This window comes from Eudoraea algarum, from assembly GCF_050589645.1.
Classification (GTDB): Bacteria; Bacteroidota; Bacteroidia; order Flavobacteriales; family Flavobacteriaceae; genus JBNGOQ01.
The window spans coordinates 576,717-692,059 of the sequence record NZ_JBNGOQ010000003.1 but is presented as its reverse complement, the minus strand read 5'-3'; the positions used below and the strand labels follow the sequence as shown (position 1 = coordinate 692,059).

Annotated in this window: 102 protein-coding genes, 14 tRNA genes and 1 other RNA gene (2 of these 117 cut by a window edge); 79 read left to right on the top strand and 38 right to left on the bottom strand. The window is 45.0% G+C overall.

The annotated features are described in order from the left end of the window. From ACRD67_RS13895 to ACRD67_RS13885, 3 genes are all read right to left on the bottom strand, one after another. Positions 1-612: the 5' portion of an SH3 domain-containing protein gene (locus ACRD67_RS13895; protein ID WP_430967807.1), read on the bottom strand. 291 nt of this gene lie to the left of the window's left edge; the window shows 612 of its 903 coding nt (coding positions 1-612); the start codon lies at positions 610-612; its stop codon lies off the left edge, out of view. 48 nt (positions 613-660) lie between these two features. After that, positions 661-810: a hypothetical protein gene (locus ACRD67_RS13890; RefSeq protein WP_430967806.1), complete on the bottom strand. Its 150-nt coding sequence runs from the start codon at positions 808-810 to the stop codon at positions 661-663. 218 nt (positions 811-1,028) lie between these two features. Then, entirely contained in the window at positions 1,029-3,182 is a 2,154-nt protein-coding gene (locus ACRD67_RS13885; RefSeq protein ID WP_430967805.1) for a VIT and vWA domain-containing protein, read from the bottom strand. An 896-nt stretch (positions 3,183-4,078) separates the two neighbouring features. Here ACRD67_RS13885 and ACRD67_RS13880 point away from each other — a divergent pair. The 14 genes from ACRD67_RS13880 (at position 4,079) to ACRD67_RS13815 (ending at position 8,201) form a co-directional block, all read left to right on the top strand. Beyond that, positions 4,079-4,618: a tetratricopeptide repeat protein gene (locus ACRD67_RS13880; protein WP_430967804.1), complete on the top strand. Its 540-nt coding sequence runs from the start codon at positions 4,079-4,081 to the stop codon at positions 4,616-4,618. Positions 4,619-4,800: 182 nt separating this feature from the next. Continuing rightward, positions 4,801-4,871 (top strand) — tRNA-Trp (locus ACRD67_RS13875). A 196-nt stretch (positions 4,872-5,067) separates the two neighbouring features. Further along, a tRNA-Cys gene (locus tag ACRD67_RS13870) sits at positions 5,068-5,140 on the top strand. A 16-nt stretch (positions 5,141-5,156) separates the two neighbouring features. After that, positions 5,157-5,239, top strand: a tRNA-Tyr gene (locus ACRD67_RS13865). Positions 5,240-5,242: 3 nt separating this feature from the next. Continuing rightward, positions 5,243-5,366, top strand: a tRNA-Asp gene (locus ACRD67_RS13860). Between the two features lie 10 nt (positions 5,367-5,376). Further along, positions 5,377-5,448, top strand: a tRNA-Glu gene (locus ACRD67_RS13855). Positions 5,449-5,451: 3 nt separating this feature from the next. After that, positions 5,452-5,524, top strand: a tRNA-Lys gene (locus tag ACRD67_RS13850). Between the two features lie 6 nt (positions 5,525-5,530). Beyond that, a tRNA-Leu gene (locus tag ACRD67_RS13845) sits at positions 5,531-5,604 on the top strand. Positions 5,605-5,608: 4 nt separating this feature from the next. After that, positions 5,609-5,682: transfer RNA gene (locus ACRD67_RS13840), tRNA-Leu, on the top strand. 3 nt (positions 5,683-5,685) lie between these two features. After that, positions 5,686-5,757, top strand: a tRNA-Arg gene (locus tag ACRD67_RS13835). 139 nt (positions 5,758-5,896) lie between these two features. Continuing rightward, positions 5,897-5,970: transfer RNA gene (locus ACRD67_RS13830), tRNA-His, on the top strand. Between the two features lie 5 nt (positions 5,971-5,975). Beyond that, positions 5,976-6,048 (top strand) — tRNA-Phe (locus ACRD67_RS13825). A gap of 540 nt (positions 6,049-6,588) precedes the next feature. Beyond that, positions 6,589-6,641 (top strand) — tRNA-OTHER (locus ACRD67_RS13820). A 459-nt stretch (positions 6,642-7,100) separates the two neighbouring features. Continuing rightward, positions 7,101-8,201, top strand: coding sequence for a slipin family protein (locus tag ACRD67_RS13815; protein ID WP_430967803.1), 1,101 nt, complete (start codon positions 7,101-7,103; stop codon positions 8,199-8,201). A gap of 208 nt (positions 8,202-8,409) precedes the next feature. On the opposite strand, the gene ACRD67_RS13810 is transcribed toward ACRD67_RS13815, so the two are convergent. The 4 genes from ACRD67_RS13810 to ACRD67_RS13795 are packed head-to-tail and all read right to left on the bottom strand — an operon-like array spanning position 8,410 to position 11,243. Next, positions 8,410-8,724: a hypothetical protein gene (locus tag ACRD67_RS13810; RefSeq protein ID WP_430967802.1), complete on the bottom strand. Its 315-nt coding sequence runs from the start codon at positions 8,722-8,724 to the stop codon at positions 8,410-8,412. A 23-nt stretch (positions 8,725-8,747) separates the two neighbouring features. After that, positions 8,748-9,479, bottom strand: a complete 732-nt coding sequence (locus ACRD67_RS13805; RefSeq protein ID WP_430967801.1) for an NAD(P)/FAD-dependent oxidoreductase — start codon at positions 9,477-9,479, stop codon at positions 8,748-8,750. 34 nt (positions 9,480-9,513) lie between these two features. Continuing rightward, positions 9,514-10,221, bottom strand: a complete 708-nt coding sequence (locus ACRD67_RS13800; protein ID WP_430967800.1) for a LytR/AlgR family response regulator transcription factor — start codon at positions 10,219-10,221, stop codon at positions 9,514-9,516. Next, entirely contained in the window at positions 10,218-11,243 is a 1,026-nt protein-coding gene (locus ACRD67_RS13795) for a sensor histidine kinase (protein ID WP_430967799.1), read from the bottom strand. The genes ACRD67_RS13800 and ACRD67_RS13795 overlap by 4 nt, the downstream gene beginning before the upstream one ends. 228 nt (positions 11,244-11,471) lie before the next feature. On the opposite strand from ACRD67_RS13795, the gene ACRD67_RS13790 reads away from it, so the two are divergent. From ACRD67_RS13790 to ACRD67_RS13780, 3 genes are all read left to right on the top strand, one after another. Next, positions 11,472-12,584, top strand: a complete 1,113-nt coding sequence (locus ACRD67_RS13790; RefSeq protein WP_430967798.1) for an NAD-dependent epimerase/dehydratase family protein — start codon at positions 11,472-11,474, stop codon at positions 12,582-12,584. A gap of 143 nt (positions 12,585-12,727) precedes the next feature. Then, on the top strand, positions 12,728-13,843 hold the full coding sequence (locus tag ACRD67_RS13785; RefSeq protein ID WP_430967797.1) for a dienelactone hydrolase family protein: 1,116 nt from the start codon (positions 12,728-12,730) through the stop codon (positions 13,841-13,843). A gap of 124 nt (positions 13,844-13,967) precedes the next feature. Then, complete coding sequence (locus ACRD67_RS13780) at positions 13,968-14,420, top strand: hypothetical protein (RefSeq protein ID WP_430967796.1); 453 nt, start codon at positions 13,968-13,970, stop codon at positions 14,418-14,420. A 161-nt stretch (positions 14,421-14,581) separates the two neighbouring features. On the opposite strand, the gene ACRD67_RS13775 is transcribed toward ACRD67_RS13780, so the two are convergent. The 5 genes from ACRD67_RS13775 to ACRD67_RS13755 all read right to left on the bottom strand — a co-directional run bounded on the left by ACRD67_RS13775 (position 14,582) and on the right by ACRD67_RS13755 (position 24,841). Beyond that, a tRNA-Pro gene (locus tag ACRD67_RS13775) sits at positions 14,582-14,656 on the bottom strand. Between the two features lie 54 nt (positions 14,657-14,710). Next, positions 14,711-14,785: transfer RNA gene (locus ACRD67_RS13770), tRNA-Pro, on the bottom strand. A 341-nt stretch (positions 14,786-15,126) separates the two neighbouring features. Continuing rightward, entirely contained in the window at positions 15,127-15,609 is a 483-nt protein-coding gene (locus tag ACRD67_RS13765) for an SRPBCC family protein (RefSeq protein WP_430967795.1), read from the bottom strand. Positions 15,610-15,733: 124 nt separating this feature from the next. Next, positions 15,734-16,309 carry a Crp/Fnr family transcriptional regulator gene (locus ACRD67_RS13760; RefSeq protein ID WP_430967794.1) on the bottom strand — a complete coding sequence of 192 codons (576 nt, stop codon included), beginning with the start codon at positions 16,307-16,309 and terminating at the stop codon, positions 15,734-15,736. Between the two features lie 171 nt (positions 16,310-16,480). Next, a complete protein-coding gene (locus tag ACRD67_RS13755) occupies positions 16,481-24,841 on the bottom strand; it encodes a T9SS type B sorting domain-containing protein (protein ID WP_430967793.1) in 8,361 nt (2,786 codons plus the stop codon). Between the two features lie 134 nt (positions 24,842-24,975). Here ACRD67_RS13755 and ACRD67_RS13750 point away from each other — a divergent pair, with 134 nt between their 5' ends. After that, a complete protein-coding gene (locus ACRD67_RS13750; protein WP_430967792.1) occupies positions 24,976-26,103 on the top strand; it encodes a PQQ-dependent sugar dehydrogenase in 1,128 nt (375 codons plus the stop codon). A gap of 6 nt (positions 26,104-26,109) precedes the next feature. Next, complete coding sequence (locus ACRD67_RS13745) at positions 26,110-26,514, top strand: c-type cytochrome (RefSeq protein WP_430967791.1); 405 nt, start codon at positions 26,110-26,112, stop codon at positions 26,512-26,514. Between the two features lies 1 nt (position 26,515). Here the strand turns inward: ACRD67_RS13745 and murQ are convergent, their stop codons facing one another. Further along, positions 26,516-27,331 (bottom strand): N-acetylmuramic acid 6-phosphate etherase, encoded by an 816-nt coding sequence (gene murQ / locus ACRD67_RS13740; protein WP_430967790.1) that lies wholly within the window; start codon positions 27,329-27,331, stop codon positions 26,516-26,518. 2 nt (positions 27,332-27,333) lie between these two features. Further along, complete coding sequence (locus ACRD67_RS13735) at positions 27,334-28,083, bottom strand: DeoR/GlpR family DNA-binding transcription regulator (RefSeq protein WP_430967789.1); 750 nt, start codon at positions 28,081-28,083, stop codon at positions 27,334-27,336. 194 nt (positions 28,084-28,277) lie between these two features. Between ACRD67_RS13735 and nagB the strand changes: the two genes are divergently transcribed. The 5 genes from nagB to ACRD67_RS13710 all read left to right on the top strand — a co-directional run bounded on the left by nagB (position 28,278) and on the right by ACRD67_RS13710 (position 35,326). After that, entirely contained in the window at positions 28,278-30,221 is a 1,944-nt protein-coding gene (gene nagB, locus ACRD67_RS13730; protein ID WP_430967788.1) for a glucosamine-6-phosphate deaminase, read from the top strand. A gap of 72 nt (positions 30,222-30,293) precedes the next feature. Beyond that, entirely contained in the window at positions 30,294-31,235 is a 942-nt protein-coding gene (locus ACRD67_RS13725) for a nitrilase family protein (RefSeq protein WP_430967787.1), read from the top strand. A 114-nt stretch (positions 31,236-31,349) separates the two neighbouring features. Continuing rightward, positions 31,350-32,624: an MFS transporter gene (locus tag ACRD67_RS13720; RefSeq protein WP_430967786.1), complete on the top strand. Its 1,275-nt coding sequence runs from the start codon at positions 31,350-31,352 to the stop codon at positions 32,622-32,624. Beyond that, entirely contained in the window at positions 32,617-34,212 is a 1,596-nt protein-coding gene (locus tag ACRD67_RS13715) for a glycoside hydrolase family 3 protein (protein ID WP_430967785.1), read from the top strand. Before ACRD67_RS13720 ends, ACRD67_RS13715 begins: the two co-directional genes overlap by 8 nt. A 28-nt stretch (positions 34,213-34,240) precedes the next feature. Further along, positions 34,241-35,326, top strand: coding sequence for an anhydro-N-acetylmuramic acid kinase (locus ACRD67_RS13710; protein WP_430967784.1), 1,086 nt, complete (start codon positions 34,241-34,243; stop codon positions 35,324-35,326). An 82-nt stretch (positions 35,327-35,408) separates the two neighbouring features. Here the strand turns inward: ACRD67_RS13710 and ACRD67_RS13705 are convergent, their stop codons facing one another. The 3 genes from ACRD67_RS13705 to ACRD67_RS13695 all read right to left on the bottom strand — a co-directional run bounded on the left by ACRD67_RS13705 (position 35,409) and on the right by ACRD67_RS13695 (position 39,022). Further along, entirely contained in the window at positions 35,409-36,950 is a 1,542-nt protein-coding gene (locus tag ACRD67_RS13705) for an acyl-CoA carboxylase subunit beta (protein ID WP_430967783.1), read from the bottom strand. A 3-nt stretch (positions 36,951-36,953) separates the two neighbouring features. Beyond that, a complete protein-coding gene (gene accC, locus ACRD67_RS13700) occupies positions 36,954-38,396 on the bottom strand; it encodes an acetyl-CoA carboxylase biotin carboxylase subunit (RefSeq protein WP_430967782.1) in 1,443 nt (480 codons plus the stop codon). A 140-nt stretch (positions 38,397-38,536) separates the two neighbouring features. Next, complete coding sequence (locus ACRD67_RS13695; protein WP_430967781.1) at positions 38,537-39,022, bottom strand: biotin/lipoyl-containing protein; 486 nt, start codon at positions 39,020-39,022, stop codon at positions 38,537-38,539. A gap of 270 nt (positions 39,023-39,292) precedes the next feature. On the opposite strand from ACRD67_RS13695, the gene udk reads away from it, so the two are divergent. The 12 genes from udk to ACRD67_RS13635 all read left to right on the top strand — a co-directional run bounded on the left by udk (position 39,293) and on the right by ACRD67_RS13635 (position 50,207). Continuing rightward, complete coding sequence (udk, locus tag ACRD67_RS13690; protein WP_430967780.1) at positions 39,293-39,901, top strand: uridine kinase; 609 nt, start codon at positions 39,293-39,295, stop codon at positions 39,899-39,901. A gap of 6 nt (positions 39,902-39,907) precedes the next feature. After that, positions 39,908-40,249, top strand: coding sequence for an FtsB family cell division protein (locus ACRD67_RS13685; RefSeq protein ID WP_430967779.1), 342 nt, complete (start codon positions 39,908-39,910; stop codon positions 40,247-40,249). Next, positions 40,242-41,612, top strand: a complete 1,371-nt coding sequence (locus ACRD67_RS13680) for a methylmalonyl-CoA mutase subunit beta (RefSeq protein ID WP_430967778.1) — start codon at positions 40,242-40,244, stop codon at positions 41,610-41,612. The genes ACRD67_RS13685 and ACRD67_RS13680 overlap by 8 nt, the downstream gene beginning before the upstream one ends. Beyond that, positions 41,605-43,764 carry a methylmalonyl-CoA mutase gene (gene scpA / locus ACRD67_RS13675; protein WP_430967777.1) on the top strand — a complete coding sequence of 720 codons (2,160 nt, stop codon included), beginning with the start codon at positions 41,605-41,607 and terminating at the stop codon, positions 43,762-43,764. Before ACRD67_RS13680 ends, scpA begins: the two co-directional genes overlap by 8 nt. A 145-nt stretch (positions 43,765-43,909) precedes the next feature. Next, complete coding sequence (locus tag ACRD67_RS13670) at positions 43,910-44,683, top strand: ParA family protein (RefSeq protein ID WP_430967776.1); 774 nt, start codon at positions 43,910-43,912, stop codon at positions 44,681-44,683. After that, the gene (locus ACRD67_RS13665; RefSeq protein WP_430967775.1) at positions 44,683-45,591 is read left to right on the top strand and encodes a ParB/RepB/Spo0J family partition protein; all 909 of its coding nucleotides are present in this window, start codon (positions 44,683-44,685) and stop codon (positions 45,589-45,591) included. The genes ACRD67_RS13670 and ACRD67_RS13665 overlap by 1 nt, the downstream gene beginning before the upstream one ends. Then, positions 45,584-46,225 (top strand): DUF5683 domain-containing protein, encoded by a 642-nt coding sequence (locus tag ACRD67_RS13660; RefSeq protein ID WP_430967774.1) that lies wholly within the window; start codon positions 45,584-45,586, stop codon positions 46,223-46,225. Before ACRD67_RS13665 ends, ACRD67_RS13660 begins: the two co-directional genes overlap by 8 nt. Before the next feature lie 3 nt (positions 46,226-46,228). Beyond that, positions 46,229-46,930 carry a 4-hydroxy-tetrahydrodipicolinate reductase gene (gene dapB / locus ACRD67_RS13655; RefSeq protein ID WP_430967773.1) on the top strand — a complete coding sequence of 234 codons (702 nt, stop codon included), beginning with the start codon at positions 46,229-46,231 and terminating at the stop codon, positions 46,928-46,930. A 135-nt stretch (positions 46,931-47,065) separates the two neighbouring features. Then, entirely contained in the window at positions 47,066-48,766 is a 1,701-nt protein-coding gene (lepB, locus tag ACRD67_RS13650; RefSeq protein ID WP_430967772.1) for a signal peptidase I, read from the top strand. Positions 48,767-48,825: 59 nt separating this feature from the next. After that, a complete protein-coding gene (locus tag ACRD67_RS13645) occupies positions 48,826-49,188 on the top strand; it encodes a four helix bundle protein (RefSeq protein ID WP_430967771.1) in 363 nt (120 codons plus the stop codon). 67 nt (positions 49,189-49,255) lie between these two features. Continuing rightward, complete coding sequence (locus tag ACRD67_RS13640) at positions 49,256-49,891, top strand: WbqC family protein (RefSeq protein WP_430967770.1); 636 nt, start codon at positions 49,256-49,258, stop codon at positions 49,889-49,891. Then, positions 49,884-50,207: a DUF6122 family protein gene (locus tag ACRD67_RS13635; protein ID WP_430967769.1), complete on the top strand. Its 324-nt coding sequence runs from the start codon at positions 49,884-49,886 to the stop codon at positions 50,205-50,207. The genes ACRD67_RS13640 and ACRD67_RS13635 overlap by 8 nt, the downstream gene beginning before the upstream one ends. On the opposite strand, the gene ACRD67_RS13630 is transcribed toward ACRD67_RS13635, so the two are convergent. From ACRD67_RS13630 to ACRD67_RS13600, 7 genes are all read right to left on the bottom strand, one after another. Next, positions 50,184-51,200: an endonuclease/exonuclease/phosphatase family protein gene (locus tag ACRD67_RS13630; RefSeq protein ID WP_430967768.1), complete on the bottom strand. Its 1,017-nt coding sequence runs from the start codon at positions 51,198-51,200 to the stop codon at positions 50,184-50,186. The two genes, ACRD67_RS13635 and ACRD67_RS13630, sit on opposite strands and share 24 nt — an antisense overlap. A gap of 4 nt (positions 51,201-51,204) precedes the next feature. Next, a complete protein-coding gene (locus ACRD67_RS13625; protein WP_430967767.1) occupies positions 51,205-52,080 on the bottom strand; it encodes a rhomboid family intramembrane serine protease in 876 nt (291 codons plus the stop codon). Positions 52,081-52,083: 3 nt separating this feature from the next. Then, entirely contained in the window at positions 52,084-52,932 is an 849-nt protein-coding gene (locus tag ACRD67_RS13620) for a rhomboid family intramembrane serine protease (protein ID WP_430967766.1), read from the bottom strand. Continuing rightward, positions 52,933-54,777 (bottom strand): DNA mismatch repair endonuclease MutL, encoded by a 1,845-nt coding sequence (gene mutL / locus ACRD67_RS13615; RefSeq protein WP_430967765.1) that lies wholly within the window; start codon positions 54,775-54,777, stop codon positions 52,933-52,935. Then, positions 54,777-55,070, bottom strand: a complete 294-nt coding sequence (locus tag ACRD67_RS13610; RefSeq protein ID WP_430967764.1) for a hypothetical protein — start codon at positions 55,068-55,070, stop codon at positions 54,777-54,779. Before ACRD67_RS13610 ends, mutL begins: the two co-directional genes overlap by 1 nt. A 157-nt stretch (positions 55,071-55,227) precedes the next feature. Further along, positions 55,228-55,710 carry a 6,7-dimethyl-8-ribityllumazine synthase gene (ribH, locus tag ACRD67_RS13605; RefSeq protein WP_430967763.1) on the bottom strand — a complete coding sequence of 161 codons (483 nt, stop codon included), beginning with the start codon at positions 55,708-55,710 and terminating at the stop codon, positions 55,228-55,230. After that, on the bottom strand, positions 55,710-56,480 hold the full coding sequence (locus ACRD67_RS13600) for a tetratricopeptide repeat protein (RefSeq protein ID WP_430967762.1): 771 nt from the start codon (positions 56,478-56,480) through the stop codon (positions 55,710-55,712). Before ACRD67_RS13600 ends, ribH begins: the two co-directional genes overlap by 1 nt. Positions 56,481-56,604: 124 nt before the next feature. Between ACRD67_RS13600 and recF the strand changes: the two genes are divergently transcribed. From recF to ACRD67_RS13585, 3 genes are read left to right on the top strand one after another with little or no spacing between them, the layout of a single operon-like run. Then, positions 56,605-57,684, top strand: coding sequence for a DNA replication/repair protein RecF (gene recF / locus ACRD67_RS13595; protein ID WP_430967761.1), 1,080 nt, complete (start codon positions 56,605-56,607; stop codon positions 57,682-57,684). Position 57,685: 1 nt separating this feature from the next. Next, positions 57,686-58,105, top strand: a complete 420-nt coding sequence (locus ACRD67_RS13590; RefSeq protein WP_430967760.1) for a lipocalin family protein — start codon at positions 57,686-57,688, stop codon at positions 58,103-58,105. After that, positions 58,105-58,401, top strand: a complete 297-nt coding sequence (locus ACRD67_RS13585; RefSeq protein WP_430967759.1) for a DciA family protein — start codon at positions 58,105-58,107, stop codon at positions 58,399-58,401. The genes ACRD67_RS13590 and ACRD67_RS13585 overlap by 1 nt, the downstream gene beginning before the upstream one ends. A 50-nt stretch (positions 58,402-58,451) precedes the next feature. Here the strand turns inward: ACRD67_RS13585 and ACRD67_RS13580 are convergent, their stop codons facing one another. Beyond that, complete coding sequence (locus tag ACRD67_RS13580) at positions 58,452-58,871, bottom strand: nucleoside-diphosphate kinase (RefSeq protein ID WP_430967758.1); 420 nt, start codon at positions 58,869-58,871, stop codon at positions 58,452-58,454. Between the two features lie 50 nt (positions 58,872-58,921). Beyond that, positions 58,922-59,950: an alkaline phosphatase D family protein gene (locus ACRD67_RS13575; protein WP_430967757.1), complete on the bottom strand. Its 1,029-nt coding sequence runs from the start codon at positions 59,948-59,950 to the stop codon at positions 58,922-58,924. A 77-nt stretch (positions 59,951-60,027) separates the two neighbouring features. On the opposite strand from ACRD67_RS13575, the gene ACRD67_RS13570 reads away from it, so the two are divergent. Genes ACRD67_RS13570 through ACRD67_RS13560 form a run of 3 tightly spaced genes read left to right on the top strand, consistent with a single transcriptional unit; the run spans position 60,028 to position 62,736 of the window. Continuing rightward, the gene (locus ACRD67_RS13570) at positions 60,028-61,044 is read left to right on the top strand and encodes a DHH family phosphoesterase (RefSeq protein WP_430967756.1); all 1,017 of its coding nucleotides are present in this window, start codon (positions 60,028-60,030) and stop codon (positions 61,042-61,044) included. After that, positions 61,041-61,595: a gliding motility-associated peptidyl-prolyl isomerase GldI gene (gene gldI, locus ACRD67_RS13565; protein ID WP_430967755.1), complete on the top strand. Its 555-nt coding sequence runs from the start codon at positions 61,041-61,043 to the stop codon at positions 61,593-61,595. Before ACRD67_RS13570 ends, gldI begins: the two co-directional genes overlap by 4 nt. A 22-nt stretch (positions 61,596-61,617) precedes the next feature. After that, positions 61,618-62,736 carry a peptidylprolyl isomerase gene (locus ACRD67_RS13560; RefSeq protein WP_430967754.1) on the top strand — a complete coding sequence of 373 codons (1,119 nt, stop codon included), beginning with the start codon at positions 61,618-61,620 and terminating at the stop codon, positions 62,734-62,736. A 122-nt stretch (positions 62,737-62,858) separates the two neighbouring features. On the opposite strand, the gene ACRD67_RS13555 is transcribed toward ACRD67_RS13560, so the two are convergent. Next, a complete protein-coding gene (locus ACRD67_RS13555; protein ID WP_430967753.1) occupies positions 62,859-64,331 on the bottom strand; it encodes an aminoacyl-histidine dipeptidase in 1,473 nt (490 codons plus the stop codon). Positions 64,332-64,406: 75 nt separating this feature from the next. On the opposite strand from ACRD67_RS13555, the gene ACRD67_RS13550 reads away from it, so the two are divergent. Further along, positions 64,407-65,474 carry a DUF3810 domain-containing protein gene (locus ACRD67_RS13550; RefSeq protein WP_430967752.1) on the top strand — a complete coding sequence of 356 codons (1,068 nt, stop codon included), beginning with the start codon at positions 64,407-64,409 and terminating at the stop codon, positions 65,472-65,474. Between the two features lie 53 nt (positions 65,475-65,527). On the opposite strand, the gene ACRD67_RS13545 is transcribed toward ACRD67_RS13550, so the two are convergent. Next, the gene (locus ACRD67_RS13545; RefSeq protein WP_430967751.1) at positions 65,528-66,337 is read right to left on the bottom strand and encodes a DUF6503 family protein; all 810 of its coding nucleotides are present in this window, start codon (positions 66,335-66,337) and stop codon (positions 65,528-65,530) included. Between the two features lie 182 nt (positions 66,338-66,519). Here ACRD67_RS13545 and ACRD67_RS13540 point away from each other — a divergent pair, with 182 nt between their 5' ends. The 15 genes from ACRD67_RS13540 (at position 66,520) to ACRD67_RS13470 (ending at position 85,286) form a co-directional block, all read left to right on the top strand. Continuing rightward, entirely contained in the window at positions 66,520-67,332 is an 813-nt protein-coding gene (locus ACRD67_RS13540) for a TrmH family RNA methyltransferase (protein WP_430967750.1), read from the top strand. Between the two features lie 42 nt (positions 67,333-67,374). Next, entirely contained in the window at positions 67,375-68,607 is a 1,233-nt protein-coding gene (locus tag ACRD67_RS13535) for a M48 family metallopeptidase (protein ID WP_430967749.1), read from the top strand. Between the two features lie 44 nt (positions 68,608-68,651). Beyond that, the gene (locus tag ACRD67_RS13530) at positions 68,652-70,856 is read left to right on the top strand and encodes a RelA/SpoT family protein (protein WP_430968048.1); all 2,205 of its coding nucleotides are present in this window, start codon (positions 68,652-68,654) and stop codon (positions 70,854-70,856) included. 128 nt (positions 70,857-70,984) lie between these two features. Beyond that, entirely contained in the window at positions 70,985-71,440 is a 456-nt protein-coding gene (locus ACRD67_RS13525) for a Fur family transcriptional regulator (RefSeq protein WP_430967748.1), read from the top strand. A gap of 12 nt (positions 71,441-71,452) precedes the next feature. Further along, a complete protein-coding gene (locus tag ACRD67_RS13520) occupies positions 71,453-72,724 on the top strand; it encodes an adenylosuccinate synthase (RefSeq protein WP_430967747.1) in 1,272 nt (423 codons plus the stop codon). A gap of 41 nt (positions 72,725-72,765) precedes the next feature. After that, a complete protein-coding gene (locus tag ACRD67_RS13515; RefSeq protein WP_430967746.1) occupies positions 72,766-73,350 on the top strand; it encodes a DUF1287 domain-containing protein in 585 nt (194 codons plus the stop codon). A 107-nt stretch (positions 73,351-73,457) separates the two neighbouring features. Continuing rightward, positions 73,458-73,787 (top strand): avidin-fold protein, encoded by a 330-nt coding sequence (locus tag ACRD67_RS13510; RefSeq protein ID WP_430967744.1) that lies wholly within the window; start codon positions 73,458-73,460, stop codon positions 73,785-73,787. A gap of 916 nt (positions 73,788-74,703) precedes the next feature. Continuing rightward, complete coding sequence (locus tag ACRD67_RS13505; RefSeq protein WP_430967743.1) at positions 74,704-75,561, top strand: DUF6438 domain-containing protein; 858 nt, start codon at positions 74,704-74,706, stop codon at positions 75,559-75,561. Between the two features lie 71 nt (positions 75,562-75,632). Then, entirely contained in the window at positions 75,633-77,573 is a 1,941-nt protein-coding gene (locus ACRD67_RS13500) for an OstA-like protein (RefSeq protein WP_430968047.1), read from the top strand. Positions 77,574-77,585: 12 nt separating this feature from the next. Then, positions 77,586-78,767 (top strand): aspartate aminotransferase family protein, encoded by a 1,182-nt coding sequence (locus tag ACRD67_RS13495; RefSeq protein ID WP_430967741.1) that lies wholly within the window; start codon positions 77,586-77,588, stop codon positions 78,765-78,767. Between the two features lie 97 nt (positions 78,768-78,864). Next, on the top strand, positions 78,865-80,265 hold the full coding sequence (locus ACRD67_RS13490; protein ID WP_430967739.1) for a tetratricopeptide repeat protein: 1,401 nt from the start codon (positions 78,865-78,867) through the stop codon (positions 80,263-80,265). 27 nt (positions 80,266-80,292) lie between these two features. Next, complete coding sequence (locus tag ACRD67_RS13485) at positions 80,293-81,210, top strand: polyprenyl-phosphate transporter (RefSeq protein WP_430967737.1); 918 nt, start codon at positions 80,293-80,295, stop codon at positions 81,208-81,210. Positions 81,211-81,222: 12 nt separating this feature from the next. Next, positions 81,223-82,242: a DUF368 domain-containing protein gene (locus tag ACRD67_RS13480; protein WP_430967735.1), complete on the top strand. Its 1,020-nt coding sequence runs from the start codon at positions 81,223-81,225 to the stop codon at positions 82,240-82,242. After that, the gene (locus tag ACRD67_RS13475) at positions 82,214-82,969 is read left to right on the top strand and encodes a shikimate dehydrogenase family protein (protein ID WP_430967733.1); all 756 of its coding nucleotides are present in this window, start codon (positions 82,214-82,216) and stop codon (positions 82,967-82,969) included. Before ACRD67_RS13480 ends, ACRD67_RS13475 begins: the two co-directional genes overlap by 29 nt. A 136-nt stretch (positions 82,970-83,105) precedes the next feature. Next, complete coding sequence (locus ACRD67_RS13470; protein ID WP_430967731.1) at positions 83,106-85,286, top strand: DUF349 domain-containing protein; 2,181 nt, start codon at positions 83,106-83,108, stop codon at positions 85,284-85,286. Between the two features lie 69 nt (positions 85,287-85,355). Here ACRD67_RS13470 and rny read toward each other — a convergent pair whose 3' ends face one another. The 4 genes from rny to ACRD67_RS13450 form a co-directional block, all read right to left on the bottom strand. After that, positions 85,356-86,924, bottom strand: a complete 1,569-nt coding sequence (gene rny / locus ACRD67_RS13465; protein WP_430967729.1) for a ribonuclease Y — start codon at positions 86,922-86,924, stop codon at positions 85,356-85,358. 50 nt (positions 86,925-86,974) lie between these two features. Continuing rightward, positions 86,975-87,084, bottom strand: a non-coding RNA gene (gene ssrS / locus ACRD67_RS13460) — 6S RNA. Between the two features lie 56 nt (positions 87,085-87,140). Further along, a complete protein-coding gene (locus ACRD67_RS13455) occupies positions 87,141-87,437 on the bottom strand; it encodes a cell division protein ZapA (protein ID WP_430967727.1) in 297 nt (98 codons plus the stop codon). Positions 87,438-87,451: 14 nt separating this feature from the next. Further along, a complete protein-coding gene (locus ACRD67_RS13450; RefSeq protein ID WP_430967726.1) occupies positions 87,452-87,742 on the bottom strand; it encodes a hypothetical protein in 291 nt (96 codons plus the stop codon). 188 nt (positions 87,743-87,930) lie between these two features. On the opposite strand from ACRD67_RS13450, the gene ACRD67_RS13445 reads away from it, so the two are divergent. From ACRD67_RS13445 to ACRD67_RS13435, 3 genes are read left to right on the top strand one after another with little or no spacing between them, the layout of a single operon-like run. Further along, positions 87,931-89,622 carry a M23 family metallopeptidase gene (locus tag ACRD67_RS13445; RefSeq protein WP_430967724.1) on the top strand — a complete coding sequence of 564 codons (1,692 nt, stop codon included), beginning with the start codon at positions 87,931-87,933 and terminating at the stop codon, positions 89,620-89,622. A gap of 53 nt (positions 89,623-89,675) precedes the next feature. After that, the gene (locus ACRD67_RS13440; RefSeq protein WP_430968046.1) at positions 89,676-92,093 is read left to right on the top strand and encodes a TonB-dependent receptor; all 2,418 of its coding nucleotides are present in this window, start codon (positions 89,676-89,678) and stop codon (positions 92,091-92,093) included. An 11-nt stretch (positions 92,094-92,104) separates the two neighbouring features. After that, positions 92,105-92,764 carry a hypothetical protein gene (locus tag ACRD67_RS13435; protein ID WP_430967722.1) on the top strand — a complete coding sequence of 220 codons (660 nt, stop codon included), beginning with the start codon at positions 92,105-92,107 and terminating at the stop codon, positions 92,762-92,764. Here the strand turns inward: ACRD67_RS13435 and ACRD67_RS13430 are convergent. Then, positions 92,761-93,909, bottom strand: a complete 1,149-nt coding sequence (locus ACRD67_RS13430) for a cysteine desulfurase family protein (RefSeq protein WP_430967720.1) — start codon at positions 93,907-93,909, stop codon at positions 92,761-92,763. The two genes, ACRD67_RS13435 and ACRD67_RS13430, sit on opposite strands and share 4 nt — an antisense overlap. Before the next feature lie 112 nt (positions 93,910-94,021). Here ACRD67_RS13430 and ACRD67_RS13425 point away from each other — a divergent pair, with 112 nt between their 5' ends. After that, on the top strand, positions 94,022-94,528 hold the full coding sequence (locus ACRD67_RS13425; RefSeq protein ID WP_430967718.1) for a hypothetical protein: 507 nt from the start codon (positions 94,022-94,024) through the stop codon (positions 94,526-94,528). Between the two features lie 12 nt (positions 94,529-94,540). Here ACRD67_RS13425 and ACRD67_RS13420 read toward each other — a convergent pair whose 3' ends face one another. Both ACRD67_RS13420 and ACRD67_RS13415 read right to left on the bottom strand, forming a co-directional pair. Continuing rightward, a complete protein-coding gene (locus ACRD67_RS13420) occupies positions 94,541-95,089 on the bottom strand; it encodes a Smr/MutS family protein (RefSeq protein ID WP_430967716.1) in 549 nt (182 codons plus the stop codon). After that, entirely contained in the window at positions 95,076-95,285 is a 210-nt protein-coding gene (locus ACRD67_RS13415; RefSeq protein WP_430967715.1) for a hypothetical protein, read from the bottom strand. The genes ACRD67_RS13420 and ACRD67_RS13415 overlap by 14 nt, the downstream gene beginning before the upstream one ends. Before the next feature lie 48 nt (positions 95,286-95,333). Between ACRD67_RS13415 and ACRD67_RS13410 the strand changes: the two genes are divergently transcribed. The 4 genes from ACRD67_RS13410 (at position 95,334) to ACRD67_RS13395 (ending at position 96,761) form a co-directional block, all read left to right on the top strand. Further along, positions 95,334-95,633, top strand: a complete 300-nt coding sequence (locus ACRD67_RS13410; protein ID WP_430967713.1) for a DUF2752 domain-containing protein — start codon at positions 95,334-95,336, stop codon at positions 95,631-95,633. A 14-nt stretch (positions 95,634-95,647) separates the two neighbouring features. Continuing rightward, positions 95,648-95,980, top strand: coding sequence for a CCC motif membrane protein (locus tag ACRD67_RS13405; RefSeq protein WP_430967711.1), 333 nt, complete (start codon positions 95,648-95,650; stop codon positions 95,978-95,980). 93 nt (positions 95,981-96,073) lie between these two features. Beyond that, on the top strand, positions 96,074-96,355 hold the full coding sequence (locus ACRD67_RS13400) for a CD225/dispanin family protein (RefSeq protein ID WP_430967710.1): 282 nt from the start codon (positions 96,074-96,076) through the stop codon (positions 96,353-96,355). A 55-nt stretch (positions 96,356-96,410) separates the two neighbouring features. After that, positions 96,411-96,761, top strand: coding sequence for a DUF2752 domain-containing protein (locus ACRD67_RS13395; protein WP_430967709.1), 351 nt, complete (start codon positions 96,411-96,413; stop codon positions 96,759-96,761). 6 nt (positions 96,762-96,767) lie between these two features. Here ACRD67_RS13395 and ACRD67_RS13390 read toward each other — a convergent pair whose 3' ends face one another. Further along, the gene (locus ACRD67_RS13390) at positions 96,768-98,969 is read right to left on the bottom strand and encodes a RecQ family ATP-dependent DNA helicase (protein WP_430967707.1); all 2,202 of its coding nucleotides are present in this window, start codon (positions 98,967-98,969) and stop codon (positions 96,768-96,770) included. Positions 98,970-99,179: 210 nt separating this feature from the next. Between ACRD67_RS13390 and ACRD67_RS13385 the strand changes: the two genes are divergently transcribed. The 4 genes from ACRD67_RS13385 to lptB all read left to right on the top strand — a co-directional run bounded on the left by ACRD67_RS13385 (position 99,180) and on the right by lptB (position 102,120). After that, on the top strand, positions 99,180-100,145 hold the full coding sequence (locus ACRD67_RS13385; protein WP_430967705.1) for a KpsF/GutQ family sugar-phosphate isomerase: 966 nt from the start codon (positions 99,180-99,182) through the stop codon (positions 100,143-100,145). Then, the gene (gene tatC / locus ACRD67_RS13380) at positions 100,145-100,981 is read left to right on the top strand and encodes a twin-arginine translocase subunit TatC (protein ID WP_430967703.1); all 837 of its coding nucleotides are present in this window, start codon (positions 100,145-100,147) and stop codon (positions 100,979-100,981) included. The genes ACRD67_RS13385 and tatC overlap by 1 nt, the downstream gene beginning before the upstream one ends. Then, positions 100,965-101,315, top strand: coding sequence for a carboxymuconolactone decarboxylase family protein (locus ACRD67_RS13375; protein ID WP_430967701.1), 351 nt, complete (start codon positions 100,965-100,967; stop codon positions 101,313-101,315). The genes tatC and ACRD67_RS13375 overlap by 17 nt, the downstream gene beginning before the upstream one ends. A 64-nt stretch (positions 101,316-101,379) precedes the next feature. Continuing rightward, positions 101,380-102,120: an LPS export ABC transporter ATP-binding protein gene (lptB, locus tag ACRD67_RS13370; protein ID WP_430967699.1), complete on the top strand. Its 741-nt coding sequence runs from the start codon at positions 101,380-101,382 to the stop codon at positions 102,118-102,120. Positions 102,121-102,150: 30 nt separating this feature from the next. Here lptB and ACRD67_RS13365 read toward each other — a convergent pair whose 3' ends face one another. Both ACRD67_RS13365 and ACRD67_RS13360 read right to left on the bottom strand, forming a co-directional pair. Continuing rightward, on the bottom strand, positions 102,151-103,548 hold the full coding sequence (locus ACRD67_RS13365; RefSeq protein WP_430967698.1) for a short-chain fatty acid transporter: 1,398 nt from the start codon (positions 103,546-103,548) through the stop codon (positions 102,151-102,153). 29 nt (positions 103,549-103,577) lie between these two features. Further along, positions 103,578-104,333 carry a CDP-alcohol phosphatidyltransferase family protein gene (locus ACRD67_RS13360; protein WP_430967696.1) on the bottom strand — a complete coding sequence of 252 codons (756 nt, stop codon included), beginning with the start codon at positions 104,331-104,333 and terminating at the stop codon, positions 103,578-103,580. Positions 104,334-104,437: 104 nt separating this feature from the next. On the opposite strand from ACRD67_RS13360, the gene ACRD67_RS13355 reads away from it, so the two are divergent. The 9 genes from ACRD67_RS13355 to ACRD67_RS13315 all read left to right on the top strand — a co-directional run. Next, positions 104,438-105,619, top strand: a complete 1,182-nt coding sequence (locus ACRD67_RS13355) for a lipoprotein N-acyltransferase Lnb domain-containing protein (protein ID WP_430967695.1) — start codon at positions 104,438-104,440, stop codon at positions 105,617-105,619. Between the two features lie 12 nt (positions 105,620-105,631). Continuing rightward, a complete protein-coding gene (locus ACRD67_RS13350) occupies positions 105,632-107,515 on the top strand; it encodes an ABC-F family ATP-binding cassette domain-containing protein (RefSeq protein WP_430967693.1) in 1,884 nt (627 codons plus the stop codon). A gap of 5 nt (positions 107,516-107,520) precedes the next feature. Next, positions 107,521-108,033, top strand: coding sequence for a hypothetical protein (locus ACRD67_RS13345; protein WP_430967691.1), 513 nt, complete (start codon positions 107,521-107,523; stop codon positions 108,031-108,033). 30 nt (positions 108,034-108,063) lie between these two features. Next, the gene (locus ACRD67_RS13340) at positions 108,064-108,213 is read left to right on the top strand and encodes a hypothetical protein (protein WP_430967689.1); all 150 of its coding nucleotides are present in this window, start codon (positions 108,064-108,066) and stop codon (positions 108,211-108,213) included. Continuing rightward, on the top strand, positions 108,210-108,785 hold the full coding sequence (locus ACRD67_RS13335; protein WP_430967687.1) for a cob(I)yrinic acid a,c-diamide adenosyltransferase: 576 nt from the start codon (positions 108,210-108,212) through the stop codon (positions 108,783-108,785). The genes ACRD67_RS13340 and ACRD67_RS13335 overlap by 4 nt, the downstream gene beginning before the upstream one ends. A gap of 136 nt (positions 108,786-108,921) precedes the next feature. Beyond that, entirely contained in the window at positions 108,922-109,146 is a 225-nt protein-coding gene (locus tag ACRD67_RS13330; RefSeq protein ID WP_013551418.1) for a DUF2795 domain-containing protein, read from the top strand. Positions 109,147-109,344: 198 nt separating this feature from the next. After that, the gene (secA, locus tag ACRD67_RS13325) at positions 109,345-112,710 is read left to right on the top strand and encodes a preprotein translocase subunit SecA (protein WP_430967685.1); all 3,366 of its coding nucleotides are present in this window, start codon (positions 109,345-109,347) and stop codon (positions 112,708-112,710) included. A 170-nt stretch (positions 112,711-112,880) separates the two neighbouring features. Next, the gene (locus ACRD67_RS13320; protein ID WP_430967684.1) at positions 112,881-114,101 is read left to right on the top strand and encodes a sensor histidine kinase; all 1,221 of its coding nucleotides are present in this window, start codon (positions 112,881-112,883) and stop codon (positions 114,099-114,101) included. Between the two features lie 136 nt (positions 114,102-114,237). Further along, a protein-coding gene (locus ACRD67_RS13315) for a M14 family zinc carboxypeptidase (RefSeq protein ID WP_430967682.1) crosses the window boundary here: on the top strand, positions 114,238-115,343 show its 5' portion. 1,405 nt of this gene lie beyond the right edge of the window; 1,106 of the gene's 2,511 nt are visible here — the first part of the coding sequence; it begins with the start codon at positions 114,238-114,240; the stop codon falls past the right edge of the window.

Genomic DNA, 115,343 nt, shown 5'->3' with positions numbered 1-115,343 from the left:
CCAAAAAACATACATTTTTCCTTCACTGATAGAGTCTGGGCCATCGGAAACGGAAAGTGTTAAAATATCTTCTACATTAAAGAGCCCCTTGTTTCCGATATTCTTTATTTCCAACGGCTGGAATTGGTGTCCATCAAACACAATTTTGTCGATTTGAATACCATTTTTGAAGGCCCTTATTTGATATTTTTCTTCCCAAACACCTTCATCGTTGGTTTTGAAGCTTTCCAGGCCATAAACAAATTTCACATCATAATTCGCCTGACTCCCAAGGGCTTTTTGAGCAATAAGGCCACCCCAGACCCAACCCTTTTTCTCACCGACAATTACTTGGTACCAATGGCTTCTAATGCCATTTATAGCTTCCTGATTTTGGCTTTTGTCCGTTAAGATCAATTTGGTGCCAATATCCAAAATGGTCAATTTTTTACTCTTTTTTGAAGGCCCTTCGCGTAAAAACACTTTATGCCCAAGAAGGTATTCATAGGACACTTTTTCCGTGTCCATGGTATCTTTCATTACGTTAAACCGCACCTCTGGCAATGTTTGACCAGTGACGTTGAAAAAGACAAATATGCAAAGGGCGAGGATACTTCTTTTTAGATTTTTCATGATATATGGATTTTAATGTTAATACTTATTTCAATGTTTTTTAGACGTTTAAGAATCGATGCATTGTGCTGATGGTAGCCTAATCTTAGGGTTGAAATCATTATCGTTCCAATAACAACTTTCCAAAGTTTCAAGCTCCTTGATCGTAGGGTCCGCTATGTAGTTTACGTTGGTCCCAAAAATGCCGTTACTTTTCATGCTGCTCAATTTTAGTTTGTTCTGCTTGCTTATTTCAAAAGTAGTTTGATCCCTAGGCTTGATGGGCACTCTTCTAGTATTCGTAGGTTGCAATCTAGAATTCGTGCAGCTACCTGAACAACGCATTGTGCCGTTCGCCATCCAAAAGAAAAACCCACAAGTCTTGAGGATCCTTGTGGGCTTTCTCCCCTCCTAAGAGGGAGCCAACCAACCTAACACTATTTCTTTATGGTAAGGGTCACCGGTTGCAGAAGCCTAAGCTTAAGTGCTTGGAGTTTGGAAAATTCTTTCGTTATGTTTTCAGAAATCACCCATTTCCCATTTTCCTGTTTTTCAATTTTGGTTACCCTGCCCTGGGTATCCAGTGTAATCCGCAAAGCCCTGTAGGTATGGAGATAGCGATGTATCTGTTTGGAATAGACGGCCTTGAAACCTATGGTAATCTTTCTTTTTTCGGCCTTGGATAGGTTTTCAGCGATATGAATGGCAAAAGATTTGGTGAATTTGGTCTTTTCACTGAGTTCCGCCGCTGCTCCCACCGCCGAATTGTTTACATTTTGGGGCATTGGCAGGGGTTGTTTTATCGTTTTTGTTTTACCCTCTTTGTTGACCACTGTTTCATCTACCGCCACAAAGGAAGTGTAGGCTGTGGCCAAATGGTACCTAAGGCCTAGGGCCAATACGCTGTCCTTTACTTTGGCATTGAACAGTTTACCGTAATCATCCAACTCTGCGATTCTCTTTCGGGCCCAGAGGTAGCGCAAGGCCTTGTTTCCAATACTTAAACTGCCTTGGGATACCTTAAATTCCTGTTTGAACCTTTTCCTGCCCTGATATCCTCTGACCACCAAGGTACCTCGGGGTTTTCCCTGATATTTTCCGTATACAATTACAGGTCTCCGGGCAAAAACATCGGGGATGCTTTTAGGGGCCATATCATAGATTTCAAAACCTTTGGCCTGCAACTTTACCTGGGTTAGCAAAGGTGTGGAAACATACTCCTTAAATTCCTTGGCCACAACGGCTGCCTCTTCCCTTGTAGTGGCTATAAAAGATTCGCTGTTGGATACCCGGGCCATTCCTTCGACCAGATACCTGTTGACACTGGACCCAATACCGAAGGTGAACACATTGGCCTGGTCCAAATTGCTTTTGATCAATTCAAAGGCCTCTTTTTCCACTTGTACATAGCCGTCCGTAATAACCACCATGGAACGGGAACCGGTGATGTCCTTTCTGGGCAGCTTGTAAGCCTGTTGCAACGCACTGAGCAGTTGGGTGCCCCCACCACCCTGGCCTTCAGAAAGAAAACGAATGGCTGCCTCCACATTATGCTCATAAGCTTCAACGGGAAAAGGACTAAAAACGGTAGAACTAGAGGCAAAGAGTTGCACGTTAAACGTATCCGTTGTTCTAAGATTACACAATAAATTTCGCATCAACGCTTTAGAGACCTGCAAAGGGTATCCGTTCATGGAGCCCGAAACATCCACAATAAACAAGTATTCCCGGGACGGAATGTCCTCCAATTTAACCGTATGGGCGGGTTCCATGATATAGGCAAAGAAATTTTCGTCCCCATGCTCGTATAAAAGAAGACCTGATTGTATGGCATCGCCACGTAGATTGTAGTTCAGTACAAAATCCCTATTGGCTGGATTTTGATTTGTTTTGGATAAGGATATCTCTGCCGTTTTGGTATCGGGGTAATCAATATTGATGCTATGGGTGTTGCTACCTATGTTTTGAATGATCATGCCTGCATTGATATGTACATCCATATCAAAACTAAAAGTGTCCGAAATACCTTTAGGGGTATAGGGCATATGAAAAGCTTCTTCCTGTACGGTGTCCTCACCCGTATACCTGGGCCCTACCACTCTAGGTGAAACAAATTGATAGCTTCCATTCACGGGCACCAACATTTCTGTGAAATAGATATCTATGGCAATGGTTTCACCGGGCATAATATTGCCTACATGCATCTGAAAGATGTTAGGTCGATGTTGATCTAGCTTGGCAGCGCGTTTTCCCTGCTTTAAAGCCGTATTGTAAATCTTTTGGGCCTCTTGCTTTTCGAATATTTCGGCGTTTATAGTCCGACTCCCAATACGCATTTGCATTTTATGCACCGCCGACTGGGTGGCAAGGGGAAACACATATTTTGCAACTATGGGGATCTCTCCAAGATTGTGATACACTTGGGTCATATGTACGTGGGCAATGGTTCCCGATATTTGCACCTTGGTCCTGGTTTCCTTTAACGGGATGACAGCATCTTTGTCAGATACTGCTAAATAAGGGCCTTTCCTTTCCTGGGCAAAACAAAGGAAGACGGTACAGGAAAGCATTAAAACGAATAGATTTTTCATGATTTTGGTTTCAGACAATTGTTGATTCACTTACCAAATGTAACCAGGCACCGTGGGGGTACATGAGCTGCTTTAGAATTCGTTGGCCCTAAACTAGAATTCGTAAAAACCCTATCGTTTTTAGGGTTGCGTAAGTATCGGAAGGCGCGCTAGGGTTCCATGAAAACCGGAGGAAATTTGGAAAACACAAAAAAATAGTGTCATATTTGCACCAGAAATGAAAAATACTAGAGTACATAGCAAACCGGAATCACTGTTTAGTCAGTGTGACTATCGCTGGATATTGGAATTATCCTCGCGGAAGGGACGTGATGTGTCTAGTTTAAATGGATTTATATATTGATTTAAGAACAAAACTTGATACTGAATACAAGCGTCCAACATTAATTGGGCGCTTTTTTTATGGAAATTTTTAAAGGAATGAGTGAAAAGTAAAACTACATATACAGGATAATTGAAACAGAAAACGATTGAGAGACAGGCGATTGTAAAATGTTAAAAATCTGCTGAAAAGTGGACAAGGTTTCTATTGCTCAATATTATCATAAGTATTTGATTTTCAGTAAATTAAATTCATTTTTTTCTTGTGTAATTCAAAAATTGATTTCATCTTTGCCCTGTCGAATTAAGGACAAAAAAACAGAATATTAATACTAAAAACGAAGCTATGCTTTTACATCAGAATTGTTTTAAAAGCCGATTGATTTGGGAACAATCAATATATATGCTTCGGTTCTTTCCATAAGGAGTTATAGACTCTAAAAGATCCGAAGCATTCAATCAGAGTGTTTCGGATTTTTTATATCCATTCATCAGATATAGACATTCCGAAATCAAAAAAATTGCATTGTTGGGCCAGCATATCTGTCCCAAAAATGCACAAAGGAAAATCTATCATGGAAAGAACAAATTTTAACATATACCTATTCAAAGCATTGGATGCTTATCCATACAACTTGGAGGAGGCTATTGAAGCATTGAATTATGCCTTGTCTTATGATGCCAAAAATGTTCAGGCGCTTTATTTGATGGGTAAGATTTATACGGAACAATTAGGAGAGTTCGAAACTGCCAAGAGTTGTTTTTCCGAAGCATTGGCAAGTGGACTCGATTGGCCAAAAATTTATCCGGCGTATATCAGAACTCTAGTGTTGAACGAAGATTATGAAGAAGCCCAAAAACTCTTGGATTTCGCCATAGTTCGTAAGGCAACTGATAAAGGAGCCTTGTATTTCTACCAAGGTTTGCTAAAGGAAGTACAAGGTGAATTCAAAGAAGCGATCAAAGCATACAAGCAAGCAAAAAGACACGGGCTTAACAATGAATTCATAAGAAGAGTCGAAGAAGAGATAAGTCGAGTAAAAGGAAAGTTTGGAAAGAAAAAAAGTAAGAACAAGAAAAAACGAAAGGAGGAGAAATCTAAAAACCGCTCCTAAATCAGGGGCGGTTACAAGGGAGTACGCCGAAGTTGTAACGTCGATGGCGGGACTGAAATGAGTTTACGAATTCAACGAAACCTATGAAAAGAAATAGAATTGAATGAGTTAAAATCCGTTGTCTTTGACTGAGTAGGTTCCCTGCCCGCTCGGCAGGCGGGGATTCCTACCACTCCCACCAAGCGTCTGTGGTGTAAGGGTAGCATCTGGGTCTCCAAAACCCGGGATTGGGGTTCGAATCCTTGCGGACGCGCTAAGTACTGTAATTCAATGACAAAGTGCCCAACTGTCTCTTGGGAAGTCATTGCAGGGTTCCCTGCCTGCTCGACAGGTGGGGATTCCCGTCGGTACTGTATGGAGGGTAGGCAAATACTGGTTCGTAGCGCTCGCCTGCTAAGCAAATCTACTAAAAGGTACTGAAGGTTCAATTCCTTTGCCCTCCGCCAAATGACAAGGTGGCTGAATGGTTAAGGCAATGATCTGCAAAATCATTTTTTATGAGTTCGAATCTCATCCTTGTCTCTGATAAAATGAATTCGGAAGTATTGAGCAATTGGCTGGCTCGCCTGACTGTAAATCAGGTCTCTTCGGAGCATGTAGGTTCGAGTCCTGCTACTTCCACAAAGTACCGTAGTTCAATGGCTAGAGCACCCGACTGTCTATCGGGAAGGTACGGGTCCCGACGTTTCACTTAAGCGAAAGTCGGGATACCGACCTAAGCGTAGGTATTCGAGTCCCGTCGGTACTGCAATGATTTTGCTCCATTAGCATAGTGGCTAGTGCATCCGACTTTCTATCGGAAGACAAGGGTTCGATTCCCTTATGGAGTACAGTGAGGTATAACTCAGTTGGTAGAGTACCGTGCTTTTAACACGGGAGTCTTAGGTTCGAGCCCTAATGCCTCAACAACTTGCAGGGATGGCCAAAATGGCAAAGGCGCCTGATTTAGGATCAGGTATTTGAGAGTTCGAGTCTCTCTCCCTGTACGATGCCCCACTAGCCCAATTGGCAGAGGCAAAGGACTTAAAATCCTTTAAGTCCAAGTTCGAATCTTGGGTGGGGTACACAAGCTTATGGTGTAATGGATAGCACGCAGGATTTCTAACCCTGAGGTATGAGTTCGAATCTTATTAGGCTTACGAATAGACCTGTGATGTAATGGCTAGCATACAAGATTTTGATTCTTGTTGTAAAGGTTCAAATGCAGGGCATTCATGAATACCTATGCAATAAAATAGATATAACATGAATAAATCCTTTAGGGTCTTCGTTTAAAATGGTGTCTCTAGCTTATCCGGTAAAGCGCCCCGCTGTGAACGGGAAGGACAGGGTTCGAGTCCCGGAGTACACCCAAGAAGGAACAGTAGCAAAGATGGTCAATGCTGCGGATTGAAGATCCGAAGATACAGGTTCGAGTCCTGTCTGTTCCACATAGGAATATAGCCTGCCTGCCGGCAGGCAGGCTCGAGTCTTGCTATTCCTGCAAAGAATAAAAGAAAATTTTACTACGTATGATGATTGCGTAGTTGTAATTCAATTTTGTTGTGTAATTAGAACAAACTTGTTTAAAACATAGTTTGTGGTAGTGCCCCGCAACAACGAGGTGTGTTGCGGGGCAATAACAAAATGCCTCTTTAGCTTAAAGGGAAGAGCTGTGGTAGGCCATCGCGTAAAGAAAATGTCCGATGGACATTTTTAGCAGATGGGCCAGATGGAGCGGGGCGTTGAGAAAAGTTCATTGAAAATGTCATATTCCCAGTTACCCCTCGACTGCGCTCGGGGTGACATAGGATTAATAATATCAAGCTGGTCTTGTTGGGTGTCTCTGTATGGCACTATTGTATGAAGTTTTGCCGTGTGGTATGATGTCTTCATATGCAACTTGACTTGAAGGTTTTGATTGTTAGCCAAAAAACAATCATCACTCTGTAGGTCGTGGGTTCGACTCCCGCTCCCGCCTTCGGCGGGATAGTTCAGCTAGGTTAGAACAACAGACGTGGATGTCGCGGGTTCGAATCCCGTCTAAATCTATTGGATTTAGTAGCTCAGTGGGTAGAGCTCTACACTTTTAACGTAGGATATGGACTCAAAATCCATTTTCTAAAGCCGGCCATCTTTCAAAACTGGTCACCAAAGCCATGTTAGGCTATAAATGACAAGAAACCGTAGTTCTATGTCGGTTATTTCTCCCTAAAGGAGAAAATAACAGTCTTGAAGCTACCTTGAAATAGTGATTTTTTGATGTAAAGGGCAATTCCTTTTTAGTTATCCCTCCTTTTGGAAAACTGATGCATACGTTATCAGCACCTCATCGGGAAGCATTACTTACAACGAATGGCACCTAACCTTGAAAACTAGTATTTCCGTATCGAATGGATGATATACAACCACGGTTTCTTTTGTAAAGAAAGTTATTGGAATCAATGCATATAGTTTAACCCGTTCGTCCGTCAGATGATGGAGCGGACACAAATTTAAAATGATGAAAAGAGTAAGAATCAATGCAGGAAAAGTAGGTTTGGTCTTCAAAAAAGGAGATTACCAAAGGGTAATTACCCAAGGAACACATTGGGTAGGCCTTAGAACCAAGGTTATGGTCTATGATCTTACCAAGGCTTTTGTTGCGCCTATAGCATTGGAAATCTTGCTACAGGACCAGGGTTTGGAGGCCATGTTGCATCTTATTGAAGTTAAGGATGCCGAATTGGTTTTGGTTTCTGAAAACGGCAATTTGAAACAAGTCCTTACCGCCGGTAAGTATGCCTTCTGGAAAGGTTTGATCAGCTACGAGTTCGTTAAGGCGGACTTGAGTAAGATCTATATCACAGAAGATATCAATAAAGCAATGCTGAGTCATCCTCAATTGCGGACTTATCTTCGTACTTTGGAAGTTGCGGCTTATGAGAAAGCGGTTCTTTTGGTCGATGATGTTTATATTAAAACGCTGGAAAGTGGTGCTTACCACTTCTGGAAAAATGATATCTCCATCAAGATGGGAAGAGCAGATATGCGTCAATTGCAGTTGGAGATTTCCGGTCAAGAATTGTTGACCAAGGACAAGGCTGCTATTCGTATCAACTTCTATACGCAGTATAAGGTTGTAGATATCGAAAAGGCCTTATTGGACAACAAAGACTATGAAAAGCAGTTGTACATCGCTATGCAGTTGGTTTTACGTGCCTATATCGGCACCTATACCTTGGATGAGCTTTTAGAGCGTAAAGAAAGTATCGCAGAAGCTGTGTTTGCAGATGTCAAGACAACGGCCACCCAACTGGGTGTTGAGGTTTTGAGCTGTGGTATCCGTGATGTTATCCTAACTGGGGAGATGAAAGACATCATGAACCAAGTTCTGGTGGCACAAAAGCGTGCTCAGGCCAATATTATTACCCGAAGAGAAGAGACCGCTTCTACCCGAAGCTTGCTGAACACAGCTAAGCTGATGGAAGAAAACGAGATGCTCTTCAAGTTGAAAGAGATGGAATACGTTGAAAAGATCGCCGATAAAATCGGTGAGATCACTGTCTCTGGAAACGGGGGTATGGTAAAACAATTGAAGGAGATTTTCTCTGTCAATAAGTAGATTTGTTGGAATGCGCCAACTTTCGTTGGCGCATTTTTTTTTGACCGCTATCAGTTGATAAGATTTGGATAATCCTTAACGGCCCTCTTGATAAATGATATCTATAAACCCGATTAGTCACAAAAAAAAGGCGTGGTTTATGAAACGGTCACAAAATTAATTTTAGAACTGACCGGAAAACAAAAACTGCCTTTGTCCGTGCTATTTACTACTCTAAAAACTGAATTCTGCAAGCTATTGCTGCCTTGTACTTTAAAGTCATCATGCGTTGCAATTTAGCCACCTTCACAAGATTCAATCCTTTTTCGGAACCGCCATCTTTCTGTAAAATGATTCTTGCTTGAGCCTCCAACATTTCAGCTTTTTCACATTTACTTTCAATAATTTGGTTCAGTTCGGCAATTTCTTCAACTATCATCGCATTGTTAGATGACGAATCAATACCATTGTTATCATCCAATCTTTCACTGGGAGCAAATCCAAATAATAATACCACTCCCAAAACTAAAGTTCCCTTTTTCATAAGTTCTAGTTTTAATTAATAATCTACTTTTTAAAATATTCCCGTATTCCGTAACTGGCGAGCACTCCTTCGCCTGTTGCCGCGGCTACCTGCGCAATGGCTCCTTCCCTACAATCTCCCGCTGAAAAAATACCTTCAACCGAAGTCTTTGCAAGTCCCGTGGTGGTAATAAATCCTTTTTCGCTTAAATCAACAATTCCTTTAAACACATCTGTATTAGGTATCAAACCAATGAAAATAAACACCCCATCCCCAGGAATTGATCCTTCCTCTCCTGTAGTATTATCCTTGATTTTAGTTTCTTTGAACAGTCCATTTTCATCTGCAACAAACTCCAATAATGTTTTGTTCATATACGTTTCTATATTCTCTATTTTGGACAGTTTCTCTACATAGGTTTTTGAGGCAGAAAATTCTCTACTTCTATGGATAATTTTTATCTTTTTACAGAAGCCCGATAGAAATGTTCCTTCTTCCAAAGCACTATTCCCACCTCCGACAACAACTACTTCTCGACCTCGGTAAAATGCCCCATCACAGGTAGCACAGAAATGAACTCCGGAACCAATAAGTTCCTCTTCTCCTGGAATATGCAATCTGCGATAGGTAGATCCCGTGGAGACAACAACGCTTCTTCCAACATAATTATCAGAAGTGGGAGTCTTTACATAAAATTTACGCTCCCTTACTTCTATTCCCGTTACCTCTACTCCGGTTGAGATTTTGGCTCCATAGGTTCTTGCCTGTTCCAGCATTTTATTATAGGTAAGAATTAGAAGACAACATCGATTACAGCATTTTTTTTGACAAGAAGTCCATCAATGCCCGTTTGTAAGTTCTTCCAATTGGAATGCAATCTCCGTTTACCCATAGTGATTCGGAATCAAATTTTTCAATGCGATCAAGCGCGACAAAATAAGATTTGTGCACCCTCATAAAACTTTCCTTGGAAAATTGATTGCCGTAATGGCTTAAATTACCTCTTGCATATTTTTTCTCGGTTTGAAGATGAATCGTGCAATAATTTCTGTCACCATGCAAATAACAAATGTCGTCTTCAACTATTTTTATCGATGTGTGTCCTTCCTTTAAGAAGAAATACCTCCTTCCTCGGGGTTGCAGCTCGTTCTGGGAACTTGGCCGAACTAGTGGCAACTCAAGGGCTTTGTTTACCGCAAGAAGAAATCGATCGTAGGGAATAGGTTTCAACAGATAATCGACCACTGACTGCTCTAGGGCTTCCAAGGCGAATTCTTTATAAGCCGTGGTTACGATAATCTTTGGAGGGTATTTCAAGATTTTAATGAACTGCAGGCCGTTGATTCTTGGCATTTGTATATCCAGAAAAATCAAGTCTACGGACTGTGTTTGCACATAGTATAATGCCTCAAAGGCATTTTGGAATGACTTCAAAAGCTTAAACCCTTCGGTTCTTTTCAGATGTTTTGTCAAAATATCTATGGCAAGAGGTTCATCATCAATAATTACACAGTTCATGGCTTTACAAGAGGTATTTTTAAATTAATATGATATGAATCTTCCGATTTCTCGGTGGTCAAACTAAATCGTTCTTGATAATTGTATTTCAAACGTTGCCTTACATTTAGGATGCCAATCCCCTTTGTATCTTTTTCTTCTTCAATATATGGGGCAATGGAATTCTGAAGGTCCATCTCCAATATATTCTCTGATACGTCAATAGCACATTTGATCCAGCATGCATTATGGTCATTGGCAATACCATGCTTGAACGAATTTTCGATAAAGGGCAACAGCAGTAGGGGCGGAATTTTTTTATTGACAGCCGTACCTGATATTGAAAAACTCAACTGCAACTTTGAACCATATCGTAACCGTTCAAGGGCGATATAGTTTTTTATGCAATCAAGATCGTCAACCAAGTTGACAAGCGTCTTTCTTGCCTCATATATTATAAAACGCAATAAATCTGAAAGTTTAATTACGGTCTCTGCGGCGACTTCGGGATTATTCAATATCTGGGCGTAAAGCCCATTCAATGTATTAAAGAGAAAATGGGGGTGTAGCTGGGATTTCAGCAATTGTAGTTCATTCTGAACATTGGATTTTTCCCGACCAAGTCTATCGATTTCCTGTTTTTCGCGATCTTTTAACAATTTCATGACCATGGCCAGTATAGTAACAATGATCAAGTCTAACAAGGGAGAGACAAACTTTGATAAATCATTTGGAAAGAGGGTATTTTCCACATCGGGAAAGTATAATGGATAGACACTATTTAGAACAAAAATTCGCAGGAGCAAGACGCCCACTACCAATACCAGACCAACTTGCAATGCAGCCTGCCAATACTTTCCTTTGAGTAAAAATCGTGGTACGATAAAATATAGGGTGAAGTATACACTGAAAAGCTTTGCGGGCAATGATGCCAATTCATAAATAACATGAAGACCTAAATTGGGTTCTTGCACATAATAAATGGCAACGGTGAAAATGACATATAGGCACCAAAAAACAAGATGACTTAACAATCTGTTCATAAAACTGATTAAATGTGGTCCAATCTAAGTTGAAAACTGCAGGACAGGCTGGAAAAAGTATAAAATACTTAAAATTGGGTACAAACTACTCAATTTTAGGGACAAGTTTGAGTCGTTTGTTGCTAATCAAGGTTTATCATCAATAATCTATGTTTGGGAACATTCACAAAAAGTATGATTGGCGTAATGGCTATTTTAGGAGAATCTGAGCGCACAAAATGTTATTAAATGAAAAATAATAGGAGGAAATTTATTGGGGATATAGGAATGGCGGGTATCGCTACCTTCACTGTCCCTTCAATCTTTGCGAACTTTAAAGCCGGGGCACGCTTAAATGTATTGGTTTTGGGAGGAACTAATTTTTTAGGCCCTGCAATCGTAAAATCCTTATTGAAGGGAGGGCATGAAGTGACTTTGTTCAACAGAGGTATAACCAACCCTCATTTGTTTAAAGATCTAAAACGAATTTTTGGAGACCGCGAAAAAGGCCTCTCGGGATATACAAATTTAACGAGCCAAAAAGGCAGATGGGATATCGTTATCGACGTTTGGCCACAGCATCCCAAATTTGTCAAAGATGCCATTGCAGTGATCAAAAAGCGCACTACCCACTATATTTTTATTTCGAGTATTGCCGCCTACAACCACTATATAAAAATCGGGATGGATGAATCGTCACCCCGAAGAAAAGGGACATCCTATGAACCTGGCAATTATAATTTGAACAAAGCACTTTGTGAAAAAGTAGTGGAGGAGAACTTCCCCGATAACTTCACCATACTTAGGCCAGGCGCGATTGTTGGCGACCGCGATTCGGGGCCTTTCGGCACCTATCTATTGCATCGCATCGCAAATCGCAAAGAAATTTTGGCACCCGATTCCAATGATCCGGTTCAATTTATAGATGCCCAAGATATTGGAAATTTTGTCAATAAATGTGTCGAAAGCGCTATTAAGGGGCACTTCAATATGGTGGGCCCGGCCTCGACTATGGGATACAAAGAGTTTTTGACAATGGCCAAGGACGCTCTTAAAAGTGATGTTAAAATCATTTGGATGGATGTAAAATTCTTGGTAACCGAAATGAAATTGGAACCTTTTATGCAGATCCCATTCTGGATCCCTGTGGCCTTGGATCCCGAACCCGGCTTTCATCAAATCAGCAATAAAAAGGCCATAAATGCCGGACTTAAATTTACAGACTTTAAAGAGACGGTTGAAATAAGTTATGATTCCTTTAAAGAAAAACGATTTATCCTTGAAGAAGATTCCGAATTAGTTTTTGGGATTAGCGATAAAAAAGAGAATGAAATTATTGAAAAGTGGAAGAAAAAACCATAATTTAACTCTATGTAAAACCACATGTACTACTTGGTATTTGGAGATAAATGAGGAGTTCATCAACATGTACAATTAACTCAGCCGTTTTGCTGTATATGATAGCTCGACCGTTTTGACCAAATGAGAATACAAAAAACAACATAATGGAAACCAAGTTGTTGATACTTATTATTTTTGGTTTGATAGTTCAAGTAGGCACTTCTCAGGCAACAGAAGTTTCAAAATCAAATATTGTTGGATTTTCATCACACATTAAAATTGATAAATCACGGCCTTCAGTTAAAGATGGAAAATTTGGACGCACAATTCAAATTAATATTTGGTATCCGGCAAAAATTGAAACTGGATCCAGCAAAATGTTTTTTTCCGACTACCTAGGGGTAAAGGGCAATGAAATGGGGGTTAACGAATCTCCTCAAAATTACAGCAAAACAGTTGAAAGCTATTTTCAATGGCCCATATCGCAAGGTGCAAACCAATTACTGATTGATTCATTAGTTTCTGCAAAGCTACCGATGCGTGCCGTCACAGACGGCAAATTTAAGCCTGGAAAACATCCAGTTATTTTATTAATTCACGGATCTGCCGTCGACTTTGCATTTTTAGGAGAGTCTTTGGCAGAACAAGGTTACATAGCTATCAATATACCTGTTAAAGGATATAGGCAGAAGGAACTGGATGTAAATGGTATCGGCATGGAAACGGAGATTCGGGATTACGAGTTCGCATTATCCACTTTAAGCGATCATCCCAATATCGCCTTGACAGATATCGTTGCACTTGGTTTCAGTTTCGGCGGTCAGTCTGCCCTAGGCTTGGCCTGTAGAAACCCTAACATCAAGACCGTAATTAGTTTTGATGGTGGTATAGGAAGTAGTTTCGGGGCCCGATTGATTAAGGAAAGTCCTTTCTGCAGGGTTGAAAATATTGCGGCTTCTCTACTCCACATCTATGATTCTTCCTACGAACGAACTTATTTGGATCAAATCAGAAGTTTTATATATGCCGATAGAACCTTGGTCGGTTTAACGGGAATCGCTCATTGGCATTTTACTTCCTTCGGACATTTGGCTTCCCAAATACCTAACCTTTTCGGTAAAAACGAGTTCGCCGAGCACGGGTATGACACAATATTGGAAATTATCAAAGGGTATTTGAATTCAAAATCACAAAACCCAAACAAAATTTTCAACCTGCCCGAAGATGGTTTTGATCTGGTGGGTGAAGTTGAATATCTTAGGCCCGTTAAGCGCAAATAAACCGTCGACAACAAGAGGTGCAGCTTGCTTGTCCTAACAAGAAGCTCGTTTGCAGGAAAGTGACCTCCAATTTATCCCAAAGCAGGATTGAATTCAGGAAAATTGTGATATTAAATTATGTCATATGATCAGAAGTATTGCGGTTCTTTTTTTTATGTCAATTTTATTATCGTCAGGAGGCTGTTCGGTTTACAATGAAACTACCATAGAAAAATTAGAGGGAATGACTGTCGGTAATGGAATTGCCCTCCATCCGAAAAAAAGATTTTTACTGCTCTCACGCCCAACTGAGATCATAGCGACAAATGGAAAGCCGCATTTCAGAATTTTCCAATGGCAATATGAAGACGGCAGCTGGTGCTGTGAAAAAGAAGTGCCATTTTCAAGTGTTTTCACGGATTATCATCCCGTATTTTCCAAAAATGGCAAATGGGTATATTTTAATTCTGATCGACCCAAACCTGGGAGCGCATTACCGGCGGAGAGAAAAGATATTTGGCGGGTTCCCATGTCTTTCGTTTTTCGTGTTACGAAATGTGTAATAAACGAAAGTCAAATTGTCGCGGAAAAAAATTGAAAAGTCCCTGTAAAAGTAACAAAAATCAGGTCACCGTTTAGGTCACCTTTTTGGTCTCTTTTTGCTTGATTTTAAAGCTAATCATATGAAATCGGAAAATATTCAATCTTCTGAATTTCATACAATTAGCTCTATTTTGATGCCGTTTGACATCTTGGTTGTCGGGATGACAGGATTTGAACCTGCGACCACACGGCCCCCAGCCGTGTACGCTAACCGGACTGCGCCACATCCCGAAAAATCAATTTTCGTCAAGGTATCGTAGCCAATAAAAGTTACGCTACATTTTGTCGGGGTGGCAGGATTCGAACCTGCGACCTCCTGCTCCCAAAGCAGGCGCGATAACCGGGCTACGCTACACCCCGAAACGGTGTAAATTTTAATATGTCAAAAACCAAATCCCAATCTGGAATCCGGCAGCGCCGTGGCGCGATAAACCGGGCGGAGCCTGTTCGCCGCAGCTTTTTCCAAAGCGGAGGAGAACTACACCCCGAAACGGTGTAAATTTTAATATGTCAAAAGCAAATCTCTATAAACGGATGGCAAAAATACGCAGTTGCTGAAAGATATTATAATATTTTATAAAATATTTCTTTACGCCTGTTCTAAAACCGCATTTTTCTTTCCTCCAAATGGGTGATAGCAAAAAAGCCGAGCACTTTGCCCGGCCTTTACACCTATTTTCATTGTGCCCATTCTATTTCCGTTATTTCTCCACCATGGCTTTAAGGCGCTCCAATTTTTGTGCTATCTGTGCCGTATAGTCCGAACCGCAATATTTTTCAAACGTTTTACGCGACATTCCTTTAAACCACACTTCCTCGGAAATGCTGGTGCCCGTATCCGATGCCATAACCATCCTTTTGGTGTACACCACCCCAGAGGAAAGCTTATGCTTATAGGTATACATCCGTGCATCCTCCAATTCGGTCACTTTAAACTCTACCACCTTTGCATCGTCTGTAATCAACTGTCCGGTTCCCTTTTCTTTCAGGGGTCCCGGAAATCTCACATCCACAATACGGTTGTCCCAATGTTTCCATTGGGCCACATCGGTTATCGTATTCCAGGCCTCTTGGGGCGAAGCCTTGACTTCCATTGTACTTTTAAAACTTTTTTCTTTTGATTCCGATTGTGCGAAGAGTGAAACGCTAGCGAAGAGCGATAAAAAAATAAATGTCTTTTTCATGGATATAGTGTTCAATTTTACTTCCTGTACAAGGTGCAGGACCCATATTATGGTCCCATATAAAATTCAATACTTTATCCCAAAAAAACTATGTCAAATGACACACTAACAAAATTTTAAGAAATTAGGCCACCAGATGTCTTCTGCGGATACGATGTAGGGTCTCCCTGGAAGTTCCCAGGTAGGACGCAATGACCCGCAGGGATACATTTTGGATAATTTTCGGTTTGGTCCTTACCAATTCCAAATAACGTTCTTCGAGCGATTTGTTCGCGGTGTTCTTTACCTGGTCCAGCATTTTGATCAAGGTCCGTTCTATTATTCCCTTTACAAAATTGCTCCATTTTATATTGGAGTTGATCAAGGCATTGTACCTGGCCTTTGTCAAAACATAAAGCGTGCTGTCCGAAAGGGCAACACAGGACTCCTCCGAGCGCTTTCCTTCCGAAAAACTGTGCAAATCCGTGCAAAAACAGGGACCATCGTGCAGGTCTAGTGTTTTCCTTTCCCCAAAATCGTTGTAGTTAAAATGATGCAGAATACCTTCCCCGATAAAATAAATGCGGTCCACGACCTCTCCTTCCTCAAATAGAGGTGTGCCCTTTTTTACATGCGTTTCCTCAAATTGGTTCGCTAAATAAAACTTTTCATCGGAAGATAGTTCTCCAAAAGTATCAAAGAAGTTTTGAAGTGTTTTCATAACGTTAAGGTTAAACAGTTGTTCATTACATATAGATGCCCCATAGGTCAAACGAAAAAAACCACGGCCATAAACATTCAACGTATTCGAAGTTATAGAGAAAAAGAATAAAAAAAAAGGACCTTCATGATGAAGTGTCCTTTTTCCATTTGAGCTGTTGTTATTGTAATACTATCTGTATAGGGTAAAGTGGCCCACGTATTGTTGTTTTTCCAAATCGTTGGCGTTGACCACATACCAGTAATCACCGGAAGGCACTTCTCTTCCGTCATAGGTCCCGTCCCAATGGGATACTTGATCCAGTATGGCCACTACCCTACCGTAGCGGTCGTATATCTTCACCTCCAGATTGGGGAAGAAATCCCTGTTTTCCGGGAACCATACATCGTTGTTGTTATCGCCATCGGGTGTAAAGAAATTGGGTATTTCCAACATTCCCGTAAAATTAAAAGGCATGGTTATAGACGCAACGCAACCGTTCTGGTCGATGACCATGATGGTAACACTGTCGTCCATATTAAGCGTGTATACATTCACGTCTCCCGTAGATTCGCCCTGGAAGAAATACTCATATCCTCCAAAGCCACCTTGCGCCGTAGCCGTAATTTCATTGGGTCCGGTTTTTTCCGCTACCAAAGTCAGGGGATCATAAGCATCTATGGTGAAGTCCACGAATGCAACACAACCGTTTTGATGGTACACATAAGCCGTATGGTCTCCAGGTGTTAGATCGCCCCAGGTACGCTGCGTACCTGCCAAGGCCGATACAGCATCTGTTGGATCCAAAGGATCAAGGGCAAACAACAGATCGGGAATCTGACTGGTATCCTGTAGATTAATCGTAGCCGTGCTATTGGGGAAAATACCGTCGCAACCGTACTCTACTAGCGCTTCGGGCAACAATTCCACACCTACGCCTATCTGTACGATTACGTTGGTCTCACAACCCTGTGAATCCCGAACAAAGATGACATAGGTATCACCACCCATCAAATTGTCAAAGAAGAAGGTACTGTCCTGTACAAAGTCGGCATCATCGGAAGAGTTGACACTGGTATAATACGGTGCCGTACCTCCATTGACCTGTAGGGTGACCGTACCGTTGCCTTCTCCCAAACAAATTTCGGGAGTGGAATCTGCAATTCCCGCTACGAGTTCCATAGGTTCCGTGATGGTGACCACTTCCGTGATCGTACAGCCCAAATCGTCCTGGATAATGATTTCATAGCTCCGCGGCGCTAAATCCGTAAAGGTCTTCCTATTTGGATTGGCAGGGTCATCCCCTTCAAAGAACTCGCTCAGGGTATCGGAAATGGAGTAGCGGATTACGCCGGTTCCTCCACTGGCTTCAATGATAATCTGCCCATCCACATCCCCGTTACAACTCACAGGTACCGCTTCCAAATAGTCGAGTACCAATGGTGGTGGATCAACAATGGTTATTGGGGTCGAAATGGCGGAACAGCCACCACTCTGCGCATATACCCAATAGGTTCCGGGACCTAGATCCCTGAAGATACCTGAGGCTTGCGGACTTCTTACAATATCGCCTGCTGTAGGGATTGTAGGTATTCCACCAAGATCATTATTTACCAGCACATAAACATAGCTGCCTATACCTCCAAATGCTTCGGAACGGATGATACCGGTGGCTTCTCCCGCGCAATTGATGGTGGCATTGGTCAAGTCCAATGAAATCACCAAAGGAGCTGCTGGGTCAAGGGATATCTGGTTCGACGTTTCCGACGGACATCCGTTGGAATTCTGAACATCGTATTGGAAAGGACCCGGATCGATCGTAATATCTTCTGGAATCCTTACCGTAGTAGCCAAGGGATCTGCGGCATCAAAAGGTAGGAAGGGATCTGCGGTGCCCGACCTTCTAAAGAAATAGCTTACCCCTGCCTCTGGATTGGTGACCGTAAGGTCCATGATACCTACATCACCACAACCTGGAGGGGATACCTCGATGAGTTCGGCAATCACTATCTCTGGATCCGCGATGGTTATAGGTATGGTAGTATAACTACAGTCCCATCCATCAAACACGCTAATGGTATAGTCGCCCGCAGACAAGTTGGTAAAGGTGGGCGTGGTCTGCAGTCCACTGGTAGAACCATCTGCCAATCTGTTCAGCTGGAAAAGGTAATTCCCAGGTCCCTGACCGCCCGTAATATTGAAGGCCTCGATGGAACCATCATTATCATTGTTACAACGTAATGGATTCACCACCTGAATATCCGCAAAAATCGGGGCGGGCAACAATAGGTCTATGGTGTTGGTCGTAGGACATCCAAGGGCATCCCTAATGTTTACCGTATACGTACCGGCATCCAGGCCAGAGAAAATACTATTGGTACTTGGGAAGTCCTGAAGTATGGTAATACCATCGGGTGCAATAAGCTGGTATTCATAACTGCCCCAACCCCCATCGCCGGTAGCCGTTATCTCACCCAATCCTGGGAGGGCACAGGTTACTTCAGCTGTCTGCTGTAAAGGGACTGTCAGGGCCCTATCCGGTTGTCTTACGGTAGTCGCATTACTTACGGTATCACAGAACGGATCGTCCAATGCCTCCACATACACCACTAAATTTCCTGCGGGAAGGCCGCCAATAATTTCAGGGGTATTTATGGGCGCATTGGTATCAAAACTTCCAGTAACCCCAGTAGTGGTCTCCACACCGGTGTTATCCCTTGAGAAAACCTCATAATTGTATTGTCCGCTATAGTTGTTGATAACAATACTGATCTCCCCATCGTTCCCGTTAAAACAGGTTACAGGTGTCACCTCGGCAATTATGGCCTCTATGTTGTTGTATTCTGGCATGTTTACTACGGGAGTAAGGTAGGTACAGCCTCCACTGCCAATATCGGTGACCGCGAAAATATAATCCCCGGGGGTACTGATATCCCAGGTAACCCGATCGGTTCCTCCGGAATTTCTGGCCGGTTCGGTGCCCAGTGGAAGGATTTCCACATCGTAATTACCGGCACCTTCATTTATAATAATATCTATGGATCCAGGGTTAACGCTTACCCCATCCGTATCACAACTAATTGGGTTGACATTAAAACTAAAGGTAAGATCGGACGGTGGGTTTAGGATTACCGTTGCCTGTTCCTCACAGCCATTCTGGTCACGCGCGGTAATGATGATATTTTGCGTTGAACCGTTATCAATGACTTCAAAGACGTTGCTTACCTGGAAGTTGGTACCATCAAAGGCCGGCGTACCATCGTTCATACTATAGGTATAGGGCGCCGTTCCCGTAGCAACTCCCGTTCCATCGCCGTTGGTATCGGTAAAGGCCGTAATGGTCGCCGTACTAAAGCGGTTATTGCTGGGGTCACAGGTGAACTCTGTATTGGCGGTATTGAGCTGTAGTACGGTAGGTTCCACAATCACAATATCCCCGGATCGATCGGTACAACCTCTATTGGAGGTTACCTCCACTTGATAGGTGCCAGGGCCTAAATTATCGAAAATAGCCGTGGCCTGCGGACCCTGAACCACAGTTGCGGTACCCCCATCGTACAGGGTAAAGGTAAACGGGGTATCCGTATCCGAGCCTGGTAGCAGTTCCACCGAAATGGTACCGTCATTGGCCCCGTTACAGGTAATATCGTCTGATGGTGTGGCGGAAATGACCGGCGTGTTCACCGTAGTCACGTCCACTGTTGCCGTATCGGTACATAAAGGTGCGGTGTTGGAATCCAAATCCGTCACCAAGATGGTGTAGCTTCCGGGGGGCATATTGATAAAGACCGGGTCATTGATCTGGGTAACAACGGGATTGACACCATCGTCCAGGTCAAATTGGAAATTACCACTACCACCCGATGTGTTCACGGTAATAATTCCATCACCGGCATTACAGGTAGGCTCGGAAGTAGCACTTGCGGTAATGGCGAAGAAATCAAATACCCTGGCCAACACCGAATTGGTACATCCATTACCATCCCTTACAATGATGGTATAGTCGCCCGGGTTGGGAACGGTAAAGTTAGGGCTGTCCTGGAAACCGCCTCCAATGTCGTATTGAAAGGTGTCTTCCGGTAGTCCGGTCGGCAAGGTCAGTGGAGCGGTTACGTTTACCGTATAATTGGCTACAGCCGTACACTGGTTCACTACATCCACAGTAGGTGTTGGCACACCCGGGCCTTCAGTTACGGTTACCGTGTTAAAACTGGTACATCCACTGGCATCTTCTATATAGAAGTCGTAGTCCGAGGGATAGGGCCCCGCAATTTCATAGGTGGTCTGTGCGGTGAATACCGTAGGAGCCGGATCCCCTGTGGGCACAAAGGCAAAGCCATAGGGAGCGGTTCCCCCGGCACCTCTAACGGTAACCAAGGCGCCCACATTACAGGTAGCGGGCACGTTGCTGTCCACGATCAACGAAGGAATGTCCTGGGTGATGCTCACCAAGGTGCTTCCATTACAACTCGTATTGGTGTCCTGTACAATGATTTGATAGTTTCCAGGAGCCAAATTGGTAAAGGAACCATTATAGGGAATTGGCTCATTGTTAAACACCACAGGCCCTGCAACCGTTGCTCCTGTATCCGTATTCTGCAAGGTAACGGTAAAGTCCGCCGGACTGGGCGTAATTCCGGTGACCTGATAATCTATCACCCCGTTCCCCGCCACATCACAAGAGGCCGTAGTAGCCGTTGCTGTGACCGCCACAGGACTAGGAGCCGGTATGGGATCAATTTGTTCAATATAGGTACAGCCCAGGGCATCCACTACCTGTACAAAGTAGGTGACGCCAAAGGCCACCTGCCCCGTAAAATCATGCGTATCGGCATCTACATTGGGTGGTCCCAAAGGGCTACCTACCAGACCAATTTGATAGGGTCCAGTTCCGCCAACAATATCCACTAAAAAGGTAAATACCGAAGTACAATCCAAGGGAGGTGTCGATATCGGCACCAGGTCCAGCACGTTCTGTGTAACGTTAACGATATCCCTGTCCTCACATCCCGTGGCATCTGTAGTAACCACGGTATAGGTACCTATAGGGATATTGGGGAAGTTGGCCGTAGTACTTGCCGTGGGGCCTACCGTAGCGATAACGGCCCCGCTAATATCTTCAAGGGTGTAAGTGAAATTGGCCGTGCCGTTGGTTACATTGGTAACATCTATACTACCGGCCACAGTAGGCGCGGCACAAACGGCATCCGTGACGGCGACGGTGGCATCAACCGGCAGACTGGTACCAATAGTGGCCGAGAGTATCGGACTTGTACATCCCCTACTATCGCGCACCACAAAATCGTTATAGGTGCCCGGAGCGTATCCGGAGAATACATTTTGTGTACTAAAGGTAAGCCCACCGTCATTACTAAATTCGTACGGGGGTACACCTTGGGTCGTATCAGCTGTAACGGTAACCGTACCGCTGGTAAGATCACCACATACGGTATCCGTTCCTGTAGCCGTACCCGCAATGGTCTCGGGCGGAGTAATGGTCACTACATTGGATTCCGTACGGCATCCCCGACTGTCGTAGACCTCAAACTGGAAGGTGGTATCCGCGATGATCGAACCATCGTTTGGAATCGTATAAATAAAGAAGTTTCCAGCAATGTTGGTCGTTGTGGAAGAATATGGTCCTCCGTTGATACTTACCTCATAATAATCATAATTCCCCCCAGACGTATATCCGTTGCTTATATTTACCCGGATGCGGGCATCGGGTCCCCCACAATTGAGTTCCGTAAGGATTACCGCACTGGCAATTACTTCCGGTTCAATAATCACGGTTACATCATCCCTACAGTCGTTGGCATCCACAACCTCAACGGTATAGGTGCCTGGGGTGAGTCCACCAAAGCTGTTACTTCCCCCCAAGGTGCCGCCATTAATGCGGTACTGATAGGGTGCGGTTCCCAAGCTGGCATTGACCACTATAGAAGCGGCATCAACATTATCATAACAATAATCCGTGGCAGCGTCGATGGTAAGTACCGGAGAATCCAACGGTGTCAGGGTAAAGCTATCCGTTATGGTACAGCCATTGGCATCGGTAACGCTTACTTGATAAAGCCCTGCTTGGGATAGATTGGAAAATGTTCTTCCATTTTTGGGCCCTCGTACGGAGGCGTCGGGTTGGATCAAAGTATATCGGTTACCTCCCCAGCCACCTAGGGTATTGATGGTAACACTACCTATATTTCCATTTTGACAGCTCATGGCTGTTATATCCAAATTGTCTATGGCAAAAGCCACAGCGGGTTCTTCGATGACCAGGGTTGCGGTATCCGTACAGTTGGTATCCTCATCGGTCACGGAAATGACATAACTGCCTGCGGCAAGTCCTGTCAATGGGATAATTCCGGCCGTTTGACCGGTTGAAACAGGTCCGCCATCAATACTATAACTGTAGGTGGTATTGAATCCATCTACCAAAAAGCGTCCCTCTCCATTGCTTTCCCCAACGCAACGTACCACTTGGGTCTGCTGTGCGGTTGCACCGATTGAACTAATATCGGTAATGGCAAAATTCTCATCATAGCTACAGTTTGCGCTATCGGTAACCCTAAAGGTATACGTACCTAAGCCTAAGCTCGTAAATACCGGATTGGCTCCATTGTTGATCACACTTCCTGCCGGAGCAATGATTTCATAGGTGTAGGGAGCCGTCCCGTCCGTTACGGCCAAGGTAACCGATGCCGTACTGGTAATACAATCAATGCTAGATACCGTGAAATCAAGATCTGTGGGCTTGTTCAGGGCGTTGAAAACGATGGCGGGAAGACTTTCCACACAACCATTGGCATCCCTGATCTGGGGGGTGTAGGTCCCCACGCCCAAATTGGTAAAGACGGTGGTGGCACTAAAGCCCGCCCCAATGCTATATTCGTATGGCCCCGTACCGCCGGAAACCCCTGAAATGGAGATTTGACCCCCGGTCTCATTGGTACAGGAAGGTACAATATCGGGCGTAGCCGTTCCCGTAATCGTGGAGGGTGTCCCCACTGCTACGCTTACTGGTGCAGAGGTACACACAAAAGTACCCTGTTGATATCTGACCACCACATCATAGGCCGCTGGAGCAAGACCCGAAAATACATTACTCGTCTGAAAATTGGCCCCGTTATCCACACTGAACTCCAGATTATATCCAAAGCCGCTGGTGACATCCACGGTGATTCGCCCGTCATTGGCCCCACCACAATTGGCATCCTCGGGTATAACGTTGAAAATTGGCGGTGGAATATCAAGCACATCAATAGAGGCATCCTTTCTACAGCCATTGGCATCCTCCACCAAAATGGGATAAGTGCCGGAGCTATTTACAGTAAAAATCGCTGTGGGGTCATAGGTGGCGCTAAAGGTTGTGCCCCCATCCAGGCTATATCTATAGGGTGCCGTTCCCCCCGATGTATCAACGGTGACGTCAACAGAGGCAGCTCCACAGCCAAAACTGTCGGAAGCAGTCGCTGAAACTGCAAGGGGACTTATCCCGTTGCCAATTTCTATGGGTACCCCATTATCGTCCAAAGTAACAAGTTCTGTACAGTTATTGGTCTCTACACGAATACTATACGTACCAGGACTCACACTGGCAAAGGAATAGGTATCTGACGCATCGGGTCCAAAGGTATCCACGGTGACCCCCGCCTTAATTAAGCGATAGGTATAAAACCCTGGCACACCGGAAACTACCACATCTATACTTCCGAGTTCCCCACTACATAAAATATCATTGGCCGTAACCACTACCGACATATTCAGATTCAGTACAGTCACCGAATTGGAAGGAAACAGACAGGCACTTGCCGATACATTTTTGAGTCGTACCCACACCATATAGGTCCCTGGGGTACTAATATCAAAATAGGGATCATCCTGATAGGGACCCGCAGAATTGTTCAAGCTATACTCATAACCTGCAGGGACATTGGTAATCTCTACCCTACCTGGGTTACCACACTGGATATCGTCATGGATCAATTGTGGGTCCAAGGGGTTTAAGGATGATTTAAAATAAAAATATTGTCCGGAATCTACCCGCACCCTAAACTCGCCTCCCGAGTCTAGGTCATATGTGGCACCAGTACCCACGGTATTATAGCAGGAATTGGTTGTATTGGTACAGTCATCCAGTACGGAGGGCGCACAGGAGGCGTCCAATTTTTGCCATTGGTAAGAGCTACCGCTCTGACTTAAGCTCAAGGTACGTACGTCACTTACCCCACATAGAAAGAATTTTGCTACGGTGCTACCATCATTGGGACAAACCACTTCTTCATCGGCCCCCTGTATGATGGTCATGAACATAGCGGCATTTACAGCGGCCGTATTTCCCTTGGCGGTACCCACTGTGGAAAAGGCATCAAAAGTTGTTGATGCTTCCCCGGTAGTTGAAATATCATATTCGGAAACCTTCTCCTCGATTACGGAAGTAATCCCGGCAATTAACTCATAAACCTTGGTATTCGCCAGTGCCGAAGTACATATCGCAGATAGGGTTATCAACAGCGCGGCATACAGAAGATGCCTTAGTTTTTTTGAGAGCATAGGTTAAGTCTTAATAGAATATACTTGATTTGGGATCAGTGCTATTCTTGGTGTAATTGTTTAAACTTATAGATTTCTCTTTATCTTTAAGCCCTTAGGCTACCTTATTATATTATAAATTTTAACGTTAAGTTATGGAAAAAAGTATTGCCCACCTCTTTTTTTTCGTTGTACTGCTTAATTCCGCTTGCGGCCAGGGGCCTGATAACGAGGTACATACCCCTAAAAGCACTGTTTTTTCCGCTGAGCTGTTCGTCGATCAGCTACAGCTTCCATGGGGCATGGCCTTCCTTTCGGACAATAGTATGCTGATTACGGAAAAAGCGGGGCGTATCATTCATGTCAAGGACGGTAAAAAAACAGCTATCAAAGGCGTTCCCAAGGTATATCTCCGAGGTCAGGGCGGACTCATGGATATTGCCCTGCATCCGGATTATGCCACCAATGGATGGCTCTATATTTCCTATGCCTCGTCCGAAGGTGGAGGAAAAGGCGGAAATACCGCGATTATGCGTGCCCGCATAGTAAATAACAGCTTGGTAGACCGAAAAGTACTCTACAAAGCTGTTCCCAATACCACGAGGGGACAACATTTTGGTTCCCGTTTTGCATTTGACAGGGAAGGGTATCTCTATTTTTCAATAGGGGAACGTGGCGACCGAGAGGTAAATCCACAGGATATTACCCGCGATGGTGGAAAAATCTATAGACTTCACGATGACGGCCGTATCCCTGCAGACAATCCATTTGTTAACAAGGCCGGGGCCAAAACCGCCATCTTCAGCTATGGCCACAGAAATCCCCAGGGTTTGTTGACGCATCCGGAGACCGGACAAATATGGGACCACGAACACGGTCCTAGAGGGGGTGATGAGATCAATATTGTGCAAAAAGGAAAAAACTATGGCTGGCCCAAAATAACCTATGGCATTAACTACAGCGGTTCGGCAATTACCGACAAGACCCACATGCCCGGTATGGAACAGCCCATACACTATTGGATCCCTTCCATCGCACCAAGTGGAATGGCCTTTGTGACAACAGAAAAGTATCCCGGATGGAAGGGAAGCCTTTTGGTGGGCTCCCTGGTCTTTCAATATTTGGAGCGACTGGAACTAAAGGATGGTAAGGTGGTCTATCGGGAGAAATTGATGGACGGTATAGGCCGAGTGCGTGATGTACGCCAGGGTCCTGACGGACTCATTTACGTGGCCGTTGAAGGCAAGGGTATCTATAGGTTGAATCCTGATTCCCAAAAGTAACAACACATGAGAGCATTCCTCTTCACATACCTTGCCCTAGCGGGTCTTTTATCGCTTTACCTCATTCAGGATACACCATTGAAGCAGAGCATGAAACGTGGAAGCGGTATCTACTTGGATTTTTGTGTCAGCTGTCATTTGGAAAAGGGAGAGGGTGTGGAAAACACCTATCCCCCCTTGGCGAATTCCGATTATCTTATAAACAATCGGAAAAAGAGCATCATTGGGGTGAAATATGGACAGCAGGGAGAGATTGTAGTGAACGGAACCAGGTATGACAATACCATGTTACCTATGGGACTTTCCGATGAGGAGGTCGCTGATGTGATGAATTACATCATGAATTCATGGGGAAACAAAAGTAATCAAATGGTGACCCCGGAAGAGGTCTCGAACTGTCTAAAACGCTAGTTTATCCTTTTTTTGCATCCAAGGCCTTTTTGACCGAACCGTATTGTTCCAATAGCGCTTCGGCCTCTGTATAGGTGATATGCAGCGCTTCTACCAAATATCGGGCTCCCCTATCCACCAGCTTGTTGTTGCTCAATTGCATATTTACCATTTTATTTCCCTTTACCCTTCCGATCCGGATCATAAGGGCGGTAGAGATCATATTCAATGCCAGTTTTTGCGAGGTACCACTTTTCATCCGGGTACTTCCGGTAACAAACTCGGGGCCAACGTTGATTTCTATCGCAAGGTCAACCGCCCGGGACAAGGGCGAATTTGGGTTGTTGGTTATGCAAGCGGTCAATATACCTTGGGCTTTGGCATCCTTTACTCCGCCAATAACGTAGGGTGTGGTACCGGAAGCGGCAATGCCCACTACCGTATCATGGACCGTGATGTTGAAGTTCATCAAATCTTTCCAAGCCTGTTGGGTGTCATCCTCGGCAAACTCCACCGCCTTTCTGATGGCGGAATCGCCCCCTGCGATCAGGCCGATTACCCGGTCATGTGGCATGCCGTAGGTAGGTGGTATTTCGGAGGCGTCCAATATGCCCAACCTTCCACTTGTTCCAGCGCCGATGTAAAAAAGTCGCCCCCCTTTTTCAAAACGTTCCTCCAAAGCATCTACCAGAGCTGAAATCTCGGGGATGGTAAGGGCAACGGCATCTGCGACCTTTTTATCTTCCCTATTCATATTTTCCAGAATGGACAATGTATCCATCTGCTCCAAATCGTCATAATTTGAAGGGGTCTCGGTAATTTTTTCGAAGTCGGCCATAGTTACAAAAGGTGAATATCTTGATTTTTGAAGGTTTGCAATTTAGCATCATCCGGGTCTAGCTCGGTAATCATCGTGTTAACCGCATTTAAATCACAGGTTTTATACCGATGTTGGGAATTTAATTTTTCGGATATCGACAAGAGTATCGTTTTTTTTGAGGCCTGCACCACGGCCTTCTTCACTTGGACGATGTCCCAATCAAATTCCGTTAACCCATAAATAGGATCCACGTAGCCCGTACCGATAAAACCATAATCGGCCTTTATTCCAGATAGATTGTGTATGGCATTGGCCCCGATAGCGATCTGGGCGTCCTTGGATAGTTGCCCCCCAATAAAAATAACCTCCAAATTGGGTTTGGTGAGCAATTCAAGGGCCACCGGCAAACTCAGCGTAAAACAGGTAAGGTGCAATTCGTGGGGTATTAGTCTGGCCAATTCCAAACAGGTGGTGCCACCATCGATCAAAAGTACACTTTCATTTTTTATAAGCGTCAGGGCCTTTTCAGCGATTTTGGTCTTTTGAGGTAGTGCATATATGTTGTTGTTTCTGGGGCTATAATTGGTAAAACCGAGCGATATGGCACCCCCATGGACCTTGCGGAGTTTGTTTTCGGAATCTAGCTCCTTTACATCACGCCGTACGGTATCTATGGACACATCCAGAATCTCTGCAATATCGGTCAAAAGCACTCTATTGTGCAGTTCTACCTCATTTAAAATTACCTGGTATCGCTCTTCTTTTAGCATGGATTTTTCCTATCGATATCGTTCTACAAAGCAAAGATAATAAAATTTATTGTATTGCATTTTTTTGCTGTTTTATGTTATCAAATAGTTAATAAATGTAAAAAACAGCAAAAAATATTGCAAAAAACGGCAAATCTATGATTTTTTGTGTACCTTTGCCCTTCAAAGAATCACTAACAGTTAAAAAAAATCTTATGGTGGCTGTACTGGCAGAATCAAAAAAACTAGGTTTTCCCGCCGACGAAGAATCCAGAAAGTTCGAAAAAATAGCAACGAGCATTCACGAGAGCTCCGTGGAAGCATCTTTTTACGTGGCGAATGAAATTAAGGAGCTCATAAAACAACGTCAAAAACAAGGAAAAAAAGCTGTGCTGGGACTGGCCACTGGCTCTACCCCTACCAAAGTTTACGACTATCTGGTAAAGTTCCATCAAGAAGAAGGACTGAGTTTCAAAAACGTAGTCACCTTTAATCTGGATGAATATTTTCCGATGGAACCCGATTCCATTCACAGTTACGTCCGATTTATGAACGAACATCTCTTTGATCATTTGGACATTGAAAGGAAGCACGTGCACATTCCCGATGGAACCTTGAAAAGGGAAAACGTCCGGGAATACGGTGAACAATACGAAGAGAAAATTCGGGAAGCGGGAGGAATCGATATTCAGGTTCTGGGTATCGGTAGAACCGGTCATATCGGATTTAACGAGCCCGGCTCTTCCATTACCAGTAAAACACGACTGGTACGTCTGGATCAAGTGACCCGATTGGATGCGGCCAGTGACTTTTTTGGCCTTGAAAATGTACCTTCCCGAGCCATTACCATGGGCGTAGGCACCATTATGGACGCCAAAAGGATTATCCTTATGGCCTGGGGCGAGGGCAAATCGGGAATCATAAACCAAGCTGTTGAAGGTGAAATCAGGGAATCGGTGCCGGCCACCTTCCTACAAAAGCATGAGAACTGTGATTTTATACTGGACCAGGCAGCAGCCTCTTCCCTTACCCGTGTAAATACACCTTGGCTGGTGAGCGAATGCGTGTGGAACGATGCGCTGATCAAACGCGCCACCATTTGGCTGTCCCAGAAACTGGACAAAGCCATCCTAAAACTGACCAACGAGGATTATAGCGAATACGGGATGGGGAATCTCATCGCCGAAATAGGCTCTGCCGAACACATTAACCTAAAGGTATTCAACCAACTTCAGCGCACCATAACGGGCTGGCCTGGTGGAAAGCCCAATGCGGACGATAGCAATCGGCCCGAGCGCAAGGATCCCTACCCTAAACGCTCCCTGATCTTTAGCCCCCATCCGGATGACGATGTTATCTCTATGGGCGGTACACTGCTGCGCCTAGTGGACCAAGGGCATGAAGTACATGTGGCCTATCAAACCTCCGGAAACATCGCCGTCTTTGATGATGAAGTAATCCGTTTTCTGGATTTTGCCACGGACGTCCAGGAACAAAACAAGGAACTTCAGGAACAGTTTAGAAACGTACGTGAATTCTTGAGCGGTAAAAAACCGGGGGAAGTAGACAGCCCGGAAATTCAGAAATTCAAAGGACTCATCCGAAAAGGAGAGGCCCTATCGGCTTGTCGCTATTGCGGGGTAGAAGAAAAGAACGCCCATTTCCAGAACCTTCCCTTTTATGAGACAGGTACGGTAAAGAAAAAACCCCATTCCGAGGAAGATGTCAAACTCACCTATGATTTATTGCAGCAGGTAAAACCACACCAGATTTTTGCGGCCGGTGACCTTTCCGACCCCCACGGTACCCACAGGGTCTGTCTTCAAATCATCTACCTGGCACTTCAAAGATTGGTAGACGAAGGTGCAGACTGGGTAAAGGACTGTTATGTTTGGCTTTATCGTGGGGCCTGGCAAGAATGGGACATTTGCGATATGGAAATGGCGGTGCCGATAGGACCCAAAGATATGACGAGGAAGAAAAATGCTATCTTCAAGCACCAATCCCAAAAAGACGCAGCCATGTTCCCCGGAAACGACGAACGTGAGTTCTGGCAACGGGCCGAACAACGGAATACGGAGACCGCCAAGAAATACAACGAACTCGGGATGGCAGAATACGAGGCCTTGGAAGGTTTTGTGCGGTACAAATTCAATTAGGACCTATTTTTAAAACAAGATAAAAGGCCTATTTTAGTAAAAAGTAGGCCTTTTTCATAAAAAAGCATTGGAATGCACATAGCCGTTGCGCAGTTCGAACCAAAAGATGGGGACAAATCCTATAATTTATCTGTCATGGAGCAGTTGGCCCAGAAAGCTAAATTGGAGGGTGCCGATGTCATCAGCTTCCACGAAATGTGCATTACCGCTTATACCTTTTCCAAGGATCTTACCCTGGAGGAGCTGAGTAATCTGGCGGAAGTAGTCCCTGATGGCGATAGCACCCAGCAATTGATAGAAATTTCCAGTAAGTACGACATTGCCATTTTGGCCGGCCTGGTGGAAAAGGAGGGAAACGTTATTTATAACACCTATCTCTGCGTTACAAAAGATGGGGTAATCGCCAAATACCGCAAACTACACCCCTTTATCAGTGAATTCATGTCCCCGGGCGACCGTTATGTAGTGTTCGACCTTTTAGGTTGGAAATGCGGAATCTTGATCTGCTATGACAATAACGTCATAGAAAATGTCCGTGCCACGGCACTTTTGGGGGCAGAAGTTATTTTTGCGCCCCATGTTACCTGCTGTACCCCTTCGGCCATGCCGGGCAGAGGTTATGTGGACCACAAATTTTGGGAAAACCGGTTCCAAGATCCGGAAGCCCTACGCTCGGAATTCGACGGTCCCAAGGGAAGAGGATGGTTAATGAGATGGCTTCCTGCCAGGGCTTATGACAACGGGGTTTATTATGTATTCACCAACCCAATCGGCTACGATGGCGAACATTTGAAAAATGGGAATTCTATGGTCATCGATCCTTTCGGTGACGTATTGACCGAAACCAAAAGTTTTGACGACACCATAGCCCTTTCCAAAATCAGCAAGGACAAAATACCCCTTTCTGGAGGTTGGCGCTATAAAAATGCTAGAAGGCCCCATCTGTACAAGTCCATTATTGGCAAGCCGCACCAACCCGAACTAAAACCCATTTGGATGCTTTCCAAAACTTAAATCCCGTACATCCCAATATGTTCAAAAAACCGTACGTTTCCTTTTACACGCTTGCCACCAACCTTATTCTCTGGCTTTTACCCCTTTGTAAACAACCAAAAACCAATACCAAAGATGATACAAAAAGATAAATGGGCCTGGGCCTGGGTCCCTGTGCTTTACTTTACCCAAGGCCTGCCCTATGTCATGGTGGTGACCGTCTCCGTTATTATGTACAAAAAACTTGGGGTAAGCAATGCCGATATTGGTCTGTATACCAGCTGGCTCTACCTCCCCTGGGTGATCAAACCCCTTTGGAGTCCGCTGTTGGATTTAAAAAGCACCAAAAGAAATTGGTTTCTTGGAATGCAACTGCTCATTTCCCTGGCGTTTTTAGGGGTAGGACTAAGCTTGCCCACCAATATTTTCTTTACCACTTCCCTGGCCTGCTTTTGGATGGCCGCCTTTGCTTCGGCAACAAACGACATTGCCTCTGACGGTTATTACATGATCGGTCTAACACAGGAAAAGCAATCCTTTTTTGTAGGTCTCAGAAGCACTTTTTATAAATTGGCCAATGTAACCGGACAGGGGCTATTGGTCATCATGGCAGGCTTTCTGGAAAACAAGTTTGGGGACAATACCAGGGCATGGTCCTATACCATGATCGCCGCCGCCCTATTGATGTTCCTGCTGACGCTCTCCAACTTTTTTGTGACTCCAAAATTTGAATCTTCCGAAGCCATTGTTACAGACAAGCCAGCGGGTTTTTTGGAGGTGTTCACCTCTTTTTTCAAAAAATCGGGCATGGGCATAGCCCTGGCCTTCATCCTGTTCTTTAGGCTGGGGGAATCACAACTGGTGAAAATGGCGTCGCCCTTTTTATTGGATTCACCAGAAGTGGGCGGACTCGGTTATTCCACTGCCGAGGTGGGCACCATATATGGAACTGTTGGCGTAATCATGCTCACGGTTGGCGGTATTCTGGGCGGAATCTTGATATCCAGGGACGGACTTAAAAGATGGATGTTGCCCATGGTGCTTTCCCTGAACATTCCCAATGTGTTTTATGCCTTTCTCGCCCTGACCAAAACGACCAGCCTGTTCGCCGTGGTTACCACCGTAGTCTTGGAACAATTTGGCTACGGCTTTGCCATTGCCGGTTTTATGGTCTATCTCATTTACCTGGCCGAAGGGGTCTCCAAGACCTCCCATTATGCCATTGCCACAGGGTTTATGGCCTTGGGCATGATGCTCCCCGGACTAATCAGTGGTTTTGTGCAGGAGTGGTTGGGTTATGGCGGATTCTTTATTTGGGTCGTAATCGCGGCTGTCCCTTCCTTGATCTTACTAAAATACATCTCGTACCCTGCTGACTATGGCAAAAAAGGAGCAAGTACCAATGAATGACATATCACCTTATCACACCGCAACCACCACCCTTACACTCCGGGAGAAAGTAGGGCAATTGTTTATGCCGGCAGCCTTCATCAATGATACCGAAGAAGAAATCCGACGTTTGGAAGACCTTATCAAAACCCATAAAATAGGCAGTCTCTGCTTCTTTCACAGTAGGGCGAGCGCCGCTACAAATTTTGAAGGAAAAAAAGAGGTCATCTATAACGAAAACAGTCTGGCTACCTTAAAAAAACTCATCCGCCGTTATCAGAAAGTTTCCAAAATTCCATTATTGATTGCCATTGACGCAGAATGGGGCCTGGCCATGCGCATCGAAAATACACCCCAATTTCCCTATGCTATCAGTTTGGGGGCCATAACACATGGCACAGATTTAATTTTTGAGGTGGGTCGATGCATCGCTCGGGATTGTAGGGAAGCTGGTATCCATTGGAATCTGTCACCCGTGGCCGATATCAACAACAACCCCGACAATCCGGTCATTGGGTACCGATCTTTTGGAGAGGACAAGCAAAAGGTAGCCGAAAAAGCCGTTGCCTATGTAAAGGGCACACAAAGTGAGGGCGTACTTACCAGTGTAAAGCACTTTCCCGGACATGGGGATACCGCCACAGACTCCCACCTGGGGCTCCCTCTTATTGAAAAGACCAAGGAAACGCTGCTCCAAAACGAATTGTATCCATTTCGGGAGCTGGTCCAGCAGGGAGTGGATTCGGTCATGGTAGGCCATCTGGCCGTACCGTCACTGACCCAGGGCAAACCCATACCGGCTACGGTTTCCAAAGAAATCATCAAAGGCGTTTTGCGGAAGGAACTGCATTTTGAAGGTATCGTTATATCCGATGCGCTGAACATGCACAGTGTATCCAAGATGTATCCCCAAAAAGGAGAGTTGGAATGGTTGGCCTTCGATGCGGGCAATGATGTCCTTTGTTTTGCAGAGCATGTTGCCGAAGGCATTGGGACCATTTTGCAAAAAGCTTCGGAAACCCAAATTGAGGAAAGCTTTGAAAGGGTCTGGAGATTAAAAGAAAAAGGCTATAGTAAACCTTTCCCAACCAAGGGAAATCCCATGTCCACATCGGAACTCAACAAAGCGCTTGCCGCTGAAATTTTAACCCTTTTTAAAGGGGATGAAGCCACTATTTCTGCCCTTATAGACGAGGAATTTATAGGGATATCGCTCGGCAAGGGTACGGAAACTATCTTTTTTGAATCGATTTCCCTGTCGGTGCCCTTCAAAACGTTTGAACCGTTCCAGAAAGTGGCCCCGCAACTACCACCAGCGGAAAACATCCTACTGGCCCTGTTTCCACCACAAGTAAAACCCACCGACAACTTTGGAATAGGACCGGAGGAAATACAGTGGATCAACGAGCTGATACGAGTTAAAAACGTAATTTTATACGTGTTTGGAAATCCCTATGTCCTAAACAAAATAAGGACAAGGGAGGCCAAAGCGGTAGTCTTGGCCTACCAGGATTTTACGGTGTTCCAACAGCTAGCGGCAGACCATTTCCTGGCCATACACAGTGCTCGGGGAACACTGCCGGTTTCCATAGATAGCAGAGCGATATGAAGAACGAAATTATTACATTCACGAGCTTATGAAAATATACAAATGCATCGGCTTAATGTCAGGGACTTCCTTGGATGGTTTGGATCTTGCTTATTGCCATATCTGGAAAACAGCCGAAAGTTGGACATTTTCCATAGAGAAGACCCAGAGCATTTCCTATACGCAAGAAATGAGGGCCCAACTTAAAAATTCCATTCATCTGGCTGCGGAAGAACTGTTGTGTTTAAACAATTGGTATGGCACATGGTTGGGTGAACAAGCCAAAAATTTCATTGATTCAAACGGTTTGGAGGTCCATTTTATAGCCAGCCACGGGCATACCACCCACCACAGACCAGAAAAAGGGCTTACCTATCAAATAGGTTCTGGCCAACATTTGGCCAATGCAAGTGGCCATAAGGTAGTCTGCGATTTTAGAACCAACGACGTGGCCCTGGGAGGACAAGGAGCGCCCTTGGTTCCTATAGGGGACCGCTTGTTCTTCTCCCAGTACGACTTTTGTCTCAATTTGGGAGGAATCAGCAATATTTCCTTTGAACACGGACAAAAACGTATTGCCTACGATATTGGGCTTGCCAATATGCTGCTGAACCACATTACCCAAAAAAAGGGCCTGGCTTATGACAAAGGCGGGGAACTGGCCAGAAAGGGAACCCTAAACGTAAAAATGGTTCAGCAATTGAATGCCCTGGAATACTACAGCTTACCTTTTCCGAAATCCACCGGGTATGAATGGTTTGTAGAAAAGGTAGTCCCCATAGTGGATGGTACCCAGGATACCATGGAAAATCTGCTGCATAGCTGTGTGCACCACATTTGCGAGCAGGTGGCCTTGCAAGTAAAGGCCAATAGTCCAAACAAGAAGACCTCTTTGTTTGTGGCTGGCGGGGGCGCCCTGAACACTTTTATGATGGAAATACTCCAACAAAAACTGGGGGCGACAACTACCCTTGTCCTTACCGACCCTACACTGATAGAATTTAAAGAGGCCCTCGTATTTGCCTTAATGGGTGTCTTGCGCTTGGAAGGAAAGAACAATGTGCTCAGCTCGGTAACCGGAGCCAGCAGAGACTCTTCCAGCGGCGTGATGTTTTTACCAGCAGGTGGACACTAAGGACTTACCACGGCTCGGCAATCAAAGTTCTTCCCGATCGAATCAAAGGCCTTGGTCTTCGGATAAAAGCTTCTTTTCCTTCTTAAAGTGGAATGTTCCCATGCTTCTTTTTCGGGAGTTTGGCTTTCTTGTTTTCCAACATGCTAAAGGCCTTGATCAATTTTCTTCGGGTGTGCTTTGGCAAAATCACCTCATCTATAAAGCCGCGACGTGACGCCCTATAGGGGTTTGCAAATTTGTCTGCGTATTCTGCCTCTTTTTCTGCCAGTTTTTGTGCCGGGTCTTCCGCAGCCGCAATTTCCTTTCTAAAAATAATTTCGCTCGCCCCCTTGGCCCCCATGACCGCGATTTCCGCACTTGGCCAAGCATAGTTAAAATCGGCCCCAATGTGCTTGGAATTCATCACATCATAGGCTCCACCATAGGCCTTGCGGGTAATTACGGTAACCCTGGGCACCGTGGCTTCGCTCAGGGCGTACAGCAGTTTTGCCCCATGTACGATAATACCGTTCCACTCCTGGTCCGTTCCCGGCAGAAAGCCGGGTACATCCACCAAGACCAATAAGGGAATATTAAAGCTATCGCAAAACCGGGTAAAGCGGGCCGCTTTCCGGGAGCTTTTCACATCTAAAACTCCGGCCAGGAACATGGGTTGGTTGGCGATTATGCCAATACTCCTCCCTCCTAACCTGGCAAAGCCCACCAGAATGTTTTCTGCATAATCCTGGTGTATTTCATAGAAGGAATCCCTATCTATGATCCCCTTGATCACATCGTGCATATCATAGGGTTTGTTTGGACTGTCCGGAATAATGGTGTTGAGCTCTTCCCTAACTTCATCGTTTAGCGTAAAGGGGATTTTCTCGGGATTTTCCCGGTTGCTTTGGGGTAAATAGCTCAGCAGTCTTTTAACGTCCTCCAGGCAGGCCACATCATTGGCCGAACTTTTATGTGCAACCCCCGATTTGGTGGCATGGGTGGCAGCACCGCCCAGTTCCTCCGAGGTCACGGTTTCATTGGTGACCGTCTTTACCACATTGGGGCCAGTTACGAACATATAGCTTGTTTGCTCTACCATAAGGGTAAAATCGGTCATAGCAGGAGAGTAAACGGCACCACCTGCGCAAGGCCCCATTATCGCCGATATTTGCGGGATTACACCCGAGGCCTGTACATTTCTATAAAAAATGTCGGCATACCCCCCCAGGGACCTTACCCCTTCCTGTATGCGTGCGCCCCCGGAATCGTTTAGACCAATGATAGGAGCCCCCACTTTCATGGCCAAGTCCATGACCTTACAAATTTTCTCGGCATGCGTTTCGGACAATGCTCCTCCAAATACAGTGAAGTCCTGAGCGTAAACATATACCAGTCTACCATTTATGGTACCATATCCTGTGACTACGCCATCGCCAAAGTAGATTTCCTTTTCCATCCCAAAATCCGTGGTCCGATGGGTAACCAAAATTCCCATTTCCTCGAAAGACCCCTCGTCCAACAAATAGCGTACCCGTTCACGGGCGGTGAGTTTTTGCTTTTCATGTTGTTTATCGATTCGTTTTTGACCCCCTCCCAAATGGGCCTGGGCAATCCTGTCGTTCAACTTCTCTAGTTTTGGATCCATAAGCTAGTTTCTAGGGATTCGTAAGATTTTTTTATCTTCCTGATATTGCTTTAAGGCTATAATCGCTGCAATCTGGGCCTCCACCTCCATACCATCAGCAAGCATTTCGGGCGCATAGTATTTCTTTACAAAATGAGTATCAAAATTCCCGGAGCGGAAGGCTTCGTGTTCACATACAAATTTCCCGAAGGGTAAGGTAGTGCGTACGCCTTCTACGTGATAATCATCAATGGCCTTGATCATCAACTGAATGGCTTCTTCCCTGCTTTGGCCATAGGTGATCAGTTTGGAGAGCATGGGATCGTAATAGATGGGGACATCCATTCCTTCCTCATAGCCGTTATCTACGCGTATACCCTCACCTACCGGAAGCCTATAGGTTTCCAATGTGCCCACACTCGGCAAAAAGTCGTTCAACGGATCTTCTGCATATACCCGTAATTCCAGCGCATGGCCTTTGATGCGTAGATCTTCCTGTTTTAATTTCAGGGCTTCTCCCCTAGCCACCCGTATCTGTAATTCTACCAAATCTACTCCCGAAATCAATTCGGTAACGGGATGTTCTACCTGCAATCTGGTGTTCATTTCCAAAAAGTAGTAGTTGTGGTCGGCGTCCATTAAAAACTCCACCGTACCTGCTCCCAGGTAATCGCAGGACCGGGCCACCTTGGTAGCGGCAACGCCCATTTCCTCCCTCAGTTCAGGGCTAAGAATACAGGAAGGTGCCTCTTCCACTACCTTTTGATGACGCCTTTGAACACTGCATTCCCGCTCAAAAAAGTACAGGATATTCCCATGACTGTCGGCCATCACCTGAATCTCGATATGCCTTGGTGAGGATACGTATTTTTCCAGAAACACCGATCCATCGCCAAAGGCCGAGGTAGCCTCGCTGATTGCTCGGTCCATTTGCGATTCCAGATCTTTCTCCTCCTCCACGACGCGCATGCCCTTTCCACCGCCTCCGGCCGAAGCCTTGATCAGTATAGGAAAACCTATATCCCTGGCCACTTGCTTGGCCTTTCCAATATCGGTAATCGCCTCATCGATTCCAGGCACCATGGGAATATCATAACTTTTAACCACCTCCTTGGCCGCCAATTTGCTCCCCATGGTTCTAATAGCCTTGGATTTGGGACCGATAAAGACCATCTTGTTTTTCTCCACGGCCTCGGCAAAGTCCGCATTTTCGCTTAAAAATCCATAGCCCGGATGTATACCATCGACCTTTAAATGCTTGGCGACCTCAATAATTTTGGAACCTAACAAATACGATTGGTTGGAAGGGGCCTCACCGATACAAACGGCCTCATCGGCAAATTTTACATGTGGAGCGTTCCGATCTGCTGTAGAATAGACCGCCACGGTCCTAATGCCCATTTTTTGGGCCGTTCTCATGACTCTTATGGCAATTTCACCCCTGTTGGCAACGAGTATTTTTTTCATAGTTCAGGTTCAAATTCAAAGTTCAAGTGTTTAAAATTGAAGGTTCAAAAATCAAGTATCCCTAGTCAGTGCATTCCGCCATTGTTAATTGTTTATTGCTCATTGTTTATTGCTCATTGTTTATTGTTTACTGTCCCGCTTTACTCAAACGAAATCAACAAGTGTTTTTTGTCTACCGCTTCGCCCTTCTTCACCGCAACCTCCTTTATTACACCATCCCTAGGGGAAGTGATAATATTTTCCATCTTCATGGCTTCAAGAATGAGCAGTGGATCGTTTTCCCGGACCGTCTGGCCCTTGCTCACATGGATGTCCAAAATTAATCCCGGCATGGGTGCATCAACAACACTGATGTTTTTGGAAGAGGCCAAAGCAAAGCCCATTTTCTTGATCAGCTGATCAAGCGAATCCAACAGGACAACTTCATAAGTATTGTTGTTGATTTTTACACGGTATTTCTTTTCATTAAAATCTGCCTGCACCAGCGCTCCGTGGTAGGACGTGTTGTCCTTTATGATATGATAGGTCTGCGGGGCGGTCTTCACAACATCGGTTCCCAAAACCGTTTCCTTCGTAATCTCGATTTCCATGCTTCCGTTGACCACAACCCTAAATTGGTTATCCATAGTACGTACTATTGTGTTTGATATAAATATAGGACATAATACGATCTCTGCTTAGGCCGGGATTTAATTTATTCCAATTAGGGTTTTCTGCAAAAGGAAATACCCGTAGCCTAAAACTCTGTAGGTCAAATGTATTCAGGAAAAAGTGTGCAAAAGATGCGCTAAGTCATGTTCTTTCCGCAATTCTTGTAGTATCTATGCCCCTAATTGGACGATATGGCCGCAGGGGTTTCGCGGCAAATCCTTATTTTTGGAACAAATTAATAAAACATGTTGATTATAGGGATTGCAGGGGGTACTGGTTGCGGAAAGACCACCGTGGTAAATCAGATCATTAACGAACTGCCAAATGAGGAGGTGGGGGTAATCTCCCAGGATTCCTACTACAACGACCTTTCCCATTTGACCTATGAGGAGCGTGCGAAAATAAATTTTGACCATCCCAGGGCCATAGATTTTGGCCTCCTGGGAGAACACTTGACCCTCCTTAAAAAAGGAAAACCCATACAACAACCTGTTTATTCATTTCCCAAACACAACAGGACCTCCGATACCATACTCACCCATCCGCGAAAAGTGATGATCGTAGAAGGAATTTTGATTATGACCAACCCCAAAATTAGGGACATGTTCGACATTAAGATCTTTGTGCACGCCGACTCTGATGAGCGCCTGATCCGAAGATTAAAACGGGACATTACAGAAAGGGGGCGTGATCTGGATGAAGTATTGGACCGGTATCAAAGTACCTTGAAACCCATGCACGATCAGTTCATTGAGCCCACCAAGGAATATGCAGATATTATTATTCCCAACAACAAGTACAATACGGTGGCGGTAGATATTGTCCGTACCATTATTACCGAAAAATTGGCATAGAAATCAATGGGCATTAAAAACTTTAAAAAGAGCAAATGGTTTCCGGTAGTGGCCATTCTGACCAGTACATATTTTATAGTACTGACGGTCTTTGTGGTATGGATGGTTTTTTTTGACACCAATTCCCTGCTGATCCATATGGAACTAAAACGGGAAATAAAAAAGTTGGAAAAACAGAAGGAATTCCTTCAGGAAGAAATAGCCAAGGACAAGAAAATCATCGATAAACTGTCCGACCCCGAAGAACTGGAAAAATTCGCTCGGGAACAATATTATCTAAAAAAGAAGAACGAGGAGATCTACCTGATCGAATATGAGGACAGTTTAAAGCAAAAAAAGGATGAGTAAACCGGATTTATTTGATGCCTTTCCGCAGGTTTCTTCCAAAGCCTGGAAACAAAAAATCCAGTTTGACCTAAAGGGTCTGGATTACAATGAAAGCCTGGTATGGGAATCGCCCGAAGGCATCAAGGTAAAACCTTTTTACCACAGCGAGGATACTAGGGGCAATGCCGTGCCCCCCTTCCCCAGAAAAGGAAAATGGAACATAGGCCAACATATTTTTGTAGCGGATGCCATTGAAGCCAATAAAAAGGCCCTTGATATTTTGCAGCGTGGAGCGGAAAGTCTTTGGTTTACCGTTCCCTCACAAGAGGTCCAAATAGACCTTCTTCTTAAAGGAATTGACGCTTCCACCACAAAAATCCACTTGGATTTTCCCTTTTTATCTCTTGAGTATTTTGAGCAGCTTAACGCAATAACGGACAAGCTACCATCTTCGGTGAACGTACACCTGGACCCGGTTGGCCATCTTGCGCGAACGGGAAACTGGTGCCATAGCATGGAAAAGGATTTTGAAATGCTTGGCGGATTACTTTCCGCCCACTTCCAAAGCCACTCCCTTTCCATTGATGTTTCCCTCTACCAAAACGCCGGAGCCACCATGGTACAGCAACTGGCGTATGCCATGGCCCATGCCAATGAATATCTCCATCGGTCCGAACTGATATCCGATCAACCCTATATATTTAAAGTTTCCGTTGGGAGCAATTACTTTTTTGAGATTGCCAAACTCAGGGCACTGCGTTGGCTGTGGAACACCTTGGCCTCGGAATATGGAATAGCGAGCCAGTGCCATATTATAGCTTTCCCCTCAAAACGTAACAAAACCTTGTACGACTACAATATGAATATGTTGCGTACCACCATGGAATGTATGGGTGCCATTATAGGAGGTGCGGATACCATATGCAACTTGCCCTATGATGCCATGTATCACAAGGCCAATGAGTTTGGGGAGCGTATAGCCCGGAATCAGCTGCTGATCTTGAAACATGAAAGTTACTTTGATAAGGTTTCCAACGCTGCGGACGGGGCCTACTACATAGAGGCCCTGACCCAACAAATGGCCGAAAAGGCCCTGGCATTGTTCAAAACCCTTGAAAAAGGGGGCGGATTCCTAAAACAGCTAAAGGCGCATACCCTTCAGAAAAAGATCAAGGAAAATGCCCAGAAAGAGCAGGAGCGCTTCAACATACAGGAAGAAGTACTGGTAGGCACCAATAAATACCCCAACGTCCAGGATAAAATGAAGCAGGATTTGGAGTTGGATCCCTTTCTAAAAAGAGCCGTTAGGAAAACCTTGCTGGAACCTATTTTGGAAAAACGCCTGGCAGAGGTCATGGAACAAAAAAGAATACAGGATGAGTAGAAAAAACCTCCAACATATCACCCTAAATTCTGGGCTCGAAAACCCATCTCCCAAGGGCGAAACCCTACAAGGTGAAAGCTATCTAACTGCCGAGCGCATTCCCTTACAATCCTTTTATACGCCACAGGATATCACTGGTATGGGGCATCTCGATTTTGGCGCAGGGATGGCACCCAACCTAAGAGGACCCTATTCTACCATGTATGTAAGAAGACCATGGACCATTCGCCAGTATGCCGGTTTTTCCACAGCGGAGGAAAGCAACGCCTTTTACAGGAGAAACCTTGCGGCCGGCCAAAAGGGACTTTCCGTTGCTTTTGACCTGCCTACACATAGGGGGTACGACAGTGATCACGAACGGGTGGTCGGCGATGTGGGGAAGGCGGGCGTAGCCATTGATTCTGTGGAGGACATGAAAATTTTGTTCGATGGTATTCCCTTGGGCGAAATGTCGGTTTCCATGACCATGAACGGTGCCGTCCTGCCCATTATGGCCTTTTATATCGTGGCAGCCCAAGAGCAGGGGGTCTCCCTGGAGCAACTCAGCGGTACGATACAGAATGATATTCTCAAAGAGTTCATGGTCCGTAATACGTATATCTATCCGCCTGCCCCTTCCATGCAGATCATCACGGATATATTTGAATTCACCAGCAGGCATATGCCCAAATTCAACAGTATCAGTATTTCTGGCTATCACATGCAGGAAGCGGGGGCCACGGCAGATATTGAACTGGCCTACACCCTTGCCGATGGCCTGGAGTACATCAAAACAGGACTTAAGGCAGGTTTGGATATTGATCGGTTTGCTCCACGGCTTTCCTTTTTCTGGGCCATTGGCATGAACCACTTTATGGAAATTGCCAAACTTAGGGCCGGACGAATGCTTTGGGCCAAATTGGTGAAGCAATTCGATCCAAAGAATGAAAAATCGCTGGCCTTGCGCACCCATTGCCAGACCAGTGGCTGGAGCCTTACCGAACAGGACCCCTTTAACAATGTGGCTCGAACAGCCATAGAGGGAGCAGCGGCGGCCTTTGGTGGAACCCAGAGTTTGCATACCAACGCGTTGGACGAGGCCATTGCGCTTCCAACAGATTTTTCGGCGCGCATTGCCCGGAATACCCAAATCTATTTACAAGAGGAAACCAAGATTACCAAAACGGTAGACCCTTGGGGAGGTAGCTATTATGTGGAAAAGCTTACTCACGAAATAGCGCAAAAAGCATGGTCCCTGATTCAGGAAGTGGAAGAATTGGGCGGTATGACAAAGGCTATCGAAGCGGGCATACCCAAGATGAGGATCGAAGAGGCAGCGGCGAGGAAACAGGCACGCATAGATAGTGGACAAGATGTTATTGTAGGGGTCAATCGTTACCGCCTCGAGGAAGAGGATGCTTTGCAAATTTTAGAGGTAGATAATGAGAAGGTACGTCAACAACAGTTACAAAGATTGGCTTCGGTCAAAAGGGAAAGGGATAATGAGGCGGTCGTGGAGGCCTTAAAACAGCTGACCAAAGCCGCCAAGAATAAATTAAATGAAGGAGAATCGCAGGCTTCGGAAAATTTGTTAGCTTTAACCGTAAATGCCGCCAGAGCCAGAGCGACCATTGGGGAAATCAGCGATGCGTTGGAAACCGCCTACGGGAGGCATAAGGCAGTAATAAAATCTTTTACCGGAGTGTATTCCAAGGAAATCAAGGACGATGACAGTTTTAAGAAAGCAAGGGAAATGGCAGACCTTTTTGCCCAAAAAGAAGGTCGGAGACCCAGAATCATGATTGCAAAAATGGGACAGGACGGCCATGACCGCGGTGCCAAGGTCGTGGCAACGGGATATGCGGACCTTGGCTTTGATGTGGACATAGGACCACTGTTCCAAACCCCCGCGGAAGCTGCAAAGCAGGCGGTGGAAAACGACGTCCACATTCTAGGGGTCTCCTCATTGGCGGGAGGCCACAAAACCCTGGTACCCCAAGCGCTGAGCGAACTTAAGAAGTATGGACGGGAAGATATCATGGTCATCGTGGGTGGCGTGGTTCCCAAACAGGATTACGAATACCTATTTGAGGCCGGGGCGGTAGCCGTCTTTGGCCCGGGAACCAAAATTAGCGAGGCCGCCATCCAAATTCTGGAAATCTTGATCGATTGATCTAGATTTTTTATGCTAAAACCTTAATCTGCAAAACTTTAACTGACTTTAACGCAGGAAGCCATAGTTATTCACTTTGTGTTAACAAAATACATTTTTTGGCATTGTAAATAATCGTATTTTTAACCCCTAACTTACTAGACTAATGGGCAAAATTATTGCTATAGCGAATCAGAAGGGCGGGGTTGGAAAAACCACTACCACTGTGAACCTGGCCGCCTCGCTGGGTGTGCTAGAAAAAAAGGTGCTTTTGATCGATGCCGATCCCCAGGCCAATGCCACTTCAGGATTGGGTATTGAGGTGGATGGCGTTGAAATGGGAACCTACCAACTCCTGGAACACACCAAGACCGCCAAGGAAACCATCATAACTACCTCATCCCCCAATGTGGATCTCATTCCCGCACATATCGATTTGGTGGCCATTGAAATTGAATTGGTGGATAAGGACGATAGGGAATATATGCTGAAAAAGGCCATAGCCGACCTGGGCGAGCCGTACGACTATGTCCTGATAGATTGTGCCCCTTCCCTGGGGTTGCTTACGCTAAACGCGTTAACGGCCGCTGATTCCGTAATTATTCCCATCCAATGTGAGTACTTTGCCCTGGAGGGTCTCGGCAAACTTTTGAATACCATAAAAAGCGTACAAAAAATACACAATCCCGATCTGGATATAGAGGGATTGCTCTTGACGATGTTCGATTCCAGGTTGCGACTTTCCAATCAGGTGGTAGAAGAAGTAAAAAAGCATTTTGAGGATATGGTCTTTGATACCATAATCCAACGAAATGTTAGACTTAGTGAAGCTCCAAGTTATGGTGAAAGTATTATAAAATACGATGCTAGCAGCAAGGGAGCGGCCAACTATCTCAATTTGGCCAATGAGGTTGTAAAGAAAAATAAGGAGACGGTATAATGGCAAAGGCTACTAAAAAGCAGGCTTTAGGGAGAGGTCTATCCGCACTTTTAAAGGATCCGGAGAACGACATACAGTCGGTTTCCGACAAAAATGCGGATAAGGTCGTAGGAAACATTGTAGAATTGGAGGTGTCGGCCATAGAGGTGAATCCTTTTCAGCCACGTTCCAACTTCAACGATGAAGCCCTTCGGGAATTGGCCACCTCCATCAAGGAACTGGGGGTAATACAGCCCATAACCGTGCGCAAACTCGATTTCAACAAATATCAGTTGGTTTCGGGCGAAAGAAGGTATAGGGCCTCCAAATTGATCGGTCTGGAGACCATTCCCTCCTATATCAGAATTGCAAATGACCAGGAATCCTTGGAGATGGCATTGGTAGAGAACATACAACGCCAGGACCTGGATCCCATTGAGATTGCACTCTCCTATCAGCGTTTGATCGATGAAATTAAACTTACCCAGGAAAAACTGAGCGATCGTGTAGGCAAAAAACGTTCCACCATTACCAACTATATGCGTTTGCTGCGTTTAGATCCCATTATCCAGACCGGCATGCGGGACGGCTTTGTAAGTATGGGACATGGAAGGGCTTTGGTGAACATTGAAAAAAAGCAAGATCAGATTGCGCTCTATGAAAAAATAGTGGGGGAAAACCTATCGGTAAGGGACACGGAAAGGGCAGTAAAAGCCTACCATGAAAAACAAGGCCCTGCCACGGGTACACATCCTCAAAAAACTCCGGAAATCCCCGGTTTCGTAAAAGAAGGTATCACTGATTTTAAAAACTATCTTGCCGTAAAGGTAGAGATAAAGGCTTCCTCGAATGGTAAAGGGAAAATTACGATTCCCTTTCACTCCAAGGAGGAGTTTCAGCGCCTAAAAAAACTAATATCCGGTGAATAAAAGCCTCGGTTTTTTACTGTTTTTTTTACTATGTGCACTTTCCGGCATTTCCCAGGAAAAAGGACAAAATACCCAAGAATTGGATTCCATGGAAACGGATCTTAGGGGGAAGGGTATTGTGGTAGATTCCATTGTAAAGCGAAAAATAAATCCCTTGGCACCCAGTAAGGCCGCATTTTACTCGGCCGTATTGCCTGGCTTAGGGCAAATCTATAACCGCAGGTATTGGAAAGTACCTATAGTCTACGCGGCCATAGGAACCGGAGTGTACGCCTATGTGTTCAACAACAACGAATACAATCGATTTCGGGACGCCTTTAAAAGAAGACGGGCAGGTTTCACCGATGATGAATTTTTTGATCTCACCCCTGATAATGGTGTAACGCCAACCACGCCCGACTTCTCAGATGAAGCTTTGCAGGACGCCCAGGAACGTTTTCAAAGAGATCGAGACCTTGCCTTGTTGATTACCATAGGCCTGTATGCACTGAACATACTCGATGCCAATGTGGACCAACATTTAAAACAGTACAATATTGATGATGATCTAAGTTTGGACATTAGGCCATTCCTGGACTATAACCCCGTGACCGCCAATCCGACCTACGGAATGGCTTTAATCGTTAAGTTTTAGCAGATGAAAATAGCCTTGTTCGGATATGGGAAAATGGGGAAAATGATAGAGAAGACCGCGCTTGTCCGGAATCATACGATTGTGGCCAAAATTGATGTGGACAGCTCTGAAACCGACCTTTCCCAAGTTGATGCGGCCATAGATTTTAGCACCCCGGATGCCGCCTTTGGTAACATAAAAAAATGCTTGGAACTAAGTATTCCCATAATATCCGGAACCACCGGCTGGCTAAACGATTATGACAAGGCTGTAGCGCTGTGCCAGGAAAAAAACGGTGCCTTTATCTATGCCTCAAATTTCAGTTTGGGAGTCAATGTGTTTTTTGAACTAAATACGTATTTGGCAAAGATGATGAAAAACTTGGGCGAATATGCGCTTAGCATGGAAGAGGTGCACCATACTCAAAAATTGGATGCCCCCAGTGGCACGGCCATTAGTTTGGCCGAGGGGATCATCGAAAATTCGGATTACGAATCCTGGGAACGGGAAAAGGGATCGGAAAAAACAATACCCATAAAATCCAAACGTATAGCCGATGTCCCCGGGACACATTCCATCACCTACGAAAGCAAGGTAGACAGAATAGCGATAGAGCATACCGCCCACAATAGGGAAGGTTTTGCACTGGGTGCCGTAGTAGCTGCAGAATGGATCCAGGGAAAAGCAGGGGTATTTAGCATGAAAGATGTGTTAAACCTAGGTTAAGAAACGTAACATTTTTGTGGTTGGGGGACTCATGTAGATGACATTGATAAAATGAACCGATATACTCAGCATCTTTTTTGGTAATTTCGCCAACGGATCACCCAAGGGTAAAACAAGCAACTAAGACGTATTTTTATGAACGGTACACAGTGGATTCTTTTTATTCTGATCGTACAGGTCATCCATTTTTTGGGAACCTGGAAATTATATGTAAAGGCCGGTAGAAAAGCTTGGGAAGCAGCCATTCCCGTTTACAATGCTATCGTCTTGATGCAGATCATAAAACGGCCCAAATGGTGGGTCATCCTATTGTTCATCCCCATTATTAACCTTTTGATGTTTCCGGTAGTATGGGTAGAGACCATTCGTAGCTTTGGAAAAAACAGCCTGCTCGATACTTGGCTCGTTATCCTTACCCTCGGTTTCTATACCTACTACATTAATTATACCCAGGATGTGGCTTATGTAGCCGACAGAAGCTTGCACCCCAAAACGGGTTTGGGCGAATGGGTAAGCTCTATCGTCTTTGCCATTGTAGCGGCCACTTTGGTGCATACTTATTTCATTCAGCCCTATGTAATCCCCACGGGTTCCCTTGAGCGGACCTTGCGTATCGGGGATCTTTTATTTGTGAGCAAGTTTCACTACGGCGCACGAGCTCCCATGACTACGGTTGCTGCGCCCATGGTACATGACACCATCCCAGGATTGGGTATACGGTCCTATTTGAACAAACCACAGCTTCCCTATTTTAGGTTACCCGGATTTAAAAAAATCAAAAGAAACGAAATTGTGGTCTTTAGTTGGCCCGCCGATACGGTCCGCGTTTTCTTTAAGGCCGAGGAAGGGGTAAAAAAACCCATCGATAAAAAATCGAACTACGTAAAGCGTTGTGTCGGTGTCCCTGGGGATTCTTTATCCGTGGTAGACGGTTTTGTACACGTAAATGGAAAACAACTCCAGCTTCCCGATAGGGCAAAGCCGCAGTACGACTATTTCGTTTATGGTAAAAACGGTGTCTCTTCCCGTTTGTTGTTACAACTTGGAGCGACGGAGTTTTATAGGTATTATGTGGCGGAAAGCTTAAGTCCGGTGCAAATACAGGCATTGGCCAGAAATGGGTATCGCATCAATAACCAAACCTCACCGATTCAGATTGTCACCGAGGGCAAGGGCATAAATCCGAACCTCATACGCCAATACCGATTGGCCCTAAAGGAGGTAACCAATAGACAGCGATTGGTAACGGCTACGGATGAACTTGTGAAAAGCCTGGAAAACAATACGGCTATTGATTCCGTGGTAAAAATAATAGAGCCCAGGGGGCAAGGGATCGGGAACCTGTTTCCACAAAATCCCGCTTTCCCATGGAACTACGACAATTTTGGCCCTATCTATATTCCAGAGGCCGGAAAGACCGTTCCCTTGGACCTCAACGTACTCCCCTTGTACAAAAAGATCATACGGGATTACGAAGGCAATACCGTAAGCGTTTCCGGAAATCAAATAAAGATCAACGGACGTGTCGCGGACAGCTATACCTTTAAACAGGACTACTACTGGATGATGGGCGATAACAGGGACCATTCCGAAGACAGTCGCGCCTGGGGCTATGTACCTGAAAATCACATCGTGGGCACCCCCATATTCATTTGGCTCAGTTTTGACAACTTTAACGATGGCATTGCCAATTGGAAGCCCCGTTGGGACCGGATCTTCACCACAGTACACGGGGATGGCGAACCACGTTCCTATTTTAAACATTTTCTAATTGTGCTGGCCGGCTGGTTCGTGTTCGACTTTGTAAGAAAGCGCCGAAAGAAGGCCAAAAAATAATTGGAATTATATGTTTTTTGTTGATGGGTTGATTTGGATTGGAGGCTTTTAAAAATTGAATGTACATCTATTCTTTTGAAAAATTAGACGTGTGGAAGGAGGCCAAGGAACTGGCCAAGGAGATTTACAAGGTCACCTCAAAATTTCCCGAAACCGAAAAGTTTGGTCTTACCCATCAATTACGGAGAGCAGTAGTTTCGATATGTTCCAACATTGCAGAGGGCTCTGCACGTAAGACCCATAGGGACAAAGCACATTTTACGACCATTTCCTTTGGTTCGTCGGTAGAAGTGTTAAATCAACTTATCCTGGCAAAAGAATTTGATTATCTTTCTATCAAAGAATATGAAAAATGTAGGTCCATGATAGAAGGCATAACCAATAAACTTAATGCCCTAAGAAAACACCAACTCAATAAGTAAACCAACACCAACAAACAAATCCACAAATAAACAAATCCACAAATCCACAAATAAACAAATAAACAAATTGTCACCTCTCCTTCTGCATCCGGCCTATTTCCCGAATATTGCCCACTTCGCAGTAATTGCCCATCGCGAAGTATGTTGGGAGGTCATGGATAATTTTCAAAAGCAGACGTATAGAAATCGATGTTACATCTGTACCGATGCGGGGAGACATATGCTGAACATTCCTATAAAACATGTGGGGGGAGATCAAGGGCGTCAAAAATACAGAGAGGTAAAGCTCGATAACAAATACCCCTGGCAGCGGCAACATTGGAGAACCTTGGAAACCGCCTATAGGACTTCTCCCTTCTTTGAATTTTACGAAGATGAATTGATAGGCCTCTATCAAAAGCCTTTTACTTCTCTCCTGGATTTTAACCTCAAGACCATAGAAACAGTCTGCCAAAGTCTAGGGATTGCGATGCCCACTTTAAAAACTGAGGTGTATGAAAAAAACCCTACGGAAGTTAGCGACGCCCGATTTCTGGTAAACGCCAAAAAGGACGTAGCATTTGAACAACAAAAATACGTTCAGGTCTTCGGGGACCGTCACGGGTTTGTTGAAAACGCCAGCATATTGGATCTTTTGTTCAATGAGGGCAGCAATGCCCTAAGCTATCTGAAGAACCTGAAAATCGATTTTTTGGATGTTTAGGCTATTCATTCATTATGGCATACATTTTCTGATACCCATAGCCATTGGTTTTCTCTTTTTTAAGGAACATAGAACACGGGTAATCCTGATTTTGCTTGCCGGTATTGTAATTGATCTGGACCATCTTTTGGCAAACCCTATTTTTGCGCCAGACCGCTGCAGTATTGACTTTCATCCCCTGCATAGCTATTGGGCCATAGCCCTGTATATTTCCTTGGTGTTCTTTTCAAAGACCCGGTTGGTGGGTATTGCCCTTCTCCTACATATCCTTGCAGACACGCTGGACTGCTGGCTACTTGCCCTGGAGACGCACTGAAGCCATAATGGGATAATGATCGGATAATGCTACATCAAAATTTTTATGGGCGGTGACCTCAAAGCCGGGATCCACCAAAATAAAATCGATCCTTCCAGGAAACCCCACAAACTCATAGGTCCTACCAAAGCCGGATCCTTTTTCCTCAAAGGTATCCGACATCTCGCCCTTGATCCGGTTGTAGGCTCTGGAAAATTGCGTATTGTTAAAATCCCCGCATACGATGTTCTTATAAGGGCTGGCATTTCTATGCACATCAAAAACCGCCGTCTGTTCCAGTTGTTTTTGGAATGCGCCGTTTAGTCGGTTGAACAAATTTCCCAGAGGCTCCCTGACGATGCTTCCGGGCCTCAATTTCAAGGATTGAAGGTGCAAGTTATAGATGCGTAGGGTATCGCCCTGGTATACAATATCAGCATATATCCCGTTATTGGTGCTTTTCTTAAAATCGAGATGCCCCTTTGATACAATGGGGTATTTGGAAAAAATGGCTTGGATTACCTTGCCTTTCATCAAGGCTACATACCTATGGGGATACTGATCAAATTCTGTCCTTTTTGGATAATCAAACTCCTGAAAACATACAACATCGGGGTTCTGACCCCTTACAAACCCTACGATCCTATCATCCAAAAGGGCATCCGCATGCCAACCAAATCGGTTAAAAATCCTGGCATTATAGCTCATGATGCTCAAATCGGTCTCCTCGATCGTATCCTGCGATAGGTCAAAACGAAAAAAGGATTCCAAAAACAGATAGCCCAGCAGCAGCGATACTAGGGAAAGAAAGAGCTGCCTTTTGCCCTGTAACAACCAATACAGTACAAAAAAGAGGTGTGCAATTACCAAAACGGGTACCGAAAGACCCAAAAAGGCCATTCCTGGAAAATGGGCAAGGGAAACATGGGGGATGACAACGGATATGAGCAGCAGCGTCGCGGACAAAACGTTGATTCCAAATACAACTTTATTTAGCAGGGTCAATAGTTTCACGCGATCAATCCTCCTTACCTGCCTTGAACAAAAAATCCTTTTCCGCTTTGGAAAGGCTTTCATATCCAGATTTGCTAATCTTGTCCAAAATGGTGTCTATCTTGCGCTGGTGGTTTTCCTTGTCATAGTTTACGTCCGATTTCCTGTTTCTTGCCTTCTTCTTTCGATACACAGTCTTTAAGGGTGCTTTTTTCTCTCGCCTTTTGAACATATTGGCTATCCCGTCCAAGAACCTGGAGAAGCCTTGACCAATGTCCCTGCCTTTTACCAATTGACGTGCGTAGACATAACCCAACAAGGCTCCGCCCAAATGGGCCAACCGCCCTCCTACATTATCACCGTCCGGGATTTGAATCAAATCTATGAGCACAATAAAAGCCCCGATGTACCACAGTTTCAAATTAAAAAAGATCAGGCGCACCTCCTGATTGGGAATATAGGCACAGACAAAAATAAGGACTGCGGTAACCCCGGCCGATGCTCCGATCAGGGCTGTGTTCTTCCCCAAAAGTGCCGGAAACACATTGTAGCCGAGCAAAAAAATAAGTCCGCCCACAATAACACCTAAAAAGTAAACATTGATAAAGCGTCGGGGACCAAATAGGTTCAGAAATATACGTCCGGAGAAATAGAGCACCAACATATTCCAAAAAATATGGCCAAAGCCTGCATGGAAAAAAGAATAGGTCACCATGGACCAGGGTTGCCCTATAAAGCGGAAAAAGTCCTTGGGCAATTCAAACCACTGCAGAAAACTATCCCCGGGGAGGCCTAGGAGAAAAACAACAAGTTTGTCCACAATAAATATGAGGACGTTTATGGCAATGAGCTTTTCAGCTATGCCCAACCTCGCAAATTGATATCGTAGACCTGTACTCATAAACTAATCCCAGCGGTTCTTTTTAAATTGATTTTTCTTCCAGTACCACATCATCAAAAATCCGATAAGGGCACCTCCCAGGTGGGCAATATATGCGGTATTGCTCGGACTAAATATAGAAACCCCGGTGAGGGCCGAAAAGAGGTCCAGACCAATAATGGCGGGGATGAAGTATTTTGCCTTTATCGGTATCGGCAAAAAGATCAGCATAAGACTGGACTCCGGAAACAACATGCCAAAGGCCACCAAAATTCCCATTATGGCCCCGGAGGCCCCTACCATGGTCTTAAATCCAAAGCCCTTGGCATTAAACTCGAACAGCGTATTGAGGTCGGCATTATTTATGACCAAATTGTACTTTTGTACAATCGGTTCCAGTCCTTCCACAAAGATAGGCCCTTTTAGATAACCTGTACCGTCGCTGGCGTCGATGGCGGCAATTTCCCGAAGTGCATCCCTTCCTATATCAATGGACAGCTCTGAGGTTATGGAAAACAGGCTTATATAATCTACCCCCAAGGAAATTAGCGCCGCGCCCAAACCGGCAGATATATAAAAGAAAATGAATTTCCTTTTCCCAAAGGTCTGTTCTACTGGAGATCCAAACATCCACAGTGCAAACATATTGAACAGAATATGTTGGAAATATATACCACCGCCCCCAGGAATATATGAGGCATGCATGAACATATGCGTAAAAATCTGCCAGGGCTCAAACAAGATGTTCAGCGGAAAATGGAGAGCGAACATGTTGTTCATAAAAATACCTTCCGAACCAATGGTCAGCGTAGCGATCCATAAAATTACATTGATAATAATCAAATGTTTTACCCCCTCAGTAATTCTCCACATCTAAATAAATTTTTTGTCAATGTCGTTTTCGGTAATAGTGATGTATATTGGTTTATTAAACGGGCTCACCTCCGATTCCTTACAGGCGAACAAGTCGTTTACCAAAGCCAATTGGGAAGCATTATCCAACACTTCCCCGGTTTTTACGGACAGCGTTTTGCAAAGTGTTTTGGACAACATATCGGTCTGTGAAAAACTGTCGGCCTGCACTCGCTGCTGATAATCGGCAATCAGTTGATCCAGGACGATGCCCACTTCGCTTTCGGGTACCAGTAAGGGCAATCCCGCCACCTGTACCTGTTCCTCACCAATTTCGTTAAAAACAAAACCTGTATGGGTAAGGCTATCCTTGATTTCCTTGATTATAGTGATATCTGTCTTGGAAAAAGAGAGGGATAGGGGAAATAACAACTGCTGGCTCACCGCCTCCTTTACCGTAATGTTTTTTAAAAACTTCTCATAAAGCACCCTTTGATGGGCCCTGGTCTGGTCTACGATCACCATACCCGATTTGATGGTGGTGACAATATATTTTCTTCTTAATTGAAAGGTGGTGGCTGTAGTCTCCAAGGCTTCCTGTCCTGTAAAGATAGAGCCGGTAATGGTATCCGATTCGAAGCTTACACTACTGAAATCCTCGTCCTTTCCCAACTGGGATTCCAGACCTACATACATATTTTCCCATCCTTTGGCGCTTTGCGTTTGAATGCCCGTTACCTGCCGCTTCCGGGAAGATTCCAAGAAAGGATTGAAGCCCGCATCGACAGTGACCCCGGGGGGCTGCGCCTGCTTATCTTTATAGGCATAGGGCGTCTCCATATTTGGATCATGTTCAAAATCCAGGGCAGGGACTACGTTGAATTGCCCCAAACTGTGTTTTACGGTAGAGCGCAATATGGCATAGAGCGTATGTTCATCGTCAAATTTAACCTCGGTCTTTGTGGGGTGTATATTGATATCGATGGAGGCCGGGTCCACTTCGAGATAAAGGAAATACCCTGGGTAGGTTTCAGGCCTTATGAGCCCTTCAAAAGCAGATACCACCGCATGATGAAGGTAGGGACTTTTAATAAACCTATGGTTAGCGAAAAAAAACTGCTCGCCCCTGCTCTTTTTGGCAAATTCGGGTTTACAAATAAACCCGCTTATCTTCACCACTTGGGTCTCCTCCTGTACCGGGACCAATTTTTGGTTGGTCCTGCTTCCGAAAACATTCACGATCCGCTGCCTAAAATTGGCGGTTGGGAGATTGAACAATTCGCTTCCGTTGTTATAAAAGCTAAAAGCTACCGATGGATGTGCCAGGGCTACCCGGTGAAACTCATCCGTAATATGCCGAAGTTCCACTTGGTTCGACTTTAGAAAATTGCGACGTGCGGGAATATTAAAAAATAGATTTTTTACAGCGATGGATGTACCCTGATGGGTAGCACATACCTCTTGTGAGACAATTTTGCTCCCTTGAATCTCAAGTTGGGTCCCCACCTCATCCGTATGGGGTTTGGTCTGCATGTCCACATGCGCTATAGCGGCAATGGAGGCCAATGCCTCTCCCCTAAAACCTTTGGTATGAAGGTTAAATAGGTCTTCGGCACTTTCTATCTTGGAGGTGGCGTGCCGCTCAAAACTCAGACGGGCATCGGTGGCACTCATGCCCATACCGTCATCGACCACCTGAATAAGGGTCTTGCCCCCTTCCTTTACAATCAATTTGATGGAAGTGGCTCCTGCATCGATGGCGTTTTCCATCAACTCCTTCACCACGGAAGCTGGTCTTTGAACCACCTCCCCTGCTGCAATCTGATTGGCCACATGATCCGGCAGGAGTTTAATAATATCGGCCATTAAAACAAAAAGTCTAGTTTTCCATATTTGATTGCGGCATACGCAAATATTAAGAGGAAAATGAGAATAATGAAGAAGCGAAGCTGACTGTTCCTATTTCTATCCATACTCTTAATGGTCTTCCAATCCTCCCTGAAACTTTTTCTTCGATATCCTTTGAAGTATTCAGTGTCGGACCTCGCAGCTTTTTCCTTTCTTAAATTTTCAATACGCTCCTTCCGCTCGTCATAGTAACGAGGCGTATAATTATAGGATTTATTCCTATGCTGCTTAAACAGTGTTGGAAGTCTCATATACGTGCTGCTAGTATCAAAAGTACTGAAAATAGGGCGAATTGGCCGAAAGGAGATGCTAAAAATTGTTAACAAAACGAGCATCCATTAGAAGGCATTGGCGCCATGGGGGAGCAGTATAAAAACACCAGGGTGTTGAAGTGCCCAATAACCGTGGTTATGTGCCCAAAGCGGCCATCTTAATAGCAGCAATGGCGGCTTCCGTACCTTTGTTACCGTGTTTTCCGCCACTACGGTCCAGGGCCTGTTGCAGGGTATTATCGGTAAGGACGCAAAAAATGACCGGGGTATCTGTATTTACGTTAAGATCTTTGATTCCTTGGGCCGCTGCGCTACAAACAAAATCGAAATGCTTGGTTTCCCCTTGGATCACACTTCCTATGGCGATAATGGCATCAACCTTTTCCGAGGAAATCATCTTTTTACAACCGAAAGTAAGCTCAAAACTGCCGGGAACGTTCCAGCGAACGATATTTTCTTCAACGGCACCGCAGTCCAAAAGCGCTTCCAGAGCCCCCTGGTAAAGTCCTTCCGTAATTTTCTCGTTCCATTCGGCAACTACAATCCCAAAACGAAAGTTGCCGGCGTCGGGAACCGTTGCTTTGTCATAGACCGATAGATTTTTGTTTTCGGTGGCCATTAGTTAGCACTTTTGGCCATACCTATAAAAGCGTCAATGGTAGTGGCCTCCTGAGATGAGGAAAATTCATCCTTGATCCTTTGAAAATATTGCAGGGCCTTGTCCTTTTGCCCCAGCTCCAGGGCCGTGGTTCCTGCCTTGTACAAAAACTTGGGCGTAGTATAGGCATTGGGATCATGTGAAATGGCACTTTCATAGTAGCCCAAAGCGTCATTAGGTTGGTTTAACTGCATAAAAGCGTCGCCTATGCCCCCTTTCGCCAAGGCACCAAGAATGGCATCGTCCGAAGAAAAATCTTCCAAGTACGAAATTGCTTCTTGGTACTGTTGCATATTCAAATAGGCCATACCGGCCGAGTAGTTGGCTAAGTTAGCAGCCTTGGTACCACTGTATTCGTCTATGATATCCAAAAAACCGTATTTTCCTTCGCCCCCGTTCAACGCCAAATTGTAAAGTGAGTCCCGCTCCGCGTCCCTACTACTCAAGGCCTGGTCAAAATATTGTTGCGGATAGTACATTTCATTGGCGGCACTTGCTTCCTTGGGTGCCTGCACAAATTGATTATAGGCCAAATACCCTAGTACGCCAACTGCGATTACCCCAATGATCCCTAAAATGTAATTCTGGTTTTTGGAAACCCATTCCTCGGTCTTGGAAGCACTCTGGTCCAGGGTGCTAAAAACTTCGGCCGTTGTACTGTTCTGTTCATCAGCACTCAGCTCTTCGGCTTTATTTTTTGGTTTGTATCCTCGCTTCTTATATGTAGCCATCGTCCATTTTATTAATCGGGCAAAAATAAAGTTTTTATCCAAAAACAAAGGGGTATTTATTCGTTATTTTTCGATATTTTGCACTTTCACTAGCTATTGAAAAACAAATTCTCCGCCACACCGAATGTTTCTAAAGAAATTATCGCTCATCAATTATAAAAACTTTGCATCGCAAAACTTTGAGTTCGATAGCAAAATCAATTGCTTTGTCGGAAACAACGGTATAGGCAAAACCAATATACTGGATGCCATTTATCACCTTTCTTTCGGCAAGAGCTACTTTAATCCTGTGGCCACCCAAAACATTCGGCATGGTACCGATTTTTTTGTGGTCGAAGGGGAATTTGAAAAAAACGGAAGGGAAGAAAAAATTGTTTGTAGTCTTAAGCGCGGGGTAAAAAAGGTCATCAAACGAAATGGAAAGACCTATGAACGCTTTTCCGACCATATTGGGTTTCTACCCCTGGTCATTATTTCCCCGGCGGATCGGGACCTTATCACTGAGGGCAGCGAAACGCGCCGCAAATTTATAGATGGCGTTATTTCCCAATCGGACAAGGCCTATCTACAGGTGCTCCTAAAATACAACAAGGTGCTGGTACAGCGCAATTCGCTCTTAAAATACTTTGCCGCCAACCATACGTTTGATCCCGATGCCCTTTCCGTATACAACGACCAGCTGCATGGCTACGGTACCGATATTTTTGAAAAACGGAGGGAATTCTTGGAGGCGTTTATCCCGATATTCAAAAGGCAGTACAAGGCAATCGCAGGCGGCAACGAAACCGTTGACCTCAGCTATGACAGCAAACTATTGGATACGAGCCTGCTAGATTTGCTGACACAGGCCATGGAAAAAGACAGAGCGCTACAATTCACGAGCGTGGGCATCCACAAAGATGACCTCAACTTCGTTATCGGGGACCATCCTATCAAAAAATTCGGAAGCCAGGGGCAGCAAAAATCCTTTTTGGTAGCCCTGAAACTGGCACAGTTCGACTTCATCAAAAATCAGGCGAAAACTACTCCCATACTACTGCTCGATGATATTTTCGACAAATTGGACGAGCAAAGGGTAGCGCATATCGTCGCCTTGGTGGACGATCAAAATTTCGGACAGATCTTTATAAGCGATACCCATGCGGAACGCACAGAAAATGTGGTCAAAACCATTCACCAGTCCTATAAAATTTTTAAATTGTAGGATGGGTCGCATAGGGTGGATAGGCATAACTTTGTTGATCGTTGGGTGCACCAACAAGGTCAGCAGGGAAGATCTGCGGCATCTCAATGGGTATTGGGCCATTGAAAAGGTGGTCTTCCAGGATGGGAAGGACAAGGCGTACAAGCTGAGCACTACCATAGATTACCTTGAAGTGGAACAGCTGCAAGGATTTCGAAAAAAGGTACAGCCTCGACTCGATGGGACCTATACCACTACTGATGATGCGATTTTTTTTGAGATATATGAGCGGGAGGGTACTTTCCAAATTCGCTACCAAAAGGTTTTGGACCCCTGGGAAGAAAAGATTGTTACGCTTACCGAAAATAACTTTTCCGTTACCAATGACGCTGGCCTGACCTACTTTTACAAACGGTATCGGCCCATAAATGTGAACGAATAATGGCAAAACGAAAAAATACCGGCCTCCCTTTGAGTGAGGCGCTACAAGCGTTTATCAAAGAAAATAGGTTGCAAAAGGGAATGGACAAAGTTGATGTCAAGGCTGCTTGGACCGCTCTTATGGGGAATGGTGTAAACAATTACACGACCGCGGTGGAACTGCGGAACGATACCCTGTTCGTTTCCTTATCGTCCTCGGTACTCAGGGAGGAACTGAGCCACGGGAAGTCCAAAATCATACAGATGATCAATGAGGAACTTGGAAAGGAACTTGTGAAAAAATTGGTGCTCAGATAAAAAAAAGGCCCTGATGGTATCAGGGCCTTTTTTATACGATTATTTCGCCCTTAATACACCTCCCGACCTGCAAAGTGAAAGGCTCCCTCAATGGCAGCGTTCTCATCACTATCGGAACCGTGTACGGCATTTTCCCCTATGGAGGTGGCATACAATTTACGAATGGTACCTTCCGCAGCTTCTGCCGGATTGGTGGCACCGATCAAGGCCCTGAAATCGTCCACGGCGTTCTCCTTTTCCAAAATGGCAGACACTATAGGTCCCCTGGTCATAAAATCGACCAACTCCCCAAAAAATGGACGCTCTTTGTGCACGGCATAGAACTCACGGGCGTCCCTTCTGCTCAATTGCGTATATTTCATTGCAACGATCTTAAACCCGGCCGATGTTATTTTCTCCAAAATAGCACCAATGTAACCGTTTTCCACGGCGTCTGGCTTGATCATTGTAAACGTTCTATTCGTTGTCATGTTTCAAAAATTTTGCGCAAAAATACGCTTTATTCATTAACACGCAATACTTAAAAGCGTTGTTCCAGTTTGCCCAATAGCCGTCCTTGGTCCCCAATAATCTCCAAATGGGCCGTTTTGGAAATCAAATTCAGCCTTACCACTCCAAAACTTTTGGTAGAAACGACCTCTCCCACCCGATACGGATTGGGTTCCCCCTTGAAATCGGAATAGACATGGGTAAGACCACTACTGGTGAAGTCGATAAGTGGATAGGGCAATCCTTTCACCGCACTTTTCGAAAATTCCGATATGTGCCGATCTCCGGATAAAATTAGGGTTCCCTTTGCCCCCGATGAGGCAATAAGTTCCGTTAGGCGATCTACCTCATGCGGAAAGTTGCCCCAACATTCAAAACCATGTTCATTGGACCAGAACTGCACGCTGCTAACAATGATATTGAAATCTGCCTTGGAGCCATTGAGTTGGTCTTCGAGCCAATCCCATTGTTGTTCCCCGAGCATGGTACCCGTTCCATAAGGATTGGGTTTAAAGCGTTTGTCGGTTTCCGTGTCCTTGGTCAAAGCCGTTCTGAAGTATCTGGTATCGAGCACCAGCACTTTCACCTGCCCGGCAGGCAACCGATAATCATGGACGGCATAGACCCCTTCCCTTGCTCTTCTTGGACTATCTTTGGGAACATCCATAAAATCCAAGAACACCTGCTGGCTCTCCCGTTTGACGGCGAATTCCGTTCCCCCATCGTTTAAGCCATAATCATGATCGTCCCAGGTGCCAATAACGGGGGTTTCCTTCCTCAGGGCCCTGTACCCTGAAACGCGGTTTTGGCCGCGGTACATTTTATCAATTTCCCGCACCTTGTCCGTATCCGCATAGACAATATCGCCACTCCAAACCCAAAGGTCGGGATCTAGGGCCAAAACATCGTCCCATAACCAGTTGTCCAGCGTGTGTTTATTGCACGATCCGAAGGCAATAACAAATTCGGTAGGGGATGCGTTTTGGGTGGTTCTGGTTTCCATGGTCCCGCAGGCCAAAAACAGGCTCAGTAAAAGTGGGCTATAGTAAATTCGTCTCATAAATGGTTCTTGGTATTTCCGGTAAAATTAGGTTTTTATGTATTAGGTCTATAGTATAAAATTGTATATTTGCGCGGATGAATTTAAAGGATATCAAAGCCATTAGGTCATTATTCTCCAAGCCGCTGAAAATGGTTATAGTACCCCATAAAAATCCAGATGGGGATGCAATTGGATCTACTTTGGGTCTCTGGCATTACCTTAAAGGTCTAGGGCACGAGGCCACCATTATCTCACCTAACGACTATCCCAAGTTTTTAAAATGGATGTCTGGAAATGAACAGATCATAAATTTTGAAAAGGACCATGCCCAGTCCAAAAAGCTGATCGATGAAGCTGCGGTTATTTTCACTTTAGACTTTAACCATTTGGGCAGAATAGGACAAATGCAAACCGCCCTGGAGGAGGCATCGGCCACCTTCGTTATGATCGACCATCACCAAAATCCAGGCAAGTACGCACATATCACCTATTCTGATGTCAACATGAGTTCTACCTGTGAAATGGTCTACAATTTCATCGGTGCCATGGGCGATGTGGACAAGATTACCCCGGATATTGCCAATTGTCTGTATACCGGTATCATGACCGACACCGGATCGTTTAAATTTTCGTCCACTACAAGCAGAACGCACCGTGTGGTGGCGGATCTTATTGATAAGGGCGCCAATAATACCGAGATCCATAACAAGGTTTACGATACAAATACCCCGGGAAGGTTGCATCTTTTGGGCTGTGCCTTGAAAAACATGGTCATCCTTAAGCAGTACGGGACGGCCTATATTACCCTGACCCAGGAAGAACTGGATGCCTACAAATATAAAAAAGGGGACACCGAAGGTTTTGTAAATTATGGACTCACCCTGGAAGGTATCCGTTTTGCGGTAATTTTCATAGAAAATCGCGACGAGGGTATTATCAAAATCTCCTTCCGGTCCGAAGGGGACTTTTCGGTGAACGAGTTTGCTCGGGCACATTTTCAGGGAGGTGGCCATACCAACGCCGCTGGGGGCAAGAGCGAGCTGGGCATGCAGGAGACCACGGACTATTTTGTATCGCTGCTGGAGGATTATAAGCACAAGATAAAAGTATGATACGACCACTTGTATTTCTACTGTTGGCCCTTGGGCTGATGAGTTGTGGCGGGCCTGAAGCCCGAAGACCTGTAAAGGTAAAGACGGGGAGTTTTATCAAGGAATCCGTGGAAAGAAACCGACAGCTCCTGGCAGCGGAAGAAAAAATGATACAGGATATCATTGCGCAGGATTCCGCACACACCTATTTGTCCAGTGCCAACAGTTCTTGGTATTATTATGAAACCAAGAACGGGGATACGGACTATGTTCCGGAAACGGATGATCTGGTGGTGCTTACTTACAATGTGGTAAGTTTTACCAATGATACGCTCTATCGGGCAGAGGATATTGGGCCAGTACGATATAAAGTGGACAAACAGGAACTTTTCCCTGGATTAAGAAATAGTGTGAAACTTCTCAAGGAGGGTGAAACCGCAACTTTTTTGTTTCCTTCCTCGATGGCCTTTGGTTACCATGGGGATAACGACCAAATCGGTCCCAATGTCCCCATAAAATCTACTATTTCCCTGCTTCAAATCATTAAACAAAAGGATAGTATTCAAAATTAACACCATGATAAAACGAAAACGAATGAAAAATCTAGCCCCTTTAGTCTTAGCCGTAGGTATGTTATTGGCAAGTTGCAAATCTAGTCAGCACGCCGATTTGGGCGAGGGCCTGTTTGCTGATATTGAAACCAACAAAGGAGTCATTGTATTAAAATTGGAACACGAAAAAACCCCTGTTACAGTAGCCAATTTTGTTTCCTTGGCAGAGGGCACCAATCCCTTCGTCAGTGAACAATACAAGGAGAAAAAATACTATGAGGGCGTTATCTTCCATCGGGTCATCAAAGATTTTATGATTCAAGGAGGTGACCCTACGGGTACGGGTAGTGGCAATCCGGGATACCGGTTCAAAGATGAGTTCAACGACTCCTTGACCCACCACAAAGCGGGAATACTGTCCATGGCAAACTCAGGGCCTACCACGAACGGAAGCCAGTTTTTTATCACGCATAAGGAAACGCCCTTCCTGGATGGTAGACATACCGTCTTTGGGGAAGTCGTGGAGGGCATGAACATTGTGGATTCCATTGCCAATATGCCCACTTCCCAAGACCCTGGCAAAAAGGACAGACCTGTTACCGATGTGGTAATGAGCAAGGTAGAAATTATCCGTAATGGAAAAGAAGCCAAAAAATTTGATGCGGTACAGATCATGACAGATTATTTTGCCGAGGAGGAAGCCAAGGTAAAAGCCCTGGAAAAGGCAATTACCGATTTTGCCGCTGAGTTGTCCGAACAAAAGGAGGAGGCAGAAGATCTACCTTCGGGCCTTAAGATCTATTCCTTGACCAAGGGGGAAGGCGAAAAACCCAAAATTGGACAGCAAGTACTGGTCAATTATGCGGGATGGCTTGCCGACGGGAACCTGTTCGATAGCAATTATGAAGAAGTAGCCACCAAGTTTGGCAAATATGACCCCAGGAGAAAACAGCAGGGCGGTTATACGTCCGTTCCCATGAGTTTTAGCCCCGACTCCAGACTGATTGCCGGTTTTAAGGAAGGGCTGCTGTCTATGGAGGTAGGAGATAAAATTAGGATATTTATTCCCCCTCATTTAGGTTACGGACCTCAGGGCGGGGGACCCATTCCCCCGAATGCCGATCTGGTCTTTGACCTGGAAATTGTGGGAATCGCGGAGTAGTTCCCTTTGAACATAAACATTGAAGGGGCTGTCTAAATAGTACCTAGCAGTCCTTTCGAGCGCCCACCTCCCGGAGTCTCGTACGGAGGGCAGGCCGCTCGATGTGACCGTTTTCAGTTTTTTCAGACCGCCTTTTCTTTTTCCGGTATATGCTTCAAAATGTTTACCAGGAATTTCCAGAATTTCTGTACGGAAGTGATGCTGGCGCGCTCATCGGGAGAATGCGCTCCTTTTATCGTGGGGCCGAAACTGATCATATCCATATGGGGGTAGTTCCTTCCCAGGATGCCACATTCCAATCCGGCATGACAGGCCACTACTTTGGGGCTTGCCTGGAACAATTGCTCATATTGTGTTTCCAAAACACTTAAAATAACGGAATCCGGATTGGGGTTCCAGCCGGGATAGTTCCCGTCGAAACGTACCTGAAAGTCGCCCGATTCAAAAACCACCTTCAGGGCGTTGGCCAATTCCATTTTCGCCGAGTCCACTGAGGACCGGGCAAGGCAGCCTATAGAGATTTTCCCCTCCTTCACTTCCACTCGGGCAATATTGTTGGATGTTTCTACCAGATCCTCCATTGTGGTGCTCATAGCGTATACCCCGTTATGTGCGGTATGTACGGCTCTAAGCAATTGCTCTTGAACGGCGGTCCCCATGACATTTTTAGGGATTTCCATAGGCTCCAAAATCAGCTCCATGCCTGGTTCCTTGTCTGGAAACTCCGCTTTTAGCACAGTCGCCCACGACTTAAAGTCACGCTCTAAATCCCGGGCTTTTCCGGTTTCAAGGACCACCTCGGCAAAACTCTCCCTGGGGATGGCATTCCGAAGTCCCCCACCATTCAAAGCGGCAATGCGAAGCCCGTGGTTGGCCGTGCTTTTAAAAAGCAAGCGGTTCATAAGCTTATTGGCATTGGCCAACCCTTTATGGATATCCATACCACTATGCCCGCCCTGTAGGCCTTTTACTCCAATCCGATAGCCGATGAACCCATCGGGGACCGTTTCCTCCGTATAACTGCGTGAGGCGGTTACATCTATTCCCCCGGCACAACCGATATCGATCTCATCATCTTCCTCCGTATCCAAATTCAATAAAATAGCACCCTTCAAAATTCCTGCTTCCAAGCCCATGGCTCCTGTCATACCCGTCTCCTCATCTATAGTGAACAGTGCCTCCAATGCGGGATGTGGTACCGTGGTGCTCTCCAGCAGGGCCATAATAGCGGCCACACCCAGGCCATTGTCCGCACCCAGCGTGGTTCCCTCGGCCCTTACCCAGTCGTTTTCCACCCTCATGCAAATCCCTTCGGTGTCAAAATCAAATTCGGTCTCGGCATTTTTTTGATGTACCATGTCCAAATGGGATTGTAAGGTCACCGTCTGCCTATTCTCCATTCCGGGCGTAGCCTCTTTCCGGATAATGACATTGCCCACACCATCCTTGAAGGTCTCCAAGTGAAGGGAATTGCCAAAATTGAGCATAAATTGGATAACCCGTTCCTCTTTTTTCGAGGGCCGGGGCACGGCATTCAAAGCTGCAAAATTCCCCCAGACCTCCCGAGGTTCCAGCAGCGACACTTGTTCATTCATAATACAAATTTAGTCCGTTCCAAAAATACGGTATTGAACGAAAAGTGTGTGCTATATTTAACTAATTTTGACTTGATGGACAATCGAATAAAAAATGGCATTGCACTCGCCCTTATCCCCCAAATCTTTCTGGTGAAATGGCTTGGCAGTTACCCCGAATTCATTGAGAACTATTACAGCAAAGGACTGTATCCGCTTATTTCCAAATTTTTCCGGATACTGTTTGGGTGGATTCCCTTTTCTATGGGCGATATCGTCTATGCCCTGCTCTTATTTTTGGTACTGCGCTATCTTTTTATACGGCGAAGGCAGATCAAGAACAATCTCAGGTCCTTTGGCCGCGATGTAATCATGGTTTTATCCGTAGCTTACTTTACTTTTCACCTGCTTTGGGGGCTCAATTACTATCGGCAACCCATACTAACTCCTTTGAACCTCCAAGAAAACCATAGCAAGAAGGAATTGGTCCAGTTCGTTGAAAGACTCATTGAAAAGACCAATGAAATTCAATTTGCCATTACGTCCGACACGGCCCAGATGGTAAAAATCCCCTACGACAAACAAGAAATTAGGGAAAGAACGGTGAAGGGATATCAGAAGTTGGGAAAGGAATACCCCTTTTTGACCTACAACACCGCCAGTCTCAAAAATTCGCTCTTTAGCCTCCCGCTTACCTATATGGGCTATGGAGGATACCTCAATCCCTTTACCCATGAGGCCCAGGTAAACGCAAAACTCCCTGACTTTAGGTTTCCCGTGATCTGTGGACATGAAGTAGGGCACCAATTGGGGTATTCAGCGGAAAACGAGACCAACTTTATCGGGTATCTGGTGACTGTGAACAATGAGGACCCTTATTTTCAATATGCGGCCTATGCTTACGCCCTGGGGTATTGCCTCAGCGATATTAAGCGTAAGGATGAGGCTAGCTTTCAACAACTGTACAAACAGCTGAACACAGGCACCAAAAAGAACTTTCAAGAGGTCAATGATTTTTGGGAAGCCTATGAAAATCCATTAGAACCCGTATTCAAATCCGTTTTTAATTCCTTTTTAAAGGCCAACAACCAGCAAGATGGCATCAAAAGCTACAGCAAGGTGGTTTCCCTGCTAGTGGCCTACCATGCCAAGCACGCGCTATAAAACCCGGAAATCTTGCCCAAACAATTTCTGTGGCCGATAAGGACCATTTGCTATCACTGGGTTTTACCCACAACCACCTTGGCGGTCTCGGGCTTGGCAAAGAAGGCGTCGGGTTTAGCGGTTTCGCTGAGCACTACATTTTCGAAGGGAACCGTACTCTTGGCTTCCTTGATATCCCTGCCTTCATAGGCGTGCCAGGTAATGGATCGCGGCAAAATTACACCGGCTACTTCCATCCAATCGTTATAGCGGATCCATTTGACGTTGTCCGACTTTTCCCCGCTCCTGTAGGTTACGGTATAGCCCAACCAGGTCATTTGATAGGTTTCGGGGTCGTAATGAATAAAATACTCGTCCTTATAAGAAGTTCCTACCCCTACCTCATAACGTATTCGAACACCTGGGTAATGTTTTCCCTGAAATACCAGATCTTCGGTTTCACTGTACACAATTCCCTTATCCGCCAGTATAAATGGCATCGCATAGAAATAAAACATCAGGTTGTGATAGAACACCGGATCTCCATCATAGCTGCCGTTTTCATCGAGCAGCCACACCTTCTCACCATCGAATCCCATTGAAAAATTTACTGCATCGATCCGGTCCTTTCGGGAGTACAGGTTGGTGGTATGCGTTTCCTTGCCATTGGCTTTGGGCATATCGTACACCAAACTTTTTTTACCCCGCCATGCGCTTATACCGCCATGGGCCTCGAAGACTTTTTGCAAGGCGTCGGGATATCTGGATTCCGCTGTTTGGGACATTGTTTTAGAGGCCTCTTCTTGGTCTTTATGGGCCTTGGGTTGCTCCTTGCAAGAGATGAGCATCAAAAAAAACATGAGAAAAACTGATAGTGGTTTCATTTGTCTGTGTTTATGACGTTTTACGTGATTTGTATGTTTCCCTTTCAAATGTAGTGCATCTGTAAAAATTTCAGGGGGTTTCCCAAATTGTTCCAGCGCATTTTACAGTATTTGTTTAACATATCACAGCTTTTGTCGTGCATGCTGTATTTTGTTTACGCGATTCTCCTATTTTTGTTCCAATGATGAAAACGGTACGTATAAGCAGTGTTCAAAACCCGATAATCAAAAGGGCCCTATTGCTAAAGGAAAAATCCCGGGAACGAAAAAAAAGCGGTCTTTTTGTTCTTGAAGGGATTCGAGAGCTTCAGCTGGCATTGCGGGGGGGCATTGTGTTGGAAACCTTCTTTTACTGTCCGGAAATTATAAGGCAGGAAATCTTAGATTCCCTAGGCCTGCATCAGTTTTCAGCATTGAAAAAGATAGAGGTTTCCAAGGAAGTCTATCAAAAATTGGCCCACAGGGAAACCACAGAGGGCATTTTTGCCATTGGAAAATCGAAAACCCATACCTTAGATCAGCTTATATTTAAACGTAAAAGACCCTTGATCTTAATTGCCCAGGCACCGGAAAAGCCTGGAAATATCGGAGCTCTTCTGCGCACGGCAGATGCCGCTGATCTTGATGCCGTTATCATTGCCGACCCAAAAACCGATCTTTACAATCCAAACATTATTAGGTCTAGTGTGGGCTGCGTTTTCACAACCCCCATTGCCCTGGGTTCTTCCGCCCATATTATTCGTTTTTTACAAGAAAACCAAATTGCGATATACGGAGCGGCACTTTCTGCTTCAAAGCATTACGTGGAGGTAGATTTTAAATGTGCCTGTGCCATTGTTCTGGGAACGGAGGCTACAGGGCTTTCCCCTGAATGGCTTGAAAAATCGGACCAAAACATCATAATCCCCATGCTAGGTGAAATTGACTCCATGAATGTTTCCGTATCGGCGGCAATACTTATCTTTGAAGCAAAGCGACAGCGAGATTTTAGCTAAGGAAAACAAGCTGTTATAACCAAAAAGCGTATTTTGTCCCAAATGGAAAGCAATAACCTATTTTATATCATCATCGCCATATTGGTCCTTCAATTCTTGATAGAGACCCTTTTGGATTATCTTAACTCGCAAAAGTTCCGTGATCCGGTCCCCGAGGAATTGAACGACGTTTTTGATCAGAACGAGTACGTAAAATCCCAAAATTACAAGAGGATCAACCATCGTTTCGGAATATTGACCTCTACCTTTTCGTTGATACTTACCCTATCCTTTCTAATCTTTGGAGGTTTTGAATGGATAGACGGCATGGCACGCGCGGTAACCGATAACGCCATTCTTGTGGCACTCCTCTTTTTCGGGATCATCATGATCGGAAGTGATGTGGCCGGCACCCCCTTCTCCTATTATCACACCTTTGTTATAGAGGAAAAATTCGGTTTTAACAAAACCTCCAAAAAACTGTTCTTTCTGGACAAACTTAAGGGATGGGCCATGACCGCTGTATTGGGCGGGGGCATCCTGGCACTGATCATCTGGTTCTTTCAATGGGCGGGTACGGATTTTTGGATTTATGCTTGGGGGGTCATCGCGCTCTTTTCTGTCTTTATGAATCTGTTCTACAGCAAACTGATCGTGCCCCTTTTTAACAAACAGACCCCACTGGAGGAAGGCAGTCTAAAAAGTAAGATAGAAGGTTATGCCAAAAAAGTGGGTTTTGAACTAAAGAACATATTCATCATTGATGGTTCCAAAAGGTCCACCAAGGCGAATGCTTATTTTTCGGGCTTCGGAAAAGAGAAACGGGTAACCTTGTACGATACCTTGATCCACGATCTGGAGGAAGAGGAAATCGTTGCGGTATTGGCCCATGAAGTAGGACATTACAAAAGAAAACACATCGTTTTTAATTTGACCGCCTCTGTCGTTTTGACAGGAATTACCTTGTTTATTCTATCCATATTCATCAATAATCCGCAGGTCTCCCTGGCTATTGGGGTCTCTACACCCAGTTTTCATGCTGCCCTAATCGGGTTTGGTATTTTATACAGCCCCATTTCAGAAGTTACGGGACTAGTCATGAACTATTTGTCCAGAAAGTTCGAATATGAGGCCGATGACTATGCCAAGAACACCTTTGCCGCCATGCCCTTGATCAGTTCGCTAAAAAAACTGTCCAAGAACAGTTTGAGCAACCTTACCCCCCATCCTGCCTATGTATTTATGCATTATTCACACCCCCCTCTTATCGCTAGAATACGGAATTTAAAGGCATAGTTTTTGTTGTCTACTCAATAAGATTGTGCTACTTTTAATATATGATGACGGAAGCTGCTATAGAAAAGGAGAACAAGGAAATTACAAAGCAATACAAGGAATTGCTGCGTATAAGCTATCAGACGCTGTCCAAGGAAGATAAGAAACTCATCCGATCGGCGTTTGACGTGGCCGTGGATGCCCATAAAAACCAACGTCGAAAATCCGGGGAAGCCTATATCTTTCACCCTATTGCAGTAGCAAAGATCGTAGCCTCGGAAATTGGCCTGGATGCCGTTTCCATTGCCTCCGCCCTCTTGCACGATGTGGTGGAGGATACGGAATACACCCTAGACGATATTGAACGTATGTTTGGAGAGACCGTGGCTCGGATTGTTGATGGCCTCACCAAGATCGCCCACCTTAAAAAAGACATGAACATCTCGCAGCAAGCGGAAAACTTCCGCAAAATGCTGCTTACCTTGCATGACGACGTTCGGGTGATCATCATCAAAATCGCCGACCGTTACCACAATATGCTCACCATGGATGCCATGCCCGAGCACAAACAGGTAAAAATTGCTTCGGAGACCCTTTATATTTACGCCCCCTTGGCACACAGGATAGGGTTGTACAACATCAAGACAGAACTGGAGGACCTCAGCCTTAAATATACCGAACCCGAGGTATACCATGACATTCTAGGAAAAATTGAGGATACCAAGGAAGAACAACAGGACTATATCGACGATTTTACCAAGATAATCAAGGACTCGTTGGACAAGGAAGGATTTAAGTACACCATAAAGGGAAGAACCAAATCCATTCATTCCATCCGGAGGAAAATGCTTGCGCAAAATGTCTCCTTTGATGAGATCTACGACAAATTTGCCATACGGATCATCTATGACTCCGATCCCCAAAACGAGAAGTTTCTCGCATGGAAGATTTATTCCATAGTTACGGATCATTTTACACCCAACCCTATACGGTTACGGGATTGGATATCCTCTCCCAAATCTACGGGCTATGAAGCGTTGCACATCACCGTTATGGGACCCAAGGGAAATTGGGTGGAAGTACAAATACGGAGCGAACGCATGCACGAAATAGCGGAAAAAGGCTATGCGGCGCACTTTAAGTACAAGCATGGGGACCAAAAGGAAATGGGTATAGAGGCCTGGTTGAACCGTTTACAGGAAGCCCTGGAAAGTTCCAATACCAATGCAGTGGATTTTGTGGAGGAATTTAAACTGAATCTGTACTCCAAGGAAATTTTCGTCTTTACCCCCAAGGGCGAGTTAAAATCATTGCCCAAAGGGGCCACACCCCTGGATTTTGCCTTTAATATACATACGGAAGTGGGCATGCGTACGCGCGGTGCCAAGGTAAACGGAAAATTGGTACCCTTGAATACCCCATTGAACAGCGGGGACCAGGTAGAGATCATTACTTCGGAAAGTGCCAAACCCAACCAAAGTTGGTTGGATTATGCAGCTACGGCCCGAGCGCGGTCCAAAATAAAATCCTCGCTCCGAGAGGAAAAGAAGCTCGTTGCCATGGAAGGCAAGGAAATCTTGCGAAGAAAATTGAAATCGCAAAAAATAAACTTGAACGAGGATTCCGTCAATAAAATGGTGGTCTATTTTAAATTAAAGACCAGCCTGGACCTGTTTTATCGGGTGGGCATCGGGGCCATTGACAACCAAATGCTCAAGGATTTTGCGTCTACCTATAACAATGCGTTTATCAGTTTCTTCAAGAACAAAATCCGTAGAAAACCGGTCCCCGAGGAGATCAATAAAGAAGAGATTACGGCCAAATACGACATGTTGGTCTTTGGCAAGGAAGAAGAAAAACTGAGCTACAAGCTATCGCAATGTTGCAACCCTATCCCGGGCGATGAAGTTTTTGGTTTTGTAAGTGTAAGCGATGGCATTAAGGTACACAAGAAAAACTGCCCCAATGCCATTTCCCTGCAATCCAATTACGCCTATCGCATCATGAGCGCCAAATGGATCGATTCATCCCAGGAGGAGTTCACGGCCGACATACAACTTACGGGTATAGATAATCTGGGGTTGGTCAACGAAATCACGGCCATTATCTCGGACAATATGCACGTAAATATGCGCAACCTCAATTTTGGTACGGATGGGGGCACATTTACTGGAAGAATTACCGTGGTGGTGAAGAACAAATCGATCCTAAAAAAATTGATAGATAACTTAAAGCGCATCAGCGGTATCGACAAGGTAACACGGCTCTAGGGTCTATAATAAGACAGGAAGTGCCTGTTGCAAAAACCGTCATTGCTGTTTATAACCCTGGGATAAAAACTTTCGGATTCGTGTAAAATAGCTGTACCTTTGCACCTTGGGATCCAATTAAAGCGGTCATGGGCAACAACAAGAACCAGGAAATTGTAAAAAACGTCTTCACTACCTTTTTGGAGGAAAACGGGCACAGAAAAACACCCGAGCGCTATGCCATATTGCAGGAAATCTATGAGCATGAAGATCATTTTGATATAGAGTCGCTCTACATCATGATGAAGAACAAAAAATACCGTGTAAGTCGCGCTACATTGTACAATACCATTGAGCTTTTGTTGGAATGCAAATTGGTACGCAAGCATCAGTTCGGGAAAAATCAGGCGCAATACGAAAAATCCTATTTTGATCGGCAGCACGACCATGTGATCTTGACCGATACCGGGGAGGTCATGGAATTTTGCGACCCGCGCATCCAATCCATAAAAAAGACCATCGAAGAGGTTTTCGATATTAAGATCACCAATCATTCGCTGTACTTCTACGGTACCAAAAACCAGGAAGAGAATACAAACAACTAACCAAATACTTACATGGCAGTAGATTTACTACTAGGACTACAATGGGGAGACGAGGGAAAAGGAAAAATCGTTGATGTACTTACCAAAGACTATGATATTATTGCACGCTTCCAGGGAGGTCCAAATGCCGGGCACACCTTGGAGTTCGATGGTATAAAACACGTACTGCACACCATCCCCTCGGGTATTTTTCATGAAAATGCCATCAACGTAGTGGGCAATGGAGTGGTCATTGATCCGGTCATTTTTAAGAAGGAACTGGACAATCTCAAAAAATTCAACATAGATATCCCCGCCCGATTGCTTATCTCCCGTAAAGCCCATCTGATCCTACCCACCCATCGTTTATTGGATGCGGCTTCGGAAGCAGCCAAGGGAAAGGCCAAAATAGGATCCACACTAAAGGGCATAGGCCCTACCTACATGGACAAAACAGGACGTAACGGCATGCGGATCGGCGACCTGGAGTTCACGGATTGGAAGTCAAAATATAGAGCTTTGGCCAATAAGCACGAGGCCATGATCGGTTTTTACAATGTAGACATTCAATATGACCTAAAGGAATTGGAAGCGGAGTTTTTCCAAGCGGTATCCGCATTACAGCAACTGAAATTTATTGATAGCGAAGAGTATCTTTTTAAAGCGCAAAAAGAAGGAAAAAAAATACTGGCCGAAGGAGCTCAGGGTTCCCTATTGGATATTGATTTCGGCACCTATCCCTTTGTGACCTCTTCCAACACCACGGCAGCAGGCGCCTGTACTGGTCTTGGGGTGGCCCCAAACAAAATAGGTGGGGTTTTTGGTATCTTCAAAGCCTATACCACACGCGTGGGCAGCGGTCCTTTCCCGACCGAACTCTTTGACGAGGACGGGGCGACGATGGGCCGCGTGGGCAACGAATTCGGTGCCACTACCGGTAGACCAAGACGCTGCGGCTGGTTAGATCTGGTGGCGTTGAAATATGCAGTCCAAATCAATGGGGTAACGCAACTGATGATGATGAAGGGCGATGTGCTCAGCGGTTTTAAAACCCTAAAGGTCTGTACCGCCTACCAGTACAAGGGCGAAAAAATCACCCATTTACCCTATAATATTGCCTCCGAAAACGTACGCCCGATCTATACCGAAATGCCCGGTTGGGATCAGGACCTGACCAAAATGAGCACGGCCAAAGAATTGCCCGAAAACCTAAACGCTTACATAGACTTCTTGGAAAAAGAGTTGGAAGTGCCCATTAAAATTGTATCCGTGGGGCCTGATCGGAAGCAAACGATACATAGGTAAACGCTGGGGTTCGTCGCCCCAAACCCGTTATAAAGACCGAAATGAAAAATGCACTTTTATTCCTATCGCTTTTTCTTTTAAACATTGGTTGGTCGCAAACAACTTCCCAAAAAATCGTTTTTACCGAGGGTGCACTGGCTTTGACCGAACAGCAGGTGACCTATGATCCCAGTTATTTCTCCATAGATTACCCCAATGGCGATGTGCCAAGCGATAAGGGCGTCTGCACGGATGTGGTAATCCGGGCCTACCGAAAAATAGGCATCGACCTGCAACGGGAAGTCCATGAGGATATGAAGGCCAACTTTGAGCGATATCCAAAGATTTGGGGTCTAACCACCACAGATAGGAATATTGACCATAGAAGGGTTCCAAACCTAATGACCTTTTTTGAAAGGAAGGGGGCCAGTAGGGCAATTACCGCCAAAGCAGATGATTATTTACCGGGCGATATCGTTTGCTGGAATTTGGGTGGTGCCCTAACCCATATCGGAATTGTAGTGAACAAAAAATCCGGTGACGGGAAAAGGAATATGATTGTCCATAACATAGGCGCCGGACAGGTGCTGGAAGATTGTCTTTTCGATTTTAAGATCATCGGGCACTACAGATATGAAACGGAATAGCACAACCGTTCCCACTTTGATCGGCGCTAATATACGCCGACGGTTCTGCTGCCCTAAATGTTCCCTTGACCCTATTGGTTCAATATCAACCTAAAAAACCTTGTCCTATGTTGCACAACGTAAAAATGAGGGTGGTGCAAACTGCAAAAAACGGCATCGTAAACAAAGACACGATCTTTCATTTCAGCCAAAGCGGAAATGGGGTAAGCGCACACTATTCGGGAGGCTCCATAACCCAGGGATACCTGGTGGGCCAATTGGAGGGCGAGTTATTGCGTTTTAGCTATTGTCAAATACGGAGCAGTGGGGAACTGGACCATGGAAAATCTAATTGCGTACTTTCCAGGGAGGCGGGAAAGTTACAGCTCGAGGAACAGTTTACAATGACTACGGGTCAAAGCCTTGAAAAGGGGAGAAATATGTTCCGAGAACTATGAAATTAGTGGCTGTATACAGCCTATACACAAATGTTACAACGGCAATCCCGATCTTTCGCCTTACCCAGTTATTGATGTAGATGCCTCCTTGCTACGTTTTTACCCGCGTATTACGTTTATGTTGTTTTTCTCATACTATCACCATCCGTCCACCTTGCCCACAACACCCTTGCAGAAGAAATCCTTGATGTGCAAGGTATCTACCGTAGAATGATGGCTTCAAGGGTATCCTTTTAAAAAGTCCGGAACACGCAGACCCAAAACAAGAAAAATTGATATCGTGGCCATTTTAAATGACCTTGTTTCGTATAGATTTTTGTACAGATTTTTGCCCAGTTGTCTTTGTTATTTCCCGCACTATTTTGAGTGTAACTTCGCTCGGTCAAAACCTATGTTTTAGTTTAAAAACGCATGACTCTTTTAAACTTCATTTCGGGAGTTATCGGATTGCTCATCCTATTTGCGATCATGGCGAGAATCCAGGACAAGGTGGATTTGTACAAAAAGAAGCGAAAAAAAAGAAAATCAGACCGCCCATTACCCTAATACAAGATAGTTGGTAGCTCCATCAAATCATCGATTTTGACCAGCTGATTTTTAATTCAAGACGATTAAAAAGTATCCCCTTGACATGGGGTGTAATCGAGGAGGCGATCCAAGCAGTAACGGCGAGGCAGGAAAGTTACCACTCGAGGAACAGTTTGAAATGACTACGGACCAGTGCTTGGAAAGGGGGAGCAATATATTCCGGGAGCTATGAAGTAAGTAATCCTGCCCCTTCAAAAAGGAGGTAGCGGTTATTCTATCCCATCTTTTACCTTAACCGCTTATTGGCGTAAAATCCATATCTTTAATGGCCTTGATTTTTAATTGAAGTCCCTTGAAAAATATAATCACCTTATGTTTATTGCTTCCTATGCTCGGAAACGCTCAAAATCTCTGTGATCTTAAGGAAAAAGCCCAGGTAGAACAGTATATCGTGAATAACTACCGGATTTCAGGAACCCCTTATGAAGGTTTCAAAATATACGGGGGCGAAACCAACTCCTTGGAGATTCCAGAGACCATTACCATGGCTTGGGGCGACTTTGATCACGACGGCATCGAAGATCTGTTTGTTCACGGAGAGGCTCATTTTAAGCGATACCAGCAGACCATTAAGCAAGCTGAAATGCTTATTCTGACCGGCAGAAAAAAAAAGCACAAAAAAATCACCTTTCCGAAGCGTTATTTCAGGAAGGGAATTAACCCCGTGCGGCCCTATGTCCAAATTCTCAAAAAAAACACCAAGGCCTATCTGCTGCTTTCCGTTCAAATGTCAGGGGCCGGCACAAAATTGTCCGAACAGTCAGTGGACACGCTGTACGTAAAAAACGACCACCTTATGCCCTATAGTGCTGACCCGGATAAAGAAGCGGTTGTTAAAATCGAGTTCAAAACGGACTATTGCTATGGTACCTGTCCCGTATTCGAGATTGTCATGGACAAAGGCGGGCATGTTCGTTATAAGGGAATAGACCATGTAGTGCAGCGCGGGGAAAAGGATTTGCAATTGGACCAGGCAGATTGGGCATATATGTCCGAGTTGATCCAAAACATTCAGCTTAGAAAGCTCAAGGATATGTATTCTGTAGACCAAACCGACAACCAAACGGGATACTTAACGGTACACTACGCTGACGGGAGCATCAAAAAAATACAGGATTATGGTTTGGCGGGCAGTTACGGACTATCCGTTCTCTACGATTATATTTTTGGGCTGATCGATTTTTGAGCCCTCCTAAATCTATCCCAATCTTTTTATCCCCTCACCAAAAAAAACCTATTTTTGGGGCAAAATATCGAATATTGCGCGCGTTAATTGTTTTTGGATTCTTTTTGCTTGTCAGTTCGGTTTGTTCCGCCCAAACAGAGGTAGAGCAAAAGCAAATCAATATCGTATACGGGGCCAATTTCACCAAGGACGAGGCCCAGTACCCGGGCGCATCGATCTTCAGCAAGGACGACCGCCAGGTGCAGTTTGAACATGAGGGTGCCGATCTTTGGTGCGATATTGCTATTTTCTATCAAAAGGAGAACCGGTTAAAGGCCATAGGCAACATACGTCTGCAACAGGGAGATTCCGTGCAGATGACCAGCGGTAAGATAGACTATGACGGCAATATAAAATTGGCCAAGGCCTGGGAAAATGTGGTGCTGGAGAATGGCCAGATGACCCTGAGAACGGATACCCTGCGCTTTAATCGGGAACAACAACAGGCCTATTACGAGGATTTCGGGACCATTGTGGACTCTGCCAACACCCTTACCAGCCAAATTGGACGGTATTTTATGGAATTGGACAAATATCAATTTTTGGACAAGGTACACATCCAGAATCCGGAGTACACGGTAGACTCTCAACAATTGGACTACTATACCACCTCCAAAAATGCCTATATGTACGGCCCCTCCACCATTATCGGAGAAGCCTATAAAATCTATTTCGAACGTGGCTTTTACGACACCAAGGTAGAAAGCGGCTACGGTATTAAGAACACCCGTATAGATTACAACAACCGCATTATAGAGGGAGATAGCGTATATTTTGACAAGGCCACCGAGTTTGCCTCGGCCACCAATAACATCAAGGTGACCGATACCGTTAATCAAGGTATCATTAGGGCCCACTATGCCGAGGTCTTTAAGGCCAGGGATTCGGTTTTCGCCACCAAACGCGCGGTATCCATAAGCCTGGTGGAACAGGATTCGCTCTATATGCACGGAGATACGCTAATGGTGACCGGGAAACCGGAGGCGCGGATTCTCAGGGCCTTCAGAAACGCCAAGTTTTACAAGACCGATCTTAGCGGAAAATGCGATTCCATTCATTTTGATCAACGCACCGGAATTACCCAACTCATTACAGAACCCATTCTATGGAACGGTGAAAACCAAATGACCGGAGACAGCATCCATCTCATATCCGATATGGAGACCGAAAAGCTCGATTCCCTAAAGGTGCTTAACAACGCCTTTGTGATTTCCTTGGACAGTATCGGTAAAGTAGGCTACAACCAAGCCAAGGGCAAGGACCTTTTTGGGCAGTTTGTAGAGAACGAGCTAAAGATTATTGACCTGATCAAAAATACCGAGGTCATTTACTATATGTACAATGATGACGATGAACTCATAGGCATTGACAAGACCATTTGCAGCGAAATACGCTTGATCATGGCCAATAATGACATTGAGGACATCACTTTTTTTACCAACCCGGACGGTGACATCTTCCCGGAAAAAGATCTCCCTGAAAATGCCCGTAAACTAAAGGGTTTCATTTGGCGTGGCGATGAACGGATCATGACCAAGGACGATATCTTTGATGAGGACGATAACAACATCACCTTGGTCACTATCCAAGGCGTAAACAATCCCATTGACTTTGAAAATGAGGACGTAGAAGATGGGCAAGGGATTTCCAAACCGGAAAAACCTAGGGGCCCTCCGGAAAAGACAAGCGTAAAAACCACGGAGACAGGTATCGTTTTTAAGGTCCAGTTATTGGCCAGTTACCGGGATATTCCTTTGAAACCGGAGGAATTCAGTGGTCTTGACCCCCTTTCAAAAGAAAATTTTCAAGACCTCATTAGATACATGTACGGGAACGCGGCCTCCTACGACGAGGCCCTGAACCTAAAATTGCGTGCCGATGCCAGAGGGTATCCCGAAAGTTATATTGTAGCCTATAAGGACGGTGAACGGATTCCGGTTTCGGAAGCCCTGGAATACCTCGACGATGAATAAGGGGTCGTGAAGATGAAAAAGGACTTTCTAAAATATCAGGCCCAGACCACCCCCCATCCATTGGCTATGGAAGTTTCCCATGCCCGGGGCAGTTATATTTACGATCGCGACGGGAAGGCCCACTTAGATTTTGTAGCAGGGGTTTCCGCTTGCAGTTTAGGACATTGCCACCCCAAAGTGGTCACTGCTGTAAAACAGCAGTGCGAACAATATATGCATGTGATGGTCTATGGGGAATACGTGCAAAAACCCGCAGTGGCCTACACCAAGCTCCTAGCTTCCCTTTTACCTGCACCTTTGGAGAGCACTTATCTGGTAAATTCGGGTACCGAAGCCATGGAAGGAGCTATGAAATTGGCCCGCAGGGTTACCGGACGATCTAGGATTATAGCAGCGCACGGGGCTTATCATGGAAACACCATGGGAAGTTTGAGCCTTATGGGCTACGAGGCAAGAAAAAGTACTTTTAGACCCTTGATTCCCGATATCGGTTTTATCCATTTCAACCACGAGGCCGATTTGGAAAGGATTACGGAAAAAACGGCTGCAGTAGTACTGGAGACCATACAGGGCGGAGCCGGATGTATAGCACCCAAAACCGATTATCTGAAAAAGGTACGGGAACGCTGCACGGAAATGGGAGCCTTGCTTATCCTAGACGAAATTCAACCCGGGTTTGGCCGCACCGGAAAACTCTTTGCCTTTGAGCATTACCATTGTGTGCCGGACATCCTGGTCATGGGCAAAGGAATGGCTTCCGGGCTTCCTGTAGGCGCCTTTACAGCTTCCAAGGCCATGATGGACACCCTTCAGCATCACCCCTCCTTAGGCCATATTACCACGTTTGGGGGAAATCCGGTAATTGCGGCGGCAAGTTTGGCCACCCTGACCGAAATCAAGGAAAGTGGGCTTATTCCGGCCTGCCTGGAAAAGGAAAAATTGATCAGACAGCTGCTAAAACACCAATATATAAAGGAAATCCGCGGAAAAGGACTTATGCTGGCACTCCTTATGGAAAATGTAGCGCAGGCCAATTATGTAATACATGAATGTGCAAAAAAAGGACTGATACTTTTTTGGCTGCTGTTCGAACCCAAGGCCGTTCGTATCTCCCCGCCCTTGACCATTTCAGAAGAGGAAATTAGGGAGGGATGCGCCCTAATCCTCGAAGTATTAACAGCTTATAAACAATAATTTGTTAACTAATTTGTTAATAATATAGCCCAAGTCGGGAATTAAAGACAGCCTCAAAAGGTTATTTTTAATTCCATAGTTTAACCAAAACGTTCCTATGGCGTTAGATGCTAACGAAAGACCAAGCCGACCATTAGCCAAGTTTGAGTCCATGCTGAAGACCGATGATGTCTACTTCTTCGATGCGGAGGACTTTGAAGACATTATTCACTACTATCTCAACAACGGTAAGGTGTCCTTGGCAAAAAAAGCCATCAAAATAGGACTGCAACAGCACCCGGATTCCATTGAGCTTAAACTTCTGAGCGTAGAGGTTCTGGTTTTTGAGAACAAATTGGAGGTTGCCGAGCAACTGCTCGACGAACTACAGGTCCTGGACGGTTCCAACGAGGAAATTTACATACAGCGCGCCAACATATACTCCAAGAAGGACAATCATGAAGCGGCCGTAATCCTTCTCAAAAGAGCCCTTGAAATAGCCGATCACCATATGGATATCTATTCCCTACTGGGCATGGAATATCTGTTTATGGACAACTTTGAGCTTGCCAAGGAAAATTTTATGAAATGCGTTTCCATAGATGAGCAGGACTATTCTTCTCTCTATAATGTCATTTACTGTTTCGAGTTTATGCAAGATTATGAGGGCGCGATTTATTACCTGAACGATTTTCTGGAACGAAACCCTTATTGTGAAGTGGCCTGGCATCAACTGGGCAAGCAGTATTTTTCAAAAAAAATGTTCCCTGAGGCCCTCACCGCCTTTGATTTTGCCATTATTGCCGACGATTCCTTTATTGGCGCCTATTTTGAAAAGGCCAAAGTGCTGGAAAAAATGGGAAATTACAACGAGGCCATAGAAAACTATGAAACCACCATCAGCCTGGAAGACCCTACTTCACACGCCTATCTGCGCATTGGAAGATGTCATGAAAAGCTGGGGAACGATGACCTGGCCAAGTACTATTATTACCATACCGTACATGAGGATCCCCTTTTGGATAAGGGCTGGTTGGCTATAACTGATTTTTATTTCCGAAAGGAAAATTTTGAAAAGGCCCTTTATTACATCAATAAGGCCATTAATATCGATGGGGAAAATCCCTTATACTGGAAAAAATGCGGTAAAATACACGTCGCCTTAAGAAACTACGATGAGGCCGATTTCGCCTATAAACAAGCGGTAGATCTAGGCAACTATGAGTTGGACACCTGGTTAAATTGGGCCGACGTGGTCCTGCTGAACAAGGACGTGGATTCTGCTGTGCAAATCCTATTGCAAGGGCTGGAATTTTACCCCGAAGAGGCCGAGATACCCTATAAAATGGCAGGCGTTTATTTATTGATGGCCAATACGGGCAAGGCATCGGAAAGCCTGGTCAACGCCCTAACACTGAATGCCGAAAAACTTCACCTCTTCCTGGAGGCATTTCCACAATATGCCGGCACGGAATGGACTAAAAACATAATTTCAGATATGAAGCGGGCTCCCAGATAAAAAAACTACTTTTGTTTTTTTAATTTTATGGAAAACCGAAACCTTCTACACTATTTGGTAATTGCCCTAAAGGGTATGGCCATGGGTGCAGCAGATGTGGTGCCAGGTGTATCCGGAGGGACCATCGCGTTTATTTCAGGCATCTATGAGGAACTCATCACCTCCATTAATCAAATAAATATTTCGCTCTTTCATACGCTGCGAAAAAAAGGTTTCAAAGCCTTCTGGTCACAGCTCAACGGGAATTTTTTGTTGGCCCTTTTCCTCGGCATCTTTATCAGTTTATTTTCACTGGCCACTTTGGTAAGCTGGCTCTTGGAAAACGAACCCATACTCCTATGGTCTTTTTTCTTTGGTCTGGTATTGGCCAGTATCTTTTTTGTGGGCAAGGCCATTGCCAAATGGAAGCCGGTCACCGTTCTGGTATTGTTATTGGGAGCGGCCTTGGCCTATTATATTACCATCTTGCCACCTATCGAAAATACGGCAAGCCTTCCCTTTCTTTTTTTATCCGGGGCCTTGGCAGTTTGCGCCATGATCCTACCGGGAATATCCGGGGCATTTATCCTGGTGCTCCTAGGTTCCTACAAAACTATTCTGGATGCCGTTCACGAGCGTAATCTGGCTCTGGTAGCCACGGTGGCCTTGGGCGCCGTTTTTGGCCTGTTGAGTTTTGCAAGACTTTTAAAATGGATGTTTGCCCATTATAAAAATATAACCCTGGCTCTTTTAACCGGTTTCATCTTGGGTTCCCTTAACAAAATATGGCCCTGGAAACAGGTTTTGGAAACCCGGACCTTTGGCGATAAAATTGTCCCCATTCGGGAACGGAGCATTTCACCTTTCGCATTTGAGGGAGATAACCAATTAATCCATGCCCTGGTCCTCGCCACCATTGGATTTTGCCTTATTTTTATGCTCGAAAAAGTAGCTGCTAAAAAATAAGGACTGACCCATATGCACAAACCAAGAACATTTTTGGATAAGTTTTTTCTGGTCATCAAGGGACTTTGCATGGGTGCTGCCAATAAGGTTCCCGGAGTTTCCGGCGGAATTGTGGCCTTTGTAGGTGGGTTTTACGAAGAATTCATCTATTCACTGCAAAAGATTAATCTAAAGGCCTTTAAACTGTTGGTCAATGGCAGGTTCAAAAGCTTCTATCGCTACGTAAACGGGCAGTTTTTATCCTTATTGATCTTTGGTATGCTCGTGAGCTATTTTAGCGTTTCCAAGTTGCTCGATTATTTCCTGGAACAAAAGGAGCTTTTTGTCTGGGCCTCTTTTTTTGGCATGATCCTGGGCTCTATTTATTATATCGCCAAAGATTTTGATCAGTGGAACAAAAAAACCGTGCCTATGGGGCTGGCTGGGCTTATCATTGGCATCTCCATCAGTTTTTTAAGTCCGGCAAGGGAAAACGACAATCTTTTGTTCATCTTCTTTTGTGGTATGATCAGTGTTTCGGGCATGACATTGCCCGGACTATCCGGCTCCTTTATACTTATCCTTTTGGGGAATTATGTGTTGCTTTTGGTAGACTCGGTAAACGCGCTCTACGATACCTTTGGAGAGGTCCTCAGGGGCGATTTTAGTTTCACCCAGAACACGGAACGTTTGAACATTTTAAAGATACTGGCCGTATTCGCCACGGGTTCCGCGGTGGGCCTGGTGACCATCTCCCATATCCTGAGTTATGTGCTAAAGCACTACAAACACATTACCACGGCGGTCATTATCGGTTTTATAACCGGATCATTGGGCGTGGTTTGGCCCTGGAAAAGAACGATGTATAAAATGGATCAGGCCGGGCAAATGGTCATGGATTCCAATGGTAAGGGAATCATTGTAAATTACGAACGTTACCTTCCCAATTTTTCCGAGGTGGAAACTTGGTGGGCCCTCCTTTTCGTTATCTTGGGAATTGGTGTTTTATTGGCATTGGACTGGTATGGTAAAAATGGCGCACAGAAAAAATAGATACGGGCTTGTTGGGCGGAATATTTCCTATTCCTTTTCCAAAGGGTATTTTACCCAAAAGTTTATGGCCCTTGGGCTGAACGGATATGTCTATGAAAATTTTGATATCCCGGCCATCAGTGATTTTCCGGAACTTATTAGGGACCGCTCCAACTTGAGGGGGCTCAATGTAACCATTCCTTATAAAGAGGCCGTTATTCCATATTTGGCGGCATTGGATCCCGAAGCGGAAAAAATTGGTGCGGTAAATACCATTGTGTTCACGGATAAGGGATTAATAGGGTATAATACCGATGCCTATGGCTTTTTGAAAGCCATTGAGCCTTTTATAAAAAAACACCATACAAAAGCATTGATCCTGGGCACGGGCGGGGCATCCAAGGCCGTTGCCTTTGTCCTTGAAAATTTGGGCATAGTGTACAGCGCGGTCTCCAGGCATCCCAAAAAAGGACAATATGCCTACCAGGACCTCAACGAAGCGCTTTTGGAGGAGTATACGGTCTTGATAAATTGCACTCCCCTTGGAACGCACCCCAATGTTACGGACAGACCCGGGATACCGTACCAATTTGTTACGTCTCGCCATTTACTCTTCGATCTGATCTACAATCCGAAAAAGACGGCCTTTTTATTGGCCGGGGAAAGCAGAAACGCCACCATCTGCAACGGGCTAAAAATGTTGGAATTCCAGGCCGAAAAAGCATGGGAACTATGGAATACCCTGTAAATAAGGCTTCGAATCTCCTTTTTTATCAACTCCAGCAATCAAAAAACCCCTTAAAGAAGTTTCATTACCTTTGTTGTAAGGAGCATTGTTAATAACTTAGTAATGGAAACCTGGCATCAATCAATAAACATTCGACATGTTGGAAGAGAAAGACGAGAAACTACAGGAAAGTGTAGGGGGAGAAAAAAAATCGGAAACTACTGAAAAACAATCAAACTCAGAGAAAAGCACCGAAATTGCACTCGAAAACCCCAAAGAAGAGAAGGTCGTGGAACCTATGGAGCAACCGGCAGATGACGTGGAAGTAGAGCAGCTGGAAACTACAGTGGCCAAGGAAGAGAACAAAACCTCGGAAGCCCCCCAGGCGCAGGAAGAAACACCCTCAGGGGAAAACGCATCAAACCAGGAAACAGCCTCCGAACCTGAGGAAGAAAAAAAGACCCCGGCTTCATCACCCAAAGAGGAAGATGTTATAGAGGAGATAGAAGAGACCAATGCAGAGGATGCAGAGGACACAGATAATCATCACCGGCATCACATCCCCATGTTGGACTATCATTCCATGTCCATGGAAAACTTGGTGGGTGAACTTCAGAAGTTGATCCGGACCGAGAAGGTCCAGGCAATCAAAAAACATGTGGACGGTATTAAGTACGAATTTGATCTAAAATTCCAGGAATTCATAGAGCATAAGAAAGAGGAATTTGTGGGCCATGGAGGCAATGAAATTGATTTTCGATACAATTCCGTTACCAAAAGACAGTTCAACGAGGTCTATTCGGAGTATCGGGAAAAACGTAACCAATATTACAAAAACCTAGAACAGACCCTTAAGGAAAACCTCTCCAAACGTTTGGAAATCATTGAGCAGCTAAAAGGCTTGGTAAATGTTGAGGAAGATATCAATACCACCTATAAAAACTTTAAGGACATTCAGGAAAGGTGGCGAAATGCCGGGCCAATACCCCGTAACAACTACAATGATGTATGGCGGACCTACCACCATCATATCGAGATATTTTATGATTTCCTACATCTGAACCGGGAACTCCGCGACCTTGATTTTAAACACAATTTAGAAGAGAAACTTAAAATTGTGGAACGCGCCGAGGCCCTGGTAAAGCAGGAAGACTTAGGTAAAGCCTTCAGGGAACTGCAAACGCTCCACAAGATCTGGAAAGAGGATATAGGTCCGGTGGACAAGCAACACCGTGAGGAAATATGGGACCGTTTTAGCAGTGCTACCCGGGCCATGCATTTGAGACGGCAGGAGTACTATAAGGACATTGAAAAGGTATATGAGCAAAACCTGATCGAAAAGAATAAAATTATCGAGTCCATTTCCGCTGTGGCATCAAATGTGGCCACTAACCATAAAGCGCTACAGCAGCAAATTAGGGAAATAGAGCAACTGCGCGAGACATTCTTTAAGGCAGGGAAAGTACCCCAAAAGGTGAATGAAAAGACCTGGGCGGCATTCAAGGAAGCGGTAAGGGCCTTTAACCGTGGTAAAAATGCGTATTACAAAAACCTCAAAAAGGACCAACAGGAGAATCTGGACAAAAAACGGACCTTGCTAAATTTGGCACTTTCCCTGAAAGACAGTGAGGATTGGGACACGGCAACCCCAGAAATGAAGCGGATACAGAGCGAATGGAAGAAAATAGGCCATGTCCCCAGAAAGTTTTCCGATAAGATATGGAACGAGTTCAAAACGGCCTGTAACCACTACTTTGACCGTTTACATGCCCTTAAGAATAAGGCCAACAAGGAAGAGGCGGATAATTTTGAAAAGAAAAACGCCTGCTTGAACAAACTTAAGGCCTTTGAACTCAGTGGAAAAAGGGATAAGGATTTAGAGGCAATCAAAGGCTTTATCGAGGAATGGAAGACCTATGGACGGGTACCGTTCAACAAAAAGAACATCAATGCAAAGTTCAATAAAATTCTAGATGCCCTTTTCAAGAAACTGGATATTGGCAGACAGGAATCGGAGCTTTTAAAATATGGGAACAAAATTCAGCAATTGGCCAAAAGGGAAGACGAACTGGCCATTTCCAATGAGCGGACCTTTATCAGAAGAAAGATAGATGAGAGCAAGAACGAGATTCGGCAATTGGAAAACAATCTTCAGTTCTTTTCCAATGCTTCCGAGGACAGTCCCGTGGTAAAAGAAGTAATCAAAAAGATAGATGCCCATAAAGAGGCACTTGAGACCTGGAAGGCAAAACTCAAAAAACTTAATATCATGGAGAACAATCTGCACAGGGAGCAAGAGGCTGCCGATGACGCAGACGCTTCGTCCGAAGAGGAATAGGCTTCCCCTTGACCATACTAAACAAAAAAGGGGCCCGATCGGGCCCCTTTTCATGGATAATATAGACCGCTATTTGGCCACGTTAACAGCCCGTGTTTCACGAATAACCGTGACCTTCACCTGTCCAGGATAAGTCATATCGGTCTGTATTTTTTGGGAAATTTCAAAGGAAAGTTCGGCAGCCTTATCATCGCTGACTTTCTCACTTTCTACAATGACCCTTAGTTCCCTACCGGCCTGAATGGCATAGGCTTTTTGCACGCCTCCAAATCCAAAGGCAATGTCCTCCAAATCCTTCAAACGCTGTATATAGGAATCCAATACCTGTCTCCGGGCCCCTGGTCTTGCCCCACTTATGGCATCGCACACCTGTACAATAGGCGAGATCAGGGTTTTCATTTCAATTTCATCGTGATGCGCCCCAATGGCATTGCAGACATCAGGTTTTTCCCCATATTTTTCTGCCCATTGCATGCCAAGTATCGCATGCGGTGTTTCTACTTCCACCTCAGTGTTGGGCACCTTTCCAATATCGTGCAACAGACCGGCCCGCTTGGCTAATTTTGGGTTTAATCCAAGTTCCGCGGACATCACTCCACAGAGTTTGGCCACTTCCCTGGAATGTTGCAATAAATTTTGTCCGTAAGAGGAGCGGTATTTCATACGGCCCACTGCCTTTATCAATTCGGGGTGAAGCCCATGGATTCCCAGGTCGATTACCGTCCGTTTCCCAACTTCCGCGATCTCTTGCTCTATTTGCTTCTCCGTTTTCCGCACAATTTCTTCGATTCGCGCGGGATGGATTCTCCCATCGGTTACCAACTTGTGCAGCGATAAGCGTGCAACTTCCCGGCGTACGGAATCAAAACAGGAAAGGATTATAGCCTCGGGCGTATCATCAACGATAATTTCCACACCAGTGGCAGCTTCAAGGGCTCTGATATTCCTTCCCTCTCTACCGATGATCCGTCCTTTTACGTCATCCGATTCCAAATTAAATACTGAAACACAATTTTCTACCGCTTCCTCGGTTCCGATGCGCTGTATGGTATTGATCACTATTTTCTTGGCCTCCTGCTGCGCGGCAAGTTTGGCCTCCTCCAAAGTGGTCTGCATATAGGCCATGGCATCTGTCTTAGCGGTTTCCTTAAGCGATTCCAGCAACTGACTTTTGGCCTCCTCCGCCGATAGGCCAGAGATTACCTCCAATTGCTGTACCTGACTTTTATGCAGCTTCTCCAGTTCCGATTGTTTTTTGTCCAAGAATTCGCTTTTGTGATCAATGGCTTTGAGCTTGGACTCCAACTGTTCGTTCAGCTTCTTGTTCTTGGCCAGTTCATTGCTAATCAGCGACTCCTTATCCCGTGCCCGTTTTTCGGACTCCCCTATCTTTTTGTCCTTGTTGATAATGACCTTTTCATGCTCTGCCTTTAATTCCAGGAACTTTTCCTTTGCCTGAAAAATCTTGTCTTTCTTGATGTTCTCACCTTCTTGTTTGGCGGCCTTCAACAGTGAAGAGGCCTCTCTTTTTGCATTGCTTATGGTCTTGGACGCCTTGCCTTTCTCTAAAAACTTTGCGATGACAAAACCGATGACCGCCCCAACAATACCTCCTATTATTATTGATGTAATATCCATAGTTTCCAAATTAGTTATAAAAAAAGCCCACATTGATGGAAGTCTTGTACAAACTCCAATAAACAGGTTTAGGGCTACCAAGCTGATCAAGGATCCTTATACTAGTAAGGCTTGCTTTTACAACCTAAACTCACCCTTTTCAAACAAATTAGTGTTGAGTTCGTCAAAAATTATTTACCAATGTGGGCAGTAACTTTACTGTTATTTCAAAAGAACTTATTTTATACTAAGCTTGGAATTCACAAGCTGGTCCAAAGCCTTTAAACGCTCTGTAACCTCCTTGGTGTTCTCCATACTATCAATACCTTTCTGCTCGATCTTGGAGGCAAACTGCAGGGCACACATGGCCAATACATCCTGTTTGTCCCTTACGGCATAATTTTGTTCAAACTTTTTGGCCAATTGCTCTATGTTCTTGGCCGCTTTTCGCAACCCTTCTTCCTGACTGGGATCAATGGTCAAAGGATAGACCCTGTCCGCAATAGAAAGCTTTATTTTGAGCTTTTCCGCCATAATTTAATTGAACATTATTCAGCGAGTTGGGCAATGCAATGGTCCAACTCCCTAATCAAAGTATTTATTTTAAGCTTAGCTTCCGTTTTATTTGTATTACTGCCCATCATTGAGTTTGCCATCTTGAGCGATTTATACTTTTCCTCCCATTCTGTTCGGGAGCCTTGGGTAGTTTCATTGTCCTGTCGTAAAGCGATCACTTCCTCTTCCAACCTTCTATTAGCTTGGTTAAGCAGCTCTAATTTGTGCAGTAACTTGCTAATTTTGTTTTCTAAAGAATCAACAATTTCAACTAATTCACTCATATGCAAACCTCAATGCATTTTACACAAAGTTAACATACATCCATCGACTTCGCAATACTTTTTCCATTTATTCTTCAAGTAATACTTTAATTCCTTTTATGCCAGAAGTATGAAGACTAGGGCTTTTTTTTTAAGAGTTTTCATTGATTCAACGGTATTAATTACTTTCGTACCAACTTATCCTTATTATGAGATTACCCATTTTAACGCTTTTGCTATTTTTTTCGATTCATGGTAAAGGACAGGAAAATTATCCCAAGGATGCTTTTCGCCCGCCTTTGGACATTCCGTTGATTTTGGCTGGGAGTTTTGGAGAACTCCGGTCCAACCACTTTCATTCCGGTATAGACATCAAAACACAACAACGGCAAGGATTGCCGGTATATGCCATTGGTGACGGAACGGTTACCCGAATAAAGATATCCCTATGGGGTTACGGAAAGGCCATGTATATTGCGCATCCCAATGGATATACTTCGGTTTATGCACATTTACAGAAGTTTGCTCCAGAAATAGAGGCGTACATAAAAAAGATCCAATACAAAAAAAGGGCTTATGAAGTGGAGGTTTTCCCGGACTTCGGGGAACTAAAAGTGGAAAAAGGCAAGGTAATAGCCTATAGTGGCAACTCGGGCGGTTCTTCGGGTCCACATCTGCATTTTGAAATACGCAGCAGTATTTCCGAGAAACCCACCAATCCCCTGCTCTATGGCCTGGAAGTTAGGGATGCTACCAATCCCACTTTTTTGGGACTTTACGGATATCCCCTTTCCAAAAATGCCCAACTGAACCAAAGCAATGAAAAGGTACAGATCAACTTTAGCCGACAACAGGATGGTTCCTTTTTAGCCGATACCGTATATGCGGCAGGCACCATTGGCTTTGGTTTCAACGGCTTTGACCGACAGGATCTGGCCGCCAATAAGAATGGGGTCTATAGGGTACAACAATTGGTAAACGGAAAGATTTACTCCGATTACGATTTTGAAACGTTTTCGTTCATAGAGACCCGATATATAAATACCTTGATAGACTATGCACACTTTGGGGCCTATCAACAGCGCGTGCAACAGTGTTTTAGGGCGCCCGGTAATCGTCTCAGCATCTACAACCAACTGCACAATGATGGGAAAATAGTGGTAAGGGAAGGGCTGTCCTATACCGTGGAGATCCTGATAACGGATTTTGAGGGGAATGCTTCCCGAGTGCGTATTCCCATAGTAGGAAAAAGGCAGGAATTGAAGATTGTGAAAAAAGACGTCAAGACAGACCATTACATTATCGCAAAAAAACCAAATAACTATGATCTGGGGGCTGCAAAGGTGTATTTTCCTTCCAATACGTTCTACGAAGACTTTTATATGGACCTAAAGAAGGGGAAGGACACCGTTACCATTCACAACAACAAGGTACCCGCACACCGTAATTTCACCATAACGTTCGACACCTCCAAATACTCGGACAAAGAACGCCAACAGCTCTTTATTGCCCGTCTCGACAAAAGGCGGAGGCCAAATTATGCTTCCACCTATAAAAGGGGGACTACCTTTACCACCCGAACGCGAAACCTGGGTACCTACACCTTGGCCAAGGACACGGTGGCGCCAAAAATAAGGACCAAAAATTTTAGGGAAAAACAATGGCTTACCAATTATCGCTATCTAAGCCTCCATATAAGCGATGACCTCAGCGGCGTGGATACCTATTCCGCGACACTCAATGGGGAATGGATACTTATGGAATACGAACCCAAGACGCGGACGCTGACCTATAATTTTGATGATATTATCCTGGACAAGAAACAGTGCGAACTAAAAGTGGTGGTTACCGATAATGTGGGGAACAAAGCTACCTTTAGTACCACTTTCTATAGAAAATAAATGTGAGCCGCCCTAAACTACTTTTTCTTTTTATAGGTTTGTGCTTTACCGCCATGCTAAGCGGACAGACCGCCGCGATTACCGGCGTTGTTCTGGACGAAAACAACAATCCGCTTCCGGACGTGAATATTAGTTCCGGAGACAAGGGCACCTCTACCGATAGCAACGGATTTTACATCTTGCAGCTGATTCCAGATCAAAAAACAACGCTTACCTTTTCCCATTTGGGCCATGAGAACATAGTGCTGGAAAATTTGATCTTGTCTACCCATGAAACCTTTGAATTTAATCCGGTGATGAAGGCCGATGCCATTCAGGTAGATGGAGTTGTGGTTACTCCTACCGGTGAGAAAAGTGTGGAGGGTATTACCACCCTCACGCCAGAGGTCATTCGCCGAATCCCCGGGGCCAATGCCGGGGTAGAAAACGTGCTGAAACTATTGCCGGGTGTTTCATCGAGCAATGAGCTCAGTACCCAATACTCGGTTCGTGGCGGAAACTATGACGAAAACCTGGTCTATGTAAACGGTATTGAAGTATACCGTCCCTTTCTAGTACGATCTGCGCAACAGGAAGGGCTAAGTTTCGTCAATGCGGACCTGGTACAGGACGTAGTGTTTTCTCCTGGGGGTTTCCAGGCCAAATACGGCGATAAACTCTCCTCCGTACTGGATATCACCTACAAAAACCCACTGGCATTCGAGCTTTCGGTGAATGCAAGTTTATTGGGTGCTGCTGCTTCCTTGGGCACGGTTTCAAAGAATAAAAACTTTACAACGGTTAGCGGTGTCCGATTTAGGGACAACAGCCTCTTGGTGAACAGTTTGCAGACCGAAAGCAATTTTAATCCCACCTTTGTAGACCTTCAGAGTTATCTGACCTATCGCTTTTCGAAAAAATTCCACCTTAACTTCTTGGGCACGCTGTCCATAAACGATTATGAAAACGAACCGCTGACCAGGCAGACCAATTTTGGCACCTTGGACAATCCCATGGCCTTGTTGGTTTTTTATGAAGGTCAGGAGAACAATAGGTACAACACGGCCCTAGGGGCCTTAAAAGCGGACTATTTCACGAACGATCGGGTGCACCTCAATTGGGTTGCCTCGCTGTACCATACCACGGAGGAGGAATATTCCGATATCATCGCGCAATATGAGTTGGGAGAGATAGACACCAATCTGGGGAGCGATACCTTAGGCGAGGTTACTTCCTCACGGGGCCTGGGGTCGCAATTCAACCGTGCGCGCAACGATCTGGACGCTCTGATCTTAAATGTGGCCCATAGGGGCAAATTTTCGAAGGACCGTAAAGTGATGGAATGGGGAGTAAAGTATACCCATGAGGATATTCGGGACCAGATACGCGAATCCGAGTTCATAGACTCTGCCGGTTTTTCCATAAGGCCCCCTTTGCCCGAATTTATAAACAACCAACCTCAAGATCCCTTTACCGCCCCTATTGCTCCCTTTGAGAGTATAAGCGCCATTAATTTTGTAAAGACCAATCGGCTATCGGCCTTTGTACAATACAGTGAGCAGTTGCAATGGAACAAACATGATATTTATTACAATCTTGGGGTACGGGCGCAAAGATGGACCGTAAGCGGGGAAAACGTTGTTAAAACACAACAGACCATTGTAAGTCCCCGGGCCCAATTGGCCTTAAAACCTGATTGGAAAAAGGATATGCTCTTTAGAATTTCGGGCGGATGGTACCAACAACCTCCTTTCTATCGAGAGCTAAGGGATCAAAACGGGACGATACGCCCTGAGGTAAAGGCCCAAAAATCGGTTCATCTCGTACTGGGCAACGAATACAGTTTTGTGCTATGGAACCGCCCGTTTAAACTGGTCAGCGAGGCCTACTATAAAAACTTGGACCAAGTAAATCCATATACCTTGGAAGACGTGCGCATTCGTTATGCGGCGGATAACAATGCAAAGGCTTATGCCTATGGCCTGGAAATGCGTTTAAACGGAGCCTTTGTCCCAGGAACGGAATCCTGGGTAAGCCTGGGTTATATGAAAACCGAGGAAAATATAGACAATAGGGGCTATATCGCAAGGCCTTCGGACCAACGCCTGAAGGTGGGTATTCTCTTCCAGGATTACGTGCCCACTATCCCCGACCTAAAAATGTACTTGAACCTGGTTTACAACACGGGAGTACCTGGAGGTTCCCCAAATTTTGCCGATCCTTACCTTTTTCAGAACAGATTAAGGGATTATAGACGGGCAGATTTGGGAATTTCGTATATTTTTGTGGATGCGGACCAGCGGTATCCGAAAAACCACTGGCTCCACAGATTTAAGGAACTCAATGTGGGATTTGAAATTTTTAACCTGTTCAACAACCAAAACTCCATAACCAATACCTTTGTAAGGGATGTGGACAGCAAACTACAGTTTGCGGTCCCGAACTTTTTGACCGCCCGCCGATTGAACCTAATACTGAGTATGCGATTTTAGTAGTTATACCCATGAAAAGAGCCATCTTCTTATTTTTCGCCTTTACCGTTATCGGAGCAAGCGCTCAGAAAAACATCTTTGAGAGCAACAAGTTCGACGAGCTCAGTGAGCATCATAAGACCCTGGCCATTATCCCCTTTCTGACCAATTTGGATCTGGAAGAGGAGGTGTCAGGGGTAGAATTGAAGAACTTGGAAGAGAAGGAAGGGCGTGCAGTTCAAAATGCCTTGGAAACCTATTTTTCGAGAGGTAGAAAACGGAAAAAATTCTCCGTGGAGTTCCAGAATGTGGATAACACCAACGCCATACTCGCTAAGAATAATATTACCTATGCCAATATAGATATTTATACCGTCAAAGAGCTTTGCAAGATGCTGGGCGTGGACGGTATCATTAGTGGAAACCTAAACCTCAACATCCTGCTCTCGAAAGGGGTTTCCACTGATTTCAGTTTTATAGATTATATTCTGGGCGATGCCAATTATGGCAGAATAGGCATTAAGGTGAGCGATGGCCGTACGGGTAAATTGTTATGGAAATACGAAAAGGAAATCAATAAAAAATCGGGCAAGAATACCAATGCGCTCATTGAAGGTATGATGAAACGGGCAACCCGAAAATTTCCCTATGACAAGGAACGCGAAAGAAAAAAAGACCGAAAGAAAACCTAATTTTCGGCGAATTCCTTTAACACTCCAATGACATAATCGAGTTCTTCCTTACTGTTGTATATGGAAAAGGAAAAACGCAGCGAAGGTTTCTTAAGTTCTTCCTCGGGCAACAACTCTGAAAGCACGTGCGACCCCTTATCGCTACCTGACTGGCATGCACTCCCCTTGGAACAAGCAATGCCTTTGATGTCCAGATGGAACAGCAATAACATGGCCTTTTCGGGGCTAAAGGGCAAACGTACGTTGACCAAGGTATAGGTGCTTTTTTCCAAATCCCCGGAACAACCATTAAATTCGGACTCAGGAAGTGCCGCTTTTAAGTTTTCAATAAAATATCTTTTTAAATCCGTCACATAGGCTCTTTCCTTCTCCAGTTGGTCGTATGCGGCTATAAATGCCTGCTCAAGACCAACAATATTGTGGAAAGATTCAGTACCTGCCCTATATCCACGCTCTTGGGAACCACCAAAAATCATAGATTTTAAGCCGGTGTTCTTTTTTATGTAGGCAAAACCTACCCCTTTGGGGCCATGAAATTTATGGGCGGCCGCGGTGAGGAAATCTGCCCCAGTCTCCTGCACGTCCCATGGATAATGGCCAATGGACTGAACAGTATCCGAATGAAAAAAGGCACCGTATTCCCTGCACATTTGGGAAATGGAATCGATATCGATCTTATTCCCAATTTCATTGTTCACATGCATAAGGCTCACTAACTTTTTGGAATTATCTTCCTTTAGAAGCGCTTCAAGATGTTTGGAATCAGGGTTCCCTGAGGCGTCCAGGTCCACATAGTGTAGTCGAATGCCATACTCTGTCGCAAGGGCCTGGGCCGTATGCAGCACCGCATGATGTTCAATTTTTGAGGTAATAAGAGTCTTGACCCCTAGATCGCGTACCGCACCTCTTAGGATCATATTGTCCGCCTCTGTGCCCCCAGAAGTAAAAATAATCTCAGAGGGATGGGCATTCAAATATTTGGCAATGGTTTTCCTAGCACTTTCTACGGCCGTCTTGGCCGATCTTCCAAAACTATGGGTGGAAGAAGGGTTACCGTAAAATTGGGTAAGGGCGTCCTGCATCTTGGAGATTACTCCTTCCCTGACCTGGGTTGTAGCAGCGTTGTCCAAATAAACTTTTTGCATACAGCTATATCGATTTAGTAACCCGGCAAAAATAATGGAAATAAAGTTAATTTCTGTCTAAATAGAGGCAAACCTCTAGGAATATCCCTTTAATTTCATTTAAATTTGAAGCATGAAAAAAATGGCCCTTTTTGCAGTGTTCCTAGTGTTCTTTTCCTGCGATGATGGAAACCTACAGATAGAAGGAATAAATTTTGACAGCAGCACCATTCAATTTTGCACCTCACCGACCACTACAAGCAACAATGTTTTATTTAAGATCAATGAGGACGAAGCCCTTATTCTTGACCTGCAGAGCGGTGTGCTGCTAAACCAGGCCACCACAGACACCATTGTAAGCACCGTACCGGGACAGTCTACCTTGACCTACCGCATTTTTTCGGACAACGTGAGCACCAACTATTTCTGTGATGACATTCCCCCCACAACGCCCACGGTGGTGGAGGAAATAGTGGCAGAAGGTGGGGAAGTACTCATTACTACGTTACGCAGTGAAACCGATACCACCATGTACGAACACACCATACGCCTTAGGAGTATTTCTCTGGTCAATACTATCGGGGAACGAATTACCGACCTCACCATTGATGAATTTGGCACCGTTACCACACAGGAATAGGATACATAGCGATCAGGTGTTCTGAAAAATGTAGACTTCGGTCGCACCCAAACCATATTTCCGATAGTCCGCATCATAAAATTTTAGTTGCTCGTACCTTCCCAGTAAATAGGTGAGTTCCTCTTTTAGGATTCCCTCGCCCATCCCGTGGATAAACACCACCTTCTGGATCCGCTTGGCCATGGCAAACTCCAATTGCCTCTTGGCCGTTTCCAATTGAAGGGTCAATATATCGTGCTTGCCCAAGCCCTTGGTAGATTTTACCAATTTGTGGATATGCAAATCGACTTCCATTTTGGGGGCGCTCCGATCTTTGGGCTTGGCACGTTGCACCTTTCCTCGCTTGGATTCTTCTTTTTGGGCCTTTGCGCGGGCAATTTCGTAATTGGAGACTTTTAAAGCACTGGTATCGGAGATTTTAACCAGTTCGCTAATATCGTAGATCAAGGGAAATCCGTCGTCGGATCTTATCGTTACGGCCTGGCCAGCCAGTTGTGTTACGATACCACTGATGATATCGTCCAAAGTTTCTACTCGATCCCCTATTTTAAGACTGCTCATGGTGCTTTTCGGTTAATTCCCTTTCCTGGATCTCCGGAGAGGTGGTCCTTATGCGTGAGGTTTTGTAAATGCCAAGCATCAATAAAATAAAACCACTACTTTGAAGGTACACATTTTGGATCACCGTATTTCCAAAGGCGAGGAGCAATACACCTATCATAATGCAGATAAAATAAATGCGCTGTTTTGTTTTCATTGAGCAAAAATAATAGTATTTTTCAGCATTGGATTCACTTTTATCAAAATGGGATTGCTTACCTTTCTGTCTGTTGCCGAAGACTATATGATACCCTGCCTTAGCAAAAAATTATTGGGCATGGAATGTTTTGGTTGTGGACTACAGCGCTCTTTGGCTTTTTTGCTCCAGGGAGAGTTTCTGGCCGCTTTTAAAATGTACCCGGCCATTTATACCGTTATTCCTTTGTTCGGTATCCTGTTGGCCGATTATTTCTTTAAGATCAAATACGCCAATAAAATGATTATTACCCTAATGGTATCGAGTATCCTATTGATAGTGACCAATTTTATTTTAAAATTTATCTAATCAACCTTTAAATTATGGAACAACAAAAACTACCTAATGTAACCCTTGCCATTGTCCTAGTAATCCTAGGCTTTGTTTGTTGCTGTATTGCAGGCCTACCAGCCGCCATTTTGGGTGGTATCGCATTTCTCTTGTTGAGGAAGGACGAAAACAAATATAAAGTCAATCCGGATCTTTATTCCAATTACAGCCAACTGAAAACAGCAAAAATAGTAGCAATTATTGTCATGGTAATTGGAATTCTCTATTTTGCATGGTGGCTCTTTCAACTACAACAAGCTGGTGGTTGGGAAGCGCAAATGGAAAAAGCAAGGGAGATTATGGAACAATGGGGAGTTGAACAATAGAACCCTTAGGACTACTAATCCTCTAGCCATTTGGCAGGTTTACCTGTTGGACAAAAAACCTTAAAATCTATAATAAACGAATAATCAACTCAAATGGAAGATAATCAAAGCAGACCAAAACCAAACAATTACCTAGCCTTGGCAATCATATGCACAGTGGCATGTTGCCTTATCCCTGGAATCGTTAGCATCGTGTATTCCACAAAAGTAAATGAAGCTTATGCCAGAGGGGAATACGAAGCAGCGGAAAAGGCTTCCAAAAATGCAAAAACTTGGGCGCTTGCGGGTATGGGTATAGTTGCGGTGTTCTGGATACTTTACATAGCAATTTTTGGTTTTACCTTTCTAGCGGCCTTATCAAGCGGTGATTACTAAACGATCTACTACCCTTTTAGGCATAGCCTTGGGTGGAGGGGGTATACTGGTTGGAATGTTGTTGCTTTACTTTTTTAGGGACCCGGGCCAGGTTTCTTTTTTTCCGAAATGTCCCTTGTTTGCCGCTACGGGTCTCTACTGTATGGGCTGCGGTAGCCAAAGGGCCATACACGATTTGTTGCATTTGGATGTCCTGGGCGCCATAAAGCATAACGTCCTATTTGTTCTAATGCTGTGTCTCTTGAGTTATCATGGAATCATTAGGTTCATGGAATTTAAGAACAAAAAAAACTATCCCAATCTGTTGTACCATCCTAAAACGCCCATGGTGGTCTTTTTGGTTTTAGTCCTGTTTATGATCGCAAGAAATATTCCAATTCACCCCTTCAATCAATTGGCGCCCTAATATCGATCAGTTGGCCACTTCGCTCATAAATTTAAGCCGGTAAAGGCGTAGTTCCTCGTCCTCGTATTCTCCGTCAAATTCCTCAAGGGCGGCCTGTATATTATCGGTTTCCGCTTCCAGGAAATACTCGTGGATATCTTCCTGCTGGTCTTCATCCAGAATTTCATCGATCCAATATCCCACGTTTAATTTTGTACCACTAAACACGATCTGTTCCATTTCCTTGATCAATTGCTGAAGTTCCAGACCCTTGGCCGCAGCGATATCGTCTAGGGGCAGTTTTCGATCAATGTTCTGGATGATGTACAGTTTTAAGGCCGAATTGGCCCCCGTGCTCTTTACCACCAGGTCATCTGGCCTAAGAATGTCATTCTCCTCCACATAGTTTGAAATAAGCGAAATAAAGGGTTGTCCATATTTTTTGGCCTTGCCCTCGCCTACCCCATGGATATTGATCAATTCTTCCATACAGATCGGATACTTCAAGGCCATATCCTGTAGCGAGGGATCTTGAAAGACCACAAAGGGAGGAATCCCCATTTTTGAAGCTTCTCCTTTTCTCAGATCCTTCAACAATCTCAATAAGCGCTCATCGGCCGCGCCCCCTCCCGTCTTTGCCGCACTTACAAGGGCCTCATCCGCCTCCTTGCTATACACATGGTCCAGGGTCATCATAAAGGAAGTGGGCGATTTCGCAAATGCCTCGCCTTTGGGGGTAAGGTGCAAAATACCGTATTGTTCAATTTCCTTTTTTAGAAGTCCGGCCACCAACACCTGTCGGACCAGGGCCATCCAATAGCTTTTGTCCCTATCCGAACCAATGCCGAAAAAGGGCTTTTCATCGGTTTTGTGCGAAGAAATAAGTGCGTTTACTTTTCCCCGTAACGTATGTACAATTTCCTTGGACTTAAATTTTTCACTGGTCCCCTGGACCACCTGGATAAGTTTCAGGACATCGTCCCGGGCCTCCTGTTTTTCCTTTGGGTTCCTAGTATTATCATCCATATCGGCACCTTCCCCATTGAGCTCGTCGAAAGCTTCACCAAAATAATGGAGGATAAATTTTCTACGTGACATGGAAGTTTCCGCATAGGCCACAATCTCCTGTAAGAGCGCATTTCCGATTTCTTGTTCGGCTACCGGTTTCCCGGCCATAAACTTTTCCAATTTTTCAACATCCTTATAGGAATAAAAGGCCAGACAATGGCCTTCTCCCCCATCCCGGCCGGCCCTGCCGGTTTCCTGATAGTAACTTTCTATGCTCTTTGGGATATCGTGATGGATTACGTACCGAACATCGGGCTTGTCTATCCCCATACCAAAGGCTATGGTGGCTACCACCACATCTACATCTTCCATGAGGAACATATCCTGGTACTTTGATCGGGTCTTGGCATCGAATCCGGCGTGATAGGGTACAGCACTTACGCCATTCACCTGCAGAACTTGGGCCAGTTCCTCCACCCTTTTGCGGCTTAAACAATAGATGATACCGGATTTCCCTGTATTCTGTTTTACAAAGCGAATGATATCCGCATCCACGTTTTGGGTCTTGGGGCGCACCTCATAAAAAAGATTGGGTCGGTTAAAGGAGGCCTTGAACACCTTGGCGTCGGTAATGGCCAAATTCTTAATGATATCTTCCTGAACCTTGGGTGTGGCCGTAGCGGTAAGACCAATAATGGGAATATCATCCCCCAGTCTATTGATAATGGCCCTTAAATTTCGATATTCCGGCCTAAAATCATGGCCCCATTCGGAGATACAATGCGCCTCGTCCACCGCCACAAAGGACAGCTTTACGGTTTGCAGAAAATCTACGTATTCCTCCTTGGTCAGTGATTCCGGGGCAACGTACAGCAGCTTGGTGATGCCGTCGGTAATATCCTGCTTTACCTGCCTTACCTCGCTCTTGGTCAGCGAAGAATTTAGAACATGGGCAACACCATGTTCGGCAGAAACACCGCGCAAGGCATCGACCTGATTTTTCATCAACGCAATCAAGGGCGATACCACAATGGCGGTCCCCTCCTGCATCAAGGCAGGTAACTGATAGCACAGTGACTTCCCGCCCCCGGTGGGCATGATCACAAAAGTGTTGTTTCGCGCTAATATATTTTTGATAACGCCCTCTTGCAGGCCTTTGAATTGGGAGAACCCAAAATACTTCTTCAACGAGGCATGTAGATCGTTTTCATTAAAACCCATACCGTGTTTTCACAATTAATATCATCCCTTTTGATCAAAAAACTAGACCTTTGTATGTTTGGACATGAATTTTCAATTTGCCTATCTACAAATTGCATACCGAATTTTATTGGGACTTAAAATCTCCTATAAAATTAAGTTTATGTAATTTTGTTATCTTAAATATAATACATTCTTTTAGGAATACAATCACATAATCCCAATATTACATTGAGCGATACCAAAGCTATACTTGCCATAGCAAAAAAAACCTTCGATACGGAAAGTGAAGCCATTCTCCACTTGGGCTCCTTATTGGATGACGAATTTGCCCATGCCGTAAATTGTATTCTCCAATCCGAGGGCAGGGTGGTAATCTCCGGGATAGGGAAAAGTGCCATTATCGCCTCCAAAATCGTCGCTACCCTAAACTCTACAGGCACGCCCGCCATCTTTATGCACGCGGCCGATGCCATCCATGGAGATCTGGGGACCATACAGAAAGACGACGTGGTCATTTGCATATCCAAAAGCGGCAATACCCCAGAAATAAAAATGTTGGTTCCCTTGATCAAAAGGGGCGGGAACAAGTTGGTGGGTATGACGGGAAACGCGGATTCCTTTTTGGCAAAGCAGGCAGATTTTGTGCTGAATACCTTCGTGGCCAAAGAGGCCTGCCCCAATAACCTGGCGCCTACTACCAGTACAACGGCCCAGTTGGTCATGGGGGATGCCCTCGCCGTAACCTTATTGGAACTCAGGGGGTTCAGCAGTACGGATTTCGCAAAATACCATCCCGGCGGGGCACTGGGCAAAAGACTCTACCTCCGCGTAGCCGATATAGCCGCCAACAATATGAGGCCCAAGGTAGACGAAGACGCCAATGTGAGGAACGTCATTGTTGAAATATCGGAGAAAATGTTGGGTGTATGTGCCGTTATGCAAGGGGAACAGATCATCGGTGTGGTCACCGATGGGGACATTAGGAGAATGCTGAACAAGTACGACAATATCAATGGGCTCAAAGCCAAGGACATCATGACCTCCAATCCAAAAACAATCAGTTCGGATGTGTTGGCCATAAAGGCGCTTGAACTTATGCAGGCCAATGGAATATCCCAGGTATTGGCCGTGGACGGTTCCAAATACATGGGCGTGGTACATCTACATAACTTAATAAACGAGGGCATACTGTAATGGCTAAAGACAAGGAAGTTAATGAAATGTCCTTCTTGGACCATTTGGAGGAACTTCGGTGGCACTTGATCCGTTCTACTTTGGTCGTTGTTATCCTGGGCAGTGTCGCCTTTTTAATGCGGGGGTTCATATTTGACACGGTTATTTTTGGGCCCAAACAAATGAGCTTTCCCACCTATCGCCTTTTTTGCGACATTGCTACCTATCTTGGGTTCGATTCCGCCTTTTGTGCGGACAAACTGCCCTTCACCATTCAAAACCGGACTATGGCGGGGCAATTTTCGGCCCATATCTGGACCTCGATCTGGGCAGGATTTATTGTAGGGTTTCCCTACGTTCTATACGAACTGTGGAAATTTATAAGTCCCGGGCTGTATGAAAAAGAACGAAAAAACTCCAGAGGCTTTATATTGATCGCCTCCTTGCTCTTTTTTATGGGTGCCCTTTTTGGGTACTACGTTGTAGCGCCCTTATCGATTAATTTTTTGGGCACCTATCAAGTTAGCAAGGAAGTCCTCAACGAAATAGATATCAGTTCCTTTATTGCTACGGTACGGGCTTCGGTAATTGCCTGTGGCATTTTATTTGAGCTGCCGATATTAATTTTCTTTTTGACTAAAGTGGGCTTGGTTACCCCCGAAATCCTTAAAAAGTATCGGAAGATCGCCCTGGTGATCGTCCTGATCCTTTCGGCGGTAATTACCCCGCCCGATGTTGCCAGCCAAATCATAGTGGCAGTGCCCGTGCTGGTATTGTACCAAATCAGCATTTACATTTCAAAGGTGGTACTAAAACGAGAAGCAAAAAAAACAGGTAAAAATGTCAGATCAGGTTAAGGAATTTAATGCCTATCGTTCCAAAATGAACGAAAAATTGTTGGCCGACAACAATAAGGTCATCAAAAGAATATTCAATTTGGACACCAACGCCTATGCGCCAGGTGCACTGGACAAAAAGACCAAGGAGCTCTTGGGACTTGTGGCCTCTGCGGTGTTGCGTTGTGACGATTGCGTAAGGTACCACTTGGAAAGTTCCTTTAAAGAAGGGGTCAGCAAGGAGGAGATGATGGAAACCATGGGTATTGCCACCCTCGTAGGGGGCACCATTGTTATTCCGCATTTGAGAAGGGCCTATGAGTATTGGGAGGCATTGGAAGTGCAGGAAGGTTAAAAAAAGTACAATTTCGTATCCAGAGGCATAAAGATCCCTTAGCTTTGGAAAATTTGCATAAATTATGAAGCTCAGAGCCGAGAACATTATGAAGTCCTATCGTGGACGTAAAGTGGTGAAAGGCATTTCCCTTGAGGTAAATCAGGGCGAAATTGTAGGACTGCTAGGCCCCAACGGTGCCGGAAAAACCACCTCCTTTTATATGATTGTAGGGCTCATAAAGCCCAACGGGGGGAATATTTTTCTGGACGATATGGAAATCACCAAATTCCCCATGTACAAAAGGGCGCAGAATGGCATTGGGTATCTGGCGCAGGAAGCTTCGGTCTTTCGAAAATTGAGCATTGAAAAAAACATTCTCAGTGTTTTGCAGCTGACCGATCTGAGCAAGAAGGAACAGGAGATGAAAATGGAATCGCTCATCGAGGAATTTGGCCTGGGGCATATTCGAAAAAACCGCGGGGACCTATTATCGGGCGGAGAACGCCGGCGTACGGAAATTGCCCGCGCCCTGGCAACGGACCCAAAATTCATTTTATTGGATGAGCCCTTTGCCGGTGTAGATCCGGTGGCGGTAGAGGACATACAACGCATCGTAGCGCAGCTCAAGGATAAGAATATCGGCATCCTGATTACGGACCACAATGTGCAGGAGACCCTGGCCATTACGGAACGTTCCTATCTGATGTTCGAAGGGGGCATTTTAAAGTCGGGGATACCGGAAGACCTCGCCGCCGATGAAATGGTACGCAAGGTATACTTGGGGCAAAACTTTGAGCTACGTAAAAAGAAGCTGGATTTTTAAGGCCCGCAGCATACCTCTCTCAAGGGTCCGTTAGAGCGGAATCCACAGCACCATAAGGATTTGTGCAATAAAGAACAACAGGAAGGGTACCACCAAGTACCCCATAATATCCCGCGCCTGAATCTTAATCCCTGCTGCCATGACTGGCATCAGCAAAAGCAGAAAAAAGGGTTGTAACATGTTGGTAAGCCCCTCACCATAAGCGATGGCAAGCGATGCCCTGGAGGCCATCACCTTTAGTTCCTCCGCAGGCAGGCCCGCACCGATATTATTGACCGCTTCTATGATGCTTGGGCCAATGACCGCATATTCCCCTCCGCCCGAAGGAATCGCAAAATTCACCAGGCCGCCCAACAGGTAGGCGAAAAAGGGATAGCTATCCTCCGTTGCCACGGAGGCCATGACCTTTCCCAATTCGGCCCCAAGACCTGTAAAGGTCATAATGCCCATAATACCCGCATAAAAGGGATATTGAAAAATGATGGCGGAGATATTGTTGCTGGCTCGGGTCATGGAAATTCCGTAGCGCATGGGGGTCTTGTGCAGCAAAAGGCCCATCATGACAAAAACAAAGATCATGATGTTCAAATTCAGGTCCAATCCCTTCTGGCTAAAATGATAAATGATGTAGACCACCCCCATAAAAGCAATAATATACTGCAGTACCATACTGTTGTTCAACCTGTCCGATACCGCCTTGAAAGGGAGTTTAAGGCTGTTGGCCTCTTCCTCAATGGTCTCCTGCGCACCCACGTCCCTGGCACCCAACAACGTGCGTAATTCCTTTCCTTTGGCCTCCTTGGGTACCAACAAGAGCATCAGCACCGGTCCCACGATCAACATAAGTGCAATCATACAGCCATTCAACAGAGAGCCCAGGGTAAAAGAGGTGGCAATGGTGCCGGGCAAGATCTCGTTTTGGATCATATAATTTTTTTCTGTATTCAACAACAGGGGAATGGAACTGGATAGTCCGGTGACCCAACTGATGCTGGAGAAATAGACACAGGCTATAAGGTAGGGATAGTTGATTCCCTTTACCCGTAGGGCCAGTTCCCGAGCAAAGACGGCCGCAATCACCACCCATCCCCAGCTCACCATGGACAACAAAAAACCGATCAGCACCACGAAGTAATATACCTGGCGGGGCGTCCTAATGTATTTTGTAAGACGATCGATGCCGCGTTCTATACTGGGAGAAAGTGCAATGCTATAACCCGTAACCACCAGCAGAACCATTTGCATTCCAAACTCGAGCAGTGTCCAAAAACCATCGTACCACGACGTTATGATCTTCATGGCAGGGGCCCCGATCCAAAGGAAGGCGGTCACCGCTGTGACCAGGGTCAACACTAGGGCAAACACAAAGGCATCGGGCATGTTTCTCCTGAAGATGTCCGTAAATTTTTCACCAAGTTTCGTTATCATATGTTGGTTTTAGGAAAGGGGGAGGCTGGTTATTTTGGTCCGTTCAAGTTGTTTATTAGGGAACTGATGATATAAAATGCGATAATGGCCGGTATGGCAATGAATTTCATGGTGAGCAACAGCACCAGGCTCACGATAACAAAACTGTAGCGCAAGGCATTGTCCTTAAAGCTCCAATTCTTGAATTTCAGGGCAAAGAGTTGGATCCTTGAATTGAGCAAATAACTGCTCAGCAAGGTGGTTCCGATCAAAAACCAGGGGTTGAGGATGATATTGTTCAGCAAATCGTTCCCGTGATAGAGCAATATTAGTGGAAAGGACAGAATCAGCAAGGCGTTCGCCGGCGTTGGCAGACCGATAAAGGAGGACACTTGGTTTTCATCAATGTTGAATTTAGCCAAACGATAGGCCGAGGCCACGGTAATCAAAAAGCCCAGGAAGGGGAGCAAGGATGCTTTGAGTCCTACCCAATACATGTCCCCATCAGAGCTAGACCCTACATCCAGTATCGCGCCGGCCGATTGCGACATCCCCAATAGTTGGTACATCACAATTCCGGGAACCAGTCCGCTGGTGATTACATCGGCCAGGGAATCCAATTGCACGCCCAATGCGCTCTGAACCTTGAGCAACCTGGCGGCCAACCCGTCAAAAAAATCAAAAAAAATACCCAGAAAAACAAAGAGAGCAGCCATTTCCAGATGGTTCTGTACTGCAAATACCGTGGCTACACAACCGCAGAGGACATTGAGCAGCGTGATCAGGTTGGGTATATGTTTCCTCATAAGTTTCGGTTTTCGTAAAAATAGCACAATTTTTTAGGAATCGATTTTGTACCATATTTATTCAGATATTTGCTGTCAAGATTTAACAACAAGCGATCGGCTTCATGAAGCATCTTAGAAAAATCCTGTTCCTTTTGGCACTTGCAAACGCCTTGGCAGGTTTTTCACAGCCCCAACTATCCGATAAGGCCCAAATAAGTGTTCTTAGCTGTGGTGCCGGAAGCGATTTGTATACCACCTTTGGACACAGCGCCTTTCGGGTGCAGGATGCCGATTTGGGAATTGACGTTGTCTACAACTACGGTACCTTTAACTTTGACCCTCCCGGTTTTTATGTCGATTTTGCCCGTGGAAAGCTAATCTACCGCCTTAGTAGGCAACGTTTGGACAACTTTCTTTTCGACTATGAAATGGAGAACCGATGGGTGAAGGAACAGTTGTTGGATTTGACCACTACGGAAAAAAATGCCTTGTTCCAATTTTTGGAAAACAACTACAGCCCAGAAAACAGGGAATACCAATACGATTTTTTTTATGACAACTGCGCCTCCAAAATACGTGATGTACTACAAGAGGTTCTGGGAAATCGCCTGGTCTTCGACGAATCGTATTTGGAAAATCCCTATACCTTTCGTGAACTGATCCATCAAAATTTGAGCACTAATAGTTGGTCCACTTTCGGCATTGATTTGGCCCTGGGCTGTGTCATAGATAAGAAAGCAAGTGCAAGTGAGCACTTATTTCTCCCCAACTATGTGCTGCTTCAACTAGGGCATGCCAGTTTGGATCAAAGACCTTTGGTATTGCGGCAACGTACCGTTCTGGATAAAGCGCCCTTAAAGAATGGCGATTACTTTTTGTCAGGGCCCTTGTTCTGGTTCATTCTGCTCCTGCTCTTTGTGATCGTGATCAGCTATATCGACTATAGGAACAACGTCCGAAGCCGATGGTTGGATTTTTTTCTTTTTTTCCTCACGGGGATAATCGGCATCCTCATTTGCTTCCTTTGGTTCCTTACCGACCATACAGCAACGGTGGGCAACTTCAATATACTTTGGGCCTTTCCCGGTAACCTTGTCCTCGCTTTCTATTTTGCCAAGCACAAGCCGTTCCCATCCTGGATTTCAAAATACTTTCTGGTACTACCGGCCTTGCTTGTGCTTACGCTTTTTATCTGGGTGATTAAGTTTCAGGTCTTTTCGGTACTCATCATACCACTGCTTCTAACCTTGGGTCTTCGGTATCTCCTTTTGGCCCATCAATTCCATGTATCCAAAAAGAAATAACCAGCGTACCACATGAACCTACTTACCGTTGAACATATTGCCAAATCATATGGGGAACTTGTCCTTTTTTCGGACTTGTCATTTGGGATCAATAAGGGTCAAAAAATCGCTTTGGTCGCCAAGAACGGCAGTGGAAAGACTTCTATTTTGAATATCATGTCGGGCCGTGATACAGCGGATAGCGGAAAGGTAAATCACAGAAAGGGGATTCATGTGTCCTTTTTGGCCCAAGAGCCCAATCTAGATCTCAATTTGAGCATCGAAGAGACCATTTTTGCCTCGGACAATCATATTTTGCAAGCCTTGGCCAAGTACGAGGAGGCCTTGGCCCATCCAGAGCAGCAGGAAGCCTACCAAAAAGCGTTTGAAACCATGGACAGTTTGGACGCCTGGGACTTTGAAACCCAGTACAAGCAAATCCTTTTTAAACTTAAGCTCGAGGATTTGTCCGCAAAAGTAGGATCCTTGTCGGGCGGACAAAAAAAAAGACTGGCCCTCGCCAATGCACTCATCAACAAACCGGATCTGCTCATTTTGGACGAACCCACCAATCATTTGGACCTGGAGATGATAGAATGGTTGGAAAACTATTTTACCAAAGAACAGATGACCCTGTTTATGGTAACCCACGACCGTTATTTTTTGGAGCGTGTATGCAATGAGATCATAGAACTGGACCAAGGGCAGCTCCACACCTACAAGGGAAACTACTCCTATTATCTTGATAAGAAAGAGGCCCGAATGGAAAGGGAGGCCGTAGAACTGCACAAGTCCCAAATCCTTTTCAAAAAAGAGCTCAATTGGATGCGACGACAGCCCAAGGCCAGAACCACGAAATCGAAATCGCGAATTGACGACTTTCATACGATAAAAGAGCGCGCAAGCCAGCGCAGGCAGGAGCATGTGGTACAATTGGAAATACAAATGGAGCGCCTAGGGAGCAAGGTTCTGGAATTGCACAAGGTTTCCAAAGCCTATCCCGGAAAGCAAATCCTGGATAAATTTGATTATAACTTCCTCAAAGGGGAGCGCATAGGCATCATAGGTAAAAACGGAACGGGAAAATCTACTTTTCTAAATGTGATTACCGGCCTGGAATCTCCTGATAGTGGCAAGGTAGTCGTTGGTGACACCATCAAGTTTGGCTATTACACCCAAAAGGGCATCCCTATCAAAGAAGGGCAAAAGGTAATAGAGGTAATCCGTGAGTTCGGGGATTTCATCCCCTTAAAAAAAGGCAAACAGATTTCTGCCCAACAACTCTTGGAGCGCTTCCTTTTTGACAGGAAAAAACAGTACGACTTTGTTGAAAAATTGAGCGGAGGTGAACGCAAGCGGCTGTTCCTATGTACCGTTTTGATCCAGAACCCCAACTTCCTGATATTGGACGAACCCACCAATGATCTGGACATCGTAACGCTCAATGTTTTGGAGAATTTTCTGCTGGACTTTCCCGGTTGTCTTTTGGTGGTTTCCCACGACCGTTACTTTATGGACAAAATAGTGGATCATCTTTTTGTATTTAAGGGCGATGGGCGCATTGCTGATTTTCCGGGCAACTATTCCGATTACCGGGCCTATGGGGATAGTCTGCTGCAGGAGCAGCGTGCGGCCAAGGACAACAAGAAGGAGCGCGGAACCTCCAAAAGCCACTGGAAAAAGGATTCACAGGGCACAAAGCTTTCCTATCTTGAACAAAAGGAGTACAAACAACTGGAAAAGGAAATACAAAAATTGGAAGTTAAAAAAGAGGAAGTGCAAAACAAATTTGCAAATGCCTCCCTTTCCGGGGAAGAAATAGATCTCTTGTCCTTGGAACTGAAGCGTATTCTGGACATGTTGGACAGTAAAACCGAACGTTGGTTTGAACTCGCGGCCATACAGGAATCCAATTAAATGCCATGTACTACCAATTCTTTTCCCATATCCATTTTCTGATCACTTCAAAAAACCAACATGGGGTGCACTCCCCTTTTGTCTATAGCTACATCACCCAATGTGTATACCTGCGATCCAAGATGGCCCACCCCAAGAACAAGGCCCTATCCGTACTGCTCAAGAGTGTGGCCTACTTCAAGGCTCAAAATCTCCTGGTAGCACCACAGACGACGGAAGTCCAACGCCTGCTCCAAAATCGGTTTCCAAAAGTGGTATTTACCGACGCCCCGGCAGACCTGATCTATATCCACAAACCTAAGGAAGTGCCTTCTTTAATGAAACTTACGCAAGGGAATCGGGTGCACAACAACACCGTGCTGCTGATCAATGAAATCCATAAGACTAGGGAACATCTAAGGATATGGCGCGCACTTAAAAACTCGGAACAAATACAGGTAAGTGTAGATATGTTTTACTGTGGTGCCCTTTTCATGAGAAAGGAACAGGCCAAGGAACATTTTAAAATTCGGATTTAAACGCGTAATTTTAAGGAAGAATACGAGGGTATGGATTACTTGATTTACATTGCGCTGGTTGTATTGGGCCTTATTTTTATGGTCGTTTTCACCAACAATAGGAAACGGGCAAAACGCAGAAAATCCAGAAAGTTCATGGATGGATATGGGGGCGATAGTATAAGAAAGGACCAGAAATGAAAATATATACCAAAACCGGGGATGCCGGTACTACGGCACTCTTTGGAGGAACCCGTGTGTCCAAACATCACATCAGGATCGATAGTTATGGCACTTTGGATGAATTGAATTCATGGTTGGGATTGATCCGCGATCAGGACATAGACGCACATGCCAAGGAAACACTGATCCAAATACAGGACAAATTGTTTACTATGGGCGCCATTTTAGCGACCGACCCTGAAAAGACCCTCCTTAAAAGTGGAAAGGAGCGCTTAACCATTCCGAAGATCAATGCTGCGGATATCTCCTTTTTGGAAACCGAAATGGACCAAATGAACGATTCCCTCCCACCCATGACCCATTTCATACTTCCCGGAGGGCATCCCACCGTGTCATACTGTCATATTGCCCGTACCGTATGCCGCCGGGCAGAGCGTTTGGCATCCCTTCTTCACGAAAATGAGCCCGTAGACCCAAACGTTTTGTCATATATCAATCGACTTTCCGATTATCTGTTTGTATTGGCACGAAAGTTGTCTAAAGACCTTTATGCCAATGAAATAAAATGGATTCCAGAGAAAAAAGGCTAATAAATCCACATTTTAGGCGTTATCAAATTATTAAAGTGAAAATAATGTTGATAAAATAGTCGAATTAGTTCTAAAATAACTTGACTATTTCAGTTTAAAAATTATTTTTGCAAAAAATTAAAATCAAACTATAACCATGTATTGGACATTAGAATTAGCATCCTATTTGAGCGATGCACCATGGCCAGCCACCAAAGATGAGTTAATAGACTACGCCATTAGAACTGGGGCTCCATTGGAAGTTGTGGAAAATCTGCAGTCCATGGAAGAAGAAGGTGGGGAAATCTATGAATCGATAGAGGAGATTTGGCCCGACTATCCTACGGAAGAAGATTACCTCTGGAATGAGGATGAATATTGATAATATTAACGCAATTACAACAAAAAAGTCTCATTTGAGGCTTTTTTTTTATGTAATTTTGGCAGTTAGGCAGGGTATTTTTTGCAGATAACAAGACTGGAATACCTTTTGCTTTATAGCGGTTGTCAATTGCACATACCAAATCAATAAGGCGCCTACCGCCCATTGTGCGCGGTACTACATCAAATACAATACATTATGAGTTTTTTAAATTCGGTTATAAAGACTTTCGTCGGGGACAAGGCCAAGAAGGACGTTAAGGAACTGCAGCCTATCGTAGACCAAATAAAGTCCTTTGAACAGGCCCTGGAAGGGCTTAACAACGACGAACTACGAAATAAGACTGCGGTCTTCAAGGACAGAATAACTGCAGATTGCAAAACAATCAACGACCAAATCGCACAATTGCAAGAAGAAGTAAAGGCTTCTACCGATATAGACAGGAACGAGGACATCTATGCGGAAATTGATAAATTAAAGGAAGAAGCCTATAAAATCTCCCAGGACACGTTGAACGATATATTGCCCGAGGCCTTTGCCGTGGTAAAAGAAACGGCCAAACGTTTTGCACAAAACCCAACACTGACCGTTACCGCTTCCGAGTTTGATCGTCAGCTTTCAGGTTCCAAGGATTATGTTGGCCTGGAAGGGGACAGTGCGGTTTGGAAAAACGCCTGGGATGCAGCCGGTAAGGAAGTTACCTGGGATATGATCCATTATGATGTGCAGCTCATAGGAGGCATTGCCCTGCATCAGGGCAAGATTGCAGAAATGCATACCGGGGAAGGAAAGACCCTGGTGGCCACCTTGCCCATGTACCTGAATGCACTGACCGGAAACGGAGCACATTTGGTGACCGTTAATGATTATTTGGCCAAAAGGGATAGCGCTTGGATGGCCCCGATCTTTGAGTTCCACGGCCTTTCCGTAGACTGCATAGATAAGCATAGGCCCAATTCCGAAGGCAGAAGAGCCGCTTATAATGCGGACATTACCTATGGTACCAACAACGAATTTGGCTTTGATTACCTACGGGATAATATGGCCCATACTCCTGGTGATCTGGTACAGCGACCACATCACTATGCGATTGTGGATGAAGTAGATTCGGTTTTGATCGATGATGCGCGTACCCCCCTGATTATTTCAGGTCCGGTCCCGGAAGGGGATCGCCATGAGTTCAACGAATTAAAGCCCAAGGTGGGCGACATTGTACAAAAGCAACGGCAATACCTCATTGGAGTTTTGGCAGAGGCCAAAAAAATGATTGCCGAAGGGGATACCAAAGAAGGCGGCTTCCTATTGCTACGGGTGCATCGTGGGTTACCTAAGAACAAGGCCTTGATCAAGTTCTTGAGTGAAGAGGGCGTAAAGCAATTGCTCCAAAAGACCGAAAACTTCTATATGCAGGATAACAACCGTGAGATGCCCAAGGTAGATGCGGAACTGCTATTCGTTATTGACGAAAAGAACAACCAAATAGAACTTACCGACAAAGGAGTGGAATACATCTCGGGAGATCAGGACAAAGACTTTTTTGTCATGCCCGATATTGGTGGGGAAATTGCAAAAATTGAGAACCAAAACCTAGAAATAGAAAAAGAGGCCCAGCTCAAGGAAGAGCTCTTTAAGGATTTTGGTGTAAAAAGCGAGCGTATCCATACCATGAGCCAATTACTAAAGGCGTATACCCTCTTTGAAAAGGATGTGGAATATGTGGTCATAGAAAACAAGGTCATGATCGTGGACGAACAAACGGGCCGTATTATGGACGGGCGCCGCTATTCAGACGGCCTGCACCAAGCCATTGAAGCCAAGGAAAACGTAAAGATCGAGGCCATGACCCAGACCTTTGCCACGGTCACCTTGCAGAATTACTTTAGAATGTACCAAAAATTGGCGGGGATGACCGGTACGGCGATTACCGAAGCGGGCGAGTTCTGGGAAATCTATAAGCTAGATGTCATGGAAATCCCTACCAACAGACCTATAGCAAGGGATGATAGGAACGACCTTATCTACAAGACCAAGCGTGAAAAATACAATGCTGTCATCGAGGAAGTCACCAAGCTTTCCCTAGCCGGTAGGCCAGTCTTGATCGGTACCACTTCTGTAGAAATTTCGGAGCTGTTGTCCAGGACCTTGACCATCCGCAAAATACCCCACAACGTTTTGAACGCGAAATTGCATAAGAAAGAGGCCGATATCGTCGCGGAAGCCGGACATGCCGGAGTGGTAACCATTGCCACCAACATGGCGGGCCGGGGTACGGACATCAAATTATCGGAAGAAGTGAAACAGGCCGGTGGATTGGCCATTGTAGGTACGGAAAGACACGATTCCAGACGGGTAGACAGACAGCTAAGAGGTCGTTCTGGACGTCAAGGAGATCCCGGAAGCTCACAATTTTATGTTTCGCTGGAAGACAACCTGATGCGTTTGTTCGGTTCTGACCGTGTGGCCAAGATGATGGACCGTATGGGGTTGGAGGAAGGTGAGGTCATCCAGCATTCCATGATGACCAAATCCATAGAACGCGCACAGAAAAAGGTGGAGGAAAACAATTTTGGGGTGCGAAAACGTCTTTTGGAGTATGATGATGTCATGAACGCCCAGCGAGAGGTAGTCTACAAACGTAGGCGCCATGCGCTGCAGGGCGAACGCCTAAAGGTGGATATTGCCAACATGATCTATGACACCTGTGAGGTAATAGCCGAAACCAACAAAGCAGCAAACGATTATAAGAATTTTGAGTTTGAGCTGATCAAATATTTCTCGATCACCGCTCCGGTTTCGGAAGATGAATTTGCCAAACTGGCGTTCCAGGAAATTGCCAACAAGACCTATGCCGCTGCCTACGAATACTATCAGGGTAAAATGGAGCGCAGTGCCGCTACCGCCTTCCCGGTCATTAAACAGGTCTACGAAGACAATGCGAACAAATTTGAGCGCATTGTGGTCCCCTTTACCGATGGGATCAAATCCCTGAACGTGGTGACCGACCTGAAGAATGCCTATGAAACCAATGGAAAACAATTGGTGACCGATTTTGAAAAGAACATCACCCTGGCCATCATCGATGATTCCTGGAAGACGCATTTGAGGAAGATGGACGAGCTAAAGCAATCGGTTCAGCTAGCAGTGCACGAACAAAAGGATCCGCTGCTGATCTATAAATTTGAGGCTTTTGAGCTTTTTAAAGCGATGATCGATAAGGTGAACAAGGAAGTGGTTTCCTTCCTCTTCAAGGGAGAACTGCCCTCCGGCAACACCAATGATATCCAAGAAGCGGGTAAACTGCGTCGTCCCAAAGAAGATTTAAGGACCAGTAAGGAAGAAATCCCCAATAGTGATGAACTCGCCGCGCAAAACAGGGCCGTGGGTCAAAACCAGGGCAGAAGGACCCAGGTAACGGAGACCATTGTAAGGGAAAGGCCCAAAATTGGTCGTAACGACAGGGTCACCATCAAAAATGTGATGTCCGGTGAAAGCAAAACCCTTAAATACAAACAGGCAGAACCGCTTATCAACAAAGGTGAATGGGTTCTGACCGAAGAAGAATAGCACGCTTTGGTAGTACACAATAAGGAAACGGTGACCTTTTAGGTTGCCGTTTTTTGATTATATGGCAAAACATATTTAGCTTTACATAGAGTATTGCCGCTTTTTATTGGGAATTGTACAATTTCCAAAGGTTTTTTTCCAATGGGTAACATCCTATAAAGTCTTTCATCATGCAAAAACCAATCAAAGACATCAACCAGGAACGCTTACGGGATAAGGTGCATTTGGTCTTAAAGGTCAATTATTTTACCTCCTTTTTTTCCCTTTTGTTCTGTGTTCTTTGCCTTTTTCTTCTGAACATTGACCAAGTTATCCCTTATGTTTTTCTAACTTTTGGCCTCCTAAACCTCATCAACACGCTGCTCTACCATGTACATAAAAACCTGACACTTACCTATAACATTGTTTCCATTATGACCCTTGCAGGGGCTACGATGGTTACCCTGTTCAGCGGGGGCATCAATAGCCCGTTCATTTTTGTCCTGGCCCTTATCGTTTTTGCCGGATACGCCACTACCAGGGTCTATGGCAGCATCTATCTATACATGAATTTGTTGATCGTAGTACTGATCTATGCGCAGAGCGTTACGGACTTTGAGTTTGCGCCCAATGTGGTACCTGAAGCTTCCAAAGATCTGTTCGCACTCCTTAGCATTCTCTTTTCCGTTTATCTTTTGGGCGGTGTCTTTGGTAAAAATCTATTGCAGGCGCATCACAATCTTTACAAATCCAAAAACGAAATCGAGGCGCGTATCCAGGAAAAAGAAACACTTTTGAAAGAAGTACACCATCGGGTAAAGAACAACTTACAGACCGTTTCAAGCCTCCTGAGCTTGCAATCCAGGAGCATTTCGGACGAAAAAGTAAAAAACCTGATCAAAAGCAGCCAGAACAGGGTTATCTCCATGGCCATGGTACACGAAATGCTCTATATGCGGAAAGACCTTACCAGGATCGAATACAAGTCCTATGTGCAGGAGCTCAGTGAATACTTGGTAAAATCGGTGAAAGGTGTGAAGAACAACATCAAATTAAAAATCGATATTCCAGATATCAAGTTGGGCATAGATACTGCCATTCCTTTGGGGTTATTGATCAATGAGGCCCTTACCAATTCCCTTAAATATGGAATTAAGGACGATAATGCAGGAGAAATACACATTGCCCTTAAACAGGAGGATGAAAAGGGTTATGTACTTAACATTGGCGACAATGGGGTAGGTTTTCCGGAAGCATTGAATTTTAAGAATACCAAATCACTCGGCCTTAAACTGATACACAATCTGGCCCGTCAACTCAAGGGTAGCATCACCAGGGACGCTTCCAAAAAAGGGACCAATTACATCGTTAAATTCCGGGAAGTAGGGCACCAGTTTCAATCGGTGGCATAAGGCTTTGCCAAAAAAATAGGTGCAAGGGTTAGGTCCACTAGGACTTCACGGCGGTCACCGGGATCGGTAGCCATCAACCAGCGTCCATTGCCATATTATTCCTATATTTAGTTTGACTAACTCTAACAGCTTTCCGATGGTAAAAAAACTATGCTTGCTGCTGCTATGCTGCAGCGCCGGACTATACAGCCAAGACTATTTTCTTAAGAAATTCCATCCCTTTGACGCCGATATCCCCTCGCCCGAAGCATTTTTGGGATATGGTATTGGGGAACACCATACCCGGCATGATCGGATTGTCTCCTATTTGGAAAAATTGGCCGAACTATCGGACAGGGCCTCCATTTATGAATATGGAAAAACCCATGAAGGCAGAAAATTGGTTATCCTTACCGTAACCGAAACCGGGCATCTTTCCAATCTGGACGCTCTGCAAGCGCAACATTTGGCGTTTACAGATCCCAATAAAAGGCCCACCAATTATGACGAGGTCCCCATATTCATCAATCTGGGCTACAATGTGCACGGCAACGAACCTTCCAGTTCGGAAGCCGCTTTGCTTATGGCCTATACCTTGGTGGCCTCCAATAGTGCGGAGATTCAGAATTACCGTAGGAATGCGGTCATTTTTATAGATCCCACCATCAATCCCGATGGGCGTGACAGACATACCCAATGGGCCAACATGTACCAGGGCAATCCTTTAGTGGCCGACCCCCAGGATGCCGAACACAATGAATACTGGCCCGGTGGGCGGACCAACCATTATTGGTTTGATCTAAACAGGGACTGGCTTCTGGGCATTAACCCGGAAAGCCGAGGCAAACTGGCCTGGTTTCATCAATGGTACCCCAATGTGGTGACCGATTTTCATGAGATGGGGACCCAAAGCACCTATTTTTTTGAGCCCATGAAGACCAATGGCTCGCTGAGGCCCATTATGCCCAAGGAAAATTATGAAGATCTCAACAATCTGTTCGGGACCTACTTCGCCAAGGCCCTGGACAGTATTGGATCGTTCTATTTCACCAAGGAAGTTTTTGATGGTACTTATCCGGGTTATGGTTCCTCCTACCCCGATCTACAGGGGGGTCTGGCCCTCTTGTTCGAACAGGCCAGTTCCAGGGGACATAAGCAGAAAACGGCCTTCGGGGAAATCGGTTTTCCCTTTACCATTCGCAATCAGTACCTTTCCAGCATTACCACGGTAAAAGCCGCTGTGGAAAACAAGGCCCAATTGCG

Coding starts and splice junctions, on each gene's coding strand:
- ACRD67_RS13720 (WP_430967786.1), top strand. CDS start 31,350: ATGATACAAAAAGATAAATGGGCCTGGGCCTGGGTCCCTGTGCTTTAC.
- recF (WP_430967761.1), top strand. CDS start 56,605: ATGTTTCTAAAGAAATTATCGCTCATCAATTATAAAAACTTTGCATCG.
- ACRD67_RS13355 (WP_430967695.1), top strand. CDS start 104,438: ATGAAGCATCTTAGAAAAATCCTGTTCCTTTTGGCACTTGCAAACGCC.
- scpA (WP_430967777.1), top strand. CDS start 41,605: ATGAGTAGAAAAAACCTCCAACATATCACCCTAAATTCTGGGCTCGAA.
- lepB (WP_430967772.1), top strand. CDS start 47,066: ATGAACGGTACACAGTGGATTCTTTTTATTCTGATCGTACAGGTCATC.
- ACRD67_RS13455 (WP_430967727.1), bottom strand. CDS start 87,437: ATGGCGGAAAAGCTCAAAATAAAGCTTTCTATTGCGGACAGGGTCTAT.
- ACRD67_RS13810 (WP_430967802.1), bottom strand. CDS start 8,724: ATGAAAAAGGGAACTTTAGTTTTGGGAGTGGTATTATTATTTGGATTT.
- ACRD67_RS13410 (WP_430967713.1), top strand. CDS start 95,334: ATGGGATTGCTTACCTTTCTGTCTGTTGCCGAAGACTATATGATACCC.
- ACRD67_RS13890 (WP_430967806.1), bottom strand. CDS start 810: ATGAAAAGTAACGGCATTTTTGGGACCAACGTAAACTACATAGCGGAC.
- ACRD67_RS13790 (WP_430967798.1), top strand. CDS start 11,472: ATGAAAAATAATAGGAGGAAATTTATTGGGGATATAGGAATGGCGGGT.
- ACRD67_RS13815 (WP_430967803.1), top strand. CDS start 7,101: ATGAAAAGAGTAAGAATCAATGCAGGAAAAGTAGGTTTGGTCTTCAAA.
- ACRD67_RS13420 (WP_430967716.1), bottom strand. CDS start 95,089: ATGAGCAGTCTTAAAATAGGGGATCGAGTAGAAACTTTGGACGATATC.
- ACRD67_RS13645 (WP_430967771.1), top strand. CDS start 48,826: ATGTACATCTATTCTTTTGAAAAATTAGACGTGTGGAAGGAGGCCAAG.
- ACRD67_RS13765 (WP_430967795.1), bottom strand. CDS start 15,609: ATGAAAAAGACATTTATTTTTTTATCGCTCTTCGCTAGCGTTTCACTC.
- ACRD67_RS13330 (WP_013551418.1), top strand. CDS start 108,922: ATGTATTGGACATTAGAATTAGCATCCTATTTGAGCGATGCACCATGG.
- ACRD67_RS13570 (WP_430967756.1), top strand. CDS start 60,028: ATGAATTTAAAGGATATCAAAGCCATTAGGTCATTATTCTCCAAGCCG.
- ACRD67_RS13665 (WP_430967775.1), top strand. CDS start 44,683: ATGGCAAAGGCTACTAAAAAGCAGGCTTTAGGGAGAGGTCTATCCGCA.
- ACRD67_RS13435 (WP_430967722.1), top strand. CDS start 92,105: ATGAAAAGAGCCATCTTCTTATTTTTCGCCTTTACCGTTATCGGAGCA.
- ACRD67_RS13750 (WP_430967792.1), top strand. CDS start 24,976: ATGGAAAAAAGTATTGCCCACCTCTTTTTTTTCGTTGTACTGCTTAAT.
- ACRD67_RS13715 (WP_430967785.1), top strand. CDS start 32,617: ATGAATGACATATCACCTTATCACACCGCAACCACCACCCTTACACTC.
- ACRD67_RS13695 (WP_430967781.1), bottom strand. CDS start 39,022: ATGGATAACCAATTTAGGGTTGTGGTCAACGGAAGCATGGAAATCGAG.
- ACRD67_RS13585 (WP_430967759.1), top strand. CDS start 58,105: ATGGCAAAACGAAAAAATACCGGCCTCCCTTTGAGTGAGGCGCTACAA.
- ACRD67_RS13800 (WP_430967800.1), bottom strand. CDS start 10,221: ATGAACTGTGTAATTATTGATGATGAACCTCTTGCCATAGATATTTTG.
- ACRD67_RS13485 (WP_430967737.1), top strand. CDS start 80,293: ATGGAAAACCGAAACCTTCTACACTATTTGGTAATTGCCCTAAAGGGT.
- ACRD67_RS13590 (WP_430967760.1), top strand. CDS start 57,686: ATGGGTCGCATAGGGTGGATAGGCATAACTTTGTTGATCGTTGGGTGC.
- ACRD67_RS13360 (WP_430967696.1), bottom strand. CDS start 104,333: ATGAGGAAACATATACCCAACCTGATCACGCTGCTCAATGTCCTCTGC.
- ACRD67_RS13540 (WP_430967750.1), top strand. CDS start 66,520: ATGATGAAAACGGTACGTATAAGCAGTGTTCAAAACCCGATAATCAAA.
- ACRD67_RS13610 (WP_430967764.1), bottom strand. CDS start 55,070: ATGAGACTTCCAACACTGTTTAAGCAGCATAGGAATAAATCCTATAAT.
- ACRD67_RS13480 (WP_430967735.1), top strand. CDS start 81,223: ATGCACAAACCAAGAACATTTTTGGATAAGTTTTTTCTGGTCATCAAG.
- ACRD67_RS13365 (WP_430967698.1), bottom strand. CDS start 103,548: ATGATAACGAAACTTGGTGAAAAATTTACGGACATCTTCAGGAGAAAC.
- ACRD67_RS13445 (WP_430967724.1), top strand. CDS start 87,931: ATGAGATTACCCATTTTAACGCTTTTGCTATTTTTTTCGATTCATGGT.
- ACRD67_RS13495 (WP_430967741.1), top strand. CDS start 77,586: ATGAAAAAGGACTTTCTAAAATATCAGGCCCAGACCACCCCCCATCCA.
- ACRD67_RS13440 (WP_430968046.1), top strand. CDS start 89,676: ATGCTAAGCGGACAGACCGCCGCGATTACCGGCGTTGTTCTGGACGAA.
- tatC (WP_430967703.1), top strand. CDS start 100,145: ATGGCTAAAGACAAGGAAGTTAATGAAATGTCCTTCTTGGACCATTTG.
- ACRD67_RS13405 (WP_430967711.1), top strand. CDS start 95,648: ATGGAACAACAAAAACTACCTAATGTAACCCTTGCCATTGTCCTAGTA.
- mutL (WP_430967765.1), bottom strand. CDS start 54,777: ATGGCCGATATTATTAAACTCCTGCCGGATCATGTGGCCAATCAGATT.
- ACRD67_RS13320 (WP_430967684.1), top strand. CDS start 112,881: ATGCAAAAACCAATCAAAGACATCAACCAGGAACGCTTACGGGATAAG.
- ACRD67_RS13620 (WP_430967766.1), bottom strand. CDS start 52,932: ATGTGGAGAATTACTGAGGGGGTAAAACATTTGATTATTATCAATGTA.
- nagB (WP_430967788.1), top strand. CDS start 28,278: ATGGTGGCTGTACTGGCAGAATCAAAAAAACTAGGTTTTCCCGCCGAC.
- ACRD67_RS13600 (WP_430967762.1), bottom strand. CDS start 56,480: ATGGCTACATATAAGAAGCGAGGATACAAACCAAAAAATAAAGCCGAA.
- ACRD67_RS13735 (WP_430967789.1), bottom strand. CDS start 28,083: ATGCTAAAAGAAGAGCGATACCAGGTAATTTTAAATGAGGTAGAACTG.
- secA (WP_430967685.1), top strand. CDS start 109,345: ATGAGTTTTTTAAATTCGGTTATAAAGACTTTCGTCGGGGACAAGGCC.
- ACRD67_RS13785 (WP_430967797.1), top strand. CDS start 12,728: ATGGAAACCAAGTTGTTGATACTTATTATTTTTGGTTTGATAGTTCAA.
- lptB (WP_430967699.1), top strand. CDS start 101,380: ATGAAGCTCAGAGCCGAGAACATTATGAAGTCCTATCGTGGACGTAAA.
- ACRD67_RS13450 (WP_430967726.1), bottom strand. CDS start 87,742: ATGAGTGAATTAGTTGAAATTGTTGATTCTTTAGAAAACAAAATTAGC.
- ACRD67_RS13415 (WP_430967715.1), bottom strand. CDS start 95,285: ATGAAAACAAAACAGCGCATTTATTTTATCTGCATTATGATAGGTGTA.
- ACRD67_RS13350 (WP_430967693.1), top strand. CDS start 105,632: ATGAACCTACTTACCGTTGAACATATTGCCAAATCATATGGGGAACTT.
- ACRD67_RS13755 (WP_430967793.1), bottom strand. CDS start 24,841: ATGCTCTCAAAAAAACTAAGGCATCTTCTGTATGCCGCGCTGTTGATA.
- ACRD67_RS13425 (WP_430967718.1), top strand. CDS start 94,022: ATGAAAAAAATGGCCCTTTTTGCAGTGTTCCTAGTGTTCTTTTCCTGC.
- ACRD67_RS13475 (WP_430967733.1), top strand. CDS start 82,214: ATGGTAAAAATGGCGCACAGAAAAAATAGATACGGGCTTGTTGGGCGG.
- ACRD67_RS13795 (WP_430967799.1), bottom strand. CDS start 11,243: ATGAACAGATTGTTAAGTCATCTTGTTTTTTGGTGCCTATATGTCATT.
- murQ (WP_430967790.1), bottom strand. CDS start 27,331: ATGGCCGACTTCGAAAAAATTACCGAGACCCCTTCAAATTATGACGAT.
- ACRD67_RS13805 (WP_430967801.1), bottom strand. CDS start 9,479: ATGCTGGAACAGGCAAGAACCTATGGAGCCAAAATCTCAACCGGAGTA.
- ACRD67_RS13510 (WP_430967744.1), top strand. CDS start 73,458: ATGTTGCACAACGTAAAAATGAGGGTGGTGCAAACTGCAAAAAACGGC.
- gldI (WP_430967755.1), top strand. CDS start 61,041: ATGATACGACCACTTGTATTTCTACTGTTGGCCCTTGGGCTGATGAGT.
- rny (WP_430967729.1), bottom strand. CDS start 86,924: ATGGATATTACATCAATAATAATAGGAGGTATTGTTGGGGCGGTCATC.
- ACRD67_RS13395 (WP_430967709.1), top strand. CDS start 96,411: ATGTTGTTGCTTTACTTTTTTAGGGACCCGGGCCAGGTTTCTTTTTTT.
- ACRD67_RS13680 (WP_430967778.1), top strand. CDS start 40,242: ATGAGTAAACCGGATTTATTTGATGCCTTTCCGCAGGTTTCTTCCAAA.
- ACRD67_RS13535 (WP_430967749.1), top strand. CDS start 67,375: ATGGAAAGCAATAACCTATTTTATATCATCATCGCCATATTGGTCCTT.
- ribH (WP_430967763.1), bottom strand. CDS start 55,710: ATGGCCACCGAAAACAAAAATCTATCGGTCTATGACAAAGCAACGGTT.
- ACRD67_RS13635 (WP_430967769.1), top strand. CDS start 49,884: ATGTTTAGGCTATTCATTCATTATGGCATACATTTTCTGATACCCATA.
- ACRD67_RS13560 (WP_430967754.1), top strand. CDS start 61,618: ATGAAAAATCTAGCCCCTTTAGTCTTAGCCGTAGGTATGTTATTGGCA.
- ACRD67_RS13725 (WP_430967787.1), top strand. CDS start 30,294: ATGCACATAGCCGTTGCGCAGTTCGAACCAAAAGATGGGGACAAATCC.
- ACRD67_RS13520 (WP_430967747.1), top strand. CDS start 71,453: ATGGCAGTAGATTTACTACTAGGACTACAATGGGGAGACGAGGGAAAA.
- ACRD67_RS13525 (WP_430967748.1), top strand. CDS start 70,985: ATGGGCAACAACAAGAACCAGGAAATTGTAAAAAACGTCTTCACTACC.
- ACRD67_RS13880 (WP_430967804.1), top strand. CDS start 4,079: ATGGAAAGAACAAATTTTAACATATACCTATTCAAAGCATTGGATGCT.
- ACRD67_RS13400 (WP_430967710.1), top strand. CDS start 96,074: ATGGAAGATAATCAAAGCAGACCAAAACCAAACAATTACCTAGCCTTG.
- ACRD67_RS13745 (WP_430967791.1), top strand. CDS start 26,110: ATGAGAGCATTCCTCTTCACATACCTTGCCCTAGCGGGTCTTTTATCG.
- dapB (WP_430967773.1), top strand. CDS start 46,229: ATGAAAATAGCCTTGTTCGGATATGGGAAAATGGGGAAAATGATAGAG.
- ACRD67_RS13625 (WP_430967767.1), bottom strand. CDS start 52,080: ATGAGTACAGGTCTACGATATCAATTTGCGAGGTTGGGCATAGCTGAA.
- ACRD67_RS13705 (WP_430967783.1), bottom strand. CDS start 36,950: ATGGATCCAAAACTAGAGAAGTTGAACGACAGGATTGCCCAGGCCCAT.
- ACRD67_RS13375 (WP_430967701.1), top strand. CDS start 100,965: ATGTCAGATCAGGTTAAGGAATTTAATGCCTATCGTTCCAAAATGAAC.
- ACRD67_RS13550 (WP_430967752.1), top strand. CDS start 64,407: ATGGACAATCGAATAAAAAATGGCATTGCACTCGCCCTTATCCCCCAA.
- ACRD67_RS13710 (WP_430967784.1), top strand. CDS start 34,241: ATGAAAATATACAAATGCATCGGCTTAATGTCAGGGACTTCCTTGGAT.
- ACRD67_RS13490 (WP_430967739.1), top strand. CDS start 78,865: ATGGCGTTAGATGCTAACGAAAGACCAAGCCGACCATTAGCCAAGTTT.
- udk (WP_430967780.1), top strand. CDS start 39,293: ATGTTGATTATAGGGATTGCAGGGGGTACTGGTTGCGGAAAGACCACC.
- ACRD67_RS13530 (WP_430968048.1), top strand. CDS start 68,652: ATGACGGAAGCTGCTATAGAAAAGGAGAACAAGGAAATTACAAAGCAA.
- ACRD67_RS13685 (WP_430967779.1), top strand. CDS start 39,908: ATGGGCATTAAAAACTTTAAAAAGAGCAAATGGTTTCCGGTAGTGGCC.
- ACRD67_RS13345 (WP_430967691.1), top strand. CDS start 107,521: ATGTACTACCAATTCTTTTCCCATATCCATTTTCTGATCACTTCAAAA.
- ACRD67_RS13340 (WP_430967689.1), top strand. CDS start 108,064: ATGGATTACTTGATTTACATTGCGCTGGTTGTATTGGGCCTTATTTTT.
- ACRD67_RS13470 (WP_430967731.1), top strand. CDS start 83,106: ATGTTGGAAGAGAAAGACGAGAAACTACAGGAAAGTGTAGGGGGAGAA.
- ACRD67_RS13545 (WP_430967751.1), bottom strand. CDS start 66,337: ATGAAACCACTATCAGTTTTTCTCATGTTTTTTTTGATGCTCATCTCT.
- ACRD67_RS13505 (WP_430967743.1), top strand. CDS start 74,704: ATGCTCGGAAACGCTCAAAATCTCTGTGATCTTAAGGAAAAAGCCCAG.
- ACRD67_RS13575 (WP_430967757.1), bottom strand. CDS start 59,950: ATGAGACGAATTTACTATAGCCCACTTTTACTGAGCCTGTTTTTGGCC.
- ACRD67_RS13670 (WP_430967776.1), top strand. CDS start 43,910: ATGGGCAAAATTATTGCTATAGCGAATCAGAAGGGCGGGGTTGGAAAA.
- ACRD67_RS13515 (WP_430967746.1), top strand. CDS start 72,766: ATGAAAAATGCACTTTTATTCCTATCGCTTTTTCTTTTAAACATTGGT.
- ACRD67_RS13390 (WP_430967707.1), bottom strand. CDS start 98,969: ATGGGTTTTAATGAAAACGATCTACATGCCTCGTTGAAGAAGTATTTT.
- ACRD67_RS13555 (WP_430967753.1), bottom strand. CDS start 64,331: ATGAATGAACAAGTGTCGCTGCTGGAACCTCGGGAGGTCTGGGGGAAT.
- accC (WP_430967782.1), bottom strand. CDS start 38,396: ATGAAAAAAATACTCGTTGCCAACAGGGGTGAAATTGCCATAAGAGTC.
- ACRD67_RS13885 (WP_430967805.1), bottom strand. CDS start 3,182: ATGAAAAATCTATTCGTTTTAATGCTTTCCTGTACCGTCTTCCTTTGT.
- ACRD67_RS13335 (WP_430967687.1), top strand. CDS start 108,210: ATGAAAATATATACCAAAACCGGGGATGCCGGTACTACGGCACTCTTT.
- ACRD67_RS13430 (WP_430967720.1), bottom strand. CDS start 93,909: ATGCAAAAAGTTTATTTGGACAACGCTGCTACAACCCAGGTCAGGGAA.
- ACRD67_RS13760 (WP_430967794.1), bottom strand. CDS start 16,309: ATGAAAACACTTCAAAACTTCTTTGATACTTTTGGAGAACTATCTTCC.
- ACRD67_RS13580 (WP_430967758.1), bottom strand. CDS start 58,871: ATGACAACGAATAGAACGTTTACAATGATCAAGCCAGACGCCGTGGAA.
- ACRD67_RS13780 (WP_430967796.1), top strand. CDS start 13,968: ATGATCAGAAGTATTGCGGTTCTTTTTTTTATGTCAATTTTATTATCG.